At 70.1% G+C, this 115343-nt stretch carries 93 protein-coding genes and 1 tRNA gene (2 of these 94 cut by a window edge); 58 read left to right on the top strand and 36 right to left on the bottom strand.

What is annotated here, in order from left to right:
- The 3 genes in view from BLV63_RS14300 to BLV63_RS14290 are tightly spaced (at most 49 nt apart) and all read right to left on the bottom strand, a layout consistent with a single transcriptional unit that may run on beyond the window.
- A protein-coding gene (locus tag BLV63_RS14300; RefSeq protein WP_254780565.1) for an LCP family protein crosses the window boundary here: on the bottom strand, positions 1 to 242 show its beginning. The gene continues 1399 nt to the left of window position 1, outside the view; 242 of the gene's 1641 nt are visible here — the first part of the coding sequence; the start codon lies at positions 240 to 242; the stop codon falls past the left edge of the window.
- A 10-nt stretch (positions 243 to 252) separates the two neighbouring features.
- Positions 253 to 828 (bottom strand): 5-(carboxyamino)imidazole ribonucleotide mutase, encoded by a 576-nt coding sequence (purE, locus tag BLV63_RS14295; RefSeq protein ID WP_066214582.1) that lies wholly within the window; start codon positions 826 to 828, stop codon positions 253 to 255.
- Between the two features lie 49 nt (positions 829 to 877).
- Complete coding sequence (locus tag BLV63_RS14290; protein ID WP_074784339.1) at positions 878 to 2038, bottom strand: 5-(carboxyamino)imidazole ribonucleotide synthase; 1161 nt, start codon at positions 2036 to 2038, stop codon at positions 878 to 880.
- A 240-nt stretch (positions 2039 to 2278) separates the two neighbouring features.
- Between BLV63_RS14290 and BLV63_RS14285 the strand changes: the two genes are divergently transcribed.
- On the top strand, positions 2279 to 2785 hold the full coding sequence (locus BLV63_RS14285; protein ID WP_066214669.1) for a GtrA family protein: 507 nt from the start codon (positions 2279 to 2281) through the stop codon (positions 2783 to 2785).
- Positions 2786 to 2899: 114 nt separating this feature from the next.
- Here BLV63_RS14285 and BLV63_RS14280 read toward each other — a convergent pair whose 3' ends face one another.
- Positions 2900 to 3601 (bottom strand): TIGR03089 family protein, encoded by a 702-nt coding sequence (locus BLV63_RS14280; protein WP_254780564.1) that lies wholly within the window; start codon positions 3599 to 3601, stop codon positions 2900 to 2902.
- A 265-nt stretch (positions 3602 to 3866) separates the two neighbouring features.
- Here BLV63_RS14280 and BLV63_RS14275 point away from each other — a divergent pair, with 265 nt between their 5' ends.
- From BLV63_RS14275 to BLV63_RS14265, 3 genes are read left to right on the top strand one after another with little or no spacing between them, the layout of a single operon-like run.
- Positions 3867 to 4403, top strand: a complete 537-nt coding sequence (locus tag BLV63_RS14275; protein WP_074784336.1) for a WhiB family transcriptional regulator — start codon at positions 3867 to 3869, stop codon at positions 4401 to 4403.
- A 26-nt stretch (positions 4404 to 4429) separates the two neighbouring features.
- Positions 4430 to 7723, top strand: coding sequence for a glycosyltransferase family 2 protein (locus BLV63_RS14270; protein ID WP_373277848.1), 3294 nt, complete (start codon positions 4430 to 4432; stop codon positions 7721 to 7723).
- The gene (locus tag BLV63_RS14265) at positions 7716 to 9734 is read left to right on the top strand and encodes a DUF5719 family protein (RefSeq protein ID WP_066214588.1); all 2019 of its coding nucleotides are present in this window, start codon (positions 7716 to 7718) and stop codon (positions 9732 to 9734) included. The genes BLV63_RS14270 and BLV63_RS14265 overlap by 8 nt, the downstream gene beginning before the upstream one ends.
- Positions 9735 to 9800: 66 nt before the next feature.
- Here BLV63_RS14265 and BLV63_RS14260 read toward each other — a convergent pair whose 3' ends face one another.
- The 3 genes from BLV63_RS14260 to BLV63_RS14250 form a co-directional block, all read right to left on the bottom strand.
- Positions 9801 to 11177, bottom strand: a complete 1377-nt coding sequence (locus BLV63_RS14260; RefSeq protein WP_066214590.1) for a GntR family transcriptional regulator — start codon at positions 11175 to 11177, stop codon at positions 9801 to 9803.
- A gap of 127 nt (positions 11178 to 11304) precedes the next feature.
- Complete coding sequence (locus BLV63_RS14255) at positions 11305 to 11964, bottom strand: ankyrin repeat domain-containing protein (RefSeq protein WP_066214591.1); 660 nt, start codon at positions 11962 to 11964, stop codon at positions 11305 to 11307.
- A gap of 447 nt (positions 11965 to 12411) precedes the next feature.
- Entirely contained in the window at positions 12412 to 12909 is a 498-nt protein-coding gene (locus BLV63_RS14250) for a metallopeptidase family protein (protein ID WP_066214593.1), read from the bottom strand.
- A 68-nt stretch (positions 12910 to 12977) separates the two neighbouring features.
- Here BLV63_RS14250 and BLV63_RS14245 point away from each other — a divergent pair, with 68 nt between their 5' ends.
- The 5 genes from BLV63_RS14245 (at position 12978) to BLV63_RS14225 (ending at position 18168) form a co-directional block, all read left to right on the top strand.
- Positions 12978 to 13391, top strand: coding sequence for a DUF3499 domain-containing protein (locus BLV63_RS14245; protein ID WP_244907046.1), 414 nt, complete (start codon positions 12978 to 12980; stop codon positions 13389 to 13391).
- Positions 13392 to 13478: 87 nt separating this feature from the next.
- On the top strand, positions 13479 to 13664 hold the full coding sequence (locus tag BLV63_RS14240; RefSeq protein WP_066214594.1) for a Trm112 family protein: 186 nt from the start codon (positions 13479 to 13481) through the stop codon (positions 13662 to 13664).
- Between the two features lie 37 nt (positions 13665 to 13701).
- Entirely contained in the window at positions 13702 to 15180 is a 1479-nt protein-coding gene (ahcY, locus tag BLV63_RS14235) for an adenosylhomocysteinase (RefSeq protein WP_066214595.1), read from the top strand.
- Between the two features lie 164 nt (positions 15181 to 15344).
- Entirely contained in the window at positions 15345 to 16583 is a 1239-nt protein-coding gene (locus BLV63_RS14230; protein WP_066214598.1) for a L,D-transpeptidase, read from the top strand.
- A 199-nt stretch (positions 16584 to 16782) separates the two neighbouring features.
- Positions 16783 to 18168: a TIGR01906 family membrane protein gene (locus BLV63_RS14225; protein WP_254780563.1), complete on the top strand. Its 1386-nt coding sequence runs from the start codon at positions 16783 to 16785 to the stop codon at positions 18166 to 18168.
- A 105-nt stretch (positions 18169 to 18273) separates the two neighbouring features.
- Here BLV63_RS14225 and BLV63_RS14220 read toward each other — a convergent pair whose 3' ends face one another.
- Both BLV63_RS14220 and BLV63_RS14215 read right to left on the bottom strand, forming a co-directional pair.
- Positions 18274 to 20151, bottom strand: coding sequence for an AMP-dependent synthetase/ligase (locus tag BLV63_RS14220; RefSeq protein ID WP_066214675.1), 1878 nt, complete (start codon positions 20149 to 20151; stop codon positions 18274 to 18276).
- A 46-nt stretch (positions 20152 to 20197) separates the two neighbouring features.
- Positions 20198 to 21940 (bottom strand): dolichyl-phosphate-mannose--protein mannosyltransferase, encoded by a 1743-nt coding sequence (locus tag BLV63_RS14215; protein ID WP_066214601.1) that lies wholly within the window; start codon positions 21938 to 21940, stop codon positions 20198 to 20200.
- 98 nt (positions 21941 to 22038) lie between these two features.
- Between BLV63_RS14215 and rsmI the strand changes: the two genes are divergently transcribed.
- Both rsmI and BLV63_RS14205 read left to right on the top strand, forming a co-directional pair.
- Entirely contained in the window at positions 22039 to 22896 is an 858-nt protein-coding gene (gene rsmI, locus BLV63_RS14210) for a 16S rRNA (cytidine(1402)-2'-O)-methyltransferase (protein WP_066214603.1), read from the top strand.
- A gap of 159 nt (positions 22897 to 23055) precedes the next feature.
- Entirely contained in the window at positions 23056 to 24543 is a 1488-nt protein-coding gene (locus BLV63_RS14205; RefSeq protein ID WP_066214605.1) for an NAD-dependent succinate-semialdehyde dehydrogenase, read from the top strand.
- Positions 24544 to 24674: 131 nt separating this feature from the next.
- Here the strand turns inward: BLV63_RS14205 and BLV63_RS14200 are convergent, their stop codons facing one another.
- From BLV63_RS14200 to BLV63_RS14190, 3 genes are read right to left on the bottom strand one after another with little or no spacing between them, the layout of a single operon-like run.
- Complete coding sequence (locus tag BLV63_RS14200; protein WP_066214607.1) at positions 24675 to 27065, bottom strand: transglutaminase TgpA family protein; 2391 nt, start codon at positions 27063 to 27065, stop codon at positions 24675 to 24677.
- Positions 27062 to 28567 (bottom strand): DUF58 domain-containing protein, encoded by a 1506-nt coding sequence (locus BLV63_RS14195; protein WP_066214609.1) that lies wholly within the window; start codon positions 28565 to 28567, stop codon positions 27062 to 27064. The genes BLV63_RS14200 and BLV63_RS14195 overlap by 4 nt, the downstream gene beginning before the upstream one ends.
- Positions 28564 to 29697 (bottom strand): AAA family ATPase, encoded by a 1134-nt coding sequence (locus tag BLV63_RS14190; RefSeq protein ID WP_074784333.1) that lies wholly within the window; start codon positions 29695 to 29697, stop codon positions 28564 to 28566. The genes BLV63_RS14195 and BLV63_RS14190 overlap by 4 nt, the downstream gene beginning before the upstream one ends.
- A gap of 333 nt (positions 29698 to 30030) precedes the next feature.
- Between BLV63_RS14190 and BLV63_RS14185 the strand changes: the two genes are divergently transcribed.
- From BLV63_RS14185 to BLV63_RS14160, 6 genes are all read left to right on the top strand, one after another.
- Positions 30031 to 30981: a TatD family hydrolase gene (locus tag BLV63_RS14185; RefSeq protein ID WP_082724166.1), complete on the top strand. Its 951-nt coding sequence runs from the start codon at positions 30031 to 30033 to the stop codon at positions 30979 to 30981.
- Between the two features lie 309 nt (positions 30982 to 31290).
- Positions 31291 to 32457 carry a resuscitation-promoting factor gene (locus BLV63_RS14180; RefSeq protein ID WP_066214612.1) on the top strand — a complete coding sequence of 389 codons (1167 nt, stop codon included), beginning with the start codon at positions 31291 to 31293 and terminating at the stop codon, positions 32455 to 32457.
- Positions 32458 to 32583: 126 nt separating this feature from the next.
- A complete protein-coding gene (gene rsmA, locus BLV63_RS14175) occupies positions 32584 to 33477 on the top strand; it encodes a 16S rRNA (adenine(1518)-N(6)/adenine(1519)-N(6))-dimethyltransferase RsmA (protein ID WP_066214614.1) in 894 nt (297 codons plus the stop codon).
- Between the two features lie 2 nt (positions 33478 to 33479).
- The gene (locus BLV63_RS14170) at positions 33480 to 34412 is read left to right on the top strand and encodes a 4-(cytidine 5'-diphospho)-2-C-methyl-D-erythritol kinase (protein WP_066214617.1); all 933 of its coding nucleotides are present in this window, start codon (positions 33480 to 33482) and stop codon (positions 34410 to 34412) included.
- Between the two features lie 125 nt (positions 34413 to 34537).
- Positions 34538 to 36397: an ABC-F family ATP-binding cassette domain-containing protein gene (locus BLV63_RS14165; protein ID WP_074784330.1), complete on the top strand. Its 1860-nt coding sequence runs from the start codon at positions 34538 to 34540 to the stop codon at positions 36395 to 36397.
- 251 nt (positions 36398 to 36648) lie between these two features.
- On the top strand, positions 36649 to 37164 hold the full coding sequence (locus tag BLV63_RS14160; RefSeq protein ID WP_066216743.1) for a hypothetical protein: 516 nt from the start codon (positions 36649 to 36651) through the stop codon (positions 37162 to 37164).
- 22 nt (positions 37165 to 37186) lie between these two features.
- Here the strand turns inward: BLV63_RS14160 and BLV63_RS14155 are convergent, their stop codons facing one another.
- Together BLV63_RS14155 and BLV63_RS14150 are read right to left on the bottom strand one after the other, a co-directional pair.
- Positions 37187 to 38089: an EamA family transporter gene (locus BLV63_RS14155; protein ID WP_066216746.1), complete on the bottom strand. Its 903-nt coding sequence runs from the start codon at positions 38087 to 38089 to the stop codon at positions 37187 to 37189.
- Between the two features lie 169 nt (positions 38090 to 38258).
- Positions 38259 to 38864 carry a helix-turn-helix domain-containing protein gene (locus BLV63_RS14150; RefSeq protein ID WP_066216748.1) on the bottom strand — a complete coding sequence of 202 codons (606 nt, stop codon included), beginning with the start codon at positions 38862 to 38864 and terminating at the stop codon, positions 38259 to 38261.
- A gap of 123 nt (positions 38865 to 38987) precedes the next feature.
- On the opposite strand from BLV63_RS14150, the gene BLV63_RS14145 reads away from it, so the two are divergent.
- Both BLV63_RS14145 and paaK read left to right on the top strand, forming a co-directional pair.
- A complete protein-coding gene (locus tag BLV63_RS14145; RefSeq protein WP_066216750.1) occupies positions 38988 to 41213 on the top strand; it encodes a heavy metal translocating P-type ATPase in 2226 nt (741 codons plus the stop codon).
- Between the two features lie 158 nt (positions 41214 to 41371).
- A complete protein-coding gene (paaK, locus tag BLV63_RS14140; RefSeq protein WP_066216753.1) occupies positions 41372 to 42679 on the top strand; it encodes a phenylacetate--CoA ligase PaaK in 1308 nt (435 codons plus the stop codon).
- A 38-nt stretch (positions 42680 to 42717) separates the two neighbouring features.
- Here paaK and BLV63_RS19045 read toward each other — a convergent pair whose 3' ends face one another.
- The 4 genes from BLV63_RS19045 to paaZ all read right to left on the bottom strand — a co-directional run bounded on the left by BLV63_RS19045 (position 42718) and on the right by paaZ (position 46081).
- Positions 42718 to 42852: a hypothetical protein gene (locus BLV63_RS19045; RefSeq protein ID WP_255218049.1), complete on the bottom strand. Its 135-nt coding sequence runs from the start codon at positions 42850 to 42852 to the stop codon at positions 42718 to 42720.
- 86 nt (positions 42853 to 42938) lie between these two features.
- Positions 42939 to 43145, bottom strand: a complete 207-nt coding sequence (locus BLV63_RS14135) for a hypothetical protein (RefSeq protein WP_066216756.1) — start codon at positions 43143 to 43145, stop codon at positions 42939 to 42941.
- Between the two features lie 154 nt (positions 43146 to 43299).
- Entirely contained in the window at positions 43300 to 44010 is a 711-nt protein-coding gene (locus BLV63_RS14130; RefSeq protein WP_074784327.1) for a TetR/AcrR family transcriptional regulator, read from the bottom strand.
- 25 nt (positions 44011 to 44035) lie between these two features.
- Complete coding sequence (gene paaZ / locus BLV63_RS14125; RefSeq protein WP_066216758.1) at positions 44036 to 46081, bottom strand: phenylacetic acid degradation bifunctional protein PaaZ; 2046 nt, start codon at positions 46079 to 46081, stop codon at positions 44036 to 44038.
- 141 nt (positions 46082 to 46222) lie between these two features.
- Here paaZ and paaA point away from each other — a divergent pair, with 141 nt between their 5' ends.
- From paaA to BLV63_RS14075, 10 genes are all read left to right on the top strand, one after another.
- Complete coding sequence (gene paaA, locus BLV63_RS14120; RefSeq protein ID WP_066216761.1) at positions 46223 to 47206, top strand: 1,2-phenylacetyl-CoA epoxidase subunit PaaA; 984 nt, start codon at positions 46223 to 46225, stop codon at positions 47204 to 47206.
- Positions 47203 to 47499 (top strand): 1,2-phenylacetyl-CoA epoxidase subunit PaaB, encoded by a 297-nt coding sequence (gene paaB / locus BLV63_RS14115; RefSeq protein WP_066216764.1) that lies wholly within the window; start codon positions 47203 to 47205, stop codon positions 47497 to 47499. The genes paaA and paaB overlap by 4 nt, the downstream gene beginning before the upstream one ends.
- Positions 47500 to 47516: 17 nt before the next feature.
- Positions 47517 to 48452, top strand: coding sequence for a 1,2-phenylacetyl-CoA epoxidase subunit PaaC (paaC, locus tag BLV63_RS14110; protein ID WP_066216767.1), 936 nt, complete (start codon positions 47517 to 47519; stop codon positions 48450 to 48452).
- Positions 48453 to 48457: 5 nt separating this feature from the next.
- Entirely contained in the window at positions 48458 to 48958 is a 501-nt protein-coding gene (gene paaD / locus BLV63_RS14105; RefSeq protein WP_217640456.1) for a 1,2-phenylacetyl-CoA epoxidase subunit PaaD, read from the top strand.
- Between the two features lies 1 nt (position 48959).
- Positions 48960 to 50045, top strand: a complete 1086-nt coding sequence (paaE, locus tag BLV63_RS14100) for a 1,2-phenylacetyl-CoA epoxidase subunit PaaE (protein WP_066216770.1) — start codon at positions 48960 to 48962, stop codon at positions 50043 to 50045.
- 64 nt (positions 50046 to 50109) lie between these two features.
- Entirely contained in the window at positions 50110 to 51276 is a 1167-nt protein-coding gene (locus BLV63_RS14095) for a thiolase family protein (RefSeq protein WP_066216773.1), read from the top strand.
- The gene (locus BLV63_RS14090) at positions 51273 to 52031 is read left to right on the top strand and encodes an enoyl-CoA hydratase/isomerase family protein (RefSeq protein ID WP_066216775.1); all 759 of its coding nucleotides are present in this window, start codon (positions 51273 to 51275) and stop codon (positions 52029 to 52031) included. Before BLV63_RS14095 ends, BLV63_RS14090 begins: the two co-directional genes overlap by 4 nt.
- Positions 52028 to 52855: a 3-hydroxyacyl-CoA dehydrogenase family protein gene (locus tag BLV63_RS14085; protein ID WP_066216778.1), complete on the top strand. Its 828-nt coding sequence runs from the start codon at positions 52028 to 52030 to the stop codon at positions 52853 to 52855. Before BLV63_RS14090 ends, BLV63_RS14085 begins: the two co-directional genes overlap by 4 nt.
- Before the next feature lie 44 nt (positions 52856 to 52899).
- Positions 52900 to 53289 (top strand): hydroxyphenylacetyl-CoA thioesterase PaaI, encoded by a 390-nt coding sequence (gene paaI / locus BLV63_RS14080; protein ID WP_217640455.1) that lies wholly within the window; start codon positions 52900 to 52902, stop codon positions 53287 to 53289.
- Positions 53286 to 54089: an enoyl-CoA hydratase/isomerase family protein gene (locus BLV63_RS14075; RefSeq protein WP_066216786.1), complete on the top strand. Its 804-nt coding sequence runs from the start codon at positions 53286 to 53288 to the stop codon at positions 54087 to 54089. The genes paaI and BLV63_RS14075 overlap by 4 nt, the downstream gene beginning before the upstream one ends.
- A 41-nt stretch (positions 54090 to 54130) precedes the next feature.
- On the opposite strand, the gene BLV63_RS14070 is transcribed toward BLV63_RS14075, so the two are convergent.
- Positions 54131 to 54730 (bottom strand): TetR/AcrR family transcriptional regulator, encoded by a 600-nt coding sequence (locus BLV63_RS14070; protein ID WP_066216789.1) that lies wholly within the window; start codon positions 54728 to 54730, stop codon positions 54131 to 54133.
- 110 nt (positions 54731 to 54840) lie between these two features.
- On the opposite strand from BLV63_RS14070, the gene BLV63_RS14065 reads away from it, so the two are divergent.
- Positions 54841 to 55257, top strand: coding sequence for a PaaI family thioesterase (locus tag BLV63_RS14065; protein ID WP_066216792.1), 417 nt, complete (start codon positions 54841 to 54843; stop codon positions 55255 to 55257).
- A gap of 487 nt (positions 55258 to 55744) precedes the next feature.
- Complete coding sequence (locus BLV63_RS14060; RefSeq protein WP_066216794.1) at positions 55745 to 55972, top strand: hypothetical protein; 228 nt, start codon at positions 55745 to 55747, stop codon at positions 55970 to 55972.
- A gap of 5 nt (positions 55973 to 55977) precedes the next feature.
- Here BLV63_RS14060 and BLV63_RS14055 read toward each other — a convergent pair whose 3' ends face one another.
- On the bottom strand, positions 55978 to 56655 hold the full coding sequence (locus BLV63_RS14055) for a TetR/AcrR family transcriptional regulator (protein WP_066216797.1): 678 nt from the start codon (positions 56653 to 56655) through the stop codon (positions 55978 to 55980).
- 238 nt (positions 56656 to 56893) lie between these two features.
- Between BLV63_RS14055 and BLV63_RS14050 the strand changes: the two genes are divergently transcribed.
- The 16 genes from BLV63_RS14050 to BLV63_RS13975 all read left to right on the top strand — a co-directional run bounded on the left by BLV63_RS14050 (position 56894) and on the right by BLV63_RS13975 (position 80952).
- A tRNA-Gln gene (locus tag BLV63_RS14050) sits at positions 56894 to 56965 on the top strand.
- 104 nt (positions 56966 to 57069) lie between these two features.
- On the top strand, positions 57070 to 58551 hold the full coding sequence (glmU, locus tag BLV63_RS14045) for a bifunctional UDP-N-acetylglucosamine diphosphorylase/glucosamine-1-phosphate N-acetyltransferase GlmU (RefSeq protein WP_074784324.1): 1482 nt from the start codon (positions 57070 to 57072) through the stop codon (positions 58549 to 58551).
- A gap of 2 nt (positions 58552 to 58553) precedes the next feature.
- Positions 58554 to 59534, top strand: a complete 981-nt coding sequence (locus tag BLV63_RS14040; RefSeq protein WP_066216800.1) for a ribose-phosphate diphosphokinase — start codon at positions 58554 to 58556, stop codon at positions 59532 to 59534.
- 273 nt (positions 59535 to 59807) lie between these two features.
- Positions 59808 to 60398, top strand: coding sequence for a 50S ribosomal protein L25/general stress protein Ctc (locus BLV63_RS14035; protein WP_066216803.1), 591 nt, complete (start codon positions 59808 to 59810; stop codon positions 60396 to 60398).
- Between the two features lie 139 nt (positions 60399 to 60537).
- A complete protein-coding gene (gene pth, locus BLV63_RS14030; RefSeq protein ID WP_066216807.1) occupies positions 60538 to 61119 on the top strand; it encodes an aminoacyl-tRNA hydrolase in 582 nt (193 codons plus the stop codon).
- Positions 61120 to 61355: 236 nt separating this feature from the next.
- Positions 61356 to 64088: a helix-turn-helix transcriptional regulator gene (locus BLV63_RS14025; RefSeq protein WP_066216810.1), complete on the top strand. Its 2733-nt coding sequence runs from the start codon at positions 61356 to 61358 to the stop codon at positions 64086 to 64088.
- Complete coding sequence (locus BLV63_RS14020) at positions 64081 to 66753, top strand: helix-turn-helix transcriptional regulator (RefSeq protein ID WP_066216813.1); 2673 nt, start codon at positions 64081 to 64083, stop codon at positions 66751 to 66753. The genes BLV63_RS14025 and BLV63_RS14020 overlap by 8 nt, the downstream gene beginning before the upstream one ends.
- 578 nt (positions 66754 to 67331) lie before the next feature.
- The gene (locus BLV63_RS14015; protein ID WP_169795536.1) at positions 67332 to 68840 is read left to right on the top strand and encodes a sugar transferase; all 1509 of its coding nucleotides are present in this window, start codon (positions 67332 to 67334) and stop codon (positions 68838 to 68840) included.
- 1 nt (position 68841) lies between these two features.
- Positions 68842 to 69318 carry an FAD synthase family protein gene (locus BLV63_RS14010; protein ID WP_066216822.1) on the top strand — a complete coding sequence of 159 codons (477 nt, stop codon included), beginning with the start codon at positions 68842 to 68844 and terminating at the stop codon, positions 69316 to 69318.
- The gene (locus BLV63_RS14005; RefSeq protein WP_217640454.1) at positions 69315 to 70241 is read left to right on the top strand and encodes a WecB/TagA/CpsF family glycosyltransferase; all 927 of its coding nucleotides are present in this window, start codon (positions 69315 to 69317) and stop codon (positions 70239 to 70241) included. The genes BLV63_RS14010 and BLV63_RS14005 overlap by 4 nt, the downstream gene beginning before the upstream one ends.
- Before the next feature lie 58 nt (positions 70242 to 70299).
- Positions 70300 to 71559: an MATE family efflux transporter gene (locus tag BLV63_RS14000; protein ID WP_066216825.1), complete on the top strand. Its 1260-nt coding sequence runs from the start codon at positions 70300 to 70302 to the stop codon at positions 71557 to 71559.
- Position 71560: 1 nt separating this feature from the next.
- The gene (locus BLV63_RS13995; protein WP_066216828.1) at positions 71561 to 73189 is read left to right on the top strand and encodes a YveK family protein; all 1629 of its coding nucleotides are present in this window, start codon (positions 71561 to 71563) and stop codon (positions 73187 to 73189) included.
- On the top strand, positions 73186 to 74520 hold the full coding sequence (locus BLV63_RS13990; RefSeq protein WP_139244701.1) for an O-antigen ligase family protein: 1335 nt from the start codon (positions 73186 to 73188) through the stop codon (positions 74518 to 74520). Before BLV63_RS13995 ends, BLV63_RS13990 begins: the two co-directional genes overlap by 4 nt.
- 6 nt (positions 74521 to 74526) lie before the next feature.
- Positions 74527 to 78132 carry a PKD domain-containing protein gene (locus BLV63_RS13985; RefSeq protein WP_074784321.1) on the top strand — a complete coding sequence of 1202 codons (3606 nt, stop codon included), beginning with the start codon at positions 74527 to 74529 and terminating at the stop codon, positions 78130 to 78132.
- A 26-nt stretch (positions 78133 to 78158) separates the two neighbouring features.
- The gene (locus tag BLV63_RS13980; RefSeq protein ID WP_139244700.1) at positions 78159 to 79505 is read left to right on the top strand and encodes a glycosyltransferase; all 1347 of its coding nucleotides are present in this window, start codon (positions 78159 to 78161) and stop codon (positions 79503 to 79505) included.
- Positions 79492 to 80952 carry a glycerophosphodiester phosphodiesterase gene (locus BLV63_RS13975; protein ID WP_066216837.1) on the top strand — a complete coding sequence of 487 codons (1461 nt, stop codon included), beginning with the start codon at positions 79492 to 79494 and terminating at the stop codon, positions 80950 to 80952. Before BLV63_RS13980 ends, BLV63_RS13975 begins: the two co-directional genes overlap by 14 nt.
- 60 nt (positions 80953 to 81012) lie before the next feature.
- Here BLV63_RS13975 and BLV63_RS13970 read toward each other — a convergent pair whose 3' ends face one another.
- On the bottom strand, positions 81013 to 82209 hold the full coding sequence (locus BLV63_RS13970; protein ID WP_074784318.1) for a glycosyltransferase family 4 protein: 1197 nt from the start codon (positions 82207 to 82209) through the stop codon (positions 81013 to 81015).
- A gap of 86 nt (positions 82210 to 82295) precedes the next feature.
- On the opposite strand from BLV63_RS13970, the gene BLV63_RS13965 reads away from it, so the two are divergent.
- Together BLV63_RS13965 and BLV63_RS13960 are read left to right on the top strand one after the other, a co-directional pair.
- On the top strand, positions 82296 to 83861 hold the full coding sequence (locus BLV63_RS13965) for a right-handed parallel beta-helix repeat-containing protein (protein ID WP_066216842.1): 1566 nt from the start codon (positions 82296 to 82298) through the stop codon (positions 83859 to 83861).
- A gap of 71 nt (positions 83862 to 83932) precedes the next feature.
- Positions 83933 to 84697 (top strand): CDP-alcohol phosphatidyltransferase family protein, encoded by a 765-nt coding sequence (locus BLV63_RS13960; protein WP_066216844.1) that lies wholly within the window; start codon positions 83933 to 83935, stop codon positions 84695 to 84697.
- A gap of 89 nt (positions 84698 to 84786) precedes the next feature.
- Here BLV63_RS13960 and BLV63_RS13955 read toward each other — a convergent pair whose 3' ends face one another.
- Positions 84787 to 85806: a GDP-L-fucose synthase family protein gene (locus BLV63_RS13955; RefSeq protein WP_082724293.1), complete on the bottom strand. Its 1020-nt coding sequence runs from the start codon at positions 85804 to 85806 to the stop codon at positions 84787 to 84789.
- Entirely contained in the window at positions 85803 to 86846 is a 1044-nt protein-coding gene (gene gmd, locus BLV63_RS13950; RefSeq protein ID WP_066216847.1) for a GDP-mannose 4,6-dehydratase, read from the bottom strand. Before gmd ends, BLV63_RS13955 begins: the two co-directional genes overlap by 4 nt.
- 184 nt (positions 86847 to 87030) lie before the next feature.
- Here gmd and BLV63_RS13945 point away from each other — a divergent pair, with 184 nt between their 5' ends.
- Complete coding sequence (locus BLV63_RS13945; RefSeq protein ID WP_066216850.1) at positions 87031 to 88317, top strand: SufS family cysteine desulfurase; 1287 nt, start codon at positions 87031 to 87033, stop codon at positions 88315 to 88317.
- The gene (sufU, locus tag BLV63_RS13940; protein ID WP_066216853.1) at positions 88317 to 88805 is read left to right on the top strand and encodes a Fe-S cluster assembly sulfur transfer protein SufU; all 489 of its coding nucleotides are present in this window, start codon (positions 88317 to 88319) and stop codon (positions 88803 to 88805) included. The genes BLV63_RS13945 and sufU overlap by 1 nt, the downstream gene beginning before the upstream one ends.
- A gap of 49 nt (positions 88806 to 88854) precedes the next feature.
- On the opposite strand, the gene nhaA is transcribed toward sufU, so the two are convergent.
- Positions 88855 to 90123, bottom strand: coding sequence for a Na+/H+ antiporter NhaA (nhaA, locus tag BLV63_RS13935; protein WP_066216856.1), 1269 nt, complete (start codon positions 90121 to 90123; stop codon positions 88855 to 88857).
- Positions 90124 to 90255: 132 nt separating this feature from the next.
- A complete protein-coding gene (locus tag BLV63_RS13930) occupies positions 90256 to 90909 on the bottom strand; it encodes a maleylpyruvate isomerase family mycothiol-dependent enzyme (protein WP_066216857.1) in 654 nt (217 codons plus the stop codon).
- 433 nt (positions 90910 to 91342) lie between these two features.
- Between BLV63_RS13930 and BLV63_RS13925 the strand changes: the two genes are divergently transcribed.
- Positions 91343 to 93184: an ATP-binding cassette domain-containing protein gene (locus BLV63_RS13925; RefSeq protein ID WP_066216860.1), complete on the top strand. Its 1842-nt coding sequence runs from the start codon at positions 91343 to 91345 to the stop codon at positions 93182 to 93184.
- A 127-nt stretch (positions 93185 to 93311) separates the two neighbouring features.
- Here the strand turns inward: BLV63_RS13925 and BLV63_RS13920 are convergent, their stop codons facing one another.
- Positions 93312 to 93809, bottom strand: coding sequence for a DUF2505 domain-containing protein (locus BLV63_RS13920; protein WP_066216863.1), 498 nt, complete (start codon positions 93807 to 93809; stop codon positions 93312 to 93314).
- Between the two features lie 363 nt (positions 93810 to 94172).
- Here BLV63_RS13920 and BLV63_RS13915 point away from each other — a divergent pair, with 363 nt between their 5' ends.
- Positions 94173 to 94868 (top strand): LysM peptidoglycan-binding domain-containing protein, encoded by a 696-nt coding sequence (locus tag BLV63_RS13915; protein ID WP_066216865.1) that lies wholly within the window; start codon positions 94173 to 94175, stop codon positions 94866 to 94868.
- Between the two features lie 189 nt (positions 94869 to 95057).
- Positions 95058 to 98744: a transcription-repair coupling factor gene (gene mfd, locus BLV63_RS13910; protein ID WP_066216867.1), complete on the top strand. Its 3687-nt coding sequence runs from the start codon at positions 95058 to 95060 to the stop codon at positions 98742 to 98744.
- Positions 98745 to 98822: 78 nt separating this feature from the next.
- On the opposite strand, the gene BLV63_RS13905 is transcribed toward mfd, so the two are convergent.
- The 4 genes from BLV63_RS13905 to BLV63_RS13890 all read right to left on the bottom strand — a co-directional run bounded on the left by BLV63_RS13905 (position 98823) and on the right by BLV63_RS13890 (position 102506).
- Positions 98823 to 99059, bottom strand: a complete 237-nt coding sequence (locus BLV63_RS13905; protein WP_066216871.1) for a hypothetical protein — start codon at positions 99057 to 99059, stop codon at positions 98823 to 98825.
- A gap of 109 nt (positions 99060 to 99168) precedes the next feature.
- A complete protein-coding gene (gene deoC, locus BLV63_RS13900) occupies positions 99169 to 99843 on the bottom strand; it encodes a deoxyribose-phosphate aldolase (RefSeq protein ID WP_373277869.1) in 675 nt (224 codons plus the stop codon).
- A gap of 95 nt (positions 99844 to 99938) precedes the next feature.
- The gene (locus BLV63_RS13895; protein ID WP_082724294.1) at positions 99939 to 101708 is read right to left on the bottom strand and encodes a phospho-sugar mutase; all 1770 of its coding nucleotides are present in this window, start codon (positions 101706 to 101708) and stop codon (positions 99939 to 99941) included.
- Between the two features lie 3 nt (positions 101709 to 101711).
- Positions 101712 to 102506, bottom strand: coding sequence for a purine-nucleoside phosphorylase (locus BLV63_RS13890; RefSeq protein ID WP_107002134.1), 795 nt, complete (start codon positions 102504 to 102506; stop codon positions 101712 to 101714).
- Positions 102507 to 102683: 177 nt separating this feature from the next.
- Between BLV63_RS13890 and BLV63_RS13885 the strand changes: the two genes are divergently transcribed.
- Positions 102684 to 104105 (top strand): NAD(P)H-quinone dehydrogenase, encoded by a 1422-nt coding sequence (locus BLV63_RS13885; protein ID WP_066216877.1) that lies wholly within the window; start codon positions 102684 to 102686, stop codon positions 104103 to 104105.
- A gap of 24 nt (positions 104106 to 104129) precedes the next feature.
- On the opposite strand, the gene BLV63_RS13880 is transcribed toward BLV63_RS13885, so the two are convergent.
- Entirely contained in the window at positions 104130 to 104615 is a 486-nt protein-coding gene (locus BLV63_RS13880; RefSeq protein WP_066216880.1) for a DUF2087 domain-containing protein, read from the bottom strand.
- A gap of 1422 nt (positions 104616 to 106037) precedes the next feature.
- On the opposite strand from BLV63_RS13880, the gene BLV63_RS13875 reads away from it, so the two are divergent.
- The 3 genes from BLV63_RS13875 to BLV63_RS13865 all read left to right on the top strand — a co-directional run bounded on the left by BLV63_RS13875 (position 106038) and on the right by BLV63_RS13865 (position 109379).
- The gene (locus BLV63_RS13875) at positions 106038 to 106733 is read left to right on the top strand and encodes an alpha/beta fold hydrolase (protein ID WP_066216883.1); all 696 of its coding nucleotides are present in this window, start codon (positions 106038 to 106040) and stop codon (positions 106731 to 106733) included.
- Between the two features lie 175 nt (positions 106734 to 106908).
- Positions 106909 to 108330 (top strand): MFS transporter, encoded by a 1422-nt coding sequence (locus BLV63_RS13870; RefSeq protein WP_066216886.1) that lies wholly within the window; start codon positions 106909 to 106911, stop codon positions 108328 to 108330.
- 182 nt (positions 108331 to 108512) lie between these two features.
- Entirely contained in the window at positions 108513 to 109379 is an 867-nt protein-coding gene (locus BLV63_RS13865) for a cytochrome c oxidase assembly protein (protein WP_066216889.1), read from the top strand.
- Positions 109380 to 109460: 81 nt separating this feature from the next.
- Here the strand turns inward: BLV63_RS13865 and BLV63_RS13860 are convergent, their stop codons facing one another.
- The 5 genes from BLV63_RS13860 to BLV63_RS13840 form a co-directional block, all read right to left on the bottom strand.
- The gene (locus BLV63_RS13860) at positions 109461 to 111263 is read right to left on the bottom strand and encodes an acetyl/propionyl/methylcrotonyl-CoA carboxylase subunit alpha (RefSeq protein ID WP_066216892.1); all 1803 of its coding nucleotides are present in this window, start codon (positions 111261 to 111263) and stop codon (positions 109461 to 109463) included.
- A 109-nt stretch (positions 111264 to 111372) separates the two neighbouring features.
- Positions 111373 to 112071: a Maf family protein gene (locus BLV63_RS13855; RefSeq protein WP_066216894.1), complete on the bottom strand. Its 699-nt coding sequence runs from the start codon at positions 112069 to 112071 to the stop codon at positions 111373 to 111375.
- The gene (locus BLV63_RS13850; protein WP_066216897.1) at positions 112068 to 112478 is read right to left on the bottom strand and encodes a YbjQ family protein; all 411 of its coding nucleotides are present in this window, start codon (positions 112476 to 112478) and stop codon (positions 112068 to 112070) included. Before BLV63_RS13850 ends, BLV63_RS13855 begins: the two co-directional genes overlap by 4 nt.
- A gap of 140 nt (positions 112479 to 112618) precedes the next feature.
- Positions 112619 to 114022 carry a dicarboxylate/amino acid:cation symporter gene (locus tag BLV63_RS13845; RefSeq protein ID WP_066216900.1) on the bottom strand — a complete coding sequence of 468 codons (1404 nt, stop codon included), beginning with the start codon at positions 114020 to 114022 and terminating at the stop codon, positions 112619 to 112621.
- Positions 114023 to 114186: 164 nt separating this feature from the next.
- Positions 114187 to 115343 carry the 3' portion of a DUF885 domain-containing protein gene (locus BLV63_RS13840; RefSeq protein WP_066216905.1) on the bottom strand. 526 nt of this gene lie beyond the right edge of the window, so the window shows 1157 of its 1683 coding nt (coding positions 527-1683); its start codon lies off the right edge, out of view — the gene reads right to left on this strand; it ends in the stop codon at positions 114187 to 114189.

Below are 115343 nucleotides of genomic sequence, written 5' to 3'. Positions count from 1 at the left end.
AGGATCGAGAGGAGCAGGGCGCGGTTCAGGAGGGCGAGCACCAGCGCGAGGAGCACAAGGGCCCAGACCGCGAAGGTGACCCGCAGCGCGATGCGCCCGAATCGGCGGTCACCGGCCACCACCTGGGCGGATCCCGGAACCAGAAGGGTGAGGGCGATCAGGACCCAGGCACGGCGCACCCGGTCGCCCGGCTCCGCCTCCTGAGGCCGGCGGATCGGGTCGTCCAGGCGGTTGCGGCTCATCATGGCGCCTCTAGGCCTGCGCCTCATCCGCTGTCGAACCGAGGGGCACTCCGGAGGCCCCGAAGACCTCCGCGGCCTTGGCCCGCAACGAGGCGCCCTTGGCCGAGGCGACGGCGTTCAGGCTTTCGGAGAAGCGGAGCAGATCCTCGCGGAGGGACTGTGCGAACTCGCCCTCCCCGGCGGCGAGCATGCGCACCGCCAGGAGCCCGGCGTTGCGTGCGCCGCCGATGGAGACCGTCGCCACCGGCACACCGGCCGGCATCTGCACGATCGAGAGCAGTGAATCCATGCCGTCCAGGGTCTTGAGCGGCACGGGGACGCCGATGACGGGCAGGGGAGTGACGGAGGCGAGCATCCCCGGAAGGTGGGCGGCGCCGCCGGCTCCCGCGATGATGATGCGCAGTCCGCGCTCGTGGGCCTGCTGGCCGTAGCGGATCATCTCGGTCGGCATGCGGTGGGCGGAGACGACGTCGGCTTCAAACGGCACGCCGAACTCGTGCAGGGCCTCGGCGGCGGCCTCCATGACGGGCCAGTCGGAGTCCGAACCCATGACGAGTCCTACAAGGGGAGTGGTGTTGCTGCTCATGCGTGTCCGATCGTTGTCTGGGGATTCAGCGGTCAGGGTGTTGCGATGGTCAGGAGCCGGCGCCGTCGCGCAGGATGGAAGCCACCCGGCCGGCCTGCTCGCGCAGTTCCTCGGCCTGGGCGGGATCCTGGGCGACGATGTTCACGTGCCCGATCTTGCGTCCCGGACGGACGGACTTTCCGTAATTGTGGACCTTGGCGGCCGGCGCGGCCGCGAGGGCGGCCGGCATGGCGGAATAGATGTCCTGATTGGCGCCGCCGAGGAAGTTCTTCATGACGGCCACGCCGCCCAGCACATCGGTGGCGCCGAGCGGAAGATCCAGGACCGCCCGCAGGTGCTGTTCGAACTGGCTCGTCACGGAGCCGTCCTGCGTCCAGTGGCCGGTGTTGTGCGGGCGCATCGCCAGCTCATTGATCAGGAAACCGGCGCCCTCGCCGGGCGTCTCGAACAGCTCGGCCGCCATCACTCCGGTCACGCCGAGCTCCGCGGCGAGGGTCAGTGCCGCAGCCTCGGCGGCCTGCGCGACGGCGGGATCCAGGCCGGGCGCGGGAACGATCACCTCGTCGCAGACACCGTCCACCTGGATGGTGTGCGCGACGGGCCAGACCCGCTCCTCGCCGCTCGGCGTGCGCCCCACCAGCACGGACAGCTCGCGGGAGAAGCCGACCTTGGCCTCGGCGAGCAGCGGGGACATGGACTCGAACCAGGAGGCGCAGTCCGCGGCGTCGGCGGCGTCGTCGACGATCCGCACGCCCTTGCCGTCGTAACCGCCGCGCGGGGTCTTCAGCACCACGGGCCAGCCGATCCGGTCGCCGAACTCCACGAGGGCCTCGACGGAATCGACCGCCGCCCACTCGGGGTTGGGCAGGCCGAGACGGTCCACGGCGGTGCGCATCACGATCTTGTCCTGGGCGTGCACCAGGGCGTCCGGGCCGGGCTGGACGTTGACGCCCTCGGCGATCAGGGCCCGCAGGTGTTCGGTGGGGACGTGCTCGTGATCGAAGGTGATCACGTCGACGTCCCGGGCGAACGCGCGCAGGGCCTCGAGGTCACGGTAGTCACCGATCGGGGTCGTCTTGACGGCGGGCACCGCGGAGACGTCCGGTCCCTCGGCCAGGACGCGGAGTTCCACGCCGAGCTCGATGGCCTCCGGGGCCATCATCCGGGCCAGCTGGCCGCCACCGATCACACCAACAACAGGGAAAGTCACGCCCCTAAGACTACCGAACACGGCCGGACCCGCCCTCAGCCGGCACCCAGCGTGACCTTCGCGCGCCTCAACTGGACCGCCCGGGACAGGGTCCGGCGCCCGCGGCGCGTCGCGGTCCGCGGAGCCGCGTCATACGGCGTGCTCCCCGCGTCCGCAGAAGCCGGGCAAAGACAACGGCGCTAAGATGTACCACTGGCCCATGGGTCGTCTACACATCGTCAGCTGGCCGTGGAGGAATACATCGTGAACAAACTCGCTGATCGCATCCGAGGGCTCGCCTCGCTGTTCTGGCGTGAGGTGGCCAAGTTCGGTGCCGTTGGCGGGATCGCGTTCGTGATCGACAACGGGCTGACCTACTGGCTGATGCACGGCATCATGGACGACTCCGAGGCGAAGGCCCGTTTCGTCGGCGCCACGGTGGCCACGATCTTCTCCTGGCTCGCCAACCGCTTCTGGACGTTCCGGCACCGCCGCCAGCCGAATGTGGTGCGCGAGTTCGTGATGTTCGTCATCATCAACGGCATCGGCATCGGCATCTCCACGGGCCTGACGGCGATCGCCAAGTACTGGATGCACATCGAGGACAAGAACCTGCTGTTCCTCGCGGGCGTCGTCGGCATCCTGGTCGCCACGGTCGTCCGCTTCTTCGCCTACCGCTTCCTCGTGTTCAACAAGGAACTGGACGAGGAGCCCGGCTACGACCACGACCACGAGCTGATCGACAGCGGCAAGGCCGGCAAGAACTGATTCTTCTCCCGGGCCCGGCTTGAAAACGTGAAAACAGCGGCAGGGCCGGTCTCCACGAGACCGGCCCTGCCGCTGTTCGCAAGCTCGGAGGCGTCCGGGGGTAGGCCTCCGTGGCTAGGCGTCCCGCGCGCCGCCGGACGTCACGCGTTCGGACTCGAGCAGCCTTTCGGTCACGGGCACGCTCTCGTGGACCAGGACCACGGAGCCACCTGCCAGCCAGGCGCCCAGGGAGTGGGCCAGGACCGAGGTGAGGCCGTCCGCGGCGTGGACCAGCACGCGGGCGCCCTGCTCCGTGGGGGTGGCGAAGGCGGCCAGCCCGGCGTCGTCGTACGCCTGGTCCTCCGAGACGAGCAGCATCTCCTGGCCGGTCGGATCCATCCAGGGCAGGAAGACGTCGCCGTGGCTGCGGACCTCCGCCGCGTAGTCGACGACGCCGGCCGGCAGCGTGCCGGGCCAGCGCGGCGCGAGCGCCCCCAGGGAGACCGCGACGAGCTGGGTGTCGACCTCACCGGCGCGCCCCAACAGACCGGCGTCGGCCGTGGCGACGAGGTCCGAGGCGGAGAGCTCTTCGTCGTTCCCCGGCGTGCCGGGCCGGACGGTCAGGCCGAGGTTCAACGCGGCGAGTGCCAGCACGGATGACTTCCAATGACCCGGCAGGTCCAGGGCGATGCTCCCGCCGGGCGCCGCGTCCAGTTCGTCCTGAAGGAAGTTCGCGGTCTTGGCCACCCAGTTGTCCAGCACCTTGCCGGACAGCTCGACCCGTTCACCGTCCGGCCCGTACCAGGTCAGACGAGGAGCCCCAGGTGGGAGGCTCAAGCCCTCTCGGAAGTCCTTCAGAAGCGTTCTGATGACGAGGTCCATGAGGCGGTTCGATCCTTCCTGCGAGCGGCCGCTCAGCTCCCGGCGTGGCGCATCGGGAAAAAAGCAAGTGTCCTGAGTATTATCCCTGCCCGCTTGACCTCGCCCTAGTTACACGCGTGTAATTAGTAATTGCAGACCGCCAAGGCATGGTCCGGAGGTGCGCCTCAGGGCTCCCCACGTGCCATCCCGGCGGCAGCCATTCAGATCGAGGAGAGGCGCAATGGGGCAGACAGAGCGTATCCAAGACGAAAACTTCACCCCGGGCCAGGCCGCGTACCAGGCCACCCGCACCGTGCCGGAGGACTGGTTCCTGGACCCGGCCGATCCGGAGCGCGCACAGCGCTTCCGGCAGGACGCCGCCCGCAGCCTGGAGGACCAGGCCACCGCCTTCCTCACGGCGCATGAGCCCGCGGAGGCGGAGCCCGCCTCGCCCGAGGACGAGCTGGACCCGCCGCTCGAACTGTTCGCGCGCCCCGAGCCGAGCGGACTGGCCGCGGCCTTCACGATCCTTCCGGGCCGGGAGGTCGGCGACGAGTCCGAACTCAGCTGGCAGGCCGAGTCCCTGTGCGCCCAGACGGACCCCGAGGCGTTCTTCCCGGAGAAGGGCGGCTCCACCCGCGATGCCAAGAAGGTGTGCGCCGCGTGCACCGTCCGGCAGCAGTGCCTGGAGTACGCCCTCGCCAATGACGAGCGCTTCGGCATCTGGGGCGGTCTGTCCGAGCGGGAGCGCCGCCGACTGAGGAAGCGAGCAGTCTGATTCACCCCCAAGCACGGGTCACGGCCGTGGTGGTCTCCCACCAGGGCAGTGCCTACCTCCCCAGGACCTTGGCCGCCCTCTCCCGGCAGAGCCGTGCAGCGGATGTCTGCATCGGCGTCGATGCCGCCTCCTCGGACGGCTCCGCACGGCTGCTGGAGGATGCGTTCGGCAGTGACAACGTCACGCTGTTCCGCCACCCCCGGCTGGGCTTCGGCGCGGCCGTGCAGGCCGGATTGGCGACGGCGGACCGGCTGCGTGCCGGCGACGCCGGAGCGCTGTCCGCGGACCAGCAGTGGGTGTGGCTGCTGCACGACGACTCCGCTCCGGCTCCCGACGCTCTGGAGCGTCTGCTCGAAGCCGTGGAACGGTCATCCAACGTCACGATCGCCGGCGCCAAACAGCTGGACTGGAACTCGCAGCGCAAGCTCGTGGACGCCGGTCTCGCCGTGAGCACCTGGGCCGAGCGCCTCACGCTCATCGAGGCGGATGAGCTGGACCAGGGGCAGTACGACCAGCTCCGGGACCGCTTCGCCGTCAACTCCGCGGGCATGCTGGTCCGCCGCGACGTCTGGGACGCGATGGGCGGCTTCGACCCCGCCCTGCCCGGCACCGGCGACGACGTCGACCTCTGCTGGCGCAACTGGCTCGCCGGCAACAACGTGGCCTTCGTGCCTCAGGCCCGGGTCTACCACGTCCAGAACCGGCCGCACGCCCTCGGCACCCCGGCCGCTGCCCGCACCTCGCAGGTGTACCTCCGGCTCAAGCACACGAGCTGGTGGAAGATCCCCTTCTTGGTGCTCGGGACGCTCATCGCCTCGGTCGGACGGTTCCTGCTGGCCGTCGCCATGAAGGACCCGGGGTACGGCTTCCAGCAGCTCGCCGGAACCATCCGCGGCGTCTCCCGCCCCGTGGCTCTGGCCCGGGGTCGCAAGGTGGCGGCCCGGACCCGCAAGAACCCTCGCAAGACCATCCGCCGGCTCCAGACCTCCCGCGAGGAGGTCTGGGCGCACCGGCGGTCCCTGATGGAGGCGCTCGGGGCCGACGAGCTCCTGGACGCGTCGTACAGCTCCACGGGCCTGGCCTCGGAACCGAGCGGCGACAACCAGGACGACTTCTCCGCCCTGGCCGCCCCGACCCGCGCCTTCGCCGGGTGGGGCCTCATCGCCTCGGTGCTGATCACCGCGGGCATCGCCTTGGTCGGGTTCTTCCCGGTGCTGGGCGGCACCCAGTCCGGCGGCGGCCTGCTGCCGCTGTCCACCACGCTCGGCGAGGTGTGGGACAACGCCACCCGCAGCTGGGTGACCCTCGAAGCCGGCTACCCGGGACACGGTGATCCGTTCGGCCTGGTGCTGTGGATCCTCTCGGTGCTCAACGGCGGTCAGCCGTCGCTCGTCGTGCAGTCGGTGCTCCTCGGCGCCATGCCGCTGGCCGCTGCAGGGGCCTGGTTCCTGGCCGCCTCGCTGACGAGGCACCGCCGGACCTGGTTCCTCGCGGGACTCATCTGGGGCACGGCCCCCGCGCTCTTCACGAGTCTCAACCAGGGACGCCTCGGCGCGATCCTGGTCCACGTGCTGACGCCGTGGCTGGTGCTCGCCCTGGTCCGCGCCACCGGTTCCGCCCGGGACCGCCGGCTCGAAGCCCGTGCTGACGGGCTGCTCCCGCAGGCTCCTGTGACCAGCCGGGCCGGCGTGGGCGGCACCATCTCGTGGACCGCGGCAGCCTGGGCCGGGCTGCTCCTGGCCGCGGTGACGGCCAGTGCCCCCGTGCTCCTGGTGCCCTCCCTCGTGTCGGTGGTTCTCCTGGCCCTCCTGCTGCGGCGCCGCGGCCGCGCACTCTGGTGGAGCCTGACCCCGCCGCTGGCGCTCTTCCTGCCGTTCGCGTTCACTGCGGTGACCCAGCCGCGGGCCTTCCTGGCCGACCCGGGGGTTCCGCTGGCCTCCGGCGCCGCGCCCCTGTGGCAGCAGCTCCTCGGCCAGCCGATCGCCGTGGATCTCCACGCCGCGGTCCCGGGGCTCGGATGGCTCCCCGGCGACGTGCCGTGGGCCTTCATCCTGATGCTCGTCGTGTCCGCCCCCGTGCTCCTGTTCGCCGTCTGGGGCGCTCTGGTGCCCGGGCGCCGCGGGCGGACCGGCACGGTGGCGCTCCTCGTCGCAGCCTTGTTCCTCGCCGTCGGCTGGATCGTCCCGGGCATCGCCGTGGCCGTCGGCGTCGACGCGGTAGTGACCCCCTTCACCGGGCCCGCCGTCTCGGTGGCCTCTTGCGCCGTGCTGGTCTCCGCCGTCGTCGGCGCGGACCGTGCTCTGCAGCGCCGGAAGGCCTCCCGCACCCGGCGCGCCCCGTGGCGCGTGGGCGTCGTGTCCGTCGCGGTCGTGGTGCTGCTCCTGGGCCCGGCCCTGAGCTCGTGGACCTGGCTGGCCTCGAACCTGGGCGTCGGAACGGTGGCCGACGGTCCCCGCTACGGCGCCGCGAAGCTCTTCCAGACCCAGGACAAGCCCCAGATCCCCGCCACCGCGGTGGACCGGGGCCGGGGCCCGGAGCAGACCCGCACGCTGGTCATCACCGAACTTGGTGACGGCAGCTACACCGCCGCCCTCGTGCGCGGCTCCGGCACAACGCTGGACGCCCTGTCCACCCTGGCCGCCGTGCACGGCATCCGCAACGACTCCGAGGCTCCGGCGGCCGACGACGACGCATCGGCGGGCATCCGCACCGCTGTCGCCACGATCGTCGCCGGTCAGGGCGTCGACCCCCGTCCGACGCTGGAGAAGCTCGGCGCCGGTTTCGTGGTGCTCAAGGGCGCCAACGACGCCGCCGGGCTGACGGCCAGCCGCATCGACGCCGTGCCGGGTCTCGCCGCCGTCGGGCCCACCGACGCAGGATGGCTCTGGCGCGTGCGCGCCCTGGATCAGCCCCCGCTGAAGGACTCCGACACCATCAACCGGGTCCGCGTCCTCGACCGGTCCGGGAAGGTGGAGAGTCAGCTTCCCAGCGGCACCGTCGGCGTCGACACCACGCTGGGTTCCGGGGCGGAGGGCCGCAAGCTGGTGCTCGCCGAGCGCAGCGACGCGAACTGGACCGCGAGCCTGGACGGCAAGCGGCTGAACCCGACGTCGGTCGGCTGGCAGCAGGCCTTCGACCTGCCCGCGGGCGGTGGGCACCTCGTGGTGGCCCACAGCGATCCGTGGATCCCCTGGGTCCGGGTCATCACCTGGCTGGTGTTCATCGTGACCGCGCTGCTCGCAGTGCCCATTCCCGAACGTCCCGGGAAGGTCCGCATGGTCCGGGACGAGGCAAGCCTGAGGAAGGCCGGAAATGACTGAGGACAACAAGGACGACCGCGCCGAGACCGGCGCGTCGGAGAACAACGGTCCCGAGCGCACCACGCCCGAGGCCAAGGCCGCTGAGCGCGTGAAGCAGCCGGAGCCCGTCAAGGCTCCGGAGCCTGCGAAGCAGCCGGAACCCGTGACGCAGCCGGAGGCTGCCAAGGCCCCGGAGCCTCCGGTGGCCGCCACCGCTGGGACCGCCACCTCGGGGACCGCCGCCGGCGACCCCGCCACGCGGGGAGCGGCCAAGTCACCGGCGCGCGCTGCGAAAGCGGAGGCACGGGCCGGCAAAGCGGCCGCGAAGGCCGCCAAGGCGGAGGCTCAGCGCGAGGCGTCGGCGAAGAAGCCGGGCAGGAAGCTCAAGGCCGAGGCCGGCGTCGCGCTGCCTGCGGCGTCAGGGGCCGCGGCGTCAGAGGGCGCCGCGCCCGTGAAGAACCCGCGGGCCGCCCGGAAGATCGCGAAGGCCATCGCCGCGGGCACGGCGGGCGTGGCGTCGATCGCTCTGCTCGGCGCGGTCGCCGCGGGCGGCACCGCCGCGCCGCGGTCCGCGGGTGGCCAGCTGGCCGCCGTCGCCGCCGAGGTCCCCGCCGGTGATTCCCTCTCGGTCTGCCCTGCCGCGCCGCGCCTCCTGGCCGGTGCCGGTGACGGCACGGACGCCCAGTTCCGGCCGGAGTCGAGCACCGCGACGACGGTCTTCCGCGGCCTCACCCTGAGCGATCCGAACGGCCGGATGCCCGCCAGCGGTGTGCAGTCGCTCGACGGCAAGACCCTTCAGGGGCTCACCAAGGCGAGCCCCAAGACCGACGAGGGCGTCCCCGGTCTTCCGGACCTGAAGGCCGCGGCCATCCCGTCGCGGACCCCGTCCGGACCTGAGGTGCTACGGGTCGGGACTCTGGACGGCAAGGACTCCACGGGCGCGGCCGCCCTGTCCTACCGCGCGGCCGACGGCGACCTCCGCGGCCTGGCCGCGGTCACCTGCCAGGCGCCGAGCAGTGATCAGTGGCTGGTGGGCGCGTCGACCCTGGTGGGCCGCACCTCCGTGCTGAATCTCTCCAATCCCAGCACCACCCCGGCCACGGTGAACCTGGAACTCTACGGCGACAAGGGTCAGATCAAGGCGCCGGGCAGCCGCGGACTCTCGATCGGGGCAGGTCAGTCCCGGTCGCTCGTGCTCGCGGGTCTGGCTCCGCAGCAGGCGGCGCTGGCCGTGCACGTGAGCAGCACGGGCGGCCCGGTCACGGCCACGGTGCAGCAGAGTGTCCTGCGCGGGCTGACACCCGGCGGCGTCGACTACCTCGGCCCGACCGGCCAGCCGGGCACCCGCCTGGTCGTCCCGGGCGTCTCCCTGAAGGGCGGCGCCGCGGCGGCGAAGCTCGGCTCCGGTTTCGAGGATGCCGCGCCCACGCTGGCACTGGCCGTCCCCGGCGCGCAGGAAGCGGTGGTCCAGGTCCGGGTGTACGGCAAGAACGGTCAGCAGGCCCTCGACAAGGGCGTCGTGAACGCCCCCGCCGGCACGGTGACGCAGGTGCCCCTCTCCGGCCTGCCGGACGGCGAGTACACCATCGCGGTCAGCTCCGACGTCTCGGTGACCGCCGCCGTCCGAGCGACGCGGGGGACCGCGGCGAAGGATCCGTCCGACTTCGCCTGGGTGCCGGCGTCGGCTCCTCTCGGCACGTCACAGGTCATGGCCGTTCCTGTGGGCGGCTCGAGCACGCTCCAGTTCGGGGCGCCGAGCGGCCGCGCGGAGATCAGCTACCGCGCGATCACGGCCGACGGCGCCATCCAGCCGGCCGCGAAGGCGACGCTGGCGGCCGGCACGACGACGTCGGTCGAGATCCCCGCGAAGGCCGGGGGATCGGATGTGGTCGGCTATCTGCTCTCCGCCTCGGGTGAACCCGCCTACGCCGCGGTGGTGCAGACCGAGGACAAGGGCCCGGGTCTGAGTGTTCTCTCCGTGCCGGTCACCGGTTCCGGCCTCGACAAGCTCCCGGTGCGCCTGGGGCACTGACCGGGCGCGGTCGCTCCGGGGCGGTGCCAGGCGGTTCGCGCCGGCCGGTCCTGGACCAGTGCCGGGTCAGACAGGAATGGTGACTTCGTCGTGCCAGTCCAGGGCGAACACCCGTTGAACGACTGCCTTGGCAACAGCAGGTTGTCTGCTCTCGATGGCGTCGAAGATCAGCCGGTGACCCCGGCTGATCTTCAGTGCGTCATGGACCCTGTCCATGAGCATCTGAAGGCGGCCGTGCAGTAGCCGGACCGAGTCAGAGAGCACATCGTTCTCTGTCATCTGATGGAGTACTTCGCGCCAGACCCGCCCTTTCTCGATCACGAGTCGAAGGTCACCCGCTAAGGCCGCGCGTTCTTCGTCGTCCACTATCTGGCGCATGTGGTCGATCTGTGCGGTGGTGGCACGCTCTGCCGCCAGAACGATGGCTGCCGTGTCGAGGGTGGCGCACACATTGAAGAAATCGGATACGTCGGAGTCTGGAACTCCACGGACCAGAGCGGCGCTCCGATGCATGGGGCGCGTCGCCAGCCCCTCCAGCACCAACAGGGTGATCGCTTCCACGACAGGGGCGCGGCTCACGGAGAACTCCTGTGCGATTTGACGTTCGGAGAGGCAGTCGCCCGGCCGCCGTCGGCCGCTGAGGATCTGATCACGAAGGCACGTCGCGATCTTCTCGAACTCCGGGACGAAGCCAGGATCCTTGCTGGCTACGTGTCGTTTGGGTGTGGTCTGGACCGGAGCCGATCTGGTTGTGGTCAAATGAGCGTCGATCTCGTTGAACGCGGAGATCTTCCATACCTGCCGCCATTGCTGCATGTACCTCAGAAAGGCCGACTCTGCGGTATCGGGGTCCTGAGCTGAGATCGCGGAATAGAGATCGTCGAAGAAACTTCCTGCGTCGGTATGCCGGGCCTTGTGTTCCACCATCCGCCAGACACGGGCTTCGATCCGCTCTTTGATCTCCGAGAGGGTGGTGTTCCTGGCCGCTGTGAAGATGGCGGACCGGAATTCACGGGCATGGTGAGCCTGCGACTCCGCGTCGTGGGTGGACAGAGCGCGCCTGCCACTGTGGACGTGCTGCTGCATCACCTCGAGGTCGGCCGGACTCCGGCGAACGGCAGCTTCCCGGATCGCCAGGGCATCGACGATCTCGAAGACTTCTGACGTGTTCGCGAGGTCCCGGCCCGTGAAGGCTCGCACCATTGCGCGACGGCGCGGAGGATGATCAATCAGGGCCTCGGCCGCGAGTCTGCGCAGCGCATCCCTGACGGGGAGCCTGCTGGCGATCCCGAACCGCGCGCCCAGAGTCCGCTCCACCAGCGGTGTTCCCGCAGGGATGACTCCCAGGACGATCTCACGGCGAAGCGTCTCGACTACCCGATCAGACTCGCAGTTTGCACGCTCGGATGGGACCGGGTTCTGAGGGTCCAGGTCTGTGTCCATATTCCCCCATCCTCTCATCGACAAAACGTCGGAGGGGATTCGGGCATGCCCACGTCGGGCCCGTTGTCAGGCGTTCCGCGACTCGGGGGGCCGGCAGCGGATCCAAGTGCCTGCATCTGTACAACACTCACATTTTCAATGCCGGCGCCTGGTGGTCCATGGGTGAGGCTTGCACGGCGTGCTTGAGAAGTCTTCCGATGGCATGGTCCCGATAGATGTCGGCAACCGAGATCCCATGGTGCGGCTCGGGCCGGCGTGGGTCCCCACCATGAGAGACCAGTGCCGTGAAGATTCTCAAGAGGTCTGCTCTGAGTGCCGGGTCGATCTGACGCTCCAGCCCAGCGCATTGCAGGACCGCCCACGTATCGCTCGCCGCGCGGAAGAGCGACGAATTTCCCTGAGAGTCCGGCACGTTGACATCAGCCCCGGCCTCCAGCAGCCGCACGAGGAAAGCGAAGGACTCGGAAGCCCCATCGGAGGGAGCGGCCGCGATGGCAGGAGCAGGAAGGGTGCGGAAGACTGCAGCTGTGATCGCATCGTGAAGGACCGGTCGAGCGTAGGTCTCGCGGTTCGGCTCGTCGATGTAACCTGTGTCGGCTCCGTGATCCAGCAGGAAGTCGGCGATTGCGAACTGTCCTGCGATCAGGGCAGCCATCAGAGTGGAGTGGCCGGAGTGCTGAACCACGTCATCAGTGGCTACCAGAGCCACCGATCCCGGGTCCACTGCAACTCTCCGTCTGACGCCATCAAGGTCTCCGGCGATGATGTCTTGGAAAATCGCCTGCATGAACGGTCTGCCCTCCGTCAGTGGCCGCGGGCATCGCAATCTGCCCACAGCGGTGTGGTAACAGACTCATCTTACAGCAAATCTGGAAGACCAAACAGATTCACTGCGACACCTCGGAGGTGAAATCACTGAACGAATCGTCAGAAAATCCCTCGCTCGGTAGGAGAGCCGAGCTGCGAGTCGCGCGGGAATCTGGAAGACCAAATCAACATTTCAGGCGACTGGTTGCTGTTTCCGGGGCGGAGACGGTTCACTGGCCGAGACCCGTCGAGTCCTTTTCGGGTGGGGCGGAGTGCCTCTTTGACTGCCATGGTCGGTGACGCGGGTGCGGACTCGACGGGTCCCAAGGGGTCCGTCGGCGTGATGCAGGCCCACGCTCACCGTGCCAGGACGCTCTGATCTTCCCGGGCGAGCCAGATGCGGCGTCACTCGGAGGGCGGTCGAGCTTCAGAGACCGCGGTGGTAGTACGGGTCGAGAGTCTCGGGCGCGACGCCGAGGAGTTGCGCGGTGTGCTCCACCACGACGTCGTGCACCAGAACCGGCAGCTGATCCTTGACCGGGCAGTTCTGCTCCACCACGCGCCGGTACACGGTCACGCGGGGCGCCAGATCGCCGCGTGCCGGGGTGCTGAGACCCAGGGGCGCGGGGAGGCCGCTGGCCAGCAGTTCCTCCAGGCCGGGCGGGATCTCCTCCACGGCGAAGAGGACGCCGTCCAGGAGATGTCCTTGCAGATCGTGGAGCCGCTGCGCGGTGTCCAGCACCAGGTCGTCGAAGCGCTCCGCGCGGTTGCGGTGTCCGGGGAGGGTCGGCAGGATCATGTCCCCGCGCTGGCCGCGTCCGTGGCGGTTCCTGCGGCGGTGCCGGAAGTCACGGCCGACAGCCGTTTCCTCCTCCGTCTCCGGGAAGGAGAACGTCGCCGAGGGTTCGTTGGGTCCGGACTGCATAGATCGACTCTAGACCCGCTCCCGCCCTTGCGACGAAAACGGGCTGCCAGACGGTAATCTGGTGCGTTGTGGGTGCCATGAGGATGTGTTCGCGTTCGGCCTGCCGTGAGTCCGCGGTGGCCACTTTGACGTACGTGTACGCGGATTCGACCGCCGTCCTGGGGCCTCTGGCCGTCTATCCCGAGCCTCACAGCTACGACCTCTGCGTGCACCATGCGGATCGGCTGACGGTGCCCCGCGGCTGGGAGGTCCTGCGGATCGCGCTTCCCGCGTCCGCCGAAGCCGAGCGCCGGGTCACCCGCCCGGAGAGCGACGAGCTCTCCGCCCTCGCCGACGCCGTTCGGGAGGAGCGCCAGGCCGCCGAGGACGACGCCGAACCCGCCACGGGGATCCCGCAGCGCCTCCGCCCGCCGCTCCTCGAGCCGCCCGTCGGAGCCGAGGGAACGCGCCGAGGCCATCTGCGGGCCCTGCGCGAACCCTGACGGTACCGCCGCGAGCCGACGACGGCGGTAGGCTGGAAGGTGGTCACGCCGCCCCGGCCTCCCGGGGCCCGATGTTTGGAGCCTTCCATGCCTTCGCTGAGCCCAGAACTGCTGAGCATCCTCCGCTGCCCCGAGACCGGCGCGCCCCTGCACCAGGAAGGCGACGAGCTCGTCGCCGGCACGGGGGAGTCCGCCGTCCGTTACCCCGTGGAGGACGGCATCCCGCTGCTGCTGCCCGCCTCTCTGCGTGACGCCTCCCGCACCGCCAACTGAGCCCCCGGCCCCACACCAGATCGGAAACCAGAGCAACATGACGTTCGATTACAAGATCGCTGACATCTCCCTGGCCGAGGCGGGACGCCACCAGATCCGCCTGGCCGAGCACGAGATGCCGGGCCTCATGGCGCTGCGCGCCGAGTTCGGTGAGAGCCAGCCGCTCAAGGGCGCCCGCATCGCGGGGTCGCTGCACATGACCGTGCAGACCGCAGTGCTGATCGAGACCCTCACGGCGCTCGGCGCCGAGGTCCGCTGGGCCTCCTGCAACATCTTCTCCACACAGGACGAGGCCGCCGCCGCCATCGTCGTCGGCCAGGGCACCCCCGAGGACCCGCAGGGCGTCCCGGTGTTCGCCTGGAAGGGCGAGACCCTGGAGGAGTACTGGTGGACCGCCGAGCAGATCCTGACCTGGCCCGGCGCCGATCAGAACCCTGAGCTCGGCCCGAACATGATCCTCGACGACGGCGGCGACGCCACGCTGCTGCTGCACAAGGGCGTCGAGTTCGAGGCCGCCGGCGCCGTGCCGGGCGCCACCGACGAGGACCCGGAGGAGTACCGGATCATCCTGGACGTGCTCCGCGCGAACCTGGCCGCCGATCCGCAGAAGTGGACCCGGATCGCCTCCCGCATCCAGGGCGTCACCGAGGAGACCACCACGGGCGTGCACCGCCTGTACCAGCTGGCCGAGCAGGGCCGCCTCCTGTTCCCGGCCATCAACGTCAACGACTCGGTGACCAAGAGCAAGTTCGACAACAAGTACGGCATCCGCCACTCCCTGCCGGACGGCATCAACCGCGCCACCGATGTGCTGATGGGCGGCAAGGTCGCCGTCGTCTGCGGTTACGGCGACGTCGGCAAGGGCGCCGCGGAGGCGCTGCGCGGGCAGGGCTCCCGCGTGATCGTGACGGAGATCGATCCGATCTGCGCTTTGCAGGCCGCCATGGACGGCTACCAGGTCGCGCGGCTGGAGAACGTCCTCTCTGAGGGCGACATCTTCATCACCACGACGGGCAACAAGGACGTCATCATGGCCTCCGACATGGCCGCCATGAAGAACAAGGCGATCGTGGGCAACATCGGCCACTTCGACAACGAGATCGACATGGCCGGTTTGGCGAAGGTCCCGGGCGTCAAGCGCGTGGAGATCAAGCCCCAGGTGCACGAGTGGGTCTTCGACGAGGGCACCGAGAACGAGCGCTCCATCATCGTCCTGTCCGAGGGCCGTCTGCTGAACCTGGGCAACGCCACGGGCCACCCGTCCTTCGTCATGAGCAACTCCTTCAGCAACCAGACGATCGCCCAGATCGAGCTCTGGACCAAGCACGAGCAGGAGGGCGAGGAGAAGGAGTACCAGAACCAGGTCTACGTCCTGCCCAAGATCCTGGACGAGAAGGTCGCGCGTCTGCACTTGGACGCTCTCGGCGTCGAGCTGACCGAACTGTCGAAGGAACAGGCCGAATACCTGGACGTGGACGTGGCGGGTCCCTACAAGGCGGACCACTACCGCTACTGAGCGCGGAACCGCTGCACGTCTGAAGCCTGAACCCGGCGCCGCCGAAGCGCCGGGTTCAGGCTTTTCCCTGGTGGCCGGGGATAAAATGGCCTCAACTGATTTGCCACGAAGAGCAGGGCGCTGTGCCGGGGTTCAGCCCCGGCACAGCCCGTTGAGGGAACACCATGAAACCGAGCACCCGCAAGAGCCGGGCCGTCAAGATCGTCGCGCTGTCCGCAGCAGGGGCCGTCATCGTTCTGGGCGGGATCGGCGCCGCCACGGCTCCGCAGTGGCTGGGTGCCGTGAATTCCACCTCGCCGGCCGGGTCCTCCCAGGCCCCGACGACCCAGGCTCCTCCGGCCAAGCCCGTGCAGCTCACCGTCGCGCCCCTCAACGGCGCCAAGGAAGTGAACCCGGTGACGGCGCCCGTCGTGAAGGCCGTCAACGGCACCGTGAAGGACGTCCGTCTGACGCCTGCCAAGGGCGCGCCCGTCGAGGGTGACTACGCCGCCGGGAACTCCCAGTGGAAGGCCACCGGGAAGCTGGCGTTCAACACCACGTACACCCTGAGCTACACCGCGGTGGACGAGGCGGGTGGGGAGACCCAGCGCACGAGCAGCTTCACCACCGTGCTCACCAAGAACGAGGCCAACACGACACTCGTGGTCGGCACCCTGGGCGATCAGATCGGTGCGGGCCAGCCCATCCAGCTGACGTTCTCCGAACCGGTCCTGGACGCCAACAAGGCCGGTGTCCAGAAGGCCGTCAAGGTCACGTCCAGCGCCGGCCAGAAGGTCAAGTGGCACTGGTACTCGGACACCGTGGCCCGGATCCGTCCGGAGTCGTACTGGAAGTCCGGCAGCACCGTGACCTTGGACCAGCAGCTCTTCGGCGTGCCGTTCGGCAATGGCCAGATCGGCAGCTTCAACAAGACGACCACGTTCAAGGTCGGCCCGCAGCGCGTCGCCGTGATGGACGGCGCCGCCCACACCATGCGCGTCTACCAGGACGGACAGCTCGTGTACTCGGCGGATGCCGGCATGGGCGGCCCTGAGATGCCCTCGCCGTCCGGTTCCGCCATCATCCTGGAGCAGCAGCGCGTGTCCCACTTCCGGGCCGAGAGCATCGGCCTGAAGCCGGGCGACCCGCTCTACTACGCCCCGACCGACGTGAACTACGCCAACCGACTCACCTGGAGCGGCGTGTACGTCCACGAGACCCTGCCGGGCGGCACCCAGTTCATCGGCAACACCAACATCTCCCACGGCTGCGTGGGTCTGCTGCCGAAGGACGCCGCCTGGTTCTTCGAGCACATGAAGCCGGGCGACGTGGTGCAGTTCAAGAACACCGCGGGCCCGCCCATCCGCGCGGACGAGGGCTTCGGCGACTGGAACATCCCCTGGGCCCAGTACGGCAACGCCTGAGCGGGGCAGGGGACCGCGGGACGGGGAGAGGCGCGCGGCTCCTGAGCCGGTGCGGATAACGCTCCGGCAACAATCCGGCGGCTGATCCGGGACCACGCCGCGCATTTCCGTCCGGCTGTCGGTGTTGACGGGTACTGTCACAGGGAGAACCGAATGCCCGTTGCAGCCTGGCGCCAGGCCGGACGAGAAGTGGATGACCGTGAGCGACAAGAAGCCCAATGACCCGGCGTGGGACAGCACCCACGATTCCGACGAACCCGCATTCGAATGGATGAAGGGCTCGACGGCGGCGGACGCCTCCGAGAGCGACGCCCGCCGCGAGACGGAGAAGCCCGCCCCCGGAACGCGGCCTGACGGCGCCGGGGTGGCCGGGACCTCCTCCGCGGACGGCCTCAAGGAACCCGCCTCCTGGGATCCGGAGGCCAGTGCCGCCCGCACCGCCGGTGACGGCTCCGCGGACGACCGCGGCGCCTCCGAGGAGTCCAGCGCTCCGGAGGAGACCCCGGTCGTGGCGGAAGGACTGTCCGCACCCGCCGCATCGGATGCCGCCCGCCCGACCATCCTGGGTGACTCCGCCCGGACGGAGGCGTTCGGCACCGCGAGCCCCGAGCCCGTGACCCCTGAGCCGGCGACGCCCGAACCCGTGACGCCGGAAGCCGGTGCGGCTCAGCCGGGGGCGCCGGAGGCCGAGACGACGGCCGACGAGTCCGCAGCACGCGCCGAGGACGAGGACCAGGCCCCCGCCGGAGCCCCGGCCACCGTGATCCAGGAGCGCCTGCCCACGAGCGCGCTCACGGTGCGCGCCCCCGATGAGGAGGTGCAGAAGCGGCAGGCCGCCCGCGACGCCGCGCTGGCCGCGAAGCCTGTGGGCCCGCGCGTCGTGAAGATCCTGAGTGCGATCTTCCTGCCGCTTCTGCTGGTGATCGCCGCCGTCCGCGTGGTGGCCACCCCGCTGTTCCTCTGGATCGAGTACTTCCGTCCCGGTTTCCCGGGTGACGGCTACGGCTTCAGCCAGGAGGACCGGCTGACCTACGGTTCGTACGCCGTGGACTACCTGAGCAACTTCGCCGGGCCGAGGTACCTCGGTGACCTGGTGACGGCCAGCGGCACCAAGCTGTTCCGCGATCCCGAGATCTCCCACATGGCCGACGTCAAGATGGTCACCATGACCACCTGGGGCGTGGGCGCCCTGCTCGCGGTGCTGGCCCTCGTGGCCATCTGGTACCTGGGACGCCGCCGCGACGGCTCGCTGCGCCACGCGTTCTTCGCCGCCTCCGTGGTGACGCTCGTGATCATCGTGGCGCTCGGCGTCGTCGGTTTCCTGGGCTGGGACAGCTTCTTCACCGGCTTCCACGAGATCTTCTTCGCCAACGGGACCTGGACCTTCACGCTCCAGGACACGCTGATCCGCCTGTTCCCGGGGCAGTTCTGGATCGACTCGGCCGTCACCATCGCCGGTCTGGTGTTCCTCACGGCCTTGATCACGCTCATCTGCACCTGGCCCACCAAGCGCCGTCGTGAAGCCCGCAAGGCGGTCATCGCGGGCCGCCTGGCCGCCCAGCAGGCCGCCGTCGCGGGGGAGTGATCCCAGCGCCCGGCTCCGGGCGACCCCGCTGACACGGAAGAGCCCGCCCCCGGTGAGGGGCGGGCTCTTCCGTGTCAGCGTCCGGGCGGCCGGGAGGGCGGCCGCTCAGCCGCGGTAGAGCTGGTCGATCTGCGGGGCGAAGTCGGTCACGACGGCGTTGCGGCGCAGCTTGAGCGACGGCGTCAGGTGGCCGGAATCCACGGACAGCTCCGCGTCCAGGATGGCGAACTTGCGGATGCTCTCCGCCTTGGAGACCTGCGTGTTCGCCTGATCCACGGACTGCTGCAGGGAGTCGAGGACCTCGGGGATCTGGGCGGCCTCCGCCGGGGTAAGGCCCGGTCGGGAGTGCTGCCGGCCCCACGCCTCGACGGCTTCCTGGTCGAGCCCGATGAGCGCGGAGACGAACGGCCGGCCCTCGCCGAGCACCACCACGTGCTCCACGAGCGGGTTCTGGCGGATGGTCTCCTCGAGCGGCTCCGGGGCCACGTTCTTGCCGCCGGCCGTCACGATCAGATCCTTCTTCCGGCCCGTGATGGTCAGGAAGCCGTCCTGGTCGAGCGTGCCCAGATCACCGGTGGCGAACCAGCCGTCCACGAACGCGTCGAAGTCCGCCTGGGGGTTGTTGTGGTAGCCCTTGAAGACGCCGATGCCCTTGATCAGGACCTCGCCGTCGTCCGCGATCCGGATCGACGTGCCGGGCACGGGGCGACCGACGGTGCCCAGCCGGTTCTGGCCCGGACGGTTCACGGCCGCCGGAGCCGTCGTCTCGGTGAGGCCGTAGCCTTCCAGGATCGGCACCCCGGCTCCGAGGAAGAACTCCGATTCGTGCCGGTTCAGCGCGCTCGCCCCGGAGACCGTGTGCGTGATGTGCCCGCCGAACGCCGCCCGGACCCGGGGGTAGAGGAGACGGTCGAAGAGGAGGTGCCGCAGCCGCAGGACCAGCCCGGGGGCGTCCCCGAGTCCCTGCTCGTGCCGCTGGGTGGCCTGGGCGTACTCGACGGCCGTGCTGTAGGCGCTGGCGAACAGCTTCCCCTTGCCGGACTCCTCCGCCTTTTGCTGGGCGCCCGCCACGACCTTCTCGAAGATGCGGGGCACGGCCAGCAGGAACGTGGGTTTGAGGGTCTGCATGTCCGCCATGAGCTCCGAGGCGGAGCTGCTGTGGCCCACCAGGATCCCTGCGTGGAGACAGATGACCTGCACGGCGCGCGCCAGGACGTGGGCGAGCGGCAGGAACATGAGCGTCCGGGCGTCGGGGACCAGGGTGAACGCTCCGAGCGCCGGGACGATGTTCTCGGCCACGAGGGCGAAGTTGGCGTGGCTGATCTCGCAGCCCTTCGGCTTGCCCGTGGTGCCGGAGGTGTAGACGATCGACGCGGTGTCTGCCAGGGAGGCGAAGGTGCGGTGCCGCTCGAGCTCCGCCTCCGTGACCCCGGTGCCGGCGTTCGCGACGCTGACCATGTTCGGGACCGCGCCGCCGTCGTCCATGCGGATGACCTGGAGGGGAGCACTTCCGAGCAGCTCCGAGCCCTCGGCGACCGCGGTGACGAGATCGGCCTTCGCCGCGTCCTCGACGAACACCCGGCGTGCGCCGGAGTCCTCCAGGATCCACTCGACCTGGCTGGCGGAGGACGTCTCGTAGATCGGCACGGTGACACCGCCGGCGTACCAGATGGCGAAGTCCGCGAGAGTCCACTCGAAGCGCGTGCGGCTCATGACGGCCACGGGGTCACCGGGCTGCAGGCCGCCCGCGATCAGGCCCTTGGCCAGGGCCTTCACCCGGTGCAGGAACCCCTCGGCCGTGAGCAGGTCCCAGCCGGGCAGGGTGCCGGGCGCTCCGGTTCCGGCGGCCGCCGCGGACGACGACGGCGCGCGCAGCGCGTAGACGGGACGGTCCGGCGTCGCGGTGGCGCGGGCCAGCAGGACGTCCGTGACGTTGGACGCCGGGTCGAGCTCGGAGAGCAGCGGCTCGGTGTACTCGGTGATGGTGCTCATGACGGGTGTTCCAGTTCCTGTCGTCTCGGATCCGGGGTCAGATCCAGGAAGGCATCCACATGCGCAGACGCCAGTCGTTGTAGCTGATGGTCTCAGCGGTCCAGATGGGGTAGAAGAACGCGGAGAGCAGGAGCACCGCCGCGAGGAAGCACGCCACCACCAGGAAGCCCGAGCGGCGCCGCCAGGGTGGATCTCCTTGCCGGCCGAGGATGAGGCCCAAGGCGTAGCAGAGCCCGAGGATCAGGAACGGCTCGAAGGAGACGGCGTAGAAGAAGAAGGTGGTCCGTTCCGGGTACATGAACCAGGGGAGATACCCTCCGGCCATGCCCGCCAGGATGGCCCCGGCGCGCCAGTCGCGGCGGCCGGCCCAGTAGAAGAGGACCACGAGCAGGGCGATCGTGGCGCCCCACCAGATGAGAGGATTGCCGACGCTCAGAATGGCGTCGGAGCACTTCTCCTGGGCACTCGGACCGCATTGCGGCGACTGGTAGTAGAAGGAGGTGGGGCGGCCCAGGACCAGCCAGGTCCAGGCGCTCGCCTTGTAGGGGTGGTCCGAGCTGAGGCCTTGGTGGAAGGTGTACGCCTGGACGTGGAAGTCCCAGAGGGAGCGGAGCGCCGGCGGGAGCCACTGCACGCCCTTGCCCGGGTTCTGCTCGGCCCAATGGCGGTTGTAGGCGTCATTGCTGAGGAACCAGCCGGTCCAGGTGGAGAGGTAGACGGCTGTGGCGGTGCCCAGATAGAGGAAGAAGGCGGGCACACCGTCCCGGACGATCCCGGCGACGGCCCAGTTCCGGATCCCGGCCACGCGCCGGGCGTTCATGTCCCACAGGACCATGAGCAGGCCGAACACGGCCACGAAGAAGAGTCCCGACCACTTGATGCCGACGGCGGCGCCCATGGAGGCGGAGGCGGCCAGGCGCCACCAGCGGAAGCCGAGACCCGGGCCCCAGCGGAGCGCGGCCTCGGACGGGACGCCGTCCGGCGACGCGGCGGCGAGGGCGGACAGCCGGGTGGCGAGCCGCCGTCGTCCGTCGCTGCGGTCCAGGAGGAGGAACGCGAAGGCGAGCAGCACCCAGAACTCGATGAAGATGTCGAGGATTCCGATGCGGGACATGACCAGGTGGGTGCCGTCCACGGCCAGCAGCAGGCCCGCGATGGCGCCGAGCGTGACGGAGTTGAAGAGTTTCTGGGCGACCAGCGCCAGGATGAGGATGGACAGCGTGCCCACGACGGCCGAGGAGAAGCGCCAGCCGAAGGTGTCGGCCTGGCCGAAGAGGTCCATGCCCCAGGCGATCATCCACTTGCCGAGTGGCGGGTGGACCACGTATTCGCCGGTGTTCAGGATCTGACTGGGGTCGCCCTGGTTGAAGGCGGCGTTCGCGTCTTTGGCCCAGTTCCGCTCGAAGCCGGACTGCAGGAGCGAGTACGCGTCCTTGACGTAGTAGGTCTCGTCGAACACGAGGGACCGCGGCTCACCCAGCCGGACGAACCGCAGCACGCCACCCAGGACGGCGGTCAGGATCGGTCCGAGCCAGAACCAGAGACGCAGGGTCGGCGTGAAGTCGCGCCAGGACTGGACGGGGCCCAGCAGGCGTTCCAGGAGACTCTCGCGGGTGTAGGCGACCTTCGGGTCCAGAACCCAGGAGGCCTTGCCCTGCGCGAGGCGGCGCTTCCTGACCGTGGCGGGAGTGCCGCCGTGCCGGGGCCCGCCCGGGGACGCGGAGGCCGGGGACGCACTGGCGGTGCCGCCGTCCAGCGCGGCCTCTTCGGTCTGGGTCACGTAGTCATGCTACCGGGCGAGGCGTCTGGGCCCACGGTGGCGAGGGCCCCGAACCGAGGCACGAGGTTTGGGACCCCTCGGGCGGTAGGCTGGACGCCATGGCTGAGCGAGTGGTGCAGGGTGAAGGGCGTGTGGTCCTCGCGGCCACGCCGATCGGCAATCTCGGGGACGCCTCGCCCCGGCTGCGGGAGCTCCTGGAGACCGCGGACGTGATCGCGGCCGAAGACACCCGCCGGCTGCACCGCCTGGTCCAGGGGCTCGGCGTGACCGTCTCCGGCCGCGTCATCAGCTACCACGAGCACAATGAGCGCGAACGCGCCGAGGAACTCCTGGAGTTCGTCGCGGAGGGGCAGACCATCCTGGTGGTGTCCGACGCCGGCATGCCCGCGGTCTCGGACCCCGGCTTCCGCCTGGTCTCCGCCGCCGTCGACGCCGGGGTGCTGGTCACTGCGGTCCCCGGACCGTCCGCCGTGCTCACCGCCCTCGCGCTGTCCGGCCTGCCCACCGACCGCTTCACCTTCGAAGGGTTCCTGCCCCGCAAGTCCGGCGAACGCCTCGGCACGCTCCGCGAGCTGGCCCAGGAACGCCGCACGATGGTGTTCTTCGAGGCGCCGCACCGGCTCGAGGTCATGCTGACCGCCCTGCGCGAGGTCTTCGGCCCGGATCGCCAGGCCGCCGTCTGCCGCGAACTCACCAAGACCTATGAAGAGGTCATCCGCGGATCGCTCGACGAACTCGTCGCCTGGGCCGCGTCCGGCGAGGTCCGCGGCGAGATCGCCGTCGTGGTCGGGGGAGCGGGGGAGCCCGAGCCGAGCCGCCCGGAAGACCACATCGAGGCCGTCTCCGCCCTGACCGCCGAGGGTCTGCGCCTCAAGGAGGCCGTCGCCGTCGTCGCGGAGGCGCAGGGTGTGAGCAAGCGCGATCTGTACCAGGCGGTCCTCGCCGCACGGAGCTGATCCGCGGCGGTACGCAGAACTGTGCAGATGCACAGTGAAACACAGGATCGCTAGTGCACCCCCGCGTAGACGTGCGTCACAACGCGGCGATAACTTGGCAGGGAAGGGTCTTCCTGGAAGGCCCATACCCCAGTACCCCCAAGCACGAAGGAGTCGCACATGACTTCCGCGATCACCGCCGAGCGCGAGGCAGAGCTGCTCGCCAAGGTCCCCACCGGCCTGTTCATCAACGGTGAATGGCGTGCAGCCTCCACCGGCAAGACCTTCGACGTCGAGGATCCGGCCACCGGCAAGGTGCTGCTGAGCATCGCCGACGGCACCAGCGAGGACGCCATGGCCGCCCTCGACGCCGCCGACGCCGTGCAGGCCTCCTGGGCCCGCACCGCTCCGCGCGAGCGCGCCGAGATCCTGCGCCGCGCCTTCGAACTGGTCACCGAGCGTGCCGACGACTTCGCCCTCCTCATGACCCTCGAGATGGGCAAGCCCCTGGCCGAGGCTCGTGGCGAGGTCACCTACGGCGCCGAGTTCCTGCGCTGGTTCTCCGAGGAGACCGTCCGTGACTACGGCCGCTACCTCACCACCCCCGAGGGCAAGAACAAGATCCTCGTGCAGCGCAAGCCGGTCGGCCCCTGCCTGCTCATCACCCCGTGGAACTTCCCGCTGGCCATGGCCACCCGTAAGATCGCCCCGGCCATCGCCGCCGGCTGCACCATGGTGATCAAGCCCGCCAAGTTCACCCCGCTCACCACGCAGCTCTTCGTGGCCACCCTGGTCGAGGCCGGTGTCCCGGCCGGCGTCGTGAACGTCGTGTCCTCCTCCAGCGCCTCCTCCATCTCCGGCCCGATCATGAAGGACTCCCGCCTCCGCAAGGTGTCCTTCACCGGCTCCACCGCCGTGGGCAAGCGCCTGATCGCCGACGCCGCCAACAACGTGCTCCGCACCTCCATGGAACTCGGCGGCAACGCCCCGTTCCTGGTCTTCGAGGACGCGGATCTGGACAAAGCCGTCGAGGGCGCCATGGCCGCCAAGATGCGCAACATGGGCGAGGCCTGCACGGCCGCCAACCGCTTCCTGGTCCACGAGTCCGTGGCCGAGGAGTTCACCGCGAAGTTCTCCGCCGCCATGGCCGCACTCAGCACCGGCCGCGGCACCGAATCCGAGACCAACGTCGGACCGCTCATCGACTCCGGCGCCCGTGAGGACGTCCACGCGCTGGTGACCGCGGCCGTCGAGGCCGGCGCCACCGTCGCGACCGGCGGCGCTCCGGTGGAGGGCGAGGGCTACTTCTACGCCCCGACCGTCCTCTCCAACGTCCCGAACGACGCCGACATCCTCCGCAGCGAGATCTTCGGCCCGGTGGCCCCCGTGACCACCTTCTCCTCCGAGGAGCAGGCCATCAAGCTGGCCAACGCGAGCGAGTACGGCCTGGCCTCCTACATCTACACCCGCGACTACGCACGGATGTTCCGGGTGGCGGAGCAGATCGAGTTCGGCATGGTCGGCTTCAACGCCGGTGTCATCTCGAACGCGGCCGCTCCGTTCGGTGGCGTGAAGCAGTCCGGTCTGGGCCGTGAAGGCGGCGCCGAGGGCATCGCCGAGTACACCACCACCCAGTACATCGGCATCGCCGACCCGTACGCCGACTGATCCCCGGCGCCGCCGCCTTCTCGCAACCGACGGCGGCGCCCCTGGTCCCCTGAGGGACCGCCACGGCGCCCGTCCGCCGCCCTCCGGGGCAGCGGGCGGGCGCCGTCGTGTTCACAGAGCCTCGGGAGCGGTCAGCGCCGCCGACCTGGACGCCACGGACCTGAACGCCACAGCGACGGCGGGACCCAGCGCGCGCGCCACCGCGCGAGGCGTCCTTCGCGGTCGCCGAGGGACCGTTCGACGGCGGCGACCCGTTCCCGGGCTTCCTGCGCCGTGGAGTCCGCCTCGGCGCCGTCGCCGCGGTCGCCGTACCGGGCGGACTCGTAGTCCCTCACCAGGTCCCGCACCGCCACGCGGCCGGGCTCCGGCAGGCCGTCCTCCAGCCGGGCCGCGAAGGCACGGGGCGTTTCGGCGTCGCGGGCAGGGACGCCGTGGTCCTCCGCCGTGGCGAGCAGTTCCTCCATCGCCCCGATCCGCACGCCGGTGCCGCTCTGGGCAGGGGAGAGCCGTCGTCGCCGCTGCCGGCCGCGCAGCACTTGCGGCAGGACGGAGGCGATCCCCAGCACGACGACGGCGGCCGCCGCCCAGAGCAGATGACCCCAGTCGAGCGACTCCCACCACGGTGGTGTGGAAGCCCGGGGTGCGGCCTGCGGAACCGGCGTGGTGGTGGCCGAAGCGGACGGCTGCGGGGTGGAGGTGGCGGTGCTGGGGGCCCGGGGCCGGAGCCCCTCGGGGTCGAAGTCCGGGACGTTGGTGGCGGACGGGTCGACGGCGTAGCCGGGCACGATCCCGCGCGAAGGGGTGGGTTCGAAGGGGATCCAGCCCGGGCCCTCGAGGTAGATCTCGGGCCAGGCGTGGGCGTCCTGGGCCGCCACGGCGTACTCCGTCCGGGTGGGTCCGCCCTGTTCGCCGGCCTGCGTGACGCCCGTGGCACGCCCCGGCGCGAAACCCACCGCCACACGGCTCGGGATGCCGATCGCCCGGGCCATGACCGCCATCGCTGTGGCGTAGTGGATGCAGTAACCGCTCTTGGCGTCCAGGAACTTGGCCAGGACCTCCATGCCGGTGCCGTCGTAGCCGTGGTCCGCGGGGGCGGTGACCGAGTAGCTGAACCCCGGGCCGCGCAGGTAACGCTGCAGGGCCATCGCCTTGTCGAACGGTGTGTCGGCGGTGCGGGTGACCTGAAGCGCGGTCTCCCCGATGATGCGGGGCACGTTGGCGGGCAACTCGCGGAACTTCGCCATGACCTGCAGGGGGACGGTGGCGGGCCGCCGGAGCTCTTCGGCCGACCAGTCCTGGTTGAAGGAGCGCACCGTGTAGACCTCGTTGGCGCTCGTGGAGTCACCGCTGCGGCTCCGGACCGTGAGATTGTCCGCGTCGTAGCCCCAATCGCCCTTGGCGCCTTCGACCACCGCGGGATTCGTGACCATCGGGAGGTAGGGGCTCGAGAAGTCGTGGGTGCTGATCACGGTGGAGTAGAACAGGGGTCCGGTGGCTTTCTCCGGCGTCTGGCGCATCTTGCCGTCGTCGAACTGCCGGACGGACCCGAGGTAGCCGCCGTGGTACTTCTCGGGTTCCCAGCGGTCGCCGGAGAAGGAGTCGATCGTGGTCAACCGGAGGTAGGGCGGTGACGAGGCATCGGTGACGTAACTCATGACGGTGCCGGTGCCCTGCTGGCGGAGGTTGCTGCTGAGGGAGAGCACCGGGTTCAGGCCGTTGCTCTTGCCGAGCGATCCGAGCCGCGAGCCCTGCGGGAAGAGGCCCTCGGTGAACCCCGGCACCAGCGCGGGGACCAGCAGCGCCAGCGCGACGGCGGCGGAGCCGAGCACGGTGGCCCGGCCGAGCCCGCGGGACGCGCTGTTCTGGGCGGCGCCGCGGGACTTCTCCGCAGGGCTCTCGGCCTCCTGTGCGGCGCGCAGGGCGCGCCGGGAGACCGCGAGGAGGATGGTGAAGAAGAATGCCGTCGCTGCGAAGGGCCACGCGCCCACGCTCGTGTAGTTGAGCAGTGCCGGCACCAGGAGGACGGCGAACACCGGGCCCGCGGCCGCGAGCGGATGCCGGGCCCGCACCACGATCCAGTCCGTGATGAGCGCGAGCAGACCCAGACAGCCCGAGACGAGATAGGTGATCCCGGGCCCCGGATTGACCGGGACGAACTCGTGCTGCACGGTGTTCTGGGCCTCGGCCATGAGGTCCCAGAAGCCGCCCCAGGCCGACGGGCTCGGCAGGATGCCCAGGAACGCCCGGTCGGACAGGAACAGCGCGTTGAGGATCAGGCCGAGTGCCACCGCCCCCGCCGCGTAAGGGACCCAGGCGCTGCGGGTGAAGAACCGGGGGACGACGAGCGCCGTCCCGGTCACCTGGAGCGTGATGAGCACGGGGAGGAACCAGGACCATCCGTAGATGACCCCGGAGAGTCCGGCCGCCGCGGAGGCCAGCAGGGCGCAGACACAGGCCGTGACGGGCAGGAGGATGCCTCCGAGCCTGCTCCGGCCCGGTGTCCGCTCCGGGGTGGTGGTCATGCCGCGTCACCGCCGGGTGCGGTGTGCGCGGCGCCGTTGCCCGCGGAATACCTGGCGCCGTGGCCTGGCGCGCGCCCCGCGCCGGCGGCCGGGACCGTGCCGCCGCCCGCCCACCGTTCCAGGAGCCGCGCCGGGGAGTCGCCGGGGGAGGCCCACAGCACGCGCCAGCCGGCGGTCTCCAGGAGGTCGCGGACCTCGGCGTCCGGGCTGCTGGGCCAGCAGCTGATCACGGTCGCCTGGGGCGCCCCGCGGGACCCGGCCCAGGACGCGGCGGTCCCCGCGCCGCTCAGCGTGCCGCTGACGAGGCGCCGCGCGTCGTCGAGTCCCAGCCTGCCCGTGAAGGTCACCAGCAGCCCGCCCGTCCCCGACAGGGCGAGCGGGGCCGGGTGCTCCGTCAGTTCGAGGGCCGCCAGGCATTCGGGAAGCAGTTCCGGCGCTTCGCCGGCCGCCATCACCTCCAGTCCGGGGTGCGGCGCGCTGCGGGACCTCTGGAAAGCGGGCTCTCCCGCATGGTCCTGAAGGCGCAGTTCGTGGCCTAGTCCGGCGAGGCCCAGCGCCACGGAGAGGAACGTCCCGAGCTGCCACTCGAACGACACCGTGGTGCGCAGCGAGGCGGCGGCCCCGGGGACCGGGAACGGCGCCAGCTCGCCGCCGCTGTGGACGGCGGTGCGCTGATCCAGCACCAGGGTGATGCGGGGGAGCGCGCCGCCTTCCTCGTGCCGGACCATGAGCTCGCCACGCCGCGCCGTCGAGGGCCAGTGGACCCGGCGCAAGGCGTCGCCGTGCCGGTACTCGCGGACCATCACATCGTTCTCGCTCGCGCTCGCGACCCAGCTGGTCGTCTGACTCCCGCCGACGCCGATCCCGGCATGGCCCCGCACCAGGTCCAGCAGCCCGGGGGCGAGTTCTCCGGGCCGCGGCGTCACGAGGAGCTCGGCGCCCGGATCCACCGTGTGACGCTTCCAGGCGAGATCGAAGGGGTCCCGGAACTCGGCCGTGACGCCGCCCACGGGGAAGACCCCGCGATGCGGGGGAGCCACCCGGTACTCGTAAGCGGAGACGGCTCCGCCCCGCGAGGCCCGGGAAGGATAACGGAACCGCGGCGAACCACCGAGGTCGGCCGGCAGCTGCTCCACCATCGTCGACTCGGCCAGCGACCCGCCGCCCGGCAGACGGGCCCAGCGTGCGCGTCGGCCTGCGTGGGCCGACCCGGCCGGCGCGGAGGCGGAGGGGCTGATGAAAAGGTGGACGGTCGTCGTCGTGCCCTCCTGCACCGGCAGGGGATGGAATTCGCGGCGCACGACAAAACGCTCGTGACGGTTGCGCACACCCAGCACGGCCAGGACGGGGAGAGCGAGAAGGAAGACGGAGAGCGTGAGCAGATCGCGGCGGCCCAGGATCCAGGCTCCGGCCAGGCAGAGGAGGGCCACCAGGACGAAGCCCAGACCGCGGCGGGTGAGGAGCTTCGCGGGGGACAGCCTGCTCAGCGGCCCGGCGCTCATGGCACCCGGGCCTGGTCTCCGGGCGACGAGAAGCCTGCGGAGCTCAGAGACGGTCCGTCGGACCCCGCGGAGGCGGCCCGGCGGGCAGCCGCCCGGGACGCCGCGGTGTCCACGGGCAGCCGTTCGATGATGCCTGCGAGGATGCTCGCCGCATCCTTGCCGTTCAGCACGGCGCGACGGTCCAGCAGGAGCCGGTGGGCCAGGATGTCCGGCGCGACGACGGCGACGTCGTCCGGGAGCACGAAGTCCTGTCCCGCGAGGGCGGCGTGCGCCTTGGCCGCCCGGAGGACGTGCAGCAGCGCACGGGGGCTGGCGCCGAGGACGATGTCCGGATGGCTGCGGGTGGCCTGACCGAGGTCCACCACGTACTCCTTGACGGGGCCGGCGACGTGGACGGCCTGGACGGTGGCGATCATGCGGCGCAGCAGGGCGGTGTCCACCACGGGCCTCAGGTCGTTCAGGGGCGAGCGGCCCTGGTGCGCCTCGAGCATGTCGAGTTCGGCGGCGCGGTCCGGATAGCCCATGGAGATCCGGGCCATGAAGCGGTCCCGCTGCGCCTCGGGGAGGGGGAAGGTGCCCTCCATCTCCACGGGGTTCTGGGTCGCGAGGACCATGAACGGCGCCCCCAGCGGATACACCTGCCCGTCGACGCTGACCTGGCTCTCCTCCATGCATTCGAGCAGGGCGGACTGTGTCTTGGCCGAGGCGCGGTTGATCTCGTCCCCGATCACCAGGTTCGCGAACACGGGTCCGGGACGGAATTCGAACTCCCCGCTCGCCTGGTTGTACATGGACACGCCCGTCACATCGGACGGCAGCAGATCGGGCGTGAACTGGATGCGGGAGACACTGCCGTGAATGGCTCTCGCCAGGGTCTTGGCGAGCATGGTCTTGCCGACGCCGGGGACGTCCTCAAGGAGCAGATGCCCCTGGGCGAGGAGCACCATGAGCGCGGTGCGGGCGGTCTCCTGCTTGCCGTCGATCACCCCGTTGACCGCGTCCAGGATCGCGCGCGCCGCCGAGGAGAACACCTCGGGGGACAAGGGCTCGGGAGCCGCCTGCTGGGAGCCGGGCAGCCCGGTGGCGACCCCGCCCGGGCCTGGGCCCTCGATGAAACCCGGATCTGACACGGCCGACCTCTCCTTCACCCGGCGCGAGCCCCCAAAAGCCGAGTCTGACGTGGTGTAACGTGGCTCACTTCCTCACAGCCTACTCATCGCCGCCGCTCCGTCATAGGGTGGCGGGTCACGGCAGGGGCCCACCACCCGTCGACTGTCCCCAGCGGCTCCCCAGCCTCGTGCCTCGGCAGGGGCCCCTCGCCGCCGTGGGCCCTCCGTACGATGCCGCTTTCCACCGTTTCCGGCCCGGAACGGCATCCTGTGGAGCAGTCGATGGGGAAGTGAGCGAACGTCGCAGGCGGGGCCCGTCGAGTTCCGCGTGCGGGCGCGTACTACGCTGGACGCATGTGTGCTCCCGAGACTCCGTTCGCCTACCGCCGCCCCGAGGAAGCTCCGGACCACGGGAAGGACGGCCCCGCGGATTCGGTGCGGTCCGCCAAGGATGAGGCCGGCCGGAAGCGGAAGCTGGAATACCCTCCGGCGCCGGAGCCGCTGCGGATCCCCGTCATGGACAACCACACCCACCTGAACTTCCGGGACGGCCTCGTGGAGGTCTCGGTCAAGGACGCCCTCGACGCCGCGGAGGCGGTGGGCGTGAAGGCCGCCGTGCAGGTGGCCTGTGATCTCGAGTCGGCCCGCTTCACGGTCCGCGCGCTCGACGAGGACCGCCGTCTGCTGGGCGCACTGGCCATCCACCCGAACGACGCCCCGCTCTACGCCGCGCGCGGCGAGCTGGAGGACGCGCTGCAGGAGATCGAGGATCTCGCGGCTCATCCCCGCGTGCGGGGCATCGGCGAGACCGGTCTGGACTACTTCCGCACTCAGGGCGAGGAGGAGCAGGCGATCCAGCACTACTCCTTCCGCCGTCACATCGACATCGCGCGCCGGCTCGGCCTCACGCTGCAGATCCACGACCGGGATGCGCACGACGACGTGGTCCGGATCCTGCTCGAGGAGGAACAGCCGGAGCGGGTCGTCTTCCACTGCTTCTCCGGCGATGAGGAGCTCGCCGCCATCTGCAACGAGCACGGCTGGTACATGTCGTTCGCCGGGCCGGTCGGTTTCAAGGCGAACGGTCATCTGCGCGAGGCCCTCAGGACGGCCCGCCGTGACCTGATCATGGTGGAGACCGACTCGCCGTTCCTGACCCCTCATCCGTACCGCGGGCGGCCCAACGCGAGTTACATGATCCCGTACACGATGCGCTCCATGGCCGAGTCGCTGGCGACCGATCTCGATGAATTGTGCGCCGACGTCGCGCGCAACACGGAAGCCGCGTACGGCAGTTGGGATTGAGGCGCGAACCGCCCGCTGAGCTGGGCTGACACTCTGAAGCCGCGTCCGCGCGACGTGCGCGTACCGTACCTGACGGCCGGGATCTGCGCGACTCCGCGTGTCGCGGACAGCATTCAGGGCTTGGCTGTTTTATAACGCTTCGGTTACAGTGGATGACAGATAGCCGGGGTCGGGGAAGGCCTGCGGACGAATGACACTTCGTTGTGAACCATGGACACCCGTGTGCCGAGAGGCGCCGGGCGACCATCAGGCCTTGCCTTGCGAGGCTCCCGTTCCCCGTGCCCGGACGCACCAGTAGTTTGGGTAGTAGTGAACAAAATCTTCGCAACCGACGGAAAGATCAGTCCCGTCAAGGTGGGCGTGCAGCTCGCGGTGATCCTGGCCCTCGTCGGAGGCCTCCTGGCCTTCGTGGTCAACAACAAGACCGTGAAAATCAACCTCGACGGCCGTGTCAGCTCCGTCCAGACCTTCGGCGGCAACGTCGAGCAGGTCGTGAAGAGCGCGAACATCGACATCGCCGACAAGGACAAGGTCGTTCCCGCCCTGAACAGCGGCGTGCAGGACGGCACCGAGGTCCGGATCAACCGCTCCAAGTCGGTTTCCGTGGTCCTGGACGGCGCCGCGCGTGAGGTCGACACCCACGAGAGCACCGTCGCCGGCCTGGTGAAGGAACTCGGCGTGAAGGACACCTCCCGCGTGTCCCTGCCGGCCGACGCCAACCTGGACGTCAAGGGCACCAGCCTCACCATCTCCACCCCCAAGAACGTCAACCTGATCATCCGCGGCAAGGGCAGCAAGCTGACCACCACCGCAGCCACCGTCGGTGACGTGCTCAAGGAAGCCAAGGTCGTCCTCGGCAAGAACGACGTCTCGGCCCTCCCGGCCACCGCTCCGGTGACCGCGAACATGACCGTCAAGGTCAGCAACATCGACAAGAGCCGCACGGCCACCGTGAAGGAAGAGATCCCCTTCGACGTGGTGAAGACCGACTCCGCCAAGCTCGACAAGGGCGTGGAGAAGGTCACCACCGAGGGCGTGGCCGGTTCGGTCGAGAAGACCTTCCGCCTCGTGATCGTCGACGGCAAGGAAGCGACCCGCACCCTGGTCACCAGCAAGGTCACGGCCGAGCCCGTGACGGAGCGCGTCGACGTCGGCACCAAGGAGGCCCCCGTGGCCCCCGCCGCCCCGGCTGCTTCCGGTGGATCCAACACCGGCGCCGCGGCTCCGGCCGCGGTGAACGCCGGCATGTGGGACCGCATCGCCCAGTGCGAGTCGACCGGCAACTGGTCCATCAACACCGGTAACGGGTACTACGGCGGCCTGCAGTTCGACATCGGGACCTGGCTCGGCGCCGGTGGCGGCGCGTACGCCCCGAACGCCAGCCTCGCCACGCGCGAGCAGCAGATCGACATCGCCAACCGCGTGTACGCCCAGCGCGGGCTGTCCCCCTGGGGCTGCGCCTGGGCTGCCGGATAAGCGGCGCTCCTTTCACCAGCTGAACGACGGCGGCCGGTGACCTCCGAGGGGAGGTCACCGGCCGCCGTCGTCGTGTGTGAAGAACGGCGCCGTGGGCTGTGACCGCCGGGTCGGTAGGATTGTCGGGTGAGTGATGCAGCCCAGAACCCCGACGCCGCGACGAACCCCACCCCGTTGCTGGGCGCCGCGGACATCCGCCGTCTGGCCGAGGAGCTCGGCGTCCGGCCGACCAAGACCCTGGGGCAGAACTTCGTGATCGACGGGAACACCATCCGCCGGATCGTGGCCGCCGCCGAACTGGACCCGTCGGAGACCGTGCTGGAGGTCGGCCCGGGCCTCGGCAGCCTCACCCTGGGGCTCCTCGACGCCGCCGCCCGTGTGGTGGCGGTGGAGATCGACCCGGTGCTGGCGGGCCGTCTGCCCACCACCGTGGAGGAATTCCGGCCGGGCGCGGCCGAGCGCTTCACCCTCATCAACCAGGACGCGCTCAAGGTCACCGAGCTGCCGCATCAGCCGACCGCCGTCGTCGCCAATCTGCCCTACAACGTCGCGGTGCCGGTGGTGCTCCACCTCCTGGAGCACTTCCCGACCATCCGCCACGGTCTCGTCATGGTGCAGGACGAGGTGGCGGACCGTCTCGCCGCCGGGCCGGGCTCCAAGATCTACGGCGTGCCGTCGGTCAAGGCGGCGTGGTACGGCACCATGCGCAAGGCCGGGGTGATCGGGATGAACGTCTTCTGGCCGGCGCCCAAGATCCACTCCGGGCTGGTCGCCTTCGAACGTCACGAGGAGGAGACCACGTCCCGCGCCGGCCGTGAAGAGGTCTTCGCCGTGATCGACGCGGCCTTCGCACAGCGCCGCAAGACCCTCCGCGCCGCACTGTCCGGCTGGGCCGGGAACGGCGCCGAGGCGGAGCGCCTCCTGCACCTGGCCGGTGTCGATCCGAGTGCCCGCGGCGAAACCCTGGACATCGGGGCCTTCACTCGCATCGCCGAGGCCCGGATCCCCCTGGAGGCCTGAGGATGCGCCGCGGCAACTCCGTGACGGCCTCCGCGCCGGGGAAGATCAACGTCTCCCTGCACGTCGGACCGCTCCGGGAGGACGGATACCACTCGCTGGCGAGCGTCTTCCTCGCGGTGTCCCTGCGGGAAGAGGTGCGGGCGTCCTTGCTGGACGAACCGGGCATCCAGGTGGTCCTCTCACCGGACAGCACGCTCGACGTGGATCCCGAGACCATCCCTCTGGACGGCCGGAACCTCGTTCACCGCGCGGCCGCGCTCCTCGCCTCGCACTGCGGGCTGGAACCCGCCGTGCGTCTGGAGATCGTGAAGAGGGTCCCCGTCGCGGGTGGGATGGCGGGAGGATCCGCCGACGCCGCCGCCGCCCTCGTCGCCTGCAACGCCCTCTGGGAGTGCGGGCTGAGCCGGGAGGAGCTGGCCGCTTTGGGAAGCCGGCTCGGGGCGGACGTGCCCTTCTGCCTGCTCGGCGGCGCGGCGGTGGGCCTGGGCGTGGGCGATGAACTCACCACGGCCCTGGTGCACGGCGAACTCCACTGGGTGGTGGTCCCGGCCGCGTTCGGCCTCTCCACCCCCGAGGTGTTCCGCCGTCTTGACGCGCTCCGCGAGGCCGAAGGCTATGCCGCGCCGGAGCCGGACTCCGTGGACGCCGCGATCCTGGCGGCTCTGCGCACCCCGGACAGCCACGTGCTGTCCACCCTCATGGTCAACGATCTCCAGCGCGCCGCCCTGGACCTGGCCCCGGAGCTGCGCGACGTGCTCGGGCTGGGGGAGTCCCTGGGCGCCCTCGCGGGGATCGTGTCAGGCTCCGGCCCCACCGTCGCGTTCCTCTGCGAGGACACGACGGCGGCCCGCGCGCTCGCGGACGGCTTCAGTCACCGCGGCTTGGTGTCCTTCGTGCTCACGGCCCCGTCGCCCGGCGCCTACGTGCATCCATGAGAGGGCCACGGCGCGGACTCCGGCCGATCCGCCTACGATAGACAGGTTCAGCGCGCCGTGAGGGCGGGTCCTCCGGATCCGCGCGGCACGGCCCTCTGAACCGGACACACCGACGAAAGCAGCACATGGCACATCTTCTGGGCGGCGAGAACCTCGCCGTGTCCTTCGGAACCCGCACCGTCCTGGACGGCGTCACGGTGGGACTGGAGGACGGTGACCGGATCGGGATCGTGGGCCGCAACGGCGACGGCAAGTCCACGCTCATGCGGTTCCTGGCGCAACGGGCCCAGCCCGACGACGGGCGGGTGACCCAGCGCCGTGACCTCACCGTCGGCTACCTGGACCAGCAGGATGTGCTCGACGGCGATCACACCGTGGGCCAGGCGATCGTGGGGGACATGGCGGATCACGAGTGGGCCGCCGATCCGAAGATCCGCGAGATCATGGGCGGACTGGTGGGGGACGTGGACTGGGATTCCAGCGTCCACAGCCTCTCCGGTGGGCAGAAGCGCCGTGTCGCGCTGGCGAAGCTCCTGATCGGCGACCACGACGTCATCATGCTGGACGAGCCCACCAACCACCTCGACGTCGAGGGCGTGGCCTGGCTGGCCCGCCATCTCAAGAACCGCTGGCGCGCCAACGAGGGTGCGTTCCTGGTGGTCACCCACGACCGTTGGTTCCTGGACGAGATCTGCACCAAGACCTGGGAGGTCCACGACGGGGTGGTGGACCCCTTCGAGGGCGGTTACGCGGCGTACGTCCTGGCCCGGGCCGAGCGTGACCGGATGGCCTCCGTCGTGGAGGCCAAGCGTCAGCAGCTCGTGAAGAAAGAACTCGCCTGGCTGCGCCGTGGCGCCCCGGCGCGCACCTCCAAGCCGAAGTTCCGCATCGAGGCGGCCAACGCCCTGATCGAGGACGTTCCTGCACCCCGCGACACCCTGGCCCTGAACAAGATGGCCACGGCCCGCCTGGGCAAGGACGTCATCGACCTGGAGCACGTCACCCTGGACCGCCGTCCCGCCCCCGGCGAGGCCGGGGACGGGAGCGGCGCGCCGCTCTTCGACAACATCACCCTGCGCCTCGCGCCGGGCGAACGAGTGGGTCTGGTCGGCGTGAACGGCGCCGGCAAATCCACGCTGCTGCGCCTGCTCTCCGGCGAGGTCGCGCCCACGAGCGGCAAGGTCAAGCGCGGCAAGACCGTGGTCCCGGCCGTGCTGAGCCAGGAAGTGCACGAATTGCGCGAGGTGGACGATCTGCGCGTGGTCGAGCTGATCGAGCGTGAGAAGCGGTCCTTCAGCGTGGGCGGCAAGGACCTCACGGCAGGGCAGCTCGTCGAGCAGCTCGGCTTCACGAACGCCCGGCAGTGGACCCCGATCCGGGACCTCTCCGGCGGCGAGCGGCGACGTCTCCAGCTCCTGCGTCTCCTGGTGGGGGAGCCCAATGTGCTCATGCTCGACGAGCCCACGAACGACCTGGACACGGACACCCTCGCCGCGGTGGAGGACGTCCTGGACGGCTGGCCCGGCACACTCGTGGTCGTCAGCCACGACCGGTACCTACTGGAGCGCGTGACGGATCACCAGATCGCGCTGCTGGGCGACGGCAAGCTCCGCGGGCTTCCGCGGGGCGTGGATCAATATCTGGAGCTGCGCGAGGCGGCACTGGCCGGTGCGTCCGCGAAGGCGAGCGGCCCGACGGCGGCCGGCGGCTCCGGCGCGGCGGGCGCCCAGGGCGGCGGCGCGCCGTCGTCGGGGGCCAGCGAGGCGGAGAAGCGCGAGGCGCGCAAGAACATCAACCGGATCGAACGCCAGCTCGGCAAGCTCGCGCAGCAGCAGGAGAAGCTGCACGCGCAGATGGCCACGGCCTCCGAAAAGGGCGACTTCGACGCGCTCGGCGGGCTGAACACCCAGCTCAACGAGGTGCTCGAGGAGAAGGAGACCCTGGAGATGGAGTGGCTCGAGGCCGCCGAGGTCCTGGGGGAGTAACGCCCCACCCCCCACCCTCCGATCGACGGCTCCATAGGACGCCGTTTTCCTCGATTTTCGGGGGATTTCAACATCCTACGGAGCAGTCGATCGTTTAAAGACCAGGCTTGGACCTCAGGGAACGGATCGGGGCCGGGGTTGACCGGGCGTGAGAAAGGTCGTCCGTGACGGCGATGAGGCCCCGGGGCCGTGCCTACGCTGAGGCACACGTCCGGCCGCAAACGGGCCGGAGCCGAGTTCCGGGGAGGGCCGTGCCGTTCCATGATCTGCTGCACCTGGCCGCGGTGGTGCTCACCGCCGTCGCGGTCGGAGTGCACCCCGGCTGGCGCTCCCGTCTCCGCCTGCCGCGGCTGACCGGCTGTGTCCTCATGCTCGTCGCGATGGTCGATGTGGCGTATCTAGGGCTGCTGAGCGTCGTGGTCTGGGTGCCGGCGCTCGTGCTGTCGGCCATCGCGCTGTCGGCGCTCGGACGGCGGGAACGGTCAGGATGCGTCGCACGCCTGCACGACAGCCTCGGACTCATCGTCATGGCCGTGCTCTTGCCGTTCATGCACCCGGCTGCTGGTCCCGGCAGTCCGGCCGCGACGGCGCATGCTGGCCACGCGTCCGCGGGAGGGATGCTGGGGGTCCTGACCGTCGTGCTGGTGCTGTGCCATGTCGCCGGTTCCCTGTGGGGCGTCGCACGGACCGTCGAGCCCGCGGCGCGTGGCCAGTACCTCCTCATGGGCGGGGCCACGGCGCTCATGTCCGCCGCGGTCCTCGGCTGATCCGGGCCGGTCCGGGGCAGGCTCAGCGTTCCTGTTCGGCCAGGTCGGGCGTCCCGGACACCGGGTCTTCCAGCGTCCGACCGCCACCGCGCTGAGCCGCCGCGCCGGCGAACACCACGAGCGCGATCCCGAGCATCTGCATCACCGTGGGCGTCTGGCTGAGGATGAGCAGGCCGATCAGGATGCCGAACGCCGGCTCGATCGCCAGGAGCGTGCCGAACGCCGTGTGGTTCATGCGGCGCAGCGCGAGCATCTCGAGTCCGAACGAGATGACCGGCGTGATGAGCGCGATCCCCGCGATCACCAGGAGCAGCACCCAGTCCAGGTCGCCGTCGAGCACTTGAGGAAGACCGACGGCGCTCGTCGCGACGGCGGCGACCGGGATGGTGAGCGCCAGGCCGCTGATGCCGGAGAACCGGTCGCCGACCAGTTGGGTGAGCACGTTGTACAGCCCCCAGCAGGCCCCTGCCAGCAGGGCGAACCCGACACCCAGCAGGTCCACGCCGCCGTGCCAGGGCTCGGTGAGCAGCACGACGCCGAGCAGCGCGATCACGGGCCAGAGGAGCGCCTTGCGCTGTTTGCCGGCCAGCCCGGCGACGGTGAGCGGGCCGAGGAACTCGATCGCCACGGCGGTTCCCAGGGGGATCCGTTCCACGGCGGCGAGGAAGAACGTGGTCATGAACCCGGTGACGACACCCAGCGCCAGAAGCTTCGGGACATCCCGACGCGTGATCGAGCGGAAGGACGGCCGCGCGATGAGCAGCAGGAAGACGGCGCCGAAACACATGCGCAGCCAGGCGGTCCCACCGGGTCCGATGTGCTCGATGACCCCGACCGACAGTGCGTTCGAGATCTGGATCATGAGCATGGCGGCGATCGCCATGGACCAGGCGGGGATCCGCACGGTGCCGTTCCGGGTGGTCATGATGCTCCGTTCGTGGGGTGGTTTGAGTGAGAAATCGAGAGGGGGACGAGCGCGCGGTGTACTGAAACCGGGGGTTCGGAAGCACGGGGTCCACCCCTGCGGTGGGCCGTCGCCGTCACCGGCGTGGCGCCGTCGAGCGGCCCCCCAGGCGGACCCGTGGCGCCTGCCGTCAGCCGTGCTCCGTGTCGAGCGTCCGGGGCGTGCCGACCCCGGGCTCGTGGACCGTGAGAAGGAACCGAGCGGGGTCAGCGTGCGGGTTCCGGTAGGAGTGGTCCGAGTCGCCGAAGAAGGAGAGGGCGTCGCCGGTGCTGAGCTCGTAGCTCTTCCCGTCCACCGTCACGACGATCGCGCCCACCTGCACCTGCAGGAGTTCGCGGGTGCCCTCGGAGTGCGCTTCGCTGACGTGCAGTTCGCCGGGCGCCAGGGTCCAGTCCCAGAGCTCGACCACGTCCGGTGGCTGCGTCCCCGCGACCAGCACACCCCGGCCACCGGCCGCCCCGGTCCAGAGGACCGCACCGTCGCCGTGCCGTGTCACCTTCGCCGCACGGGTCGCGGGCGGCTCGACGAGCGCGGGGAGTCCGACGCCGAGTGCGTCACTGAGCCGCAGCAGCGTGCCGACGCTGGGGTTCACGGAGCCCTGCTCCACGTTGACGACCATGCGGCGGCTCACGCCCGCGGCATCGGCGAGCTGATCCAGGGTCCAGGCCAGGGCTTTGCGCTCCTGCCGGACCCGGGCGCCGATCGCCTGCGCCAGTGATTCCGCCGCTTCATCCATGAGTGCATCATAGTGCACGAATCGTGCACCGCAGAAGAGAATGCTTGCGACTACATACCCCCAGGGGGTATGTTGAATTTCAGATACCCCTAGGGGGTATGATCGTTGTGAAAGGGGAACCACATGAGCAGCACCGCCACCGAGGTCGAACTCGACATCACCGGGATGACCTGCGCCTCCTGCGCCAACCGCATCGAGCGCAAGCTCAACAAGGTGGACGGGGTCGAGGCCACGGTCAACTACGCCACCGAGAAGGCGCGCGTCACGGCGCCCGGAGGCTTCGACGTCGCGCTGCTCATCGGCGCGGTGGAGCAGGCCGGTTACGGCGCCACCGTTCATGAGGAGGAGGCTCCGCAGGACGACTCGGAGCTGAACTCCCTGCGCCGCCGCCTCTGGACCTCCGTCGTGCTGGCGGTCCCGGTGATCGTGCTGTCGATGGTCCCGGCGTTCCAGTTCACCGGCTGGCAGTGGGTGTCCCTGGTCCTGGCGACCCCGGTCATCCTCTGGGGCGCCTGGCCGTTCCACCGGGCGGCCTGGACCAACCTCCGCCACGGCGCGGCCACCATGGACACCCTGGTCTCGGTCGGCACCCTGGCGGCCTATCTCTGGTCCCTTTATGCGCTCTTCCTCGGCCACGCCGGCATGCTCGGGATGCGGCACGAGTTCTCCTTCGCCATCCAGCGCAGCGACGGCGCCAGCAACATCTACCTGGAGGTCGCCGCCGGGGTGACCATGTTCCTCCTGGCCGGACGGTACTTCGAGAAGCGGTCGAAGCGTCAGGCCGGCGCGGCCTTGCGGGCCCTCCTGGAACTGGGCGCCAAGGACGTCACCGTCCTGCGCGACGGCGGAGAGCGCCGGATCCCCGTGGCGGAACTCCGCGTGGGGGATGAGTTCGTCGTGCGGCCCGGCGAGAAGATCGCCACCGACGGCAGCGTGGTGGACGGCGTCTCGGCCGTCGACGCCTCGATGATCACCGGCGAATCCGTCCCCGTGGACGTCGCACCCGGCGACGCCGTGGTCGGCGCCACCGTGAACACCTCGGGTCGCATCGTGGTCCGGGCGTCCCGCATCGGCAACGACACCCAGCTCGCCCGGATGGCCCGGCTCGTCGAGGATGCGCAGTCCGGCAAAGCCGAGGTCCAGCGGCTGGCGGACCGGATCTCCGGGGTCTTCGTGCCGGTGGTCATCGGCATCGCGCTGCTCACGCTCGTCGCCTGGCTCCTGCTGGGCCAGCCCGTCGCCGCGGCCTTCACCGCCGCGGTGGCCGTCCTGATCATCGCGTGCCCGTGCGCCCTGGGTCTCGCCACGCCGACCGCCCTCCTGGTCGGCACGGGGCGCGGCGCGCAGCTCGGCATCCTCATCAAGGGCCCGGAGGTCCTGGAGAGCACTCGCCGCGTCGACACCGTGGTCCTCGACAAGACCGGCACCGTCACGACCGGCACGATGGAACTGGACGAGGTCCTGACGGTCGGTGGGGATCCGGCGGGCCGCCTGACCGCGCTGCGCCTGGCCGGAGCGCTGGAACACGCGAGTGAGCACCCGATCGCCCGAGCGATCGCGCGCGGGGTCGAGGCGGAGACCGGGGAGCTTCTGCGGGTCTCCGGGTTCCGGAACGAGCAGGGGCTCGGCGTCCGCGGAACGGTCGAGGGCGTGGGCGTCCTCGCGGGCCGCGAAGCGTTCCTCGCCGCGGAGGGGCTGACTCTGCCCGAGGACCTGCGCCGTGCCAAGGCCGAGGCCGAGGCGCAGGGGCGGACCGCCGTCGTCGTCGGCTGGGACGGTGAAGTGCGAGCGGTGCTGACCGTCGCCGACCGGCTCAAGCCGAGCAGCGCCGAGGCTGTCCGCCGCCTCAAGGGTCTGGGCCTCGAGCCGGTGCTGCTGACCGGCGACAACGAGGCTGTGGCACGCCGCATCGCCGCCGAGGTGGGGATCGAGCAGGTGGTCGCGGAGGTCCTGCCGCAGGACAAGGTGGACGTGGTGCGCGGGCTCCAGGCCGAAGGGCGCGTGGTGGCGATGGCCGGTGACGGGGTCAACGACGCCGCGGCGCTCGCGGCCGCCGATCTGGGCCTGGCGATGGGGACCGGGACGGACGCGGCCATCGAGGCGTCCGACCTCACCCTGGTGCGCGGGGACCTGCTCGGAGCCGTCGACGCGATCCGGCTCTCGCGGGCGACGCTGCGCACCATCAAGGTCAACCTGTTCTGGGCGTTCGCCTACAACGTGGCGGCGATCCCGCTGGCTGCGCTCGGGCTGCTGAACCCGATGATCGCCGGGGCGGCCATGGCGTTCTCCAGTGTGTTCGTGGTGGGGAACAGTCTGCGGCTCCGGCGGTTCAAGGGCGCCGTGTCCTGACCCTCGCGCGTCATCCGCGAAGGACCCGTCCGGTGCCCGGGCGGGTCCTTCGCCGTTCCCGGGGGAGTGGACGGACCTACCGGTGTGACGTGGAACACGCTATAGTACCGAATGTTCGGTAAGTAATACTGCGCGCCCCTGAGCTGGAGGAGTGAAGCATGCAGGACCTGACTCCGCGTCCCGATGAGCTGGACCCCATCGAGACCGCTTCCGTCGACGAGCTGCGGGCGCTGCAGCTGGACCGCTTGAAATGGACGCTGCGTCACGCCTACGACAACGTCCCGCACTACCGGAAGGCGTTCGATGAGGCCGGGGTGCACCCGGAAGACCTGACCTCCTTGGAGGATCTGTCCCGTTTCCCGTTCACCAGCAAGGCCGACCTCCGGGAGAACTACCCCTTCGGCATGCTCGCCGTGCCGCGCGAGCAGGTGGCGCGGGTTCATGCCTCCTCGGGGACCACCGGGCGCCCGACCGTGGTCGGCTACACGAAAGACGACCTGGCCATGTGGGCCACGGTCATGGCCCGCAGCATCCGGGCCGCCGGCGGACGACCGGGCGACATGCTGCACAACGCCTACGGCTACGGCCTGTTCACGGGCGGCCTCGGCGCACACGCCGGCGCCGAGCACCTGGGCTGCACGGTGGTGCCCGTCTCCGGTGGCATGACCGAGCGCCAGGTCCAGCTCATCCAGGACTTCAAGCCGGACATCATCATGGTCACCCCGTCCTACATGCTCGCGGTCATCGAGGAGATGGGACGTCAGGGTGTCGACCCGCGCTCCACCTCCCTCAAGGTCGGCATCTTCGGCGCCGAGCCGTGGACCAACGACATGCGCCGCGAGATGGAGGAGCGCCTCGACATGCACGCCGTGGACATCTACGGGCTGTCCGAGGTCATCGGTCCGGGCGTGGCCAGCGAGTGCGTCGAGACGAAGGACGGGCTGACGGTCTGGGAGGATCACTTCTACCCGGAGATCGTCGACCCCATCACCCTGGAACCGGTGCCGGAAGGCCAGGAGGGCGAGCTGGTGTTCACGTCCCTGACCAAGCAGGCCATGCCGATCATCCGGTACCGCACCCGCGATCTGACGCGGCTTCTGCCGGGCACCGCGCGCACCATGCGCCGGATCGAGAAGATCACCGGCCGCACGGACGACATGATCATCCTGCGCGGCGTGAACCTGTTCCCCACCCAGATCGAGGAGCTCATCCTCCACACCCCGGAGCTGTCACCGCACTTCCAGTGCCACCTCTCGCGGCAGGGCATGCTGGACGAGCTGACCGTGCGGGTCGAACAGCGCGACGGCGTCACCGTCGCGGCCGCGCACGCTGCGGCGATGACGCTGAAGCGGCTGGTCAAGAGCAAGATCGGCGTCACGGTCGCCGTGGACGTCGTGATCCCGGGCAGCATGGAACGTTCCAACGGCAAGATGCGCCGGATCATCGACAGCCGCCCGAAGAGGTAGCTTGCGCGGCTGGGACGCGGGCGGGCGTCGTCGCGTGCTCAGAAGCCCCAGGCGTCTGCCCACAGCAGCAGCCCGGACACGATGGTCCCTGCTCCGGCCAGCCCGCCCAGGGCTGCGAGCCGGCCCGCAACGTCGGCGGTCCTGCCTCTGGAAAGGCTCCGGACGCGTGCCATGGCTTCATCCTAGGGCGCGACCGGGAGCGGTTTGAGATGGCACTTTCTCGGGGCTCAGGGTGCTGCAACCCCGAGAAAGTGCAAGGTCAACGGCGGTGCGGCGACGTCAGCCCGGGGACGACGGCGAGGTCCGGGGTGTGGCGGCGGACGGACCGCTGCCACACCACGACGACTACCAGGCCCGCGCAGGCGAGCAGGAACCCGTTGACGAAGCCGAGCGGTCCCCACGACGCAGCGTAGAGCCCCATGCTCACCACATAGGCGAGCCAGTTGAACTTCCGTGGTGCGGTCATAGTCGCCATGTTACGACCGGTGCACGGGGGTGCGGCACCCCTTGGGGCCGGAATCCGGGGTCGACCTTGCAGTTTCTCGGGGCTGAGTTCCCGGAAGCCCGAGAAACTGCAAGGTCAACGGCGCGGGCCGGTCATCGCGCCTGGCCCGGCCCCTTCACCGCGTCCGGATGCCGTCCAGGAGCAGCGACAGCACCTGGTCGGCCAGCCGCGCTGCGCCGTCGTTCTGCAAAGCTCTGTCGTTGAGGCCGGCGCCGTCGTTCGACCCTGCGCTCTCGTTCCGCCCGGCGGCCTCGTTGCGCTCCAGGCGGTACCACTCGCGCACGGAGTTGATCATGCCGAAGACGAGGCGGGCCGTCGTCTTGGCGTCGACGTCGGACCGCACGGCACCCTGGTCGATCGCCTCCTGGACCACGGCGGCCACCGCGTGGTTGTACGTCCGCCGCTGTTCCAGGGCCCAGCGCTCCGTCGCGGTGTTGCCGTGCACGTTGAGGAGGAGCGTCACGTAGGGGAGCCGCTCCGTGAGGATCTCGATGTTCCGGCGGATCAGGAAGCGCAGCCGGTCGATCGCCGGGCCGGTGGTGGCCTCCGGCTCGGCGATCGTGGCCATGAGTGGTTCGAGCGCCCTCTCCAGGCCCAGCCGGAGCAGATGTTCCTTGCCCTCGATGTGGTGGTAGATCGAGGACTTCGAGAGCCCGGAGGCCTGGGAGAGGTGCTGGAAGCTCGTGCCGTCGTAGCCGCGCTCCGTGAAGACCCGCACCGCCACATCCAGGAGCCGGTCTAGGGTGTAGGGCTCGCGGGCCGCCGGTTTCCCGTCCGCGGCCCCCTTCTCTTGGGTCCTCTCCTCGAGGGTGTCCTGGGTGCGCATCGGAACATCTTCCCACGGTGCCGCGTCAGCCGGCGGCGGGCGTGAGTTCCTTCGCCACGAGGGTCAGCACGTCGTAGGTCGCCACGGTCTCGCCGTCCTGGTTCCGCACCACGGCATCCCAGCGGACCTCGCCGTAATCGGCGGAGTTGCGCGGGGTGATCTGCTTGACGGTGAGGTCGACGGCGATCGAGTCCCCGGCCTTGACCGGCGTCAGGAAGCGCAGGTGGTCCACGCCGAAGTTGGCCAGGACCGGTCCCGGGTTCGGCTCCACGAAGAGGCCGGCCGCCAGCGACACCACAAGGTAGCCGTGCGCCACGATCCCGCCGAACAGCGGGTTGGCCGCGGCGGCTTCCGGATCGGTGTGCGCGTAGAAGGTGTCCCCGGTGAAGTCGGCGAAGTGGTCGATGTCCGCGAGAGTCACGGTGCGGGGCGCCGAGCTGATGCCGTCCCCGATCTTCAGTTCCGCGAGGCTCTTCCGGAACGGGTGCACCTCGCCCACGTCGCGCCGGGAACCGGTGGTCCAGCGCCCGGTGATCGCGGTGATCATGTCGGGCGAGCCCTGGATGGCGGTGCGCTGCATGTGGTGCAGGACGCCACGGATGCCGCCGAGCTCCTCGCCGCCGCCCGCGCGACCCGGACCGCCGTGGACCAGCACCGGGAGGGGGCTGCCGTGCCCGGTCGACTCGCCGGCGTCGTCGCGGTCCAGGACGAGCACGCGGCCATGCCAGGGCGCGAGACCCAAGGTGACGTCGCGGGCGATCCGCGGATCGTGCGTCACGAGCGACGCCGCGAGACTGCCCTTGCCGCGCGCCGCCAGCGCGATCGCCTCCTCCGTCGTCCGGTACGTCAGCACCGTGCTCACGGGACCGAAGGGCTCGACGTCGTGCGGCTCGCTCGCGCCCTCCCGCGCCTTCAGGAGGACGGGGGAGAGGAAGGCGCCGGCCTCGGCGTCGGCGCCGACGGTGTCCACCCGGTCCGGATCGCCGAATACGACGTCGGCCCCGCGCCGCAGCTCGTCGATCGCCTTCCGGACCTCGTCGCGCTGCTCGCGGCTGGCCAGGGCGCCCATGCGCACGGCCTCGTTCGCCGGATCCCCGACCACGGTCTTCGCCAGGCGGTCGCTGAGGGCCTGGATGACGGCGTCCGCGAGGGGCTCCGGCACGATCGCCCGGCGGATCGCGGTGCACTTCTGGCCCGCCTTGACGGTCATCTCCGCCACGACCCCCTTGATGAACAGGTCGAACTCCGGGTCGTCGGGCGTCACGTCCAGGCCCAGGATGGAGCAGTTGAGCGAGTCGGCCTCCACGCCCAGCCGGACGCCGCGTTCCAGCACGGCCGGGTGACGGCGCAGGAGGTCGGCGGTGGACGCGGAGCCGGTGAAGTCCACGGAGTCCTGCTCGCCGAGGTGGTCGAGGAGGTCGCCCGCGGAGCCGCTGACGAGCTGGAGCGACCCTTCGGGCAGGATGCCGGATTCGATGATCCGGCGCACGACGGCCTCGGTCAGGTACGACGTCTGGCTGGCCGGCTTCACGATGCTCGGCAGACCGGCCAGGAACGCGGGGGCGAGCTTTTCGAGCATGCCCCAGACGGGGAAGTTGAACGCGTTGATCTGGACCGCGACGCCGGTCCGCGAGGTGTAGAGGTGCTGGCCCACGAAGGTGCCGTTGCGGCTCAGGGGCTCCACGCCGCCGTCGAGCATCACCGTGTCATTGGGCAGTTCGCGGCGGCCCTTGCTCGCGTAGGAGAAGAGGGTGCCGATGCCGCCGTCGATGTCCACGAAGGAGTCGCGCTTCGTGGCGCCGGTGCGGAAGGAGAGGGCGTAGAACTCGTCCTTGAGTCCGCCCAGGTGGAGGGCCAGCTCCTTGAGGAGGAGGGCCCGTTCGTGGAAGGTCAGCCGCCGCACGGCCGGTCCGCCGACGTCCCGGGCATGGCGCACCATCGCGGCGTAGTCGAGGCCCGTGGTGGACACTCGCGCCACTTCCTCCCCGGTGACCGCGTCCAGCAGCGGCTTCCCGGCGTCGTCGGCGCGGAACCAGTGTCCTGCGGCGTAGCTCTCCAGCAATGGGCTCATGGGAGGTCCTCTCGTGATCCGGCGATGCTCTCGACGTGCCCTCGCCCGCCCTTCCGGGACCATTGCGCAAGGGGTGTGTCCTGTGCCACAGTAGTACAGAATGTTCGGTCAGTAAATAGAGCGAACCCTCCAGGAGGTGCCATGTCATCCGCAGTCGCCGAGCCGCAGCTTGAGGCGGAATTCGAAGCCATCGTGGGCCACAAGGACCGGATCGAACCCCGGGACTGGATGCCCGACGCGTACCGGAAGACCCTGATCCGTCAGGTCGCCCAGCACGCCCACTCGGAGATCATCGGCATGCAGCCGGAGGGGAACTGGATCGGCCGGGCGCCGTCCCTGCGCCGCAAGGCCATCCTGCTGGCCAAGGTCCAGGACGAGGCGGGTCACGGACTGTACCTGTACTCCGCCGCCGAGACCCTGGGCATCTCCCGCGACGAGCTGACCGAGCTGCTGATCTCCGGCAAGCAGAAGTACTCGTCGATCTTCAACTACCCGACGCTCTCCTACACCGATGTGGGGACGATCGGCTGGCTCGTGGACGGGGCCGCCATCTGCAATCAGGTGCCGCTTTGCCGCACGTCCTTCGGGCCGTACGGCCGCGCCATGATCCGCATCTGCAAGGAGGAGTCCTTCCACCAGCGGCAGGGCTACGAGCTCCTCATGACCATGATGCGCGGCACCGAGGAACAGCGCGCCATGGTCCAGGAGTCCGTGAACCGCTTCTGGTGGCCGGCGCTCATGATGTTCGGGCCGCCGGACGACGCGTCGCCCAACACGGCGCAGTCCATGGCCTGGGGCATCAAGACCCACACCAACGACGAGCTCCGCCAGAAGTTCGTGGACATGTCCGTTCCGCAGGCCGAGGCGCTCGGCGTGACGTTCCCGGACCAAGAACTGCGCTGGAACGAGGAACGCGGGCACTATGACTTCGGCCAGCCCGACTGGGACGAGTTCTGGTCCGTGGTCAAGGGCGACGGGCCCTGCAACGCCCAGCGCCTGGCCCACCGCAAGCGGGCCTGGGACGACGGCGCCTGGGTGCGGGAAGCCGCCCTGGCGTTCGCCGCCAAGGAGGCCGGCGGCACCGAGGAGACCACGGAGACCCTGGCCGAGGAGGCACAGCGATGACCGAGCAGATCCGCGCCGAATGGCCGCTCTACGAGGTGTTCATCCGCGGCAAGCGCGGCCTGAACCACGTCCACGTCGGCTCCGTGCACGCTCCGGACGGTCAGATGGCCCTGCGCCACGCGCGGGACGTCTACACCCGCCGCAACGAAGGCGTGAGCATCTGGGTGGTGCCCTCCGCGGACATCATCGCCTCCAGCCCGGAGGAGAAGGACCCGCTGTTCGCCCCGAGCGGCGACAAGGCCTACCGGCATCCCACCTTCTACGACATCCCGGACAACGTCCCCCACATGTGAGGGGAGGAGGACAGCTCATGAGCGACGTGCACATCCAGCCCGAAGGCGAGCATGACAACGCCTACGCCGGTCTCCTGGTCAACGATGCCCACTGGGCGTTCGGGACCGACTTCGAGGACCCGCTCGCAGGCGTCGACACCACCGTGCCGGACGGCGTGGACCCCGCGGAACTCGCGGCGTACTGCCTGATGCTCGGCGACGACGCCCTCGTCTTCTCCCAGCGGCTCTCCGAGTGGTGCAGCAACGCCCCGGATCTGGAGGAGGACATCGCCCTGGCCAACATCGCGCTCGACCTCCTCGGCCAGTCCCGGCTGCTCCTGGCCCGGGCCGCCGCCGCGGACCCGGCCATGGTCCCGGCGCTGCCCGAAGGTTCCCCGGTGCCGGACGAGGACCGGCTGGCGTTCTTCCGCGACGATCAGCACTTCCGCAACGTCCGGCTCGCAGAGCTGCCCACGGGCGACTTCGCGGAGATCATCGTCCGCGTGCTGCTCTTCGCCACCTGGCGTCTGGCGCTGTTCGAGCGCCTGAGCCGGAGCCGCGACGCCGTGCTGGCCGCGGTCGCCGCCAAGGGCGTCAAGGAACTCAGCTACCACCGGGACTACGTGGGCCGGTGGTTCCTGGTCCTGGCGCAGGGCACGGACGAGTCCCGGAGCCGGCTGCTCGCCGCGCTCCAGGGTCTCTGGCCCTTCACCGGCGAACTGTTCACCCCGCACGCCGTCGAGCGGTCGCTCGCGGCGGCGGGCGCGGGCGTCGATCCCTCCGAGGTCGAGGCCGAGGTGAGGGGGGTCCTGGAGCACGTCTTCGACGCGGCCCGGGTGCCGGTCCCGCAGGGCGGAACGCTGGCCGGAGTCCAGGGCCGCCTCGGCCGGGACGGGATGCACACCGAGGCGCTCAGCAGGCTGCTCGCCGAGATGCAGGTGGTGGCCCGCGCCCACCCGGAGGGACGCTGGTGATCGCCGTGGACACTCTCGAACGGGCCTGGGCCGCGGCCGCCCGCGTGGTGGACCCCGAGCTGCCCATGCTCACGCTGATCGACCTGGGCGTGCTGCGGGACATCGCGGTGGACGACGACGGCGCCGTGGTCGCCGCGATCACCCCCACCTACTCGGGGTGCCCGGCCATGGCCGCCATGCGGGACGATCTGCTGCGCGAGTTCCAGGAGGCCGGCTTGCCGGACGCCCGGGTTCGGGTGGCCCTCGAACCGGCGTGGACCACGGACTGGATCACCCCCGAGGGCCGTGCGGCGCTCGCCGCAGCCGGGATCTCACCCCCGGGGACCGCTCCGCGCCGCAGCGGACCCGTGACCATCAGCCTCCTGCCCACCCGCCGCGCGGTGCACTGCCCGCAGTGCGGGAGCGCCGACGTCGAGCTCAGCTCCGAATTCGGCTCCACGGCCTGCAAGGCCATGTACCGCTGCCGGGCCTGCCTGGAGCCCTTCGACCACGTGAAGGAGATCTGACATGACGCTCATCGCCGACCCGGACACGGGAAGCCGCACGGCCTTCCACCCGCTCACGGTCTCCTCGGTCGAGACGCTCACCGACGATTCCGCCGCCGTCACGTTCGCCGTGCCGGAGGAGCTGCGGGAGCTGTTCGCCTTCGACGCCGGTCAGTCGCTGACGCTCCGCCGGGTGATCGACGGCGTGGAGCACCGGAGGACCTACTCGATCTGCTCGCCGGCCGGCGCCGCGCCCCGGATCGGAGTGCGGGAGATCCCGGACGGGCTGTTCTCCTCCTGGCTCGTGCGCCAGGTCCGCCCGGGCGACACGGTCGAGGTGCAGCCTCCGAGCGGGAGTTTCCGGGCCGATCCGCTGCAGGCCGGACGGCACCTCTGCATCGCGGCCGGGTCCGGGATCACCCCGATGCTCTCCATCGCGGCCACGATCCTGACCCACCCGGATTCGGAGGTCACCCTGCTCTACGGCAACCGGACCACGAATTCCGTGATGTTCGCCGAGGAGCTCTCCGACCTCAAGGACGCCCATCCGCGGCAGCTGGATCTCATCCACATCCTGTCCCGCGAGCCGCGGGACGTGGAGCTGTTCTCCGGACGGCTCGACGCCGAACGCCTCCGCCGGCTTCTCGGCGTGCTGGTGCCCGTCCAGGACTTGGACCACGTGTGGCTGTGCGGGCCGTTCGCGATGCTCACCGAGGCCCGCGAGGTGCTCGAAGAACTCGGCGTTCCCCGCGAGCGGATCCACTTCGAACTGTTCTATGTGGACGAGCCGCCGCCCCAGCTCCGGCACGCCGACCGGGTCGCCGAGGGTGTCACGAGCGAGGTGACCGTGGTCCTCGACGGCCGCACCACCACGACCGCGATGCAGCGCGACATGTCCGTGCTGGACTCGGCGCAGCTGGTCCGGACGGATCTGCCGTTCGCGTGCAAGGGCGGAGTCTGCGGGACCTGCCGCGCCAAGCTCTGCGGGGGCGAGGTGGACATGGTCCGCAACTACGCGCTGGAACCCGCCGAGATCGCGGCGGGCTTCGTCCTCACCTGCCAGAGCTACCCGGTGAGCGAGGAGCTCACCGTGGACTTCGACGCCTGAACCGGCCCACAGCCGGCCCGGCACACGCCGCCCCAGAAACCACCCGGAACACGACAGGAGCACGATGAACGAGGTCTTCCTTCTCGACGGGGTCCGCACCCCGATCGGCCGGTACGGCGGATCGCTCGCCGGTGAGCGTCCGGACGATCTGGCTGCCCTGACGGTGCGCGCCGCCGTCGAGCGCAGCGGGGTGGATCCGGAGGCCATCGACGAGGTCATCCTGGGCGCCGCGAACCAGGCCGGCGAGGACAACCGGAACGTGGCCCGCATGGCCGTCCTGCTGGCGGGACTTCCGGACAGCATCCCCGGCTTCACGGTCAACAGGCTGTGCGCCTCCGGGATGACGGCGATCACCACGGCGCGGCAGATGATCGCCGCGGGGGACGCCGACGTCGTCGTGGCCGGCGGGGTGGAGTCCATGACGCGCGCGCCGTGGGTCACGGGGAAGCCGTCCCGGGCGTGGGCGAAGCCGGGGGAGAGCTGGGACACCTCGATCGGCTGGCGCTTCACCAACCCGCGCCTCGACGCGGACACCACCCTCTCCATGCCGCAGACGGCGGAACGGGTCGCCGAACGCTGGGCGCTGGGCCGTGAGGAACTGGACGCGTTCGCGCTCCGCTCCCACGAACGGGCGCTCGCCGCCCAGCGGGAAGGTCTCTTCACGCCGGAGATCGTGCCGGTGGGGGACTTCGCGCAGGACGAGGGCCCGCGCGCCGACACGACCGCGGAGAAACTCGCCGCCCTGCGGCCCCTGCACGGCCCGGGCGGCGTGATCACGGCCGGGAACTCGAGCTCTCTGAACGACGGCGCGGCCGCGGTCGTGCTCGTCAGCGAACGGTTCGCGCTCGCGCAGGGTCTGACGCCGCGCGCCCGCGTGGTGGGCGGCGCCAACGCCGGGGTCGCCCCCGACATCATGGGCATCGGGCCGGTCCCCGCGAGCCGGAAGATCCTCGACCGTGCCGGGTGGACCGTGGACGACCTGGACGCGGTCGAGCTGAACGAGGCGTTCGCCTCGCAGTCGCTCGCCTGCATCCGGGAGCTGGGCCTGGACGAGGCGACGGTCAACGCCTGGGGCGGCGCCATCGCCCTCGGGCATCCGCTGGGCTGTTCCGGCGCGCGGATCGCGTTGACGCTGCTCAGTCGTCTGGAGCACGACGGCGGCCGCCGCGGCCTCGCGGCCATGTGCGTCGGCGTCGGGCAGGGTTCCGCACTGCTGCTGGAGCGGGCATGAGCGCGCCGCGGACGGACGGTCCGCTGCTGATCGAGGAGCAGGAGGACCGCGTCCTGATCCGTCTCAACCGGCCCGAGGTCCGCAACGCGATCGACCAGTCGATGGTGGACGCCCTGCACGAGGCGTGCGCCCTGCTGGAACGGGAGCCGCGCGTCGCGCTGCTCGTCGGCTCGGGGGGCACCTTCGCGGCCGGGGCGGACATCGCCCAGCTGCGGGAGCGGCGGCTCACGGATGCCCTGGCCGGTATCAACTCCGGGATCTTCGACCGCATCCACCGCCTGCCGATGCCCACCATCGCCCTGCTCGACGGATACGCGCTGGGCGGCGGCGCCGAACTGGCCTACGCCTGCGATTTCCGGATCGGCACGCCCACCGTGAAGATCGGCAACCCGGAGCCCGGTCTCGGCATCCTGGCGGCCGCGGGCGGCGCGTGGCGGCTGCGGGAGCTCGTCGGCGAGCCGTTGGCCAAGGAGGTGCTCCTGGCCGGGCGCATCCTGACGGGCGAGGAGGCGCAAGAGGTCCGGCTGCTCAACGAACTGGCCGCGCCGGAGGACCTGGAGGCCGCGGGACATCGCCTGGCCGACCGGATCGCCCGGCAGGCGCCGCTGGCGGTCCGGCTGAGCAAGGCCGCGTTCCACGCGCCCCGCGAGGCCCACCCCCTGATCGACAATGTGGCGCAGGCGGTCCTCTTCGAGACCCAGGAGAAACAGGACCGGATGACCGCGTTCCTGAACCGACGCAAGGAGAAGGAATGAGCACGGTTCCTGAGACAGTGGGCGTCTACGGCGGTGGCCGGATGGGCGGCGGGATCGCCCACGCGTTCGCACTCGCCGGCGCGGCGGTGACGGTCGTGGAGAACGACGACGCCTCCGCCTCCTCCGCGCGCGAGCGCATCGCGGCGTCGCTGGCGAAGTCGGCGGAGAAAGGCGCGGAGGCCACGGGTTCCGTCACCGTGGTCACCGACCCCGTGGCCCTGTCCGGCTGCCGTCTGGTGGTGGAGGCAGTGCCGGAGCTGGTGGACCTCAAGGAAGCGGTCCTGGCAAAGATCGAGGAGTCGGCGCCCGGCGCGGTGATCGGCAGCAACACCAGTTCCCTGTCCATCACCGCGCTCGCTGCGACGCTCAAGGACCCGTCCCGGCTGATCGGCCTGCACTTCTTCAACCCGGTGCCCGTCAGCGACCTCGTGGAAGTGGTGGTGGGTGAGCAGACTCCACCGGCCCTGGTCGAGGAGGCCCGCGGCTGGGTGACCGGTCTCGGCAAGACCGCCATCACCGTGCAGGACGCCCCCGGCTTCGCGAGCAGCCGGCTCGGTGTGGCCCTCGCCCTCGAGGCGATGCGCCTGCTGGAGGAGGGCGTGGCCAGTGCCGAGGACATCGACACCGCCATGACCCTCGGCTACCGCCATCCGGTGGGGCCGCTGAAGACCACCGACATCGTGGGCCTCGACGTGCGGCTCAACATCGCGGAGCACCTCGAGCGGGAACTCGGGCCGCGGTTCGCCCCGCCGCAGGTGCTGCGGGACAAGGTGGCCACCGGGGAGCTCGGACGCAAGAGCGGACAGGGGTTCTACTCATGGTGACGCTCCTGGACGACCAACGGCTGGCGCGCGCGTGCGCTGACGCCATGTGGAGCACCGATCGGGCCAGTAAGGGGCTCGGGATGACCCTGGAACGGGTGGAGCCCGGCCGCGCGGTCCTCTCCATGACGGTCCGCGCGGGCATGGTCAACGGCCACGGCATCTGTCACGGCGGGTTCATCTCGACCCTGGCGGACAGCACCTTCGCGTTCTCGTGCAACACCCGCAACGTGGTGACCGTGGCCGCCGGTTTCGAGATCGATTTCCTGGAGGCCGCGCACCTCGGTGACGTGCTGCGGGCCGACGGCCGGGAGGTCGTGCTGCGCGGACGCTCCGGGATCTACGACGTGACCGTGCGACGCGGGGACACCGTCGTCGCCTTGTTCCGCGGCCGCAGCCGGTCGCTCGGCCGCCCGATCCTCGAGGAGACCCCATGACCACCGGACCCGTGCGGATCGAGCGGGAGGGCGGCGTCGCCGTCGTGACGCTGAACCTCCCGGAGAAGCGCAACGCGCTCACCGTGGAGCTCAAGACGGCCCTGCGCGACGCGCTCGCGGACGTGGCCGACGACGGCGGGGTGCGCGCCGTGGTGCTCGCGGCCGAGGGGCCGGCGTTCTCGGTCGGGCAGGACCTGGCCGAGCACGCCGAGGCTCTGCGCGGGGGAGGCGACGCCGCGTTCGCCACGGTCCGGGAGCACTATTCGCCGATCATCCGCTCACTCCTCGCCATGCCGAAGCCCGTCATCGCGGCCGTGGCCGGAACCTGCGTGGGGGCGGGCCTGGGGCTCGCCCTCGCGGCCGACCACCGGGTGTTCGCGGCCGGGGTGAAGCTCGGCACGGCGTTCAGCGGGATCGGGCTGACGTTCGACTCCGGGCTGTCCTTCACCCTGCCCCGCGCCGTCGGGGACGCGCGGACCCGCGAGCTCATGCTGTTCCCGCAGGTCTTCACCGCCGAGGAGGGGATCGCCTGGGGCATCGCGGGGGAGACGGTCGACGCCGAGGCGGGGCCGGGTGCGGTCCTGGACCGGGCCCGCGAACTGGCCGCAGCCCTGGCGGCCGGGCCCACGCTGGCGTTCGCTGAGACGAAACGGCTCCTGCTGGAGAATTCCGGGGCCGATCTCGACGCCGCGCTGGAGGCCGAAGCGGTGGCCCAGGCCCGCTGTGGGTCGACGCGCGACCATGCCGGCGCCCTGGCGGCGTTCCTCGCCCGGGAACGGCCCGTCTTCACGGGCGCATGAGCGGCGGCGTGGAGGGGCCGCTGTCGTGTCAGGGGCGGCTCTCAGCGCGGCCGCAGCCCGTCGAGGGCGATGGCGATGACTTCGCGGCCCAGCTGTTCCGGCTCGATGCTCCCGCCCGGGCGGTACCACTCGGCGACCGAGTTGACCATGCCGAAGATCAGGCGGGTGGCGATCCCGGCGTCGAGGTCGGCGCGCAGCTGCCCGTCGGCCTGCGCCTCCCGGACCAGAGCGGTGACGCGGGCGTCGAAGGCGCGGCGCCGTTCAAGGGCCGCGAGTTCCACGGGGCTGTTCCCCCGGAGGCGCAGCAGCAGCGTCACCTGCGGCTGCTGACGGGTGAGGGTCAGCACGGCGGCCCTGATCAGCAGGTTCAGGGATTCCGCGGCGGACCCGCCCCGGCGCACGGCGTCCTCCAGATCGGCTTCGAGGCCGGTGAGCGCGTCCTCCAGGGCGAGGCTCAGGAGCTGCTCCTTGGAGTCGAAGTGGTGGTAGAGCGCCGACTTGGAAAGGCCCAGACGCTGGGCGAGATCCGCGACGGACGTGGCGTCGTAGCCCTGCTCATTGAAGAGTTCGACGGCGATGCGCAGCACCTGCGCCCGGTCGTATCCCGGGCGTCCGCGGCGGGGGGTGGCCTCGGCTGTCATAGTGTCTCCTCGAAGGGTGCGGGGCCACGGCGGGTGCGGCGTGAACGACCGGTCGGCAAGTCCTTGAAATCTAGCAGTCCGGGACACCGGCGTGAGGAAGGCGGAGCGGCATGAGCGCGGACGAACGGCGTGAGCCGTGGACGATTCATCTGGGGGAGCTGGATGAGAAGCTCGGGATCCGGGTGCTCGAACAGTCGGCGGAGCGTGTGGTGACCACCATGCCGGTCGCGGGCAACACCCAGTCCCTGGGCCGGCTGCACGGCGGGGCGAGTGCGGCCCTGGCCGAGGCCACCGGATCCTGGGCCGGGATGATCCACGCGAGCCTCCGGGGCAAGGTCTGCGTGGGCGTGGATCTGAACATCACGCACCACCGCGGCGCCCGCGACGGCGACATCGTCGCCACCGCCACTCCGCTGCACGCCGGCTCACGGATCGCGACGTACCAGGTGGTGATCACGGATGGCGAAGGCCGCCTGCTCGCGACGGCCCGCATCACGAACATGCTGATGGACCCCAAGGATCACTGAGCGGCGGGGCCACGCTCGTGGCGCGGCATCTTCGTCAGGCCTCGGTTCAGTTCGATGTGACGACAGGGATCTTTACAGTCAACGCTGGTTGGCTGAGCCCTGAGGACTTCGTGAGAGAAGACTCCAAAAGAAAGGTGCGCCGTGATGGATCTGAAACCGTTGCCATGGTCGGTGAAGGCGCTCGGCCGGCTCGGCACTTGTCTGCGTGACGGCACAGTTCCCTCTGAGAGGGAGCCACGTTATGGAGACGTCGTGCTGTGATACAACGATTTGGCGGCCGCGGTCCAGGAACGGTTGATGGGGCTGGGGAGGACTACCGGCGTTTGGCTGACCGCGGTGCCGCTAGTCAGATAGACAAGGCCGAGCTGGACGCGATGGCGGTAGAATTTTCTCAATTGGAACAGGGATTCCGCAATGGTTTGGCGAAGAGCCAAGAGGCACTGGACAAGCTCCAGGAAGGCCGCACGCGTTAGGGAAGGAGTGTCTGATGTCTGGATTCGTGATCCAGTACAACCGCAAGAGCGGTGAACTGGAGGATCTCGAGACCTTTGAAGGACGAGACGGCTCCCGCAAGGCCCTGAAACGCCGTCTGGAACTCGAAGCTCGACGGACAGATTCCGACGTCGAAATCGTGTCACTCAATGCCCGGTCCTTGGATGAGATCAAGGTGACGCATTCTCGCTACTTCAGCGGCGGCAGCCTTCACATCGCCTGACTGAGTCACTGAGCGGCGGGGCCGTCGTCGCTCGCCGGCAGTTCCCGCCGTCGCACTCTCAGCCCCGGCTCCGCCGACAGCCGCGTGAGCCCGTTCCACGCGAGGTTCACGATGTGCGCGGCGACCTCGTCCTTGCCCGGCGCCGGGAGAGCGCCCGGTCCGGCCGCCGCGGTGCGGGCGTCCAGCCACCACTGGCCGGTCGAAGCCACCATGCCCACGAGCATCTGCGCATAGAGGGCGGCGTCGCGCTCGGCATAGCCGCGCTGGGCGAACTCGGCGGCGAGGATGTGGGTCACGCGCCGGGTGATGGCTCCGAGAATCGTGGAATAGCTCGCAGTGGAGCCTGTCGAGTCCGACGGCGGCGCGTCCCGGACCAGGATCCGGAACCCCTGCGTGTGCCCCTCGATGTAGCCGAGGAGGGCCAGCGCCGCGCGCTCCAGCAGGATGCGGGCCGGCGCCGGTTCGGCCAGGGCCTCCGTGATATCCCGCAGCAGCGCGGCCGACTCCTCCTCGACGACGGCGGCGTAGAGCCGCTCCTTCGCGCCGAAGTGCTCGTAGACCACGGGCTTGGAGACGCCGGCGGCCGCCGCGATCTCCTCGATGCTGGTGCCGCCGAGACCCTTCTCGGAGAAGAGTGCGCGGGCCACCGAGGTCAGCTGCGCTCGCCGCTCGACCGCGGCCATCCGGGTGCGCCGGGGACCGGTCCGTCCACTGGTCGTCACCGGCACTCGTTTCTCCCCGAAGTCACCGCTCCATCATGCCCTACCCGGTTCGTCTGCGCGCCGTGTGGCGCACGCCGCACCGCCCCGGGGGCGGGTCCGGCCCGGCTTCCGGACGGCCTCCGCTCAGCTCGCACCTCGGCTGTCCGCGTGGCAGAATGGACTTTTGTGTCCGGCCTTGGCCCCGGCCTTTCCGGCACGGTCCGCTCTGGTGTAACGGCAGCACCCAGGCCTTTGGAGCCTTGGAGTATAGGTTCGAATCCTATGGGCGGAACGGCATCCCACGGCGTGAGCCCGGTGGATGACTGACCAGCCCGGTCGCCAGTCCGGGCGCATCCTGACACCGCGAGTCAGAATCGCAGATGAGGAGTTCCATCCGTGAGCAATGCCGAGAACCGCGCCGCCGCAGTCATCGTCCTGGCGGCTGGCGCCGGCACCCGGATGAAGTCCCGCACCCCCAAGATCCTGCACCGCATCGGCGGCAAGTCCATGGTGGGCCACGCCCTCGACGCCGCCTGGGGGATCGACCCCGAACGTCTGGCCGTCCTGGTCCGCCACCAGCGCGACCTCGTGGCCGGCCACATCGCCGAGATCGCCCCGGACGCCCTGATCGTGGACCAGGATGAGGTCCCGGGCACCGGCCGTGCCGTCGAGCAGGGCCTGGCAGCCCTGGACGCCACGGGTGCTGTCGAGGGCACCGTGATCGTCACCTACGGCGACGTCCCCCTGCTCACCTCCGTCATGCTCGGTGAACTCCTCGCCGCCCACCAGGAACAGGACAACGCCGTCACGGTGCTGACCACCGTGCTGGACGACGCCGCAGGATACGGCCGCATCCTGCGCGCCGAGGACGGCTCCGTGCTGGGCATCCGCGAGCACAAGGACGCCAGCGACGAGGAACGGGCCATCCGCGAGATCAACTCCGGCATCTACGCCTTCGACGCCGCCGTGCTGCGCGAGGCCCTCGGCGAGGTCACCACTGACAACGCTCAGGGCGAGAAGTATCTGACGGACGTGCTGGCCATCGCCCGCTCCCGCGGAGGCCGCGTGGCCGCCGTCGTGACCGAGGACCGCTGGCAGGTGGAGGGCGCCAACGACCGCGTCCAGCTCGCCGCCCTCGGCGCGGAGCTGAACCGCCGCACGGTCGAGGCCTGGATGCGCGCCGGCGTGACCGTCGTCGACCCCAGCACCACCTGGATCGACGGCACCGTCGAGCTGGAGGAGGACGTGACCCTCCTGCCCAACACGCAGCTGCACGGCAGCACCCGGGTGGCGCGCGACGCCGTCGTCGGCCCGGACTCCACGCTCACCGATGTGATCATCGGCGAAGGCGCCAAGGTCACCCGCACGCACGGCTCCGGCTCGGAGATCAAGGCCGGCTCCTCGGTGGGCCCCTTCACCTACCTCCGCCCGGGCACCGTCCTGGGGGAGAAGGGCAAGATCGGGGCGTTCTACGAGACCAAGAACGTCACGATCGGCGCCGGCTCCAAGCTGTCCCACCTCGGCTACGCCGGGGACGCCGAGATCGGCGAGGACACCAACATCGGCTGCGGCAACATCACGGCCAACTACGACGGCGAGAAGAAGCACCGCACGGTGATCGGCTCGGGCGTCCGGACCGGCTCCAACACGGTCTTCGTGGCCCCCGTCACCGTCGGGGACGGCGCCTACTCGGGAGCCGGCGCGGTCATCCGCAAGGACGTCCCGGCCGGCGCGCTCGCCATCAACGCCTCACCTCAGCGCAATGCCCAGGAATGGGTGATCGCCAACCGGCCCGGTAGCATTTCCGCGCAACTTGCGCAGGCCGCCGTGGACGCACAGACTTCCACCCAGAGCGACCCCACAACAGAAGGCGAATAATCATGTCCGCAATCACCGCGCACGGCGAGAAGAAACTGGTCCTGGCGAGCGGACGGGCCCACCCGGAGCTGGCACAGGAGATCGCCAGCGAGCTCGGCACCTCCCTTCTTCCCGTGGACGCCTATGACTTCGCCAATGGTGAGCTGTACGTCCGCCCGGCCGAGAGCGTGCGCGGCACCGACGCCTTCGTGATCCAGTCGCACCCGGCTCCCATGAACAACTGGCTCATGGAGCAGTTGATCCTCATCGATTCGCTCAAGCGCGCCTCCGCCAAGCGCATCACCGTGGTGTCCCCGTTCTACCCGTACGCCCGCCAGGACAAGAAGGGCCGTGGCCGCGAGCCCATCTCCGCCCGTCTGGTGGCCGACCTCTACAAGACCGCCGGCGCGGACCGCATCATGAGCGTGGACCTGCACACGAGCCAGATCCAGGGCTTCTTCGACGGCCCCGTGGACCACCTCATGGCCATCCCGCTCCTGGCCGACTACATCCGCACCAAGGTCGAGGCCGACAACATCACCGTCGTCTCCCCGGACACGGGCCGCGTGCGCGTCGCCGAGCAGTGGGCCGAGCGCCTGGGTGGCGCCCCGCTGGCCTTCGTGCACAAGAGCCGCGACCTCACCGTCCCGAACCAGGCCGTCTCCAAGACCGTGGTGGGACAGGTCGAAGGCCGCACCTGCGTCCTGATCGACGACATGATCGACACCGGTGGAACGATCTCCGGCGCCGTCCAGGTGCTGAAGAACGCCGGCGCCAAGGACGTCATCATCGCGTGCACCCACGCCGTGCTGTCCGAGCCGGCCTCCCAGCGTCTCGCCGAGTCCGGCGCCCGCGAGGTCGTGGTGACTAACACCCTGCCGATCCCGGCCGAGAAGCGCTTCCCGAACCTCACGGTGCTGTCCATCGCTCCGCTGATCGCCCGCGCCATCCGCGAAGTGTTCGACGACGGCTCGGTCACCAGCCTCTTCGACGGCAAGGCCTGATCCTCGCCTTTCGGCGTCCGGACCCACGGTTTCGTCGCTGACCCACGGAAATTTCCGTGGGTCCGTTCGTTTTCCGCGTCCGGCCGGTGTCCTGATAAGCTGGACCGTCACCTTGGCGAGGGAACCGATTCTCCGGTTCCGTGATCGACTGGGTCCTGGGCTCCCAGGCCGGCCTCATGGCCGCCGGGTGGCCGGACTTGTCCCGCCGCCCATCAGGCCCGGCCTGTCCTCCCCGGAGGAATGCCGTCGGCCGACTACTGAGAGGAGCCTCAGATGTCTGAGACCAAGCTCGATACCGAACTGCGCACCGAATTCGGCAAGGGCTACGCCCGCCGCGCCCGCGCCGCCGGCAAGATCCCCGCCGTCATCTACGGTCACGGCGCAGAGCCCGTGCACGTCAACCTGCCGGGCCGCGAGACCACCCTCGCCGTCCGCACCCCGAACGCCCTGCTGAACCTCGTGATCGACGGTGCCGAGCACCTGACCATCGTCAAGGACATCCAGCGCGACCCGATCAAGCAGATCATCGAGCACATCGACCTGCTGACCGTGAAGAAGGGCGAGAAGGTCGCCGTGGACGTTCCCGTTCACGTCACCGGTGAAGCCGCTCCGGGTGTCGTCGCCAACCAGGAAGCCACCACCGTCTCCGTCGAGGCCGAGGCCACCCACGTGCCCAACGCCATCGAGTTCGACATCGAGGGCCGCGAGGCCGGCGCGCACGTGCACGCCTCCGACCTCGTCCTGCCGAAGGGTTCCGTCCTGCTGAGCGACCCGGAGACCCTGGTCGTCAACCTCTCCGAGGCCACCGTCGTGGAGACCGAGGACGAGGCTGCCGCTGAGGAAGCCGCTCCCGAAGCCGAGTGATCCTTCCGGCCATCGGCCGGATGATCTTCGCTGAGAAGGGCCGGACCCCCTGGGGTCCGGCCCTTCGTGCGTCCCCGGCCCGGCGTCCCGGTCCGCCGGTGGTGACCCGGGACCGGCCGTCGGCACGTAAAATATTCCGGTGAGCGAAACATGGCTGGTGGTCGGACTGGGCAATCCGGGGGCGCAGTATGCGGGCAACCGGCACAACGTGGGCCAGATGGTCCTGGATGAGCTGGCTCAGCGGATGGGCGCGCGGTTCAGCGTCCACAAGAGCCGCGCCCAGCTGGCCGAGGGCCGGCTGGGCATCGGCGGGCCGAAGCTCCTGCTCGCCAAGCCGATGAGCTACATGAACCTCTCGGGCGGCGCCACGTCGGCCCTGAGCCGGTTCTTCGGGATCGAGCCGGACCACGTGATCGCCGTCCACGATGAGATCGACATCCCCTTCAACACCGTGAAACTGAAGCTCGGCGGGGGAGAGGGCGGGCACAACGGCCTGCGCGACATCAGCAAGGCCCTGGCCACCAAGGACTACCTGCGCGTGCGGGTCGGCGTGGGCCGTCCGCCGGGCCGCATGGACACCGCGGACTACGTGCTCAAGGATTTCACCGCGACCGAACGCAAGGATCTGCCGTTCCTCCTGGACTCCGCCGCGGACGCCGTGGAGGAGCTCGTGGGCTCCGGTCTGGTGGCCGCTCAGCAGAGGTTCCACTCGCCGTCGTAGACACCGGAAATACGGGCCTCAAGTCCCTTCTCCTCCTCCCGGCTCGCTGGTATCGTTCAACGTAACGAGCAGGGGGCATCGTGGTCAGTCGCAGGTCTTCAGGGGGCGACTGCTCATGAGAGGTGTCAAAGGTGAGTACATTCGGTACTGCCCACACGCCAACCTTGGCGTTGTCCGCAGCTCCCTCCACATGGAGGAAGGTTCTCGGCGCGGTCGAGCGGAGAAAGTGGTCCGGTGTGGCACACCGGCGCCTGATCCCCACGGTGGACGCCATGATCCAGGACCCCGATCTGCGGGGCATGCTCCTGGAAGGTCCCGAAGGCAGCGGCAAATCCTCACTCGGCTATGAATTCGCCCGGTCTCGGCCGGACATCCACGTGGTGATCCTCTCCGGAACCCAGGCGCTGCGCCGCAAGCCGCTGGGCGTGTTCCTCAAGTACCTGGACCGTATCCCGGACAGCACCGAACCGGATGGTTCCGACCGGGCGCCCGCCGAAGTCATCCCGCCGCTGAGCCAGGCCATCGCCGAAGAGGCCCGGGGGCGCACCACCCTGTTGTTCGTGGACGACATCCACCGCATCGACAGCGCTTCGCTGTCCGTGATCGTGCACCTGGTGCTCTCCGGACGGAGCAAACTCCTCGCCACCGCGCCACGCGGCAAAGAGGTGAACGCGAGCCTCGGCTGGCTCGTCCGGGACGGGCTGATCGTCCAGCACCGCATGGCGCCGCTCAACCGGAGCGAATCCCGCCAGCTGATCCTCCAGTCCACCGGACATCCGATCTCCGAGGCGGCCCTGAGCGCGCTCCTGCAGCACCACGGACGCTCCGCGCTGACCATGCAGGCCCTGTTCGGCGAACAGGTCGAGCAGCGCCGGATCGAACTCCAGTCCGGGCACTGGATCTCCACCCATCCTCTGGCCATCGAACCCCGAGGACCGGTGGCACGGCTCATGGCGGCGCGCCTCCAGCGTGAGCCCGAAGATCTTCAGAAGGCGCTGGTCAAGATCGCACTGCTCCACCGGGCGCCGTGGCGGCTGGCCGCCGCGGTGGTCGGGGTGAAGACCCTCGTGGAACTCGAAGAACGCGGGCACCTGCTCGTCGAGACCTCCAGAGACCGGCATGTGAGCCTGAAGGACTATTTCCTGGCCGAGTCCATCAGGGTCGGAAATCACGAGAAGGCCAGTGGGGAGCTGCTCTCCGAGATCAACCTGGCCGCCGGCGGTTCGCTCATGGAGCTCGAATCGTCGGAACTCCTGGTGCTGGGACAATGGCTTCTCGATTCCGGGCAGGAGCTCGACACCGGGCTCCGTCTGGGCATCGCCGATCACGCTCTGGCCAACGCGCGGCCCCTGCTCACCGTGCGGGTGCTGCGGGACTTCCCGGACGACGACCCGCGGGCCGTGGAAGCCCGCTTCCTCCTGGCCACCGCGTACTTCGCCCTGGCCGAAGCCGAGAAGGCGTGGGCCGTGATCGCCCCGGTCGACGTCGAGGCGTTCATGGCCGTCGCCCCGGGCCCCGGCTCCCTGGCCGTCGCGGCGATGGTCCAGCAGGCCCGCGTGCGGTGCCACCTGGAACTGTTCGGGGACCAGCAGGCCGCTTGGAACGAGGTCGCCACGCTGGAGGCGCTCATCAGCCGTTTCGAACAGGAGAACCGCACCGGCTGGACCCGGACGGCCGGCGACGGCAGTCACCTCAGCGTCGCCGAGCGTCTCCTGCTGGCAGGCCTGGAGATCCGCTTCCACAGCGGGGACTTCCGCACCGTCGGGCCCGAACTGGAGGCTGTGTGGGCCTCGCCCGCGAGCAGCGAGGAGATGCGTCTGGTCTGCGGCAGTTTCCTGGTCATGTGCCATGCGGTGATGGGCCGGGAGGACGACGCCGTGCGGCTCTCGGGAGAGGTCGTGGAGCGGCTGCGCCGGGCGCCGCAGGACTACAAGGTCCGCGAGATCCACCTCGAAGGGCGCGTGCTCGCCCTGATCTGGAGCGGCCGCTGGGTGGAGTGCGTCGATGAACTTCAGGAGCTTCTGGAGGCCAGTGGCCAGGACGCCATGTTCCGCGGCGGTGTCATGGAACTCGGCGTCGGTCTGGCCTACTGCTTCGCGGGGAAGTCCGATCAGTCCATCGAGAGTCTCGCGTCCTCGATCGCACAGCTGGAGGCGGAGCGGCCCAACGGCTACCTGTGCGTGGCACTCGCGGCGCTCGCCTTCTCCCAGGCCTCGGCCGGCAACGAGGATGCCGCCCGGGACCTGCTCCTCCGACTGGACCGGATCGAAACGGCGATGAGCTGGACCAACCGCTTCATGACCGGGTTCTTCGTCCACATGGCCCACCTCGCGATGAACGACCTCGAAGCGGCCCGGACGCTGGTCCGCTCAGGTCTCGAGGACCTTGACGCGGGACGTCTCACCGCGGCGTCGCTCAGTCTGTTCGGCGCCAAGTACTACAACAACCACCGCGAGATCGAGGCGGTCCGGGAGTCCGGGATGCAACGTCAGGGGGCCATGGGCGCCATCACCGCGGGCTGGGCGTCCGCGGTCCTCAACCGTGATCCGCAGGAGGCGCTGCACGCGGCCACCGCCGCCGAGAAGCTTCAGCTGCAGGCGGTCGAGTACCGGTGCGCCGCCGTCGCGCTCGAGCTGGCGAAGGAGAACGCCAGCAGTCTCTCGGTCGCGTCGGCGCGGGCCCACCTGCAATCGGCCGAGAGCGGCGGGCTCGTGAACCGGACCCTGGTCTCCGTCAGTCACGGCGGTCATCTCACCCACCGGGAACTGCAGGTGGCGCGGCTGGCCGAGCAGGGCCTGGGCAACCGGGACATCGCGCGCCGGATCGGCATTTCGGTCCGCACGGTGGAGGGCCATCTCTATCAGGCCTTCGCGAAACTCGGCGTGACCTCGCGACAGCAACTCGACTCCTTGTCCGCCGCCTTGTCGGACACCACCCCCGCAGGACAGCCAGCGCCCGATCATGAATGACATCGCGCGGCCGTTCGGCCGGGAACCGGAACTGGCGGAGGTGCTCAGACTCCTGACCGCCGACGAGGTGCCCGCCGTCTTCGTGGCCGCCGCACCCGGCATGGGCGTCACCACGCTGCTGCGCCGGCTCTTCGGAACCCTCTCCGCCACGCGCCCCGTGCTCTCGCTGCACGGCACGCCCGCCCTCACCCTCGTCAACTACGGGGTGCTCGCCGTGCTGCGCGGCATGGACTCCCTGGGCGCCCTGTCGCTCAACCCCACCCCTGCCCTCAAGGTGCTCCGGGCGCACTTCCGGGCCCAACGCCAGGCTTTGGGCGGGGACTCGGACGGGCCGCCTCCCGTGGTGGTCGTGGATGAGGCGGACTCCCTGGACCCTGCGAGCAGCGACCTCTTCGCCTCCCTGGTGATGGAGGGGGACATTGCCCTCGTGGCGTCCTATGACGCCCGGCGCCCTCTGTCCGGGCCCCTCAGCGAACTCTGGGGAATGGGCCTGGCCGAGGAGGTGGGCCTCGAACCGCTCGACCGCGAGCGCACGCGCAGCTACGCCCGGGAGGCTCTGGGCGCGCCGCTGCTGCCCGGTCTGGAGTGGAAGCTCTGGCAGGACTCGGGCGGGAGTCCCATGCTCCTGCATCTCCTGCTCTCCGAGGCCCGCCGCAACGGGGGCATCGCGCTGCGGCGCGAGGTGTGGGTGGCCACCGCCAAGGAGCCGTGGTCCGGCGAGGGGCTGCACGCGATCGTCGAGGAACGGCTCGCCAGCCTGAGCCTGCAATCGCATCACGCACTCAATGCCGTGGCGCTGGGCGGCACCCTCCGGCTCGAGGTGCTCGAGGCCCGCTTCGGCACGGAGGCCCTGCAGACCCTTCTGGACGAAGGGTTCGTCCGCTGCGAGGACGGCGACCCCGAACGGGTCCGGATGACCAACCCGGTGTACGGGGAGGTGGTCCGCTCCCTGATCCCGCACAGTCTGAGCCGCGCGATCCTGGAGGACCTGGAGAACCTCGAGGGTGACGTGGACGTGCCCCTCGTGCTCCTCCAGCGGACCCGCTGGCTGCTCGACTCCGGGATGTCCGTGCCACCGGAGCAGCTGCTGCGTGCGGCCACCCTGGCGTGCAAGCACTTCGACGCGGACCTGGCCGAGAGGTTCCTGGGCGCCGTGCCCGCAACGGCCCACGCGGCGTGGACGGAGGCGGTGAGGGCCCGGCTGGACTTCAACGAGGGCGAGTACCGGCGGATCCGGGAGCGTCTCGCCGCGCCCTGGCTCCTGGCCGATCAGGTGGCCCAGCTGCGGGTGTCCCTCCTGGAGGCGGCCACCACCATCGCCGCCGGGCTGCCGTCGTCGGGCATCAGCGGGCAGGCGCGGAGGCTCCGTGCGCTGGCCGCCACGGAGGACGGGGACGACGACGACGGCGGCGCCACCTGCGCGGCGCTCCGGCGGCGCGCCGTGGTGCTGGACGCCCTGGCGGCCAACCAGCAGGGCCACCTGTCAGCGATGGAGGGACTGATCGGATCCCTCCTCGACGCCACCGCGGGGGACGACTCGCCGCAGGCCCTGATCGACCGGACCCTGGCCCTGTCCCTCGATGCGGAGCGCCTCACGGTCCTGGGCGATTCCGAGGCGGCGCTGCGTCGTGCCGGGGAGGCCTTCGCGCTCCGGCACGACGAGAGCCTCGACGTGTTCTTCCTGCCGGAGACCGTGATCGTCACGGCACTCATGGTGTCCCTCGCCGCCGGGAGCCCGCAGGCCGCGCTGGAACTGGTGGCGCTGACCCGGATCGACGCCACGGGCGCCGCGATGGCGTTCGGCGGTGGGACGAGCCTGATCACGGGCGCCAATCTCGGGCTGCAGGGGGAGTACGCCGCGAGCCTGGAGCCCCTGCTGGCCGGCCTGGAGAACCTGAAGATCAACGATCCCCAGCGGCTGCGCGGCTTCTTCGTGGCGCAGGCGTACATGGCGGCGGCCAAGACGGGCCGGGTCGAGCTGGCCCGTGAGCTGCGGGAGAGCTACGAACCCGGCTGCACCTTCTATTACGGCCAAGTCATGTCGTCGCTGATGCTGGCGTGCGGGGACGCGGAGCTCGACCCCGACGGACCCGGCGCGGCGGCCATGGCCGACACGGCCGAGACCATGGCGCGGGCGGGTTTCCTCGGTCTGGCGGCGCCGGCCTGGTCCATGCTGCTGGGTCTCGGACATCCCGGCGCACGCGAGCGGCTGGAAGCCATCATCCCCGGGCTCACCGGTCCTTGGGCGGAGGCGATGGCCCGCTTCCTGGAGGCGGCCCAGGTCCCGGACGCCCAGCAGATCCTCGAGGCGGGCCGTTCACTCGACGTGCGCGGCCATACGGCGCTCGCGCGGTCCCTGTACCGGACGGCGGCGGACACTGCACGGCGGAACGGCGACGGCGTCACGGCCCACCACGCCCGCCAGGCGCTCAGCACTGTGGCCGAGCTGTCCGGTGACGGCGGGATGCCGGACGAACCGGGGGCCCCGAGACTCACGGGACGTGAGCAGGAGATCGCCAGGCTGGCGCGGGACGGACACTCGGATGAGACGATCGCCGCGCTCCTGCACCTCTCCGTCCGGACGGTCGGCGGTCACCTCAGCCGCGCGTACCGGAAGCTCGGCGTCTCGTCACGGCGCCAGCTGGCGGACGTCTTCAAGGACTGATCGGCCGCCCTGGGCCGGGCCGGCCCTGAAACATACGGCCCTCACACCCTGCCTTCCACCACGCGCTCTTCACGGTGTACCTGAGTAGTCGGTGACCGCGCGGTCCGGAATCAGGTAGGACCACGGGGAACCGGAGGGCCGACGGCATCCGGTGCGGGCACTACTCGGGTAATCCCGGAGTTCCTCCGGGGACCGTGGCGGGGAGACCGGAGCCAGATGCAGGTAGTCGCTCCGCGGGCCTGCGCACGGCCGGGGTACTTGACTGAAAGGGCAGTTCAAGAACCACAAATGAGGTCTCAATGTCCCGGTCTTCATCCCCGGTGGCGCATCGTGGCGAGAACCCGTCCCGGGTCAGTCCTGTGCGGTCCATCGACAGCAGCGGTGGTGCGATCACACTGCCCGGCCGTCAGGCGCGGGCTCCACATGCGGGGTCGGCGGTGGAACAGCCTTCCGAGACCGAGGCTACCCCCCTGCCACCGTCGGCCCCCTCACTCTTCCGAGGGCGCACCACCCCTTGGGCGTCGGCACACCAGGCCCTGGCGAACCGTGCGGCCGCCCACCGGGCCACCGCGCGCCGCGTGAGCGCAGGCGGCGGGCTGGAGGAGCTCGACGTGCCGGCCGGCGTCGTGAAGAGCGCCACCGCCCACCGGGTGGCACGCACCGTCACCACTGCCGGAGCGGCCTCCTGGGAGAGCGGCCTGAGGCGGAAGCTGCGAATCAGCGACTGGGCGTGCATCGTGGCCGCCGTGTTCCTGGCCCACACCTTCCGCTGGGGATTCGACGCCTGGGAACTCGGGGACACCTACTTCTGGGTGAGCCTCGGCATCATCGTCCTGTGGTGCCTGGACCTGGAGTTCGGGCACAGCCGGGACGCCCGGGTCCTCGGGCTCGGCGCCTCGGAGTACAAGGCGCTGGCCCACTCCGCGACCCGCGTCTTCGTGCTCGCCGCGGCGGTGCTGATCGTGGTGCAGGGCGGTGTCCTCCGCGGCTTCTTCCTGACCGCGTTCCCGTGCGGCCTGCTCCTGCTGCTCCTGTCCCGCTGGCTCTGGCGCCGCGATCTCAACGGCCGCCGTCGCCGCGGCGAGTACCTGCAGGACGTGGTGGTGATCGGACGCACCAAGGACGTCGAATCGGTGATCCTGCAGCTCCAGGACAATCCCGCCGTCGGGTACCGGGTGGCCGGGGTGGCGCTCAACTCGCTGCCGAGGAAAGCCTCGTACGGCAAGCCCTGGTACCGCATCCCCGTGATGTCCACCCTGGACGACATCGAAGAGCTCGTCCGCCGCGCAGGAGCGAGCATCGTGATCGTGGCGGGCACGCTCCCGGGCGGCTCGCATCGCCTCCGCGAACTCGGCTGGCGGCTCGAGGACCTCTCCACCGAGCTGGTCCTGGCCTCACGCCTGACGGACATCGCCGGACCGCGCGTCCACTACCGTCCCGTCGAGGGCATGCCTCTCATGCACGTGGAGCTGCCGCAGTTCACCGGAACCCGCCACCTCCTCAAACGCCTCGTGGACCTCACGGTCGGCATCCTGGCGCTCGTGATCCTGGCGCCGGTCCTCCTGCTCCTCGCCGTGGTGGTGAAGGCGGATTCGTCCGGCCCGGTCTTCTACTCGCAGGAGCGGATCGGCCGCAACGGCACCACGTTCCGGATGCACAAGTTCCGGTCCATGACCACCGACGCCGACCTCCGCCTCGCGGAGCTGAGCGGCGGGAACCAGGGCTCAGGACCCCTCTTCAAACTGCACGACGACCCCCGGGTCACCCGGTGCGGGAAGTGGATGCGCCGCTACTCGCTGGACGAGCTGCCCCAGCTGTTCAACGTGCTGACCGGCGAGATGAGCCTGGTCGGACCCCGTCCGCCGCTCCGCCGGGAGGTCGAGGCCTATGAGCAGCCCGCACACCGCCGGCTCCTCATCAAACCCGGGATCACCGGGCTGTGGCAGATCAGCGGACGGTCCAATCTGTCGTGGCAGGAATCGGTCCGGCTTGACCTCTACTACGTCGAGAACTGGTCGCTCATGGGCGATCTCATGATCATGTGGCGAACCGCGAAAGCCATGGTCTCAGCGGAAGGTGCGTACTGACATGCCCGTCATCCATCGGATCGGTTACGTCCCCGGGGTCTACGACCTCTTCCACGTGGGGCATCTGAACCTCCTGCGGCAGGCCCGCCAGCACTGCGAATACCTCGTGGCGGGCGTCGTCAGCGACGACCTCGTCCGGGAACGGAAGGGCTTCACGCCCGTCGTCCCCGAGCACGAACGCCTCGACATCGTCTCCTCGTTGAACATCGTGGACGAGGGGATTCTCGAAGCGGTCCCGAGCAAGACCGAGGTGTGGGAACAGGTCCACTTCGACGCCATCTTCAAGGGCGACGACTGGCAGGGCACCCCGGCCGGGGACGCCCTGGAGCAGCTGTTCGAGCCTCTCGGCGTCGAGATCGTCTACCTCCCGTACACCCTGCACACCTCGAGCACCGCGCTCCGCAGGGCCCTCGACCTCCTGGACCGCTCCGCGGCCCCGGCCCCCGCACAGCTGCCGATCGGCCAGGTGACGCCATGAGCGCGACCGAGCCGCGCGGCGTCGTGCACCCCGAACGGAAGGCCTCCGCGATGGCCCCGGCACAGCACAGGACACCCGCACAGCACAGGACACCCGCACAGCACGCGACCCCGTCGCCGCACGGCACCGTGAACCGCACGCACTCGCGCGTGGACATCATGGGCGTGCACGTCAGCTGCGTGAACATGCGACGGGCGGTCGCCCTCGTGGAGGAGTGCGTCGACGGCTCGCGGCACGGCTACGTCTGCGTGAGCGACGCGAACGCCCTGCTCCACGCCCGCGACGACGGCGCCCTGCGGGACGTGCTCAACGACTCGCTGCTGACGGTGCCCGACGGGATGCCGCTGGTGTGGTCGGGCCGCTGGGCGGGTTCGCAGGTGATCGACCGGGTCCCCGGGCCCGAGCTCATGCCGGCCGTGCTGCGGCTCTCCGCCGAGCGCGGCTGGTCCAACTACTTCCTCGGCGGCGACGAGGAGACCATGAGAGCGCTCATCGGCCGCCTGGAGGAGAACATCCCCGGACTGCAGGTGGCGGGCTGGCACTGCCCGCCGTTCCGCGCCCTCAGCGAGGACGAGGACGAGCGGATCGTCCAGGACATCAACGCCTCGGGCGCCACCTTCCTGTGGGTGGGCCTCGGCGCCCCCAAACAGGAGGCCTGGCTGGGGAGCCACAACCACCGGCTCACCGTGCCGGTCGCGTTCGGCGTCGGCGGCGCGTTCGCCATGAACGCCGGGACCGTGGGCCGGGCGCCGCGCTGGATGCAGCGCAGCGGCCTCGAATGGAGCTACCGGCTCCTGCAGGAGCCCAAGCGCCTCTGGCCCCGGTACAGCAAAGTGATCCCCCGGTTCCTGGCGGGGATCGTGGGAGACCCCCCGCATCTGCTGACCGGCCCGTCCCGGGACCCAGGAGCAAGGACACCCTGACATGAACACCAGGTCTCGACACAGCGCAGCGCATCCGGGGGCAGGGGCCCCGGGAACCGTGAAACTCTGGCACAGGGCGAGCTGGGGCATCGCCGATCAGGTGCTCAACAGTGCCGGCAATTTCGCGATGGGGATCGTCGTGGCGCGCGCCGTCCCTCTGGCGGACTTCGGCGCCTACGCGCTGGCGTTCGCCGGTTACTCCCTGGCGCTGGGGATCTCGCGGTCGCTGTCCACGGAACCGTACGCGGTGCGGTATTCCGCAGTCGACGGCGAACCGGCGCGCGCCGCCGCGGGACGCAGCACGGGCACCGCGCTGGTGCTCGGCACAGGACTGGCGGCGCTGGTCGCCGCGGCGACGCCGTTCCTGGACGCAGGCGCCCGCGCCCTGACCCTCGCGCTCGCGGTGAGCCTGCCCGGACTCCTGCTTCAGGACGCCTGGCGGCAGGTGTTCTTCAGCGGGGCACGCGGCGCCAGCGCGTTCCTCAACGACCTGCTCTGGCTCCTCTTCATGATCCCCGGATTCGCCGGGCTCCTGCTCTCCGGCTCCCACTCCGTCGCCGCCTATGTGCTCGCCTGGGGACTGGCCGGGACCGCCGCTGCGGTCTGCGGACTCCTCCAGGCCAGGCTCTGGCCCAGGCCCGCGAAGATGCCTGCCTGGGCCAGGGAACACCGCGCCCTGTGGACCCGGTACCTGGGGGAGAACCTCGCCGTGAACGGCGCACAGCAGATCCTCTTCGCCGCCATCGCGGCCGTGGCGGGCATGGCGGCCCTCGGCCAGCTGAAGCTCGCCATGGTGGCGCTGGGGCCGGTGTTCGTCCTGGTGCAGGGCGTTGGGGTGGTGGCCGTCCCGGAGGCGGCACGCGCGCTCCGGGCCGGCCGGGAGAGCGTGAACCGCGTCCGGCACGGGTCCTCCGGCCTGGTCGCCGGGGGAGCGGCCGTGTGGGGCCTGGTCCTGCTGCTCCTGCCGATGACGTGGACGACGGCGCTGCTCGGCCCGCACTGGCCGGCCGCCGCCGTGCTGGTGCTGCCGCTCGTCCTGGTCCAGGTGGGCAACGGCCTGCGGACCGGGGACGCCGTGATGCTGCGCGCCATGGGACAGGCCCACCGGGGCTTCGTGACCCGTGCGCTCACGTCGGGGCTCTCGACCGTGGCCGGCCTGCTCGGAGCCGTGCTCGCGGCGGCCGACGGAGCGGCCTGGTCGATGGCGGTGGCGGCGGCGCTGTCCGCCTGGCTCTGGGCCGTGCAGTACCGGAGAGGGTGTGCCGAGGCGGCGTCCGCAGCGCTGCCCGGAACCGTCCTGATGGGAAAGGGGGCCTGAGATGAACGGCGGATGGTCCGTGGTCTACGCGCTCAGGAAGCTGTTCACCACGCAGTATGTCCTGATCCTGCTGATCACCCTGGCAGGGGTGCTCGGAGGACTCGGGTACGGGTACAAGCAGCCGGTCACCTTCACCGCCCGAACGAGCGTGGTGACCGGAACCTACAGCCTGCCCAGCAACATCGGCATCCAGGGCGTGATCGACAAGACGGGGCCGCTGGCCCTGGAACTCCCGGCGGAGACCCAGGCGATCATCATCGCCAGCCCCGTCATCACGAACGCCGCCTCGGACGCCCTCGGGGTGGACGGCACGGCGGCCCGGGACATGGCCGAATCCGTGAAGGCGAGCCCGGCCACGGACAACTCCTTCACCATCACGGCCCAGGGCCCGTCGGCGAAGGAGGCCGCGGACTACGCCAACGCGGTCGCCAGTTCCTACCTCGCCTACCGGGCCGAACTGGGGAAGGCGAGCATGAACAAGCTGGCCGGCCAGTACACCGAGCAGGCCGATGCGTCCGCGAGCGCCGCGAAGGCCCTGGACAAGAGCATCCAGGGGGCCGGCGGGGCGAACACGAGCACCGGCGCGTCCCTCGTGGCGCGGCAGCAGGAACTGCTCAAGCAGGCCGAGCAGGCGCGCGGCACCGCGGCCTCGCTGACCGCCATGGCCCTGGACTTCAAGGGCGGCGGATCCGTCCTCGAGAGGGCCAGCGCCGACAAGACCAGCCGTTCCCTGAGCCTCGTGGTCTACGGGCTCCTGGGACTGGCCGGTGGCCTGGGCCTGGGGATCGTCACCGCGGCCGTGCGCCGTCAGGTCTCACCCCGCATCACTGATCGTCTGGACATCGTCCGCACCCTTGAAGGAGTCGCCGTGTTTGCCGAACGAAGCGCCGGGGATCCGGCCCTGGGACCGCTGCTCTGGCGGACGCTGTCCCGCATCCTGCCCCTCGGGCAGAGTCAGACGGGCAGCCGCGTGGTCGCCGTCCAGGCCCTGTCCAGCCCGGCGTCGGGCCTGCGGGCCGCGACCGCCGTGGCCGAAGCGGCGGCCCACGCCGGGCACTCGCTGCTCCTGTACACGGAGTCGGGGGAGGCCGCGGGGAAGCTGAGCGGGGCCGACGCCGTATCCGCGGCGGGCCTTGAGGAGCTCGACGGCGCGGCCCGACGCCGGGTCAACGGATTGTCGCTGAACCAGGCGAGTTACCTGGCGTCCAGTTCGCGGACGCTGCAGGGTGACATGGTCACGATCGTCGGGGGGGACCCGATCACCTCCTCCGCCGAGGGGCACGCCTCCTTGCCCGAGCATTTCGGGGGTCCGGTCCTCCTGTCCGTCGAAGAAGGCATGGACAGCGCGGACGGCCTGTTCGACGCGGTGGACCAGCTTCGGATGTCCGGGCTGGATGTCGCCGCCGTCGTGCTCACCAAGGCGCCGCGCCGCTTCCGCTGGTTCCCTTCCCGCCGGAAGACCCGGGCGCCGAAGCGGGCTGGGCTGACCGCGGTGTCGTCCGGCCCGGAGCCTTCCGCCGGTGAGGACCGGGACTCCGGGCAGGACTCCGGTCACGGGGCCGGTCCGGCATCCGCGAGGGCCGGAAAGGCCCGGGTGTCCGGCCGCACCCCGGCGAGGGCGCGGTCATGAGCGCCGTGACGGTTCCGGGCCCCCGGCGCCTGGCCGATGCGCGCGGGCCCGCCCGTGACCGGACCGTCCTGGGCCCGGTGGCCGCGACCGTCGTCGTGACGCTCGTGTGGCTTCTCCTGGAGCTCAGCGTGCAGCCGTGGTCCCGCTCGGATTCGCTGGGCGGCACGGACAGCAGCAGCCTGCTCAAGGGCGTGGTCCTGCTCGCCTGCCTGCTCGGGCTCGTGGTGTTGACGCCGCCGCGGACGCGGCTGGCGGTCCCACCGGTCTTCCGGATCTACCTGCTGTTCACCGTTGCGGTCATCCTGAGTTCGCTGCTGCTGCCGTCGAGTCTGACCATCATGGTCCGGGCCGGCAGGTTCATGGCCGGGATCGCCGTGCTGGTGCTGCTGTTCCCCCTCATCAAAGACCGGGCGCACACCTTCGTGCGGATCATGTTCGGCGTCCACCTGGTGCTGGGGTTCAGCGTGCTCGCCGGCATGGTGCTCCTGCCCTCGCAAGCGTGGCTCGACGGCCGGAATTTCGCTCAGGGCGGCCGGCTCATGGGCGCGATCATGCCGATGATGCCGCCCCGGGTGGGTGAGATCGGCGCCGTCGTCCTGGGCCTCGGCATCCTGCTCTGGGCCTTGCGCCTGCTCCCGCTGCCGGTGGCCCTCGCCGCCGTCGCGCTGGGAGCCGCGTTGATCGTGCTCAGCCGCACCCGCACGGCGCCTCTGGCGGCCCTCACCGGCCTGCTCCTGGCCGCGCTGGCGCTGCGCCGGCATCAGGGCGCCCGGCGGATCGCCGCCGTGTTCCTCGCGGCCTGCGTGGCGGCCGCGCCCTTCCTGGGCACCATTTCGACCTGGGCCCTCCGCGGCCAGGACACCAGCCAGCTGGAACGCCTGAGCGGGCGCACGCTGGTCTGGGATTTCATCCTTTCGCAGCCCATGACGGACCTCACCCGCTGGTTCGGTCACGGGCTGGGGGAGAAGCGGATCCTCCTGCGCCGCGGCGAAGGGGACATCAACTACATGGCCATCGACAACAGCTGGCTGGACTCCTATTGGGAATCCGGCCTGGTGGGTCTGGTGCTCATCGTGGCGGCGACCCTCGCCGCCCTCGTCTACGCGCTCCGGACCCCGGAGCCGGGCGCCCGCGCCGTCGCCGCCTTCCTGTGCGGCTACGTCCTCGTGGCGTCCATCAATGAGAGCGGCCTGTGTGACCTGTCATCCATGACGCTCCTGCTCCTGGCCTCCGCGCAGCTCTCGCTGTGCGGGAGGTTCCACACCAAGGGCCTCCCGGCCGGTGACGTGTCCCGGGGTCCCAGGTTCAGCATCCTCTCGGGGAGAAAGTGATCCATCATGAAAAGCATCCTCAGGCGTCTGGCCGTGGGAATCGCTGCGGTGGCCGTGGTCCTGGGCATGACCGCCGCCCCCGCGTGGGCGAAGCAGACCACCTTGTCGGCGCTGTCCACTCCGACCTGGCAGACCAATGCCACCGTCCGTGCCGTCGCGTATGCGGCCGGGAAGGTCTTCGTGGGCGGCGAATTCACCACGGTCCGCCCACCGGGCGCCGCCGCCGGGGTCTCGGAGACCTCGCGGACGTATCTGGCCGTGTTCGACGCCGCCACGGGTGACCTGCTCGGCAGCGCGCCGCAGCCGAACGGCAAGGTCTGGTCCCTCACCGCGTCCGCGGACGGCACCACCGTCTATGCGGGCGGTGATTTCACCCAGATCTACGGGGCGGCCCGTGGCCGCATCGCCGCCATCGACACCGCGAGCCTCACTCTGCGCCCGGCCTTCAAGCCGTACGTGGCGTACCGCGTCAGCACCATCGACGTCGCCGGTCCGACCATCTACTTCGGTGGCAGCTTCACCCAGGTGGCCGGTGTCGACCGTCCGAGGGCCGCGGCCGTGCAGGCCAGCGATGGCGCGCTCCTGCCGTGGAATCCCGCACCGGACGCCGATGTGAACTCCGTCAAGGCGTCCCCGGACGGCAGCAAGGTCTACCTCGGCGGCAAGTTCGCCTACGTGGGCAGCGTGCACCGTGAAAGCGTGGCCCTCGTCGACGCCCAGCAGGGTGCCCTGCTCCCGTTCCCCGCGGCGTCGACGCTGCCGGACCGGACCGGTTCCTGCTGGACCAAGGTGGAGGACATCATCACCCACGGTGACAATGTGTACTTCGCGAATGCCGGCGACGGCGGCGGCTGCTTCGACGGCACCTGGTCCGCGTCGATCGGCACCGGCCAGCTCAACTGGAAGAACACCTGCCTGGGCGCCACGGAGGCGATCGTCTTCGTGGGGGAGTGGCTCTACAAGGGCTCCCACGCCCACGACTGCAGCTCCATGGGCGGCTTCCCGCAGGGCCCGAACCGGTTCCTCCTGGCCGAGAAGCCGGACACGGGCGACGTGCAGGGCTGGTACCCGCAGACCAACGCCGGGCCCAGCACCTACGTCGGCCCCTGGGACATGGCCACGGACGGCCAGCACCTCTGGGTGGGCGGCGACTTCACCACGGTCAACGGGGTGGGGCAGCAGGGCCTGACCATGTTCGGCTCGGAGAGCGACGCCCCGCCGAAGAAGCCCGCCACCCCGTCGGCGGCCAGCCTCCGGGCGGGCCAAGTGGACGTCCGGGTCACCGCGACCCTGGACAACGACGACGAATACCTGAACTACAAGGTGTTCCGCAACGGCTCCAGCACCCCGCTGGACGTCCGCACGGTCCGCTCCCGGTTCTGGGACATCCCCAGCTACCGCATCACGGACCCGGGTCTGTCCCCGGGCAGCCAGGTCGCGTACCGGGTGGAGGTCACGGACGGCACGAATGTGGTCACGTCCTACTGGACCCCCTACATCACCGTGGCCAGCCAGAACGCCGGTTACTCGGACAATGTGGTGGCGGACGGGGCGCAGTACTTCTGGCCCACGGATGAGAGCAGCGGCACGTCCGCCCACGATGCGATCGCCGGCAACAACCTCACCGGCAGCAACCGGACCCAGCTCGGTTCCGCCGGCCCGAACGCCACCTCCAAGTCCGTGAACATCCAGAACTCGAATGCGAGCCTGAACAGCTCGGTGCAGCTCTCCGGACCGAACACGTTCTCCGTCGAGGCGTGGATCAACACCACGAGTCTCCTGGGCGGGAAGGTCGTCGGCTTCGGGAACACGTCGAGCGGGAGCAGCAGTCAGTACGACCGCCACCTCTACGTGGACAGCGGCGGGCGTCCGGTCTTCGGCGTCTACCCCGGCTACGTGGTGACCGTCCGCGGCGGCAGCGCCGTCAACGACGGCAAGTGGCACCACCTGGTCGGCACGCTCGGCGGCGGCAACGCGACGCTCTACGTCGACGGCGTCAGTCAGGGCTCGTCCCCGGCGGCCGGTGCCGAGGGCTACACCGGGTACTGGCGGATCGGTGCGAACAACCTCGGCGCCTGGCCCAACCAGCCGCTGAACCAGGGCATCGTGGGACGCGTGTCCCAGGTGGCCGTGTACTCCTCGGCCCTGGACGCCTCACAGGTGGCCTGGCACAACTCGCTGGGCCGTGGCAATCAGGCGCCCGTGGCGGCCTTCACGCCGTCCTGCACGCTCATGGCCTGCTCGTTCAACGCCTCGGCGTCGAACGATCCGGACGGCACCATCACCTCCTACACGTGGGACTTCGGTGACGGAGCCACGGGGACCGGCGTGAACACGAGTCACACCTACGCCTCGGCGGGCACGTGGAACGTGCGGCTCACGGTGAAGGACAATCTCGGGGCCACCACGGTGACCAGCCAGACGGTGACCACGACGGCGCCGAACCAGCCGCCGGTGGCCAGCGCGACGTCGTCGTGCACCTATCTGGTCTGTGACTTCGACGCCTCGGCCTCGAGTGATCCGGACGGCACCATCGCCTCCTACGCCTGGACCTTCGGGGACGGCACGACGGGCACCGGCGCCACACCGCAGCACAGTTACGCCGCGGCCGGAACGTACACGGCCACCGTGACGGTCACGGACAACGACGGCGCGCAGAACAGTGCCGGAACCACCGTCACCGTCGCGCCGCAGCCGGCCAACCAGCCGCCCGTGGCGAGTGCCGCCGCGTCCTGCACGCAGCTCGCCTGCGCGTTCGACGCCTCGGCCTCGAGCGATTCGGACGGGAGCATCGTCTCCTACGCCTGGACCTTCGGGGACGGCACGACGGGCACCGGCGTCACGCCGAGCCACACGTACTCGGCCCCTGGCGTGTACACCGCCACGGTCACCGTGACGGACAACCGCGGCGGCACGGCCAGCGCCAGCAAGCAGCTGGATCTGAGCAATGCGGTCCCGGCCGGCACGGTCCTGGCGAAGGACACCTTCGCGCGGACCGTCACCAACGGCTGGGGCACGGCGGACAAGGGCGGCGCGTGGACGGTGAGCGGCACGGCCAGCCGGTACGCGGTCAGCGGCGGGCAGGGCACCCTGACCATGCTGACGGCGGGCAACCAGACCGGCGCGGCGCTGAACTCCTTCTCCGCACAGGACACGGAGGTCAGCCTGGGTCTGTCCCTGGACAAGCCGGCGACGGGCGGTGGCGTCTACGTGAGCGTGGACTCCCGGACCATCGCGGGCCAGGGCGCCTACCGGGCCAAGGTCCGGTACATCGCGGCGGGCCGCGTGTACCTCTCCCTGATCCGGGTGGACAGCGCGGGAACGGAGACCGTCCTGGTCCCCGAAACCCAGGTCCTGGCGGCCACCCCGGCCGCCGGCAACACGCTCCAGGTGAAGTTCCTGGTCTCCGGTTCCGGCACCACGACGCTCAAGGCGAAAGCCTGGGACAGCAGTGGCGCCGAACCCGGCGCATGGCAGCTGAGCACCACGGACGGCACGGCCGGACTGCAGGCGGCGGGCTCGCCCGCACTGCGGACCACGCTGTCCGGCTCCTCCACCAATGCACCCGTTCAGGCACGCGTGACGGACTACCTGGTCACCACGCCGCGCTGACCGCTGAATCGCGAAGGAGCAAGACCATGAGTGCACCAGCAGGGCAGGGGCTGCCACGGGTGCTCATCAGCGCCTACGCCTGCGGCCCCGGGCTCGGATCCGAGCCCGGGGCGGGGTGGGCGGTGGTTCAGGCCGCCGCCCGCCACGCCAGGGTCTGGGTCATGACACGGGAGCGGTTCGCGCCCGCGATCGCCCGGGCCCTGGCCGCCGACAGCTTCCTGGCCTCCCGGGTGAGGCCCGTCTACGTCGACCTCCCGGACCGCTACCTCCGCGCCAAGCGCCGGCACCGGGACGTCTACTGGTATTACCCGCTGTGGCAGCGCGAAGCCGCGCGGGTGGCCCGGCGACTGCACGGCGAACATCACTTCACGCTGCTGCATCACGCCACGTTCGCCGTCGACTGGATGCCGTGCGGACTGTCATCCCTGTCCCGCGAGATCCCTCTCGTCTGGGGTCCCGTGGGCGGGGCGAGCTATGTGCCGCCGGAGCTGTGGCGCTGGCTCGGAATCCGCGGCACGGTCCATGAGCTGCTGCGGAGCGCCGCCACGCGCACCGTGCGGCGCCTCTCCACGGGCACGACGGCGGCCCGCGCCGCCGTCACGGTGGCCCTCAACGCGGACACGGCGCGCCGTTTCCACAGTGCGGGTGAGGTGCTGATCGCGCCGAACGTCGTGCTCGGTGAACCGGAACCCGGCGGTTCCCCCGCCCCGGCCGCGACACCGGCCCACCGCGACGCCACAGCGTCAGCACCCGGGCCCGGCGGCCACGGGGCGCCCCTGGAGCTGAACGCGCTGTTCGTGGGCCGCCTCGTCGCGTGGAAGGGCGTCCGGCTGGCCCTGGCCGCCGTGGCGGAAAGCCCGCAGTGGTCTCTCACCTTCGTGGGCGACGGCCCGGAACGCGAGTGGCTGGAGGCCATGGCACGCCGCCGGGGCCTGGAACAGCGGGTCCACTTCCTGGGTCAGGTGGAGCGCCCCGAGGTCCTCCGTCTCATGGGCCTCGCCGACGCGCTGCTCTTCCCCTCCCTGCACGACTCCTGCGGCTGGGTGGTCGGGGAGGCGTTGAGTCACGGCCTGCCCGTGGTGTGCGTGGATCTGGGCGGTCCGCCGTCGTTCCTCGCCGAGCGGGGGCAGGCCGCGCCCGTGAGCCGGAACGTCGTGGCGGACCTGTGCGAGCGTCTGGACACGCTGCGTCTGGACACCCTGCGTCCGAACACCCGGCGGCCCGGCCGGCACGGCAGCGCCGCGTGGCCGCTCCCGGATCCCGCATCCTGGACCCAGGAGGCCTTCACGGCACGCGTCGGAGACTGGTATCGCAGGGCGCTCGACGCCCGGGCAGCCCACCCGCAGAGGACGGCGGATCATGTCACCCCGTGAGGAGGCGGGCTTCGGCAGGCGGCGCTTCCTGCAGCTCGCCATGCTCGGCGCCACGGGCCTGCTGACCGCCTGCTCGGCGAGCGCCGTCGTGCCGCCGGGGGTGACGCCGACTCCCACCCGCACCACCACGACGCTGGATGAACTCCTGGCCCAGGACGTGTTCGCGATCGCCCACCGGGGGTCGGGCGACACCTGGCCCGAGCACACGCTGCGGGCCTACACGGAGGCCGTGGCCGCGGGGGCCATGGCCGTCGAGGTCTCCGTGCACATGACCAAGGACGGTGTCCTGGTCTGCCACCACGACACCAACCTGTCCCGCATGACCGGCGTGGACCGCGACATCAAGGACCTGACCTTCGAGGAGCTCGCGGTCATCCGCAACGACGCCCGGGCCTGGCTCGGCCCGGCCACGCCTCTCGAGCCCATCCCGGCCTTCCGGGACGTGCTGGACGCGCTCGCTCACCGGACGGTGCTCTTCATCGAGGACAAGACGGGGGAGCACGCCAAGGAGGTCCTGGACCTGATGGACTTCTACCCGGGCTCCACCTCCCACATGGTGTGGAAGCAGACGGCGGCCTCGGGGTCCTACAAGGAGGCGCGGCGTCGCGGGTACACCCTGTGGGGATACTTCATGGACGACGCCGACCACCAGTTCGACCGGTACCAGGACCGCTTCGACCTCCTGGGCATCTACCACGGCGCCACCGACCAGGCCATGCGGGACCTGGTGGCCTTCGGCAAGCCCGTGATCTGCTGGGAGATCCACACCCGGGCGATGCGCCGGCGGGTGCTGGCCCTCGGGGTGCGCGGCCTGATGTGTTCGAACTACCCGTACGTCACGGCCTCCACCGCGCTCGCCGTCAAGGACGATTTCGGCACGGGCCGCCGTGCCACGGGCGATCTGCCGTGGATCCTGACCCCCAAGTACCAGCCGCGCTTCGATGAGCCGTCCCGCGGCCTGGACTTCGCCTTCGCCTCGGCCGCCACCTACGTCCTGGGCTCCCTGGGTCCCCTCGCTGCTCCGTCGTACGGCTGCACGTTCAGTCTCTGCTGGCCGGAGGAGCTGCCGGCGCCCGACGACGGCGCGGGGCTGGCCCTGGCGCTCGCGCAGGACGATCCGGCACTCGTCTCCGGGCCTGCCGCGGCCGCCTACCTGGCACAGCTGAGCCCCCAGGGGAAACTCACCCTGCTGCTGCGTCAGGGCTCGGCGGGCTCCGATCGGGTGCTCGCCTCGGTGCAGACCGCGGCCTTGAAGCGGGGGGAGTGGGCGACCCTGCGGCTCGAGGCGACCCCCTCCGGGATCACGCTGTCCCGCGACGGGGATCCGGCCTGGAAGACGACCGCGCAGGACGGCGGTCAGCAGGGGGGCTACCTCGCGCTCGTCAAGGGCTACCGGACGCCGCAGACGGTCCGCTTCCGGGATGTCGCCGTGTTGGCGACCTCCTGAAGCGCGACCCCCTGGAGCGCAACCGGGGGAGGCGTGACCGGCACCGCGCACGGTGGCCTGTCAGGCGGGCACCCCGGCTGCCACGGCCTCCTTGTACACGGCTTCGAGCCGCCGCAGATTGTCTTCGGCGCCGTAGTGCTCCGCATGCCGCACGAGGGCGGCCCGGCCCATGCGGCGCGCCGCCCCGGGCTTCAGGACGTCTGCGAGGACCCCGGCGAGCGAGTCCGGGTCCCCGGAGCGGAAGGTGACCGCCGCGCCGTCGTCGCCGGTCAGTTCCGGGAAGACGCCCTGATCCGGGATCACGGCGCCCAGCCCGTGCGCGAAGCCCTCCACCACGCTCAGACCGAAGGTCTCGAAGACCCGGGAGGAATTCACGAGCAGGCGGGCCCGGCCCAGGCGGGCCATGGCCTCCGCCCGCGGCAGCGCCCCCAGGAACGTCACGGTCCGCAGCCCGCGCCGGGCCGCCTGAGCCTCCAGCGCGGGGCGGAGCGGGCCGTCGCCGATCAGGATCAGGGGGCCGAAGGAGTCCTGCCAGGCGTCCAGCAGGACGTCGGGTCCCTTCTCCGGCGAGAGGCGCCCGAGGTACACCACGGGCGCGTCATCTGACGTAACACTCACGTCCTCGGGGGCCGCCGCGGGCACGAAATGCGGTTTGACGGTGATCCGGTCCGGATCCAGGCCGTGGGAGGCGAACAGATCGCGGGCGAAAGCGCTCATGACCACGAACTTCGTCACTCCGTGGGTCCACGTGCCCAGGGCCCGGTGAAGCCCGATGCTCACGGTGAGCGGAAGAGTCGCCGCCGTCGAACCCCGGTAGCAGGCGTGGCGCAGTCCGGGCAGCGGACCGGCGCCCGAGAGGCAGTCCGTGCACGGCTTCCCGTCCCGCAGGAACGTTCCGTCGGCGCAGAACATGCGGTAGTTGTGCAAGGTCATGACCACGGGGACGCGCGCGTCCCGGGCAGCGAGCAGGATCGACGGGCTGAGCAGGGGGAACGTGTTGTGGACGTGCAGCACGTCCGGCCGCTCCCGCTCCAGGACGCCGGCCAGATCGCGGCGTGCGGACGGGGAATGCACCACGCCCAGCGGCACCAGGGCCTTGCGCGCGACGGGCATCCGGGCGATGTCGTCGGAGTGCCGGGAGAAGTGCCCCACCCGGTGTCCGGCGGCCTCCAGCAGGGCCATCTCCTGGCGCACCACCGAGTCTTCGCCGGACGGCTGCGCCGAGCGATAGTAATTGTGAGCTACCAGTATCTTCACTAGAATCGGCCTTTGACTTGTCAGGGGCGAGTCCAACTTCATACAACACCAGGGCGCCGGTCTCCGCCCGTCACCAAAGAGAGCCTATGGCGAACCGTTCATCGAACCATGCCCTGAACACCTCCCCGCAGACCCGGGAACAGCGCGGAAAGCACCGCGCCTCCCGACGCCGCATCCCCGCCGTCCTCGCCCTCGCAGGGCTCCTGGGCGGCGGTCTGCTGACCGTCTCCGCGCCGGGCGCCGCCGAAGCGGCCGTCCCGGCGTGCACCGTCACGGTGGCACCCGGCACCGAGATCGCGGACGCGGTCAACGCGCAGCCCCAAGGCGCCGTGATCTGCCTTGCGGCCGGCCGGCACATCCTCAACCACACCGTCGCCCCCAAGGCTCAGCAGGAGCTGAGAGGTCTCCCCGGTTCGATCGTGGACGGAGCCAAGCCGCTCAAGTCCTGGACCGCGTACCAGGTGACCGGTCAGCCGGCCCGCTGGCAGTCGCGCGGCAACCTCCCCGCCGCGTACTCGGGCCCCGGCCAGTGTGAAACCGCGGGCAGCACCAGCTGCAACTTCGCCGAGGACCTGTTCTACGACGGCGCCCGGCTGCGTCGCGTGAACAGCCTGGCCGCCGTGGTGCCCGGGACCTTCTTCGCCGACTACGCGAGCAACACCCTGACGATCGCCAACACCCCGGTGTCCCACAGCATCCGCATGGCCAAGCTGCAGACCGCGATCTCGTCCACGCAGGCGGGGGTGAAGCTCACCGGCCTGACGGTCCAGCACTTCGCCAACCGGTCCCAGCGTGGCGCCGTCGTGGTGTCCGGCTCCGATTGGAAGGTCACCGGGAACACGGTGAGCGACAATCACGGCGTCGGGATCCTGACCGATCAGGCCGTGCGACCGCAGATCCTGAACAACACGGTGATCCGCAACGGCCAGCTGGGAGTGACCCTCTACCGGACCAGCAGCGCCACCGTCACGGGCAACACCGTCACCGGCAACAACACGGCGGGCTACTGGATCGCCGACTGGGAGTCCGGCGGCATCAAGACCACGTACTCGAGCGCCCTGATCCAGCGGAACATCGTCTCGGGAAACCTGGGCGTCGGTGTCTGGGCCGATGTGCAGTCGGACGGCATCACGGTCGACGCGAACACCATCACGGGCAATTACGCCGACGGCATCCGCTATGAGATCAGCCGTCGTGGCGTCATCACGAACAACACCGTCACGGACAATGCGAAGAGGATGGGCCGGGGCGGCGGAACCGGGCTCTGGTCGGGCGCCGGGATCGATGTGAACACCTCGTCCGACGTCACCATCACCGGGAACGTGCTGCGCTCCAACCTCAACGGCATCAGCCTCCAGGCCAGGAACCGCGGCACCAGCTCCTGGGGCACCTACCTGCTCAGCAAGGTGACGGTCTCCGGGAACACGGTGGACATGGGGACCGGCTCCCCGGCCACGGCCACCACCGGTGTGGTGACCACCAAGGACCGCATCCTCACCGCGTCCTCGGCCGGGATCGTGTTCAGCCGGAACTCCTACACGCTGAACACCAGCGCGCAGAAAGGTTTCAACAGCATCAACGCACTCGTCACATATCCTGGCTGGAAGAGCGCGGGGTTCGACTCCACCGCCAGTGTGGCGTACCTTCGCTGACAAAGCCTTCGGGGTGGCGGCTTCCGGGCACCGTGCGGTGACCGTGAGCCAGCGGGAGTGAGGGGCTGTCCATGGGACTCCAGGACACGCAGTCCGGCAGGGGCGAGGACCGCGGGATCGCCGCGTCCTTGCAGATCCTGAAAGGCAAGCAGAAGACCTCAAAGGGTGCCTCCGCCTACGTCCGGTTCTTCAACCGTCCGTTCGGACGGGTGCTGGCCGCGGTGGCTCACCGGCTGGGCCTGACGCCCAACGTCGTCACCGCCATCAGCGCGCTGGCCACTTTCGGGGGGCTCGCCGTGCTGGCGTTCTCCCCGGTCACGCCGGTCACCGGCCTGCTCGTGGCGGTGCTGCTGATCCTGGGCTACGCCTTCGATTCTGCGGACGGCCAGCTGGCCCGCCTGCGCGGAGGGGGGAGTTTCGCCGGCGAATGGCTGGACCACGTGGTGGACGCCGCCAAGATGTCCCTGTTCCACCTCGTGGTGCTGTTCGCCTGGGCGCGCACCGGCACGGAATCCGGGCTGTGGCTGGTGCTGCCCGGGGCGTACGCCTTCCTGGCGGCGTTCTTCTTCTGCACCATCATGCTCACGGACCAGCTGCGCCGGGCGCATCGCGGGTCCAGCGGCATGCGCCTGGCCGGCGAGGGCAGCTCCTCCGTGCTGTACTCGCTGGCCGTGCTGCCCACCGAGTACGGGGTGCTGGCCTGCGTGTTCGTGCTGTGGGGCTGGCCGGCGCTGTTCCACTGGGTTTACCTCGCCCTCTTCGTGTGCAATGTGCTCTTCCTGTGCCTGGCGCTGCCGAAGTGGTACCGCGAGCTCTCGGGCTTCGGCCGGACCTGAGCGGCGCCACGCCGCCTGGCCGCCCGGTCGGTGAGCACACGACGACGGCGGCGGCCGGCGCGCCGCGGACGGCCTGGGACCGCTCGGTCTCAGGCCGTCCGTGCTTCCTCCTCGTGCGATTCGAGCCACCGCACGGTGCGCTCGACGCCTTCCCGCAGGCCGGTCCGCGCCCGCCAGCCGAGGCCGCTCAGGCGGGAGACGTCCATCATCTTCCGCGGGGTCCCGTCCGGCTTCGAGGCGTCCCAGACGGTCTCGCCCTCGTAGCCGACGACGTCCGCGATGAGGGCCGCGAGGTCCTTGATGCTGATCTCGGCGCCGGTTCCGACGTTGAGGTGGCGGCCGCCGTCGTAGTGGTCCAGGAGGAAGAGGCAGGCGTCCGCGCAGTCGTCCGCGTAGAGGAACTCCCGCAGCGGCGTGCCGGTGCCCCAGTTCGTGACGGTGGCCGCGCCGTCGTCGCGGGCCTGGCGGTACCGCATGATCAGCGCCGGCAGCACGTGGGAGACGCCCGGCCGGAAGTTGTCCCCGGGGCCGTAGAGGTTGCTGGGCATGGCGCTGATCCAGGGCAGCCCGTACTGCCGCCGCACGGCTTTGACGTACTGGATCCCGGCGATCTTCGCCACCGCGTACGCGTCGTTGGTGACTTCCAGCTTGCCGGTGAGCAGCGCGTCCTCGGGGATCGGCTGCGGCGCGAACCGCGGGTAGATGCAGCTCGATCCCAGGAAGAGGAGTTTGTGGACACGGTGCCGCACCGCGCTGTCCATGACGTTCCCCTGGATCCGGAGATTCTCGCTCAGGAAGTCCACCGGGAAGTCGTGGTTGGCCTGGATCCCGCCCACCTTGGCGGCGGCCAGGGCCACATGGCGCGGCTGATGCTCGGCGAAGAAGTCCTCCACCGCCGTACGGTCCAGCAGATCGAGTTCGGAGGACGGCACCCCGATCAGGTGCGTGAAGCCGGCGCGTTCGAGGCGCCGCCAGATCGCCGATCCGATGAGTCCGCGGTGCCCGGCCACGTAGAACGGCGCGTCCCGGTCCAGGATGCCGGTGCCGTCCTGGCCGGCGTCCCTGGTGACCGCGGTGTCACGGGTGTCCAGCCCGGTGTGAGTGCTCATGTCAGTTCCAGGCTGGCGTTCCACGACGGGAGAGTCACCTGGTCCACCACGTGCCCGCGGGGGCTGCCGAGCTCGGCCAGGTCATGGGCCACCATGAGGCGGGCCAGGTCCTCCGCGCCGACGGACGCCTTCCAGCCGAGGTCCACCTGGGCGTTCGTGGGATCGCCGATGAGGGAGTCCACCTCGGTGGGCCGGAGGTACCGCTCGTCGAACTCGACGTGGTCCCTCCAGTTCAGCCCGACGCTCCCGAAGGCGTACTCCAGGAACTGCTGCACCGTGGTGGGTGTGCTCGTGGCGAGGACGTAGTCCTGCGGGGCATCGACCTGCAGCATCCGCCACATGCCCTCGACGTACTCGGCGGCGTAGCCCCAGTCGCGGATGGCGTCCAGATTGCCCAGATAGAGGCGCTCCGCCGCGCCCGAAGCGATGGAGGCCACCGCACGGGTGATCTTCCGGGTGACGAACGTGGCGCCGCGCCGCGGGGATTCGTGGTTGAACAGGATCCCGTTGACGGCGAACATGCCGTAGGCCTCGCGGTAGTTGCGGGTCATCCAGTAGCTGTAGACCTTCGCGGCGCCGTACGGGGAGCGCGGAGAGAACGGCGTCTCCTCGTTCTGCGGCGGTGGCGAGGCCCCGAACATCTCGGAGGTCGAGGCCTGGTAGAACCGGGTGTCCACTCCGGCGAGCCGCACGGCTTCGAGGAAGCGGGAGGTGCCCAGTCCGGTGGTGTTGCCGGTGTGGATCGGCTCGTCGAACGAGACCCGCACATGCGATTGGGCGGCCAGGTTGTAGACCTCGTCCGGCTGGACCTGTGCCAGCAGCGTGACGAGCCGGGCGCCGTCGTCCATGTCCCCGTAGTGGAGGAAGAGGCGCGCATCGCTCTCGTGGGGATCCACGTAGAGATGATCGATGCGGGCCGTGTTGAACGCGGAGGTGCGTCGGATGAGACCGTGGACCTCATAGCCCTTGAGTAGTAGTAGTTCGGCCAGGTAAGACCCGTCCTGGCCCGTGATTCCAGCGATGAACGCACGTCTCGCCATGTCCCTGCTCCTTAGCGATTCCTGCTGATGTCTGCACGCTACGGGCCGCCGGAACGCCAGGCCCGAGTAGGGACTACGCAATTCGGGGTGCCGGGTACTTAGGTAGTCCTGGGAAGCGCCCCGGGCCCCGGTGGTGCGAGAATAGACCAGGCAAATGTTTCCTAAATAAGGCGGAGGTGGGAACGTGAACAACGGCGTCCCTCTGACTGATGTGGAAGTCCTCCGGATCCGGAACGACTTCCCCCTCCTGGCACACCCGGTGAACGGGCGGGAGCTCGTCTACCTCGACTCGGGGGCCACGAGCCAGAACCCCCTGAGCGTGCTGGAAGCCGAGCAGGAGTTCTACGAACAGCGGAACTCCGCCGTGCACCGCGGCGCCCACACCCTGGCGGCCCACGCCACGCTCGCCTTCGAGGACGCCCGCGCCACGGTGGCGGAGTTCGTGGGGGCGCGCGAGGAGGAGATCGTCTGGACCTCCAACGCGACCGCGGGCCTCAACCTCCTCGCCTACGCCTTCTCCAACGCGAGCGTGGGGGAGGTCGCCCCCGAGGCGCGCCGCTTCGCGCTCGGCCCTGGGGACGAGATCGTCGTCACCGAGATGGAGCACCACGCCAATCTGGTGCCGTGGCAGGAACTCTGCCGTCGGACCGGCGCCACCCTCCGATACATTCCGCTGACCGACGAGGGCACCCTGGACCTGGACGAGGCCGCCCGCGTGATCAACGCCAGGACCCGCGTCCTCGCGTTCACTCACGTCTCGAACGTCCTCGGCACCATCAACCCGGTGGCGCACCTCGTCGGCCTGGCCCGCGCGGTGGGCGCCCTGGTGGTCCTGGACGCCTGTCAGTCCGCGCCGCACCTGCCGCTCGACGTGAAGGCCCTCGACGTGGACTTCGCGGTCTTCTCCGGTCACAAGATGCTCGGTCCCACCGGCATCGGCGCCCTCTACGGCCGCCAGGAACTGCTGGACGCCCTGCCGCCGGTGACCACCGGTGGCTCCATGATCACCACCGTGACCATGGAACACTCGGGGTACCTTCCGGCTCCGCAGCGTTTCGAGGCCGGCACGCAGCCCGTCTCGCAGGCCATCGCGATGGCCGCGGCCGCGCGGTACCTGATGGAGACCGGCATGGATCGCGTCCATGCGCGGGAGGAGGTCCTCGCGCAGCGGATGCTCGAGGGCCTGGCCCGCATCCCCGGCGTCCGGACGCTCGGCCCGGCCGCCGGCGTCGAGCGCGCCGCGCTGGTCTCGTTCGACGTGGAAGGCGTGCACGCGCACGACGTCGGCCAGTACCTGGACGCCCAGGGGATCGCCGTCCGCGTGGGTCACCACTGCGCGCAGCCCCTGCACCGGCGCTACGGCCTCTCGGCGTCGACCCGCGCCAGCGCCTACCTGTACACCACCGAGGGCGAGGTGGACGCCTTCCTCGAGGGCGTCGCCGGTGTCCGCGGATTCTTCGGAGTGAAGTGATGAGTTCTCTCGAATCGCTGTACCAGCAGACCATCCTGGAACACGCCAAGGCCCGTCACGGCGGGAGCCTGAGCGAAGTCGCCGCCTGTGAGACCTCCTGGCCCGCGGGCACCGGGCAGTGCCACCAGCTGAACCCGGTGTGCGGTGACGAGATCACGCTGCGTCTCTCGGTCACCGGCGCCGACGGTGAACGCCGCATCGAATCGCTCGAATGGCTCGGCAACGGCTGCTCCATCTCGATGGCCTCCGCCTCGATGCTGACCGATCTGGCCGGCGAGGTCTCCTCGGTGGACGAACTCGCCACTCTGATCGAAGAGTTCCGCACGGTGCTGCGCTCCCGCGGCACCGTGGAGGGCGATCCCGAAGAACTCGGCGATGCCGCCGCGCTCTCCGGCGTCTCGAAGTTCCCGGCCCGCGTCAAATGCGCCATGCTCGCCTGGGTGGCGGCGGAGGACGCGCTGCGTCAGGCCGTGTCCACCGCGGCCTGACGCGCCGCGCGCCCCGCCCCGTCTCGGGCCTCGGCCTGCCGCGGGCTTCTCAGCGCGCTTGCGGGCGGCGGCGCTCCTTCAGTCTCCGGTGATGCCGGTTCCGGAGGCGGAGCACGACGGCGCCGAGCACCGCCGCGACCACCGAGGCCGCCAGGATGGCGACCTTGGCGTGCTCGCCATGCGCTGACCCCTCACCGCCGTGACCTCCGCCGAAGGAGAGATCCGCGACGAGCAGGGACACCGTGAAGCCGACCCCGGTGAGCAGGGCGACGCCGACCATGTCGAGCCATCGCACCGACTTGTCCAGTGCCACCCCGGGCAGCCGCGTCAGGGCGAAGGACGTCCCGAGCACGCCCACGAACTTGCCCACGACGAGCGCCACGACGATGCCCACCGCGACGCTGTCCGTGGCAGCCGACCGCACGCCGTCGAACCCTCCGAGCGCGACTCCCGCCGCGAAGAACGCGAACAGCGGCACGGCGAAGCCGGCGCTGAAGGGCCGCAGACCGTGCTCGAGCCGGTCGGCGAGGCCGTTCGCCGGAGCCTCCGCCGCCGAGCGGCCCAGGGGGACGGTGAAGGCCAGCAGCACCCCGGCCACCGTGGCGTGGACGCCGGAGGAGTGCACGAGCACCCAGGTGAGCAGGGCGAGGGGGAGCAGCGTCCACCAGCGCGCCCAGCGTCCGTCGGCCACCCGGCCGAGCGCCGCGAAGGCCGCGAGGGGGAGCAGCGCCGCCAGGAGGTAGCCGATCTGGAGGGCCCCGCCGTAGAAGAGCGCGATGATGACGATCGCGATCAGGTCGTCCACCACCGCGAGCGTCAGGAGGAAGGTCCGCAGCGCCGCGGGAAGATGCGAGCCGACCACGCCGAGCACGGCCAGGGCGAAGGCGATGTCCGTGGCCGTCGGGATGGCCCAGCCGGCCAGACCCTCCGGGTTTCCGGCGTTCACGAGGACGTACAGCACCGCAGGAACGACGACGCCACCCACGGCCGCGGCGACCGGCACCAGGGCCTTGCGCGGGTCACTCAGCTCGCCTTGCAGGAGTTCACGCTTCAGTTCCAGCCCTGCCAGGAAGAAGAACACGGCGAGGAGACCGTCGGCCGCCCAGGTGCCGAGGCTCAGATTCAGGTGCAGGCTCTCGGGCCCGACCTGGATGTCCCGCAGTTCGAAATAGGAGGCGCCCCACGGGGAGTTGGCCCAGAGCAAGGCGATCACGGTGGCGGCGAGAAGCAGGAAACCGCCGGTGGTCTCGTTGCGGAGCAGGCGCGTCACGCGCAGGCGCTCCGGGATCAGGCGGCGGGTGGTGGATGTCTGGTGCATGGGTTCCTGAAGGGTCGTCGGTTCCTGACCACCGCCGCACGTCCGGGATGGTCCCCGGGAGGCAGTGGGCCGACCAGACTTCCCGGCACACCAGCCTCCATTTTACCGCAGATGCGGTGCCCGATGGGCCGCTCAGCCGTCCCCGGAGGTGACGGCGAAGGCCGACGCGCCGTCGCCGTCGAGCTCTCCGGGCCGGACGGGGCGCCCGGACACCGCGAGCAGGAGCGCCAGGGTGCTGCCCCGCACGACCGGCGCGGCGTTCACCGCCGGGCTGGTCGGTCGCCCGTGGAAGTCCGTGTCGGTGGCCTCGAGGATCACGCCCGCGGCCCGCTCCTTGCCGCCGCCGAAGCCGGTGGACGTGGCCAGCTGGTGCTTCAGAGCCTCGAGCAGGGGACCGGGGGGATAGGAGCGGCTGATCCCGAGCGGGCGGCGGATGTCCTCGCCATGGACGAAAGCCTCCACGAGGCGCGTGACCCGGGGCGCGGGAGCGCTGCTGGTGCGCCCGCTCACGGCCCGGAGGTTCTCCAGCGTCTCCCGCGGGTCTGCCCGGCGCTCACGGGCGACGCCGTGCTCGTTGAGGGCGTCGAAGTCGAAACGGGCCTTGAGCAGTTCCCCTGCGAAGCCGGCCCAGGTGGTCTTGGCGTCATTCACGAGATGGGCCACCACGTCATGGACCGTCCATCCCGGGCACAGGGAGGGCGTGTCCCAGGCTTCGGGTTCCAGCTCCGCCAGATCGGCCGCCAGCGCGCGGCGCTCCTCGTGGACGACGTCCCAGATCTCGTTCATCGCGGCCCTTCCGATGGTCGGCGGATCGTGCTCTGATGTGCCGGGAATGCCGCTCCGATGCGCCGTCCCCCTGTCGCCGACCCTAGCAGCGCAAGGGCCCGGAGGGGAGGGGGCCGGCCGGGATGCGCCGAAACCCTGATACCCTGGGAAGGTGAAGAACTGACGCAGCCTGCTGACAGCTGGCCATTTTGCCCGTTGTCCCGCTGACATCCTGTGCCGATGATTCCCGCGCCTGCCGCCCTCCGGACGTTGACGGAGGATGCACTCGGCGATCGCGCGGTGGCTGCGTCTCACCTCCCCTTTCCAGGTTCTCCTGCAGGCCCTTGCTCCAGGGCCTCCGTCCGTGACGTTCTCGGTCCGACGGCCGCCAGGGGATCCGGGCTTGTGAAGCGTGGCAGGCCGGCGGGACTTTCGTTCTGACGGAAGGACTCTCATGCACGCCTTGACTCTTCAACATCTGGCGCTGGACGGCATCTCCCAGCGCTACGCCGGACGCCGCGTCCTCAGCGACATCACCTTCGCCGTCTCTCCGGGACAGCGGGTGGGTCTGATCGGGGAGAACGGTTCCGGCAAATCCACCGTGCTGCGCATCGCCGCCGGTGCCCAGCGCCCGGATGCGGGTCTGGTGCTCCGGCCGGAACGCCTGGGGTACTTCGCCCAGGAGCTCGACGCACCTCCCGGCAGCACCGCCGGCGAGGTGCTGGACCGTGCCCAGCGCCCGGCTCTCGAAGCGCTCGCCGCGCTGGAGAGCCAGGACGTGGACGCCTATGCACAGGCTCTCGACGACGCCGAACGCCTGGGCGCCTGGAGCGCTCAGGCCCGACGCGGGGAAGTCCTCGCCGGGCTGGGACTCTCCGGCCTCGACGAACGGACGCCCGTGGAACGGCTGTCCGGTGGACAGCGATCCCGGCTGGCGCTCGCGGCCCTCCTCCTGGAGGAGCCGGACGCGCTGCTGCTCGACGAGCCGAGCAATCATCTGGATGACGCCGCCGTGGCGTATCTGGAATCCGCCTTGCGCGACTGGAAGGGCCCTGTGCTCTTCGCCAGTCACGACCGCACCTTCCTGGACCGGGTGGCCACACGAATCGTGGACCTGGACCCCTTGCCTGTGCCGGCCGTGGTGCTGGCCGACGCGGTCGCCCCGGCCTCTCCCGCTGTCCCCTCCGGCGCCTCACGGCCGGCAGGGGCCGCCGGAGCCGTCGGGGCGGAGCCGGGCGACACGACCTCCGACAGCGGCAGCGGGCTGGGGGTCCGCCACTTCGGTGGGGACTACAGCAGCGCTCTCCGTGCGCGCCGGGATCTCATGCGGCAGTGGCGTGACCGCTACGCCGCGGAACAGGCCGAACTGCTCGCGCTGCGCGAGGAGATCGAGGTGGGGGCGCGCAACGTCAACCGCAAGTCCGACCCCCGGACCGAGGCGCGGGCCTCCCGGAAGTTCTATGCCGACAAGGATGCCCGGGTCATCGCGCGCCGGGCGCGCAATGCGCGGGTCCGTCTCGAGACGCTGGAGAGCGGACGGGTCCGGCGCCCTCCGGAGCCCCTGCGCTTCGCCGGATTCGACCACGCCGCCACGGCTCTGCGCGACGTGCCGGCAGTGGATGAGGCGACGGCGGAACCGACGACAGCGGCCCAGCGGGCGTCGTCGGGCGTGGACCTGGTGCCTGGCCGGCACGGTGACCATGACGCCGGGCCGCAGGGTCCCGCCGCGGAGGCGGCGCTCCGTGCCCACCGCGTGGCCGTCCCCGGACGGCTGGCGCCGGTGTCCTTCGGGCTCGGCTCGCACGGCAGGCTGCTCCTGACGGGTGCCAACGGCAGCGGGAAGTCGACGCTGCTCAAAGCCTTGGCCGGACGGGTCGCGCATGAGGGCGAGATCCTCCGGGCCGACGGCGCCACGGTGGGCTATCTGGCGCAGGACACCGTGTTCGACGACCCCGGCCTGAGCGCTGCCGCCTGGTACGCACGTGCCGTGGGCTTCGAACGAGCCGAGAGCACGCCGCTCGCGGCCCTCGGGCTGCTTCCCGAGCGGGACACGGGGCGGGCCCCCGGCGAGCTCAGCATCGGGCAGCAGCGGCGTGTGGCGCTGGCGGCCCTCGTGGCGGACCCTCCGAGGGTGCTGCTCCTGGACGAGCCCAGCAACCACCTGTCCCTGGCTCTGGTCGAGGAACTGGAGGAGGCGCTGGAGTCCTTCGCCGGGGCCGTCGTGATTGCGACGCACGACCGCTGGCTGCGCACGCGCTGGCGGGAGCGGAACGTCCCGGAGATCAGTCTCGGCTGAGCCGGCGTCACCGCCGAAACAGCGAGTTCCCGTCGAAACAGTGCGTTGAACACACGGTTTCGACGGGAACTCACTGTTTCAGCGGAAGGGTGTCGGAAATCTCAGGCGAGAACCGCCGTCAGTGGCGTCAGTGGCTTTCGAGCCAGGACTGCGCCTGCTGAGCCTGCAGGTTGAGGGCCTTGCCGACCAGGGGCTCGGCCGCGCCGGCGATCTTGCCGCCCAGGAACGGGATGGAGGAGGTCACTTCACCCTCGACGTCGATCCGGGTCTGGCCGTCCACGGGGACGAGCTTCTGCAGCGCGGACGCGCTCACGGGAGCGCCGCTGATCGAGATCTGGATGTCGGCCTGACGGCTGCCGTCCTCCAGGGGAGCGGTCCACGCCTCGCGCTGCGTGACGGTGAGCGCTTCGCCCACCACCTTGCGGGCGATGTCCGGGAGGCGGGTCGTCGGAACGGTGCGCACCACGGTGGCGGTGAACGCCGCGGCCGTGTCGCCGTCGATCGTGAAACTCTCCAGGGTGCCGCCCACGAGTTCGCTCACATGGCGGACGAAGTTCTCGTCGACCAGGACGGCCGCCACCTCCGGCAGTCCGAAGGGCACGGTGGTCGAAGCGTTCAGGGCCATGGATCCTCCAAGGTCGGGTGAGCCCGCGCGGTCTGCGGGGCCTCCACCATGGTAGGCGGCTTCCTGTGAATCCGGGTTTTCAGGCGATTCACAGGCGCAGGAGATTGGCCAGATCGGCCCGGATGGCCTACGCTCTATAAAGGTTTGATAACGAACCCCGCCGCCGGAGATCTGATCCTGGCGGAGACAACGCCCACGAGGACTTCCTGTCCGTGGGCTGAATATGCCGGGTCACTGCCGTCCACCGACCGCCACCGTCTGTGCCGTGACCACGTCCTGACCTCAAGACGTCAGGGGCCGGTGGCGTACGAGGATTTCCGGGGACGGAATGAGTACCGGTGGAGCCCCGAGCATTTGGAAATCATGAAGCAGAACGCAATCTCCCTGGCTACCCGTCGCTCTCTTGCAGTCGTCGCCGCATCCGGCGCACTCCTGGGAGGGGTCGCCCTGGCGGCTCCCGCGGCGAACGCGGCCGGCGAGTCCACCTGGGACGCACTGGCTCAGTGCGAGTCCGGTGGCAACTGGTCCATCAACACGGGCAACGGCTACTACGGTGGCCTGCAGTTCGACCAGAGCACGTGGCAGGCCTACGGCGGCACCGGTTCCGCCGCTGAGGCCTCCAAGTCCCAGCAGATCGCCGTCGCCGAGAAGGTTCAGGCCAACCAGGGCTGGGGCGCCTGGCCGTCCTGCTCCTCCCAGCTCGGCCTCTCGGGCAACGGCGGCGGTTCGGCCGCCGCAGCCCCGGCCCCGGCGCAGAACACGCAGGTCCAGGCTCAGGGTCAGTACACCCAGCAGCAGGCCCCGCAGCAGGCTCCCGTGGAGCAGGCCCCTGTTCAGCAGGCTCCCGTGGAACAGGCTCAGCCCGCTCCGCGTCACGCGGCCGAGGTCCCCGTGACCGGCAAGACCTACACGGTCGAGGCCGGCGACACCCTCGCCAAGATCGCGCAGAAGCTCGGTCTGAAGGGCGGCTGGGAGCTCCTGGCCGACGCCAATGCCAGCACCGTGACCGATGTGAACCTGATCTTCCCGGGTCAGGAGCTGCAGATCCCCGCGGAGTGATCCGCAGGCTTTCCCGCGCGGAATCCCTTCCGGCCCGCTCCTCGTGAGAGATCGGGGCCGGGAGGGATCACGCGTTGCGGATTACACTGGAAACACCCGGTACTTTCACAAGTCCCGGGTGTTTGTGTTGTCCGGGATGGCCCGTGGCGACGCCCCTTCACCGAGCCCGCCAGGAAAGCAGCAGCCCGCATGAGTCCTCGCACCGCATCCGCCACGTCCTCCCAGAATCCCGCCGTGTTCCAGGCACAGCTCGCGGGCATCCGCACCGTCCTGGCCGAAGACCCGGCCTTCGGGAACCTGCGGGTGTCAGCGGCCCAGGGCACCCGGCGCAGCGACGACTTCCATCTGGGTGCGCCGAGCGGCCTGAACCCCGTGGTGATCGCCGAACTGGTGGACGGGCTCAAGGAGCTGGACTCCGAGAGGCCCGACGCCGGCTCCGGAACCTCGGCGGGAACGGCGCCTGCCGTCGTGCTCGCCGTGACGGCGACGGGGCGCGAGGCGGAGGACCTGGCCGCCGCCCTGCGCGCCTATCTGCCGGAGGACGAGGTGGCGGAGTTCCCCAGCTGGGAGACGCTGCCCCATGAGCGGCTCTCGCCCCGTTCCGACACGGTCGGGCGCCGTCTCACCGTGCTGCGCCGCCTGGCCCACCCGGAGGCGTTCGCCACCCCGCTGCGCGTCGTCGTGGCGCCCGTGCGCGCCGTCGTCCAGCCGGTCGTGGCGGGCCTCGGCGACCTGGAACCCGTCACGGTGCGGGTCGGCGCGGAAGAGCCCTTCGAGGACCTCGTCCGCCGGCTCGCCGCCGCGGCGTACGCGCGAGTGGACATGGTGACGCACCGCGGCGAGTTCGCCGTCCGTGGCGGCATCCTGGACGTCTTCCCGCCCACCGAGAACCACCCCATCCGCATCGAGTTCTTCGGCGACGAGGTGGAGCAGATGCGCTACTTCGCGGTCGCCGACCAGCGCTCCCTCTCCGTGGGTGACGGCGTCGTCCACCCCGAGGTCCTGTGGGCTCCGCCGTGCCGCGAACTGCTCATCACGCCGTCCGTCATGTCCCGCGCCGCGAAGCTGCAGAAGAGCATGCCCGGCGCCGCGGACATGCTGGAGAAGATCGCGGGTGGGATCACCGTGGAAGGCATGGAGTCCCTGGCGCCCGTGCTGGTCGACTCCATGGTGCCGTTCGTCTCGTCCCTGCCCGAGGGCTCGATCGCGTTCATGATCGAACCGGAGAAGGTCCGGCTCCGCGCCCACGACCTCATCGCGACCAACGAGGAATTCCTCGCGGCCGCGTGGTCCACCGCCTCGGACGGCGGCGCCGCGCCGCTGGACCTCGGCCTGGACCCGGAGGCCCTCCTCCACGAGGCCAGCTTCCGCACGCTCGCGGACACCCGGACCGACGCGCAGTCGGCGGGCGTCTCCTGGTGGGACGTCTCCACCCTGGGTGTGGACGAGGAACTGGGGCACGACGTCGACGTGCTGGCGCTGCGGGCCAGGGAACCGCGCGGATACCGCGGCGATGTGGGGGAGATGCTGGAGTTCATCTCCTCCCGGATCAAGGACTCCTGGCGGCTCGTCGTGGTCACGGACGGCCCGGGCCCGGCGCAGCGCCTCGCCGAGCTGTTCCACGATGCCGACGTGCCCTGTGCCCGGGTGGATCGCCTGGCGGACGCGCCGGCTCCCGGCATCATCGAGATCACGACGGCGGAGGCCGGCCACGGCTTCGTCCTGGACGGGCTGAAGTTCGGCGTCCTGACCGAGGCCGATCTGCTCGGCCGTTCGAGCGCCCGTGGCGGCACCAAGGACATGCGGAAGATGCCGTCCCGGCGCCGCAACGCCGTCGACCCCCTGTCCCTGCACGCCGGCGACTTCGTCGTGCACGAACAGCACGGCATCGGCCGGTTCGTGGAGCTGGTGCAGCGGAAGACCGCCGGCTCGGACGGGGTGCGCGAATACCTGGTCCTGGAGTACGCCCCGTCCAAGCGCGGCGCCCCCGGGGACCGGCTCTTCGTCCCCACCGATCAGCTGGACCAGGTCACCCGTTACGTCGGCGGTGACACCCCGGCGCTCAGCAAGATGGGCGGCTCCGACTGGGCCTCCACCAAGTCCAAGGCGCGCCGGGCGGTCAAGGAGATCGCCGGCGAGCTCATCCGGCTGTACTCGGCCCGGATGGCGTCCAAGGGGCACGCGTTCGGGCAGGACACCCCCTGGCAGCGCGAACTGGAACAGGCGTTCCCGTATGTCGAGACGCCGGATCAGCTGACGACCATCAACGAGGTCAAGGCGGACATGGAGAAGGAGATCCCCATGGACCGCCTCGTCTCCGGCGACGTCGGCTACGGCAAGACCGAGATCGCGGTCCGCGCCGCGTTCAAGGCCATCCAGGACGGCAAGCAGGTGGCCGTTCTGGTGCCCACCACCCTCCTCGCCCAGCAGCACCACGAGACCTTCAGCGAGCGGTTCTCCGGGTTCCCGGTCCGGGTCCGGGCCCTGTCCCGGTTCCAGATCGCCAAGGAGTCCAAGGAGACGCTCGCCGGCGTCAAGGACGGCAGCGTCGATCTCGTGATCGGCACGCACCGCCTCCTGTCCAAGGAGATCGAGTTCAAGGATCTGGGACTCGTCATCATCGACGAGGAACAGCGGTTCGGCGTGGAGCACAAGGAAGCGCTCAAGAAGATGCGCACCAACGTGGACGTGCTGGCGATGTCCGCCACCCCGATCCCGCGCACCCTCGAGATGTCCCTCACCGGCATCCGGGAGACCTCCACCCTGGCCACGCCGCCGGAGGAGCGCCACCCCGTGCTCACCTACGTCGGCCCGTACACGGACAAGCAGGTGTCCGCCGCGGTCCGCCGTGAGCTCATGCGCGAGGGCCAGGTGTTCTTCGTGCACAACCGGGTGTCCTCGATCGACCGGGTGGCAGCGTCCATCCGCGAGCTGGTCCCGGAGGCACGGGTCGAGGTGGCGCATGGTCAGATGACCGAGGCGCGCCTGGAACAGATCATCGTGGACTTCTGGGAGAAGCGGTTCGACGTGCTGGTCTGCACCACCATCATCGAGACCGGCCTGGACATCTCCAACGCCAACACCCTGATCGTGGACGGCGCCAACAACTACGGCCTCTCACAGCTGCACCAGCTCCGTGGCCGTGTGGGCCGTGGCCGGGAGCGGGCGTACGCGTACTTCCTGTATCCGTCGGAGAAACCGCTGGGCGAGGTGGCCCTGGAACGTCTCAAGGCCGTCGCCGCGCACAACGAACTCGGCGCCGGCATGCAGCTCGCCATGAAGGACCTCGAGATCCGCGGCGCCGGCAACCTCCTGGGCGGTGAGCAGTCGGGCCACATCCAGGGGGTGGGCTTCGACCTCTACATCCGCCTCGTCGGCGAAGCGGTCGCGGAGTACCGCGGGGAGAAGGAGGAAGCGGCGGCCGAGATGAAGATCGAGCTGCCGATCAACGCCCACCTGCCGCACGACTACGTGCCGGGGGAGCGCCTGCGCCTCGAGGCCTACCGCAAGCTCGCCGCGGCCCACACGGACGCGGCGATCGACGAGGTGCGCGACGAACTGGTGGACCGCTACGGCGAGCCGCCCGCCCCCGTGGTCAACCTCCTGGACGTGGCGCGCTTCCGCGTGGCCGCCCGCGCGGTCGGGCTGACCGACGTCGCGGTCCAGGGGAACTTCATCAAGTTCGCCCCGGCGGCGCTGCCGGAGTCCAAGACCATGCGCCTGAGCCGCATGTACCCGGGCTCCCAGATCAAGCCTGCGCTCAACGCGGTGCTGATCCCGAAGCCGAAGACGGCGCGGGTCGGGGGCCGCGATCTCGCCGACGCACAGGTCCTCGAGTGGGCCCGCAACGTGCTCGCGGCGATCTTCGAGGACTGAGCGGCCCGGACGACAACGCCCTTGAACGACGAAGGCTCCGGAGGAGAACCTCCGGGGCCTTCGTGCTGCTGACAAGCGTTACTTGGCGTCCTGCTTGGCGCGCTCGAGCTCGGCGAGCGTGTCGGACCGGCCGAGGACGTGCTGCGGGATGGCGAAGGCCAGTGCGAACAGGACCAGGGTCACGGCCGCGGGCCAGGTGTTCTCCAGGCTCAGGAAGGACAGCGAGTAGACAGCCCCGGCGAACAGCGCGAAGCAGATGATGAACAGCACCAGGGACTGGACGGTGTTGTTCTCTTTGCCGATCGGACGGGACATGGTCTCCCAACTTTCTTTCTCGTGACGTCCGCTGGGACGTCGTCAGTCTTCCGCAGGGCGGCCCGGACAGGGGCACGCTCTCGGGTCCCCGTGAGGGGACCCCGGGTTCTCAGTAGTCGCTCTGACCCTGTTCGCCCTTGACGATGGCGATGCCGGAGCTCGCGCCGATGCGGGTGGCACCAGCAGCAATCATAGCCTGTGCATCCTCCAGGCTCCGCACTCCGCCGGACGCCTTGACGCCCAGATCGGGACCCACGGTGGCGCGCATGAGCTTCACGTCCTCCACGGTCGCCCCGCCGCCGTTGAAGCCGGTGGAGGTCTTCACGAAGTCCGCGCCCGCCTCGACGGACGCCTGGCAGGCGAGGACCTTCTGCTCGTCCGTGAGCAGCGCGGTCTCGATGATGACCTTCAGGATCGCCTCGCCGTCGTGCACCGCGGCGGCCACGGCGGCGATGTCCTCGACGAGCGCGTCCTTGTCGTCCGCCTGGGCCGAAGCGATGTTGATGACCATGTCGATCTCCGCGGCGCCGTCCTCCACCGCGCCGCGTGCCTCGAAGACCTTCACATCGGTGGGCGTGGCGCCCAGCGGGAAGCCCACGACGGCGCAGCACAGCACCGGGCTGCCCTTGAGCGCCTGGACGGCGGTCTTCACCCAGACCGGGTTCACGCACACGGACTTGAAACCGTATTCCACGGCCTCGGCGCAGAGGCGCTGCACGTCCTCGCGGCTCGCGTCCGGCTTGAGGAGGGTGTGGTCGATGTAAGAGGCGATGTTCGTGCTCATGGTCTTCCTTTGCATGCCTGATGTCGTGGCGCGGGCCGAGGGGTGGTGGCGCGCCGGGTGTGTGCGGTGATCCCCCAGAATCTCATGCCGGGCGCTCAGACGCCCAGCGCGGACCTCATGCCGTCCAGCACGGCGTCCAGCCGGCGTCGGGCCTCCCGCTTGGCCGCGGGCAGCGCGTCCGCGCCGTCCACCGGCACGACCACCTCGAGGTAGCACTTGAGTTTCGGTTCCGTGCCGCTGGGCCGCACGATCACCTGCGTGCCGTCCTCGCTGAGGTACTTGAGCCCGTTGGTGCCGGGCAGCTCCTCCGTGCCCTGCGACAGGTCCTGCGCCACGACGACGGCGGACTCCGCCAGTGCCGCCGGGGGAGTGGCGCGGAGGGCCGCCATCATGGTGTCCAGCAGGCTGAGATCGGCCACCCGGACGCTCAGCTGATCGCTCGCGTGCAGTCCGTGCTCCAGCGCCAGCGTGTCGAGAAGACCGAAGAGGGAGGAGCCCTGCGCCTTGGCCTGGGCCGCGAGCTCCGCGATCAGCAGGGCGGCGGAGATCCCGTCCTTGTCGCGGGCCAGCTCCGGCGCCACGCAGTACCCGAGGGCCTCCTCGTAGCCGTAGACGAGTCCGGGGACACGGGAGATCCACTTGAACCCGGTGAGAGTCTCACGGTGCTCGTAGCCGGCGGCCGCCGCGATGCGGGACAGCAGCCGGGAGGACACGATCGAATTCGCGAAGACGCCCTCGGTCCGGCCCGCGAGGCGGTCGGCCATGTGGGCCCCCAGCAGAGCGCCCACCTCGTCGCCGCGCAGCATCCGCCACGCGCCACGGCCGCCGTCGGCGTCCGGGTCGAAGGCAGCCACGGCGGCGCGGTCGGCGTCGGGATCGTTGGCCAGGACCACATCCGCGCCGCGCTCCGCGGCGAGGGCCAGGGCCAGATCGAGCGCACCGGGCTCCTCCGGATTGGGGAAGCTCACGGTGGGGAAGTCCGGGTCGGGCTGCGCCTGCTCGGCGACCTGCGTCACCGACGCGAATCCGGCCGCGCGCAGCACCGCCTCGGTGGTCCGTCCACCGACGCCGTGCATCGGAGTGAGAACGATGTCCAGGTCCCGCTCCGGGAAGCGGTCGGGCAGTGCCAGCGCGACCACTGCAGCGCGGTAGTCGTCCTCGATGGACGCCGGGAGGACCTCCCAGCCGGACTCCGCCAGGGCGATCGACTCGGACGGGCCTACGGCGGCGATCGCCGCCGCGATCCTCGCGTCGTACGGCTCCACGATCTGCGAGCCACGGGCGCCTTCCGGAACCGCTCGCCCGCCGAGGTACACCTTGTAACCGTTGTCCTGCGGCGGATTGTGGCTGGCCGTGACCATGACACCGCCGTCGGCGTCGAGGGCCCGCACCGCGTAGGCGAGCAGAGGGGTCGGCAGGGCGGAGGGCATGAGGAAGACCTCCAGGCCCGCGGCCGTGAACACGGCGGCGGAGTCCCGTGCGAAGACGTCCGAGTTGTGGCGGGCGTCGAAGCCGACCACGACGCGCGGCGCACGGGCCTCGCCGTCGGCGCCCAGGGCCTCGTTGAGGAAGGCCGCGAAACCGGCTGCGGCACGGCGCACCACCACGCGGTTCATCCGCATCGGTCCCGGGCCCAGCGCGGCGCGCAGACCGGCGGTGCCGAACTGCAGGGTCCCGGAGAACGCGTCCTCCAGCTCGGCCGTCGCCGTGGCGGAGCCGCGCTCCGCGTCGTCCACGAGGGCGAGCAGCTGCGCCGCGGTGGCGCTGTCAGGGTCGGTGGCCGCCCACTCCCGGGCCCGCTGCGCGAGGCCGGTGGGCAGGGGAGCGGAGGCGGCGTCGTCGTGCGCCGTGCTGTGCGGGGCCATGGCTCAGAGCTTGCCGATGATCTGGGCGAGCAGGGCGGAGATGCGGGGGCCGGCGGCCTGTCCGGCCTCCAGGACCTCGGCGTGGCTGAGCGGTTCGGGGCTGATGCCTGCGGCGAGGTTCGTCACGAGGGAGATGCCGAAGACCTCCATGCCGGCCTGACGGCCCGCAATGGCCTCCAGGGCGGTGGACATGCCGACGAGGCTCGCGCCGATGATCTTGGCCATCTGGACTTCGGCCGGAGTCTCGTAGTGCGGGCCGGTGAACTGCGCGTAGACGCCCTCCTCCAGGGTGGGATCCACTTCGCGGGCCAGGCCGCGGATGCGGGAGGAGTACAGGTCCGTGAGGTCCACGAAGGTGGCGCCTTCGAGCGGGGAGGCCGCCGTGAGGTTGATGTGATCGCTGATCAGCACGGGGGTGCCGGGCTTCCAGTTCTCGTTCAGACCGCCGCAGCCGTTGGTCAGGACGAGGGTCTTGCAGCCGGCGGCCGCCGCGGTGCGGACCCCGTGCGCGACGGCGCGGACGCCCTTGCGCTCGTAGAAGTGCGTGCGGGCGCCGAGGACCAGGGCGCGCTTGCCGTCGGAGGTGAGGACCGAGCGGATGGTGCCGGTGTGGCCGACCACCGCCGGGGCGTGGAAACCGGGCACGGTCGCGGCGTCCAGCGTGTGGGTCGTCTCGCCGATGAGGTCGGCGGCGCCGCCCCATCCGGAGCCCAGCACCAGGGCGACGTCGTGCTGTTCGACCCCGGTTTCGCGGGCGATGTGCTCAGCGGCGAGCTTCGCGGCCTCGAAGGGATCCATCGTGTTCAAGTCCAAGGTAGTCACGGGAAAACCGTACTCGCAGGGCCGTGGTCTTGCCCAGCACGGGCTGTGCGGGCATCGCCGTCGCCGTGGGATGCGTCACTTTCGGCCCGGTGGCCGCTTCGTGACGGGTCCTCGGCTGGCAGTGGGGCAGTGCATGGGACAGAATTGTCCTTTGTGAGCACGCATCCTGATTTCGCCGCGCCCCGTATCGCCGTCCTCGGAGGAGGTCCCGGTGGTTACGAGGCCGCCGCGGTCGCCGCATCCCTGGGTGCGAAGGTCACCGTCATCGAGCGCAACGGCCTGGGAGGCGCCGCGGTGCTGACCGACGTCGTGCCCTCCAAGACCCTGATTGCCACCGCCGACCTCATGGCGCGCGTCTCGGAGGCGCACTCCCTGGGGGTCCGCTTCGAGGTGGATTCCGGCGCGCCGACCATGGTGGCCGATCTGGAGCACATCGACCGCCGTGTGATGGAGCTGGCCCAGGAGCAGTCGGACGACATCCGCCGCAGCCTCGAGGAGGCCGGCGTGAAGGTGCTGATCGGTGACGGCGTGCTGCAGGACGACCGCACCATCAAGGTCACCACCAAGTCGGGCTCGGTGCGCACGGTCGACGCCGACGCCATCATCCTGGCCGTCGGCGCCCACCCCCGCGAGCTGCCGAGCGCCAAGCCGGACGGCGAGCGGATCCTGAACTGGACCCAGCTCTACAACCTGACCACGCTGCCCGAGGAACTGATCGTGGTCGGTTCCGGCGTGACCGGCGCCGAGTTCGCCTCCGCGTACAACGGTCTGGGGTCCAAGGTCACCCTGATCTCCAGCCGCGACCAGGTGCTCCCGGGTGAGGACAGCGACGCCGCCGACGTGCTGGAAGAGGTCTTCGAGCGCCGTGGCGTCCGCGTCCTGTCCCGCTCGCGTGCGGAGAAGGTGGAGCGCACCGAGGACGGCGTGCTCGTCACCCTCGGCGACGGCAGCACCATCACGGGCACCCACTGCCTCATGTGTGTGGGCTCCATCCCGAACACCGAGGGCATCGGTCTGGAGAACGCCGGAGTGGCGCTGACCGACTCGGGCCACATCAAGGTCGACGGCGTCTCCCGCACGACGGCCCACAATGTCTACGCGGCCGGCGACTGCACCGGGGTGTTCGCGCTGGCGTCCGTGGCCGCCATGCAGGGCCGCATCGCGGTGGCCCACATCATGGGCGATGGCGTCCGCCCCCTCAAGCTCAACGAGGTGGCGTCCAACATCTTCACCTCCCCGGAGATCGCCTCGGTGGGCGTCTCGGAGAAGGACCTCTCCACGGGCCGCTACCAGGGCGACGTCGTCATGCTGCCGCTCAAGTCGAACCCGCGCGCCAAGATGCGGAACTCCAAGGACGGCTTCGTCAAGATCATCTCCCGCAAGGGCTCGGGCACGGTGATCGGCGGCGTCGTGGTGGGTCCGAACGCCTCGGAGCTCATCTACCCGATCGGCCTGGCCGTGGCGAAGAAGCTGCACGTGGACGACGTCGCGAGCACCTTCACGGTCTTCCCGTCGCTGACCGGTTCCATCGCGGAGGCGGCGCGCCGCCTGCACGTGCACCACTACGACGGCTAGTCGCCACGGCGCCGTCTGCGGCGTCTACGCCATCCAGGACGACGACGGCGGGCTGAGCCAGTAGGCGGTCCCGTCGGACTTCCGGCGGAGGATGTCCAGGTCCACGGCGTGGCGGCGGAAGAACGCGACGTCCTCGACCAGGACGGACAGGCGTTCGTTGACCTGGGCTTCGGAGAGCACCTCGCCGTCCCGGACGCAGCGGGTGACCACTGCGTGGACAAGACCGTTCACGCTGCCCGGCGCCCGGCCCGCCAAGGCGATCCTCGGAGTGGCGAGGAGGGCCTCGACCTGCGCGGCCGGGTCCAGAGCGGCGAGGGCCTGCCCCAGGACGTCCGGCGCGAGCCTGAGTCCGCCGTCCTCGGCCACGGCCAGGCCGCTCTGCACGAGATTCCCTGCGAGGCGCTCGTCGGCGTCGACGAGTTCCCCGGCGGCCAGCCGGGAGACCAGGGGAGCGGACTTCGGCGACCGCAGGAGACTGAGGAGCACCCGGACGGAACTGAGAGCGGACATGCCCGCCACTCTAGTGGGAGCCCGGGCATGAGACCCCTCGAAAATCGTCGGAGGGCGAGCGTAGGCTGACCCCATGGATCTCCTCCTCGTACCCGGTCTCTGGCTCGACGCGTCCTCCTGGGATGAGGTGACTCCGGGGCTCATCGCCGCCGGGCACCGTCCGCATGAAGGTCAAGAACCGGGCAGTAAGTATCTGAAAAGTCTTGTCACTTTGAGTCAACAGCCTTAGGCTCAGATGACGATGAGGGGTCATTGGGGGCTCCTCGTTACTGAATTGCGGAATTCGATGAGGCATCTGAGAGTAGTTCTCGCCAGCATTTTTTCCGGCTTACTTCTGCTTGCTGGACTTGCAATGCCAGCGCAGGCGACGCCTGGTCCGCACATCACCAATAGCGATCGGCAACACATAAAGGACTTCTTCAAGACGTATGAGGTTCCGGCCCAAAATTGGGCACCTCTCCTGAGGACGTGGGAGTCAGGTCAGCCGTGGGACTCTAACAAAGGTGGAGATCCCGTCTCGGTGGAAACTCGAGACAAATCCGACGAGACGGTTCAGATCAGTAGGTTTGCTGACGGTTCGGTAAAGGTGACTACTGTCGAGAAGCCCGTGGTCGAGCTAAAGAGCGGAGAAGTCACGCCTTACGCATCGGTCCAAGGTTGTTCGGTGTACCGGACAAGCTATTCAGCAACTTTCTCGGGGTGTGGTGAAAGCAATCAGTGGGGCAATGTTTATCTGGCTTTCAACGCCAACTTCGAGTCATGGGCTGGTGGCGGGAAAATCGACTGGGTTGGAAATCAGACCGGGACGTGTTGGGGATTGTCTTGTAATCAGCCGACTTGGGATCCTCAAAAGACCTCCTCAGATTATGCCGGACCGGCGATGCAGCGAATCCATATGTGGGTGACCCAGACTGTTGGGGTTCCTTTTTCCTGGGACACTTGGGTCCAACTGAACGTCAACGGAAGTGGGGGATGGGCGACTAGCTCATAAACCGTCATGAACCAACCATCTGAGCTCAATCCGAACTATTGGGAAATGGGAATCGCTTCGATCCCCGTGGTCCTCGTTGCTGCGTTCATACTGACGACTTTGGTGCTAGCACTTGCTGATCGGCACTTGACCTTGGGATCTCGACTGCTCTGGGCGGCGCTGATCTTAGTGATACCGCTTCTTGGCGCGGTGCTCTATGTGGTACTTCGGGTACGCACGGCGGCTGTAAGAAAACGGCGCTCAACATAGTGGTACTCAATTTCGAGGGTACCGGGCGGTGCTGAGAGTGAATCGCCTGGTACCTCCGGGAACGCGCGGACCTCACCCCCGCAGATGCTCTGCGGGGGTGAGGTCCGCTTTGGAATCCGGGCACCGGCGACCGGCCACGAGACCCCTCGAAAATCGTCTGAGGGCGAGCGTAGGCTGACCCCATGGATCTCCTCCTCGTACCCGGTCTCTGGCTCGACGCGTCCTCCTGGGATGAGGTGAGTCCGGGGCTCATCGCCGCCGGGCACCGTCCGCATCCCCTCACTCTGCCCGGTGTCGGCGCGCCTGCTGCGGAGTCGTCCTCCCTCACCATCGACGACTGGGTCGCGGCGACCGTCACGCAGATCGACGCGCTGGACGGGCCCGTGGTCCTCGTCGGGCACAGCGGCGGAGGCAACGTCGTGTGGGGCGCCGCGGATGCGCGTCCGGACAAGGTGTCGCGCGTGATCCTCGTCGACACCGCCGTGCCGCCGCCTGGCGCCATGATCTCGGAGTTCGACGTGGTGGACGGGGTGATCCCGTTCCCGGGCTGGGACTTCTTCGACGAGGAAGAGGTGTACGACCTCACCCCGGAGGTGCGGGAACGTGCCGCGAACGCCACCTTCAGTGTTCCGGCGCAGGTGCCCACCGGGCCCATCTCCCTGACGGACGAGCGACGGTACGACGTGCCGGTGACCGTCCTCTCGGGCGGCATGGACGAGGAGCAGTTCCGCGCGGCGCTGGCCCAGTGGGGTGCGTTCGCGGACGAGGCCGCGGCCGTGAAATCACTCGACGTCGTCACCATCGGTTCGGGTCACTGGCCCCAGTTCTCCGTCCCGGAGCGGCTCACCGGCCTCATCGCGGAGGCTGCGTCCCGGTGACCTCCCGCCCGGCGGGGCGAGGGCGGGCGGATCTTTTCTGAAAGGGTCCGTGCGAGTCATTCCACATACTGGACACAGTTGTCCAGTAGATGGACCCCGGTGGTTAAGATGAACGCCGTCTCATAGCATGGCGGCCGCTTCAGGGGGCGGGCCGCCCGGAAGGAAAGCCGGACCCATGTCATCCACTCCAGCCACACCGGCTGCCCCGGGAACTCCGGGGGCACCAGCGGCGGCGCCCGCCGCCAACACGCGAGGACGCGTGATCTTCGCCAGCCTCATCGGCACCACGATCGAGTTCTACGACTTCTACGCGTACGCCACGGCGTCCGTGCTCGTGTTCCCGCGGCTCTTCTTCCCGAACGCCACGGACATCAACGCGATCCTGAGCGCCTTCGCCATCTTCGGCGTGGCCTTCGTGGCCCGCCCCATCGGCTCCATTCTGTTCGGCCACTTCGGCGACAAGCTGGGCCGCAAGGGAACCCTGGTGGCCTCGCTGCTGACCATGGGCATCGCGACCTTCCTGATCGGTTTCCTTCCGCCGGCCGCGGGCGGCTGGGTCGTGCTGGCCCCGCTGGCGCTCGTGGTCCTCCGGTTCGCGCAGGGCATCGCCCTCGGCGGCGAGTGGTCCGGCGCCGCGCTCCTGGCCACCGAGAACGCCCCGGCGGGCAAGCGCGCCATCTGGGGAACGTTCCCGCAACTGGGCGCCCCCATCGGCTTCATCCTTTCGAACCTGATCTTCGTCGCCCTGCAGACCTGGCTCACCCCGCAGCAGTTCCTGGACTGGGGCTGGCGCGTTCCGTTCATCCTCTCGGCCGTGATCGTGGCCGTCGGCCTGTACGTGCGCCTCAAGCTCGAGGAGTCGCTGTCGTTCCAGAAGGTCATCGCCGAGGACAAGGTCGCCCGCGTCCCGCTGGCCGTCACCTTCCGGTTCCACTGGCGTCAGGTGCTGGCGGGCACGTTCATCATGCTGGCCACCTACGTGCTCTTCTACCTCATGACGAGCTTCACCCTGACCTACGGCACCGCGGCCGACACCGCCGCCAAGGCCGAAGCCGCCGCGAAGAAGGCCGGGAAGGCCTTCGACCCGGCCGCCTTCGTCCCGGGTCTCGGCGTCGACAAGACCCTCTTCCAGTGGATGCTCATCCTCGGCGTGGTGTTCTTCGGCATCTTCACCGTGGTCTCCGGCCCGCTGGCCGAGAAGTACGGCCGCCGGAAGTTCCTGATCTGGGTCACTGCCGGGATCTTCGTCTTCGGCTGCGCCTGGACGCTCATGTTCGGCCCCGGCCCGGGCGCCGCGATGGTCGGCCTGATCATCGGCTTCACGCTGATGGGCCTGACCTTCGGACCGATGGCGGCCTATCTGCCGGAACTGTTCCCGTCGAACGTCCGCTACACCGGTTCGGCCGTGGCGTACAACCTCTCCAGCGTCATCGGCGCCGCCCCGGCGTCCTTCGTGGCGATCGCCCTCTGGCAGGCCGGCCACGGCAGCACGTGGATGGTGGGCGTCTACCTGGCGCTGGCCGCGGTGCTGACCTTGGTGGCGCTGTTCCTGACCCGTGAGACGGCGGACGTGGATTACGAGAACAACGTCGCCTGAGTCCGGCTGACGGACTCGTCTCCGGCGACGCGCACGGCCCGGCACCCCTGATGGGGGCCGGGCCGTCGGCGTTCCTGGGAAGAGCCGCGGGCTCGCCTCGGTACCATGGGAGGGTCACTCGGGATCGGCCGGGCGGGACCCTGGGGGCGGGGAGACCGCCGTCATCAGGAAGGTTCCGCACCATGCCCCCTTTGAGCTCTCTCGCCACCAGCTGGACCGCCGACATCCCTGCGCTGCTGCTGGCCGCCGTCGTCGGGGTGCTGTATGCCCGGGGCGTCCGGAAGGCGGGGCACTGGCCTGTCAGGCGGGTCCTGAGCTTCGGGCTGGGGGTCCTGCTCTTCCTGTACCTTTCGTGCGGCTTCCCGGGCGTCTACGGCGTCTCCCTGCGGTGGGTCTTCACCGTCAAGGTGGCCGGATACGTCTTCGTGGTCCCGCTGCTGCTCGCCGCGGGCCGCCCCCTGGCGCTCGCGCGGGAGACGCTCGGCCCGAACGGACGACGGCGGGTGGACGCCTTCATGGCCGGCCGCCCGGTCCGGGTGCTGTCCCACCCGGTGGTAGCGCCGCTGCTGGGTCTGGCGATCTTCGCATCGTTCCTGACGCCTGTCCTGTACCTGCTCCGGACCGATCCGCTAGCGGGCGCCCTGACCGTGCTCCTGGCCCCCGCGCTCGGCCTGCTCATGGTCCTGCCCGCGGTCGAAGGGGAGGAACGCCCCGCGAGCAGCGCCGTGATGGTGGTGGGGTTCATCTACGTCTTCATCGAGCTGCTGGCGGACGCCGTGCCGGGGATCCTCCTCCGGCTGTCCGGCACCGTGCTGGACGGGTTCGCTGGACCCGTGCCCGGCGCGCTGGGCTGGTTCCCGGGGGCTCTGCGGGATCAGCAGCTCGCCGGAGACCTCCTGTGGTTCGTGGCCGAAGTGGTGGACCTGCCGTTGATCATCCTGATGATGATGCGGTTCCAGCGCAGCGACAAGGCCGACGCTCAAGCCATCGACGACCTCAGCGACGAGGAGCTGGCGGAGCTGAACCGGCGCCACCTGAACCGGCTCTGACCGCGCACAGGTCCGGAAACGCCGACGGCGCGGCACCCCGTGAGGGTGCCGCGCCGTCGGCGTCGGAAGGTCGAAAGAGGGTCAGTCCGCGATCGTGGCGAGCACGGCTCCCGCGGTGACGGTCTCGCCCGGCTGAGCGGTCAGACCGGTCACGGTGCCGGCCTTGTGCGCCGTGAGGGGCTGCTCCATCTTCATGGCCTCCAGGACCACGATCAGATCGCCCTCGGCCACCACATCGCCGTCGACCACGGCCACCTTCACGATGGTGCCCTGCATGGGGGAGGTGAGGTCATCACCACTGGCGGCGGCCGCCGCGCTTCCGCGGCCGGACTTCTTCGGCTTGCGGGCCTTCGAGGCCTTGGCCGGGCCGGCCGCCACGGAGGCGAACGACGCCGGGAGACTGACCTCGAGGCGCTTGCCGCCGACTTCCACCACGACGTTCTGGCGCGGTTCGGCGTCGTCCGCGGCGCCGGGGACGCCCGCGAACGGAGGAATGGTGTTGTCGAAGGCCGTCTCGATCCAGCGCGTGTGCACCTGGAACGGGCCTTCCTCCGGGGCGAATGCCGGATCGGAGACCACGGCGCGGTGGAACGGCGTCACGGTCGGCATGCCGGTGATCTCGAGCTCGGCCAGGGCGCGGCGCGAGCGCTCGAGCGCCTGCTTGCGGCTGGAACCGGTCACGATCAGCTTGGCCAGCATGGAGTCGAAGTTGCCGCTGATGACCTCGCCGGCCTGGATGCCGGAGTCCACGCGCACGCCCGGACCGCTGGGGAAGCTGATGGTCTCCACGGTGCCGGGCGCCGGCATGAAGTTGCGGCCGGCGTCCTCTCCGTTGATGCGGAATTCGAAGGAGTGCCCGCGGATTTCGGGATCGTCGTAACCCAGTTCCTCGCCACGGGCGAGACGGAACTGCTCACGGACCAGGTCCAGGCCGGAGACCTCTTCGGAGACGCAGTGCTCCACCTGGAGGCGGGTGTTGACCTCGAGGAAGCTGATGGTGCCGTCCTGGCCGACCAGGAACTCGCAGGTGCCGGCGCCGAGGTAACCGGCCTCCTTGAGGATGGCCTTGGAGGACTCGTACAGGCTGCGGTTCTGCTCCTCGGTGAGGAACGGCGCGGGGGCCTCTTCGACCAGCTTCTGGTTGCGGCGCTGGAGCGAGCAGTCGCGGGTGGACACCACGACGACGTTGCCGTGGGCGTCCGCCAGGCACTGGGTCTCCACGTGGCGGGGGGAGTCGAGGAACTTCTCGACGAGGCACTCGCCGCGGCCGAAGGCCGTCACGGCCTCGCGCACGGCGGATTCGTAGAGCTCGGGGATCTCCTCGAGCGTGCGGGCGACCTTCAGGCCGCGCCCGCCACCGCCGAAGACGGCCTTGATGGCCACGGGAAGACCGAATTCCTGGGCGAAGGCGATGATCTCGTCGGCGTCCTTGACCGGGTCCTTGAGACCCGGGGCCAGCGGTGCGCCGGCGGCGAGGGCGATGTGCTTGGCCTTGGCCTTGTCACCCAGGGCGTCGATGGCCTCGGGGGAGGGACCGATCCAGGTCAGGCCCGCGTCGATCACGCGCTGGGCGAATTCGGCGTTCTCGGCGAGGAAGCCGTAGCCGGGGTGCACCGCGTCGGCGCCGGACTGGCGGGCCACGTCGAGGAGCTTGTCGATGACCAGGTACGACTCGGCGGCGGTGTTGCCACCCAGGGCGTACGCCTCATCCGCGAGCTTGACGTGCAGGGCGTCGCGATCCGGGTCGGCGTACACCGCCACGGACTGGATGCCTTCGTCACGGGCGGCTCGGATGACGCGCACTGCGATCTCGCCGCGATTGGCGATCAGCACCTTGCTCAACTGGGTCATGGCAGGGAACTCCTCGAAATTGTCAATTGACATCGACCTTAGTACCTCTTGGCGGGTTCCGCCGAGATTACTGACGATTTCCGCGCGTAGAGCCGCGGGTCTTTGTAGGAGTCCTACAAAGACCCGCGGAGGAGACGAAGGATCAGACCCAGAACTCCGTGATGCCCGTGCCCTGCTCAGACAGCAGCGCCCGGAGGGTGGAGACCGAAAGGCCGACCACCGCGTGGGGGTCGCCCGTGACCGATTCGATGAACGCCCCGCCGATGCCGTCGATCGTGAAGGAGCCGGCGCAGTGCAGGGGCTCGCCCGTCGCCACGTAGGCCCGGATCTCCGCGGGATCGATCTCGGCGAACCGCACCGTGGCGCTGGACAGCCTGCCCAGCCCGGACTGCGTCGCGCCCGCGCCTGCCGCGATGGACGACGACGGCGCCTGGCCGCCGTCGTCGGGCGCGTTCCCAGGTGCCGGGGACTCCGCCGTGGCCGGGGTGATGAGCCAGTGCCCGGTGTGCAGCACCCCTTCGCGACCGCTCATCCGTGAGATGCGCTCGATGGCGACCTCGGGCTCGTAGGGCTTGCCGTGGGCCTCGCCGTCGAACTCGAAGACGGAGTCGCAGCCCAGCACGTAGGCGTCCCGCGCCTCGGGGAGCGCCGCGACGGCCTCCGCCTTGGCGCGGGCCAGGAGCAGGGCGGTCTCGGCCGGAGTGGGATCGCCGGCCGCGGCGGCGACGGCGTCCTCATCCACGGCGGAGACGATCACGTCGAACCGCAGGCCGGCCTCCGTGAGGAGCTTGGCCCGGGCGGGGGACTGCGAGGCGAGGATGAGGCGGGGTGCGCCGCTCACAGCTGGGTGTTGCCGGGCTGGTCGTTCGGCTGCTGGCCCTGCTGCGTGAGGTAGACCGACTGGCCGGTGGCGCCCTCTTCGCCTTCCTTGAGCGGGATGATGTAGACCGCCGTGCCGTAGGCGCAGACTTCGGTCCAGTTGCCGCCCATCTCCGAGGTGTCGAAGCGCATGGCCACGATCGCGTTGGCGCCGCGCTGCTGGGCCTCGTTGACCATGCGGCCCATGACCTCCTGACGGCTCTCATAGAGGGCCTTGGTCATCTCGGGCAGTTCGCCGCCGCCGAGCGAGCGGAAACCGGCGAGCATCTGGGACCCGATGTCGCGGGAGCGGACGGTCAGGCCCATCACTTCGCCGAAGACGGCGTCGATGCGGTGCCCGGGGACTTCATTCGTGGTGACGATCAGCATGTCTAGAGCCTAATACGGGATCGCCGCCCGCGAGAGGGCCCGCGAGAGAGCAGTTGGCGCCCCTTCCCAGGACGGGAAGGGGCGCCAACTGTCACTTCGCGAGCACGGAGGCTGCGCGGCGAGGGAGGCCGCGGGCGGGATCAGCGATCCACGCCCACCAGTTCCTTCTCGGAACCCTCCTCGACGTCCTCGGAAACGTCGTCGGAGAAGGCCACGCCCTGACGCGGTGCGTTGTAGAGGTCGAGGTCCAGGATGCCCTGACGCTTGGCCACGAGCGTGGGGACCAGCGCCTGACCCGCGACGTTGACCGCGGTGCGGCCCATGTCCAGGATCGGGTCGATGGCCAGCAGGAGGCCGACGCCGGCGAGCGGCAGGCCCAGGGTGGACAGGGTCAGCGTCAGCATGACCACGGCGCCCGTGGTGCCCGCGGTGGCCGCGGAACCGAGGACCGAGACCAGGACGATCAGCAGGTACTGGCCGAAGTCCAGGTTGATGCCGAAGAACTGGGCCACGAAAATGGCGGCGATGGCCGGGTAGATCGCGGCGCAGCCGTCCATCTTGGTGGTCGAGCCGAGCGGCACGGCGAACGAGGCGTAACCGCTGGGGACGCCCAGGTTGCGCTCGGTCACGCGCTGCGTCAGCGGCATGGTGCCCACGGACGAACGGGAGACGAAGGCCAGCTGGACGGCGGGCCACACGCCGGAGAAGTACTGCTTGATGGACAGGCCATGGCTGCGGACCAGGATCGGGTAGACCACGAACAGCACGAGGGCGAGGCCCACGTAGATCGCCACGGTGAACTTGCCGAGCGCGCCGATGGTGTCCCAGCCGTAGCTGGCGACCGCGTTGCCGATCAGGCCGATGGTGCCGATCGGGGCGATGCGGATGATCCACCAGAGGACCTTCTGGATGACTGCCAGCGCGGAGGCGTTGAAGTCCAGGAACTTGTCCGCCTTCTTGCCGGCCTTCAGGGCGGCGACGCCGACGGCGATCGCGAGGACCAGGATCTGCAGGACGTTGAAGTTGACGCTCGTGGAGGCCACGCCGTCGGTGATCTTGGTGCTGACCTCGAGGCCGAGGATGTTGCGAGGGATAAGGCCCTGGAGGAAGGCCCACCAGCTGCCGGCGCTGCCGGAGTACTTGGCCCCTTCCTCGCTGATGCCCGTGCCGGCGCCCGGCTGGAACAGGATGCCCAGGCCGATGCCGATCAGCACGGCGATGAGGGCCGTGATGGCGAACCACAGGAGGGTGTTCCAGGCCAGTTTGGCGGCGTTGGTGACGGCGCGCAGATTGGCGATGGAGCTCACCACGGCGGTGAAGATGAGGGGGACCACGGCGGTCTTCAGCAGCGCGACGTAGCTGGAGCCGATGGTCTGGAGGGTGATGGTCAGGCCGTTCGGGTCATCTTTCGTGCCCCCGAGGTTCCTGGCCACCAGGCCGAGGACGACGCCGAGCACCAGTGCGGCGATGATCTGGACGCCGAAGTTGCCGGCCCAGCGGGGCAGGCGGCTCGGTGCCTTGGGTGCGTTGGTCTCTGTACTCACCCACAGGACAATAGAAATCAGCGTAACAATATTCCACTTTGCGTTGAGCAGTGTTACTTTTCCGCCTGATTTCTGAGAGATTCCTCAAATCCGGGAATATCCGACGGGTACGACGACGGCGGGCGGCACCCGTCCGGGGCCGCCCGCCGTCGTCGTCCAGGTGGTCAGCCGAGCAGCGCGGTGCGCAGCACGTCCAGACCCACCGAACCGATGTTCAGCGCCTTGGAATGGAACGCCTTCACGTCGAAGGACTCGCCCTCACGTTCCTGGAGTTCCTCCCGGATCTGCTCCCAGAGGCGCTGGCCGATCTTGTAACTCGGGGCCTGGCCCGGCCACCCCAGGTACCGGGTGAACTCGAACTGGAGCTGGCCCTCGCTGATGGGCAGGTTGGCGCGCAGGAACTCGTAGCCCTTCTCCGCCGTCCAGGGGCCGCTGCCCCAGCGCTCCGGCATGTCCAGTTCCAGATGCACGCCGATGTCGAAGACCACGCGGGCGGCACGCATCCGCTGCATGTCGAGCATGCCCATGAGGTCGCCCGGGTCGGACAGGAAGCCGAGTTCCTGCATGAGTTTCTCCGCGTAGAGCGCCCAGCCCTCGCCGTGACCGGACACCCAGCAGATGTTGCGGCGCCAGTCGTTCAGGAGCTCCTTGCGGTACACGGCCGTGGCGACCTGCAGGTGGTGTCCCGGAACACCCTCGTGGTAGACCGTGGTGGTCTCGGCCCAGGTGGTGAACTCGTCCTCGCCCGGCGGGACCGACCACCACATGCGGCCGGGGCGCGAGAAGTCGTCGCTGGGGCCGGTGTAGTAGATGCCGCCGTCCTGGGTGGGGGCGATCATGCACTCGAGGGTCTTCATGGGGCCGGGGATGTCGAAGTGGGTTCCGGCGAGAGCGGCCACCGCCTCGTCGGAGAGCTTCTGCATCCAGGCGCGCAGCGCGTCGGTGCCCTGGAGCTGGCGGGAGGTGTCCGCGTTGAGGATCTCCTTGGCCTCCTCGATGGTGGCGCCGGGCTTGATCTGCTGGGCGACCTTCTCCTGCTCGGCGATCAGGCGGTCCAGTTCGGCCACGCCCCAGGCGTAGCTCTCCTCCAGATCGATCGTCGCGCCCAGGAAGGTGCGGCTGGCCAGGGCGTAGCGCTGGCGGCCCACGGCGTCCTTCTCCGGTGCGGCCGGAAGCAGCTCCTCGCGGAGGAAGTCGATCAGCGTGCCGTAGGCCTCCCGTGCGCGGCGCACGCCGTCGTCGAGCGTGGCCTGCAGCTCCTGCGGCAGGGGCCCCGACGACGTCGCGGCCTCCCGCGCGAGCTTCGCGAAGAAGCCGTCTT

The organism is Arthrobacter woluwensis (genome assembly GCF_900105345.1).
Taxonomy (GTDB): Bacteria; Actinomycetota; Actinomycetes; order Actinomycetales; family Micrococcaceae; genus Arthrobacter_E; species Arthrobacter_E woluwensis.
The sequence above is the reverse complement of the archived record's forward strand: the minus strand, read 5'-3'. Positions and strand labels throughout refer to the sequence as shown.

Bases quoted from the DNA above. Each gene is read 5' to 3' on its own strand.
- BLV63_RS19045 (WP_255218049.1), bottom strand. From the start codon at position 42,852: ATGGCACGCGTCCGGAGCCTTTCCAGAGGCAGGACCGCCGACGTTGCG.
- BLV63_RS14065 (WP_066216792.1), top strand. From the start codon at position 54,841: ATGAGCGCGGACGAACGGCGTGAGCCGTGGACGATTCATCTGGGGGAG.
- BLV63_RS14075 (WP_066216786.1), top strand. From the start codon at position 53,286: ATGACCACCGGACCCGTGCGGATCGAGCGGGAGGGCGGCGTCGCCGTC.
- BLV63_RS13975 (WP_066216837.1), top strand. From the start codon at position 79,492: ATGTCACCCCGTGAGGAGGCGGGCTTCGGCAGGCGGCGCTTCCTGCAG.
- BLV63_RS13960 (WP_066216844.1), top strand. From the start codon at position 83,933: ATGGGACTCCAGGACACGCAGTCCGGCAGGGGCGAGGACCGCGGGATC.
- gmd (WP_066216847.1), bottom strand. From the start codon at position 86,846: ATGGCGAGACGTGCGTTCATCGCTGGAATCACGGGCCAGGACGGGTCT.
- BLV63_RS14185 (WP_082724166.1), top strand. From the start codon at position 30,031: ATGTGTGCTCCCGAGACTCCGTTCGCCTACCGCCGCCCCGAGGAAGCT.
- paaB (WP_066216764.1), top strand. From the start codon at position 47,203: ATGACCGAGCAGATCCGCGCCGAATGGCCGCTCTACGAGGTGTTCATC.
- BLV63_RS14265 (WP_066214588.1), top strand. From the start codon at position 7,716: ATGACTGAGGACAACAAGGACGACCGCGCCGAGACCGGCGCGTCGGAG.
- deoC (WP_373277869.1), bottom strand. From the start codon at position 99,843: ATGAGCACGAACATCGCCTCTTACATCGACCACACCCTCCTCAAGCCG.
- BLV63_RS14130 (WP_074784327.1), bottom strand. From the start codon at position 44,010: ATGCGCACCCAGGACACCCTCGAGGAGAGGACCCAAGAGAAGGGGGCC.
- BLV63_RS14230 (WP_066214598.1), top strand. From the start codon at position 15,345: ATGAAACCGAGCACCCGCAAGAGCCGGGCCGTCAAGATCGTCGCGCTG.
- BLV63_RS14020 (WP_066216813.1), top strand. From the start codon at position 64,081: ATGAATGACATCGCGCGGCCGTTCGGCCGGGAACCGGAACTGGCGGAG.
- BLV63_RS14195 (WP_066214609.1), bottom strand. From the start codon at position 28,567: ATGAGCGCCGGGCCGCTGAGCAGGCTGTCCCCCGCGAAGCTCCTCACC.
- paaI (WP_217640455.1), top strand. From the start codon at position 52,900: ATGTGGAGCACCGATCGGGCCAGTAAGGGGCTCGGGATGACCCTGGAA.
- nhaA (WP_066216856.1), bottom strand. From the start codon at position 90,123: ATGCACCAGACATCCACCACCCGCCGCCTGATCCCGGAGCGCCTGCGC.
- BLV63_RS14085 (WP_066216778.1), top strand. From the start codon at position 52,028: ATGAGCACGGTTCCTGAGACAGTGGGCGTCTACGGCGGTGGCCGGATG.
- ahcY (WP_066214595.1), top strand. From the start codon at position 13,702: ATGACGTTCGATTACAAGATCGCTGACATCTCCCTGGCCGAGGCGGGA.
- BLV63_RS14035 (WP_066216803.1), top strand. From the start codon at position 59,808: ATGTCTGAGACCAAGCTCGATACCGAACTGCGCACCGAATTCGGCAAG.
- BLV63_RS13920 (WP_066216863.1), bottom strand. From the start codon at position 93,809: ATGGCCCTGAACGCTTCGACCACCGTGCCCTTCGGACTGCCGGAGGTG.
- BLV63_RS13980 (WP_139244700.1), top strand. From the start codon at position 78,159: ATGAGTGCACCAGCAGGGCAGGGGCTGCCACGGGTGCTCATCAGCGCC.
- BLV63_RS14010 (WP_066216822.1), top strand. From the start codon at position 68,842: ATGCCCGTCATCCATCGGATCGGTTACGTCCCCGGGGTCTACGACCTC.
- BLV63_RS13860 (WP_066216892.1), bottom strand. From the start codon at position 111,263: ATGTCAATTGACAATTTCGAGGAGTTCCCTGCCATGACCCAGTTGAGC.
- sufU (WP_066216853.1), top strand. From the start codon at position 88,317: ATGAGTTCTCTCGAATCGCTGTACCAGCAGACCATCCTGGAACACGCC.
- BLV63_RS14095 (WP_066216773.1), top strand. From the start codon at position 50,110: ATGAACGAGGTCTTCCTTCTCGACGGGGTCCGCACCCCGATCGGCCGG.
- BLV63_RS13895 (WP_082724294.1), bottom strand. From the start codon at position 101,708: ATGGCCCCGCACAGCACGGCGCACGACGACGCCGCCTCCGCTCCCCTG.
- BLV63_RS14240 (WP_066214594.1), top strand. From the start codon at position 13,479: ATGCCTTCGCTGAGCCCAGAACTGCTGAGCATCCTCCGCTGCCCCGAG.
- BLV63_RS13880 (WP_066216880.1), bottom strand. From the start codon at position 104,615: ATGTCCGCTCTCAGTTCCGTCCGGGTGCTCCTCAGTCTCCTGCGGTCG.
- BLV63_RS14040 (WP_066216800.1), top strand. From the start codon at position 58,554: ATGTCCGCAATCACCGCGCACGGCGAGAAGAAACTGGTCCTGGCGAGC.
- paaC (WP_066216767.1), top strand. From the start codon at position 47,517: ATGAGCGACGTGCACATCCAGCCCGAAGGCGAGCATGACAACGCCTAC.
- BLV63_RS14005 (WP_217640454.1), top strand. From the start codon at position 69,315: ATGAGCGCGACCGAGCCGCGCGGCGTCGTGCACCCCGAACGGAAGGCC.
- BLV63_RS13955 (WP_082724293.1), bottom strand. From the start codon at position 85,806: ATGAGCACTCACACCGGGCTGGACACCCGTGACACCGCGGTCACCAGG.
- BLV63_RS13925 (WP_066216860.1), top strand. From the start codon at position 91,343: ATGCACGCCTTGACTCTTCAACATCTGGCGCTGGACGGCATCTCCCAG.
- BLV63_RS14155 (WP_066216746.1), bottom strand. From the start codon at position 38,089: ATGACCACCCGGAACGGCACCGTGCGGATCCCCGCCTGGTCCATGGCG.
- BLV63_RS13965 (WP_066216842.1), top strand. From the start codon at position 82,296: ATGGCGAACCGTTCATCGAACCATGCCCTGAACACCTCCCCGCAGACC.
- BLV63_RS13915 (WP_066216865.1), top strand. From the start codon at position 94,173: ATGAAGCAGAACGCAATCTCCCTGGCTACCCGTCGCTCTCTTGCAGTC.
- paaZ (WP_066216758.1), bottom strand. From the start codon at position 46,081: ATGAGCCCATTGCTGGAGAGCTACGCCGCAGGACACTGGTTCCGCGCC.
- BLV63_RS13875 (WP_066216883.1), top strand. From the start codon at position 106,038: ATGGATCTCCTCCTCGTACCCGGTCTCTGGCTCGACGCGTCCTCCTGG.
- BLV63_RS14070 (WP_066216789.1), bottom strand. From the start codon at position 54,730: ATGACAGCCGAGGCCACCCCCCGCCGCGGACGCCCGGGATACGACCGG.
- BLV63_RS13890 (WP_107002134.1), bottom strand. From the start codon at position 102,506: ATGGATCCCTTCGAGGCCGCGAAGCTCGCCGCTGAGCACATCGCCCGC.
- BLV63_RS13905 (WP_066216871.1), bottom strand. From the start codon at position 99,059: ATGTCCCGTCCGATCGGCAAAGAGAACAACACCGTCCAGTCCCTGGTG.
- BLV63_RS14255 (WP_066214591.1), bottom strand. From the start codon at position 11,964: ATGCAGGCGATTTTCCAAGACATCATCGCCGGAGACCTTGATGGCGTC.
- rsmI (WP_066214603.1), top strand. From the start codon at position 22,039: ATGGCTGAGCGAGTGGTGCAGGGTGAAGGGCGTGTGGTCCTCGCGGCC.
- BLV63_RS13870 (WP_066216886.1), top strand. From the start codon at position 106,909: ATGTCATCCACTCCAGCCACACCGGCTGCCCCGGGAACTCCGGGGGCA.
- BLV63_RS14145 (WP_066216750.1), top strand. From the start codon at position 38,988: ATGAGCAGCACCGCCACCGAGGTCGAACTCGACATCACCGGGATGACC.
- paaK (WP_066216753.1), top strand. From the start codon at position 41,372: ATGCAGGACCTGACTCCGCGTCCCGATGAGCTGGACCCCATCGAGACC.
- BLV63_RS13990 (WP_139244701.1), top strand. From the start codon at position 73,186: ATGAGCGCCGTGACGGTTCCGGGCCCCCGGCGCCTGGCCGATGCGCGC.
- BLV63_RS14090 (WP_066216775.1), top strand. From the start codon at position 51,273: ATGAGCGCGCCGCGGACGGACGGTCCGCTGCTGATCGAGGAGCAGGAG.
- BLV63_RS14260 (WP_066214590.1), bottom strand. From the start codon at position 11,177: ATGGACACAGACCTGGACCCTCAGAACCCGGTCCCATCCGAGCGTGCA.
- BLV63_RS14135 (WP_066216756.1), bottom strand. From the start codon at position 43,145: ATGACCGCACCACGGAAGTTCAACTGGCTCGCCTATGTGGTGAGCATG.
- purE (WP_066214582.1), bottom strand. From the start codon at position 828: ATGAGCAGCAACACCACTCCCCTTGTAGGACTCGTCATGGGTTCGGAC.
- BLV63_RS14055 (WP_066216797.1), bottom strand. From the start codon at position 56,655: ATGGCCGCGGTCGAGCGGCGAGCGCAGCTGACCTCGGTGGCCCGCGCA.
- BLV63_RS14150 (WP_066216748.1), bottom strand. From the start codon at position 38,864: ATGGATGAAGCGGCGGAATCACTGGCGCAGGCGATCGGCGCCCGGGTC.
- BLV63_RS13930 (WP_066216857.1), bottom strand. From the start codon at position 90,909: ATGAACGAGATCTGGGACGTCGTCCACGAGGAGCGCCGCGCGCTGGCG.
- BLV63_RS13850 (WP_066216897.1), bottom strand. From the start codon at position 112,478: ATGCTGATCGTCACCACGAATGAAGTCCCCGGGCACCGCATCGACGCC.
- BLV63_RS14060 (WP_066216794.1), top strand. From the start codon at position 55,745: ATGTCTGGATTCGTGATCCAGTACAACCGCAAGAGCGGTGAACTGGAG.
- BLV63_RS14170 (WP_066214617.1), top strand. From the start codon at position 33,480: ATGCGCCGCGGCAACTCCGTGACGGCCTCCGCGCCGGGGAAGATCAAC.
- paaE (WP_066216770.1), top strand. From the start codon at position 48,960: ATGACGCTCATCGCCGACCCGGACACGGGAAGCCGCACGGCCTTCCAC.
- BLV63_RS14200 (WP_066214607.1), bottom strand. From the start codon at position 27,065: ATGACCACCACCCCGGAGCGGACACCGGGCCGGAGCAGGCTCGGAGGC.
- BLV63_RS14205 (WP_066214605.1), top strand. From the start codon at position 23,056: ATGACTTCCGCGATCACCGCCGAGCGCGAGGCAGAGCTGCTCGCCAAG.
- BLV63_RS13985 (WP_074784321.1), top strand. From the start codon at position 74,527: ATGAAAAGCATCCTCAGGCGTCTGGCCGTGGGAATCGCTGCGGTGGCC.
- paaA (WP_066216761.1), top strand. From the start codon at position 46,223: ATGTCATCCGCAGTCGCCGAGCCGCAGCTTGAGGCGGAATTCGAAGCC.
- BLV63_RS14165 (WP_074784330.1), top strand. From the start codon at position 34,538: ATGGCACATCTTCTGGGCGGCGAGAACCTCGCCGTGTCCTTCGGAACC.
- BLV63_RS14275 (WP_074784336.1), top strand. From the start codon at position 3,867: ATGGGGCAGACAGAGCGTATCCAAGACGAAAACTTCACCCCGGGCCAG.
- BLV63_RS14250 (WP_066214593.1), bottom strand. From the start codon at position 12,909: ATGCAGTCCGGACCCAACGAACCCTCGGCGACGTTCTCCTTCCCGGAG.
- BLV63_RS13865 (WP_066216889.1), top strand. From the start codon at position 108,513: ATGCCCCCTTTGAGCTCTCTCGCCACCAGCTGGACCGCCGACATCCCT.
- BLV63_RS13995 (WP_066216828.1), top strand. From the start codon at position 71,561: ATGAACGGCGGATGGTCCGTGGTCTACGCGCTCAGGAAGCTGTTCACC.
- mfd (WP_066216867.1), top strand. From the start codon at position 95,058: ATGAGTCCTCGCACCGCATCCGCCACGTCCTCCCAGAATCCCGCCGTG.